The sequence below is a fragment of the Methylobacterium sp. AC315 genome, assembly GCF_979253755.1.
In genome coordinates, this window is record NZ_CEEDEA010000001.1 from 448797 (window position 1) to 562003 (window position 113207).

The 113207-nt window shown below is 70.5% G+C and carries 101 protein-coding genes and 1 pseudogene (1 of these 102 only partly in view); 58 read left to right on the plus strand and 44 right to left on the minus strand.

All coding sequences use genetic code 11. The annotated features are described in order from the left end of the window. Positions 1 to 106: 106 nt before the first annotated feature. Positions 107 to 478, minus strand: coding sequence for a helix-turn-helix domain-containing protein (locus AC0IY0_RS02120; protein ID WP_471762936.1), 372 nt, complete (start codon positions 476 to 478; stop codon positions 107 to 109). 112 nt (positions 479 to 590) lie between these two features. On the opposite strand from AC0IY0_RS02120, the gene msrA reads away from it, so the two are divergent. The 3 genes from msrA (at position 591) to AC0IY0_RS02135 (ending at position 3259) form a co-directional block, all read left to right on the plus strand. Continuing rightward, on the plus strand, positions 591 to 1307 hold the full coding sequence (gene msrA, locus AC0IY0_RS02125; RefSeq protein WP_419830155.1) for a peptide-methionine (S)-S-oxide reductase MsrA: 717 nt from the start codon (positions 591 to 593) through the stop codon (positions 1305 to 1307). A gap of 261 nt (positions 1308 to 1568) precedes the next feature. After that, complete coding sequence (locus AC0IY0_RS02130) at positions 1569 to 2531, plus strand: acetyl-CoA carboxylase carboxyltransferase subunit alpha (RefSeq protein ID WP_419830154.1); 963 nt, start codon at positions 1569 to 1571, stop codon at positions 2529 to 2531. Then, positions 2528 to 3259, plus strand: coding sequence for a DUF1796 family putative cysteine peptidase (locus AC0IY0_RS02135; protein ID WP_471762937.1), 732 nt, complete (start codon positions 2528 to 2530; stop codon positions 3257 to 3259). Before AC0IY0_RS02130 ends, AC0IY0_RS02135 begins: the two co-directional genes overlap by 4 nt. 161 nt (positions 3260 to 3420) lie before the next feature. On the opposite strand, the gene AC0IY0_RS02140 is transcribed toward AC0IY0_RS02135, so the two are convergent. Then, positions 3421 to 4305, minus strand: a complete 885-nt coding sequence (locus tag AC0IY0_RS02140; protein ID WP_471762938.1) for a LysR family transcriptional regulator — start codon at positions 4303 to 4305, stop codon at positions 3421 to 3423. Positions 4306 to 4448: 143 nt separating this feature from the next. Between AC0IY0_RS02140 and AC0IY0_RS02145 the strand changes: the two genes are divergently transcribed. Together AC0IY0_RS02145 and AC0IY0_RS02150 are read left to right on the plus strand one after the other, a co-directional pair. Continuing rightward, entirely contained in the window at positions 4449 to 5972 is a 1524-nt protein-coding gene (locus AC0IY0_RS02145) for an MFS transporter (RefSeq protein ID WP_471762939.1), read from the plus strand. A 415-nt stretch (positions 5973 to 6387) separates the two neighbouring features. Continuing rightward, entirely contained in the window at positions 6388 to 7890 is a 1503-nt protein-coding gene (locus AC0IY0_RS02150; protein WP_471762940.1) for a L,D-transpeptidase family protein, read from the plus strand. Between the two features lie 3 nt (positions 7891 to 7893). On the opposite strand, the gene AC0IY0_RS02155 is transcribed toward AC0IY0_RS02150, so the two are convergent. After that, a complete protein-coding gene (locus AC0IY0_RS02155) occupies positions 7894 to 8067 on the minus strand; it encodes a YqaE/Pmp3 family membrane protein (RefSeq protein WP_147909127.1) in 174 nt (57 codons plus the stop codon). Between the two features lie 198 nt (positions 8068 to 8265). Between AC0IY0_RS02155 and AC0IY0_RS02160 the strand changes: the two are divergent. Continuing rightward, positions 8266 to 8553, plus strand: a pseudogene (locus AC0IY0_RS02160) (type II toxin-antitoxin system RelE/ParE family toxin). 4 nt (positions 8554 to 8557) lie between these two features. After that, a complete protein-coding gene (locus AC0IY0_RS02165) occupies positions 8558 to 8842 on the plus strand; it encodes a HigA family addiction module antitoxin (RefSeq protein ID WP_471762941.1) in 285 nt (94 codons plus the stop codon). A gap of 380 nt (positions 8843 to 9222) precedes the next feature. On the opposite strand, the gene AC0IY0_RS02170 is transcribed toward AC0IY0_RS02165, so the two are convergent. The 9 genes from AC0IY0_RS02170 to AC0IY0_RS02210 all read right to left on the minus strand — a co-directional run bounded on the left by AC0IY0_RS02170 (position 9223) and on the right by AC0IY0_RS02210 (position 20803). Then, positions 9223 to 10809, minus strand: a complete 1587-nt coding sequence (locus AC0IY0_RS02170) for a cytochrome c (protein WP_471762942.1) — start codon at positions 10807 to 10809, stop codon at positions 9223 to 9225. 22 nt (positions 10810 to 10831) lie between these two features. Continuing rightward, on the minus strand, positions 10832 to 11179 hold the full coding sequence (locus AC0IY0_RS02175) for a hypothetical protein (RefSeq protein ID WP_471762943.1): 348 nt from the start codon (positions 11177 to 11179) through the stop codon (positions 10832 to 10834). After that, complete coding sequence (locus tag AC0IY0_RS02180; RefSeq protein ID WP_187278356.1) at positions 11179 to 11682, minus strand: TspO/MBR family protein; 504 nt, start codon at positions 11680 to 11682, stop codon at positions 11179 to 11181. Before AC0IY0_RS02180 ends, AC0IY0_RS02175 begins: the two co-directional genes overlap by 1 nt. Beyond that, positions 11679 to 12893, minus strand: coding sequence for a geranylgeranyl diphosphate reductase (locus tag AC0IY0_RS02185; protein ID WP_471762944.1), 1215 nt, complete (start codon positions 12891 to 12893; stop codon positions 11679 to 11681). The genes AC0IY0_RS02180 and AC0IY0_RS02185 overlap by 4 nt, the downstream gene beginning before the upstream one ends. A gap of 4 nt (positions 12894 to 12897) precedes the next feature. Next, positions 12898 to 14238 carry a BCD family MFS transporter gene (locus tag AC0IY0_RS02190; RefSeq protein WP_419830148.1) on the minus strand — a complete coding sequence of 447 codons (1341 nt, stop codon included), beginning with the start codon at positions 14236 to 14238 and terminating at the stop codon, positions 12898 to 12900. Continuing rightward, the gene (chlG, locus tag AC0IY0_RS02195) at positions 14238 to 15122 is read right to left on the minus strand and encodes a chlorophyll synthase ChlG (RefSeq protein ID WP_147909134.1); all 885 of its coding nucleotides are present in this window, start codon (positions 15120 to 15122) and stop codon (positions 14238 to 14240) included. The genes AC0IY0_RS02190 and chlG overlap by 1 nt, the downstream gene beginning before the upstream one ends. Before the next feature lie 1196 nt (positions 15123 to 16318). After that, positions 16319 to 17740, minus strand: a complete 1422-nt coding sequence (locus tag AC0IY0_RS02200) for a DUF2254 family protein (RefSeq protein ID WP_471762945.1) — start codon at positions 17738 to 17740, stop codon at positions 16319 to 16321. A 674-nt stretch (positions 17741 to 18414) separates the two neighbouring features. Beyond that, positions 18415 to 19863: a transcriptional regulator PpsR gene (gene ppsR, locus AC0IY0_RS02205; protein WP_147909136.1), complete on the minus strand. Its 1449-nt coding sequence runs from the start codon at positions 19861 to 19863 to the stop codon at positions 18415 to 18417. 28 nt (positions 19864 to 19891) lie between these two features. Next, positions 19892 to 20803, minus strand: coding sequence for a cobalamin B12-binding domain-containing protein (locus AC0IY0_RS02210; protein ID WP_471762947.1), 912 nt, complete (start codon positions 20801 to 20803; stop codon positions 19892 to 19894). Between the two features lie 326 nt (positions 20804 to 21129). Between AC0IY0_RS02210 and bchF the strand changes: the two genes are divergently transcribed. The 16 genes from bchF to AC0IY0_RS02290 all read left to right on the plus strand — a co-directional run bounded on the left by bchF (position 21130) and on the right by AC0IY0_RS02290 (position 39862). Beyond that, on the plus strand, positions 21130 to 21636 hold the full coding sequence (bchF, locus tag AC0IY0_RS02215) for a 2-vinyl bacteriochlorophyllide hydratase (RefSeq protein ID WP_471762948.1): 507 nt from the start codon (positions 21130 to 21132) through the stop codon (positions 21634 to 21636). Continuing rightward, a complete protein-coding gene (locus tag AC0IY0_RS02220) occupies positions 21633 to 22922 on the plus strand; it encodes a ferredoxin:protochlorophyllide reductase (ATP-dependent) subunit N (protein ID WP_471762949.1) in 1290 nt (429 codons plus the stop codon). The genes bchF and AC0IY0_RS02220 overlap by 4 nt, the downstream gene beginning before the upstream one ends. 4 nt (positions 22923 to 22926) lie before the next feature. Further along, on the plus strand, positions 22927 to 24516 hold the full coding sequence (gene bchB / locus AC0IY0_RS02225) for a ferredoxin:protochlorophyllide reductase (ATP-dependent) subunit B (protein WP_471762951.1): 1590 nt from the start codon (positions 22927 to 22929) through the stop codon (positions 24514 to 24516). Beyond that, entirely contained in the window at positions 24506 to 28252 is a 3747-nt protein-coding gene (locus AC0IY0_RS02230; RefSeq protein ID WP_471762952.1) for a magnesium chelatase subunit H, read from the plus strand. Before bchB ends, AC0IY0_RS02230 begins: the two co-directional genes overlap by 11 nt. After that, on the plus strand, positions 28249 to 29142 hold the full coding sequence (gene bchL / locus AC0IY0_RS02235; protein WP_147909140.1) for a ferredoxin:protochlorophyllide reductase (ATP-dependent) iron-sulfur ATP-binding protein: 894 nt from the start codon (positions 28249 to 28251) through the stop codon (positions 29140 to 29142). The genes AC0IY0_RS02230 and bchL overlap by 4 nt, the downstream gene beginning before the upstream one ends. Positions 29143 to 29158: 16 nt before the next feature. Continuing rightward, positions 29159 to 29914 (plus strand): magnesium protoporphyrin IX methyltransferase, encoded by a 756-nt coding sequence (gene bchM / locus AC0IY0_RS02240; protein WP_471762953.1) that lies wholly within the window; start codon positions 29159 to 29161, stop codon positions 29912 to 29914. Continuing rightward, complete coding sequence (locus AC0IY0_RS02245) at positions 29911 to 31341, plus strand: BCD family MFS transporter (protein WP_471762954.1); 1431 nt, start codon at positions 29911 to 29913, stop codon at positions 31339 to 31341. Before bchM ends, AC0IY0_RS02245 begins: the two co-directional genes overlap by 4 nt. A gap of 18 nt (positions 31342 to 31359) precedes the next feature. After that, entirely contained in the window at positions 31360 to 32139 is a 780-nt protein-coding gene (puhA, locus tag AC0IY0_RS02250; protein WP_471762955.1) for a photosynthetic reaction center subunit H, read from the plus strand. Further along, complete coding sequence (gene puhB, locus AC0IY0_RS02255; RefSeq protein WP_147938463.1) at positions 32136 to 32792, plus strand: photosynthetic complex putative assembly protein PuhB; 657 nt, start codon at positions 32136 to 32138, stop codon at positions 32790 to 32792. Before puhA ends, puhB begins: the two co-directional genes overlap by 4 nt. An 11-nt stretch (positions 32793 to 32803) precedes the next feature. Further along, the gene (gene puhC / locus AC0IY0_RS02260; RefSeq protein WP_419830143.1) at positions 32804 to 33292 is read left to right on the plus strand and encodes a photosynthetic complex assembly protein PuhC; all 489 of its coding nucleotides are present in this window, start codon (positions 32804 to 32806) and stop codon (positions 33290 to 33292) included. Next, a complete protein-coding gene (locus AC0IY0_RS02265; RefSeq protein WP_147854059.1) occupies positions 33292 to 33588 on the plus strand; it encodes a hypothetical protein in 297 nt (98 codons plus the stop codon). The genes puhC and AC0IY0_RS02265 overlap by 1 nt, the downstream gene beginning before the upstream one ends. Further along, positions 33585 to 34673, plus strand: coding sequence for a magnesium-protoporphyrin IX monomethyl ester (oxidative) cyclase (gene acsF / locus AC0IY0_RS02270; protein ID WP_147938460.1), 1089 nt, complete (start codon positions 33585 to 33587; stop codon positions 34671 to 34673). The genes AC0IY0_RS02265 and acsF overlap by 4 nt, the downstream gene beginning before the upstream one ends. A gap of 1 nt (position 34674) precedes the next feature. Beyond that, complete coding sequence (gene puhE, locus AC0IY0_RS02275) at positions 34675 to 35469, plus strand: putative photosynthetic complex assembly protein PuhE (RefSeq protein WP_471762956.1); 795 nt, start codon at positions 34675 to 34677, stop codon at positions 35467 to 35469. A 110-nt stretch (positions 35470 to 35579) separates the two neighbouring features. Next, positions 35580 to 36797, plus strand: coding sequence for a 5-aminolevulinate synthase (gene hemA, locus AC0IY0_RS02280; RefSeq protein WP_461231685.1), 1218 nt, complete (start codon positions 35580 to 35582; stop codon positions 36795 to 36797). Between the two features lie 174 nt (positions 36798 to 36971). Continuing rightward, positions 36972 to 37985 carry a magnesium chelatase ATPase subunit I gene (bchI, locus tag AC0IY0_RS02285; RefSeq protein ID WP_147909149.1) on the plus strand — a complete coding sequence of 338 codons (1014 nt, stop codon included), beginning with the start codon at positions 36972 to 36974 and terminating at the stop codon, positions 37983 to 37985. 158 nt (positions 37986 to 38143) lie between these two features. Next, entirely contained in the window at positions 38144 to 39862 is a 1719-nt protein-coding gene (locus AC0IY0_RS02290) for a magnesium chelatase subunit D (RefSeq protein WP_471763023.1), read from the plus strand. A 36-nt stretch (positions 39863 to 39898) separates the two neighbouring features. Here AC0IY0_RS02290 and AC0IY0_RS02295 read toward each other — a convergent pair whose 3' ends face one another. Beyond that, the gene (locus tag AC0IY0_RS02295; protein ID WP_187193642.1) at positions 39899 to 40045 is read right to left on the minus strand and encodes a hypothetical protein; all 147 of its coding nucleotides are present in this window, start codon (positions 40043 to 40045) and stop codon (positions 39899 to 39901) included. A 207-nt stretch (positions 40046 to 40252) separates the two neighbouring features. Between AC0IY0_RS02295 and bchO the strand changes: the two genes are divergently transcribed. From bchO to AC0IY0_RS02310, 3 genes are all read left to right on the plus strand, one after another. Next, a complete protein-coding gene (bchO, locus tag AC0IY0_RS02300; RefSeq protein WP_471762957.1) occupies positions 40253 to 41158 on the plus strand; it encodes an alpha/beta fold hydrolase BchO in 906 nt (301 codons plus the stop codon). 90 nt (positions 41159 to 41248) lie between these two features. After that, a complete protein-coding gene (locus tag AC0IY0_RS02305; RefSeq protein WP_147938456.1) occupies positions 41249 to 42019 on the plus strand; it encodes a gamma-glutamyl-gamma-aminobutyrate hydrolase family protein in 771 nt (256 codons plus the stop codon). Positions 42020 to 42266: 247 nt separating this feature from the next. Next, complete coding sequence (locus AC0IY0_RS02310) at positions 42267 to 42602, plus strand: outer membrane protein (protein ID WP_471762958.1); 336 nt, start codon at positions 42267 to 42269, stop codon at positions 42600 to 42602. A gap of 230 nt (positions 42603 to 42832) precedes the next feature. Here AC0IY0_RS02310 and AC0IY0_RS02315 read toward each other — a convergent pair whose 3' ends face one another. Together AC0IY0_RS02315 and AC0IY0_RS02320 are read right to left on the minus strand one after the other, a co-directional pair. Beyond that, positions 42833 to 43045 carry a hypothetical protein gene (locus AC0IY0_RS02315; protein WP_471762959.1) on the minus strand — a complete coding sequence of 71 codons (213 nt, stop codon included), beginning with the start codon at positions 43043 to 43045 and terminating at the stop codon, positions 42833 to 42835. A 40-nt stretch (positions 43046 to 43085) separates the two neighbouring features. Further along, the gene (locus AC0IY0_RS02320) at positions 43086 to 43301 is read right to left on the minus strand and encodes a hypothetical protein (protein WP_471762960.1); all 216 of its coding nucleotides are present in this window, start codon (positions 43299 to 43301) and stop codon (positions 43086 to 43088) included. Between the two features lie 300 nt (positions 43302 to 43601). Between AC0IY0_RS02320 and AC0IY0_RS02325 the strand changes: the two genes are divergently transcribed. After that, entirely contained in the window at positions 43602 to 44477 is an 876-nt protein-coding gene (locus AC0IY0_RS02325) for an SDR family oxidoreductase (protein WP_471762961.1), read from the plus strand. 196 nt (positions 44478 to 44673) lie between these two features. Continuing rightward, positions 44674 to 45690 (plus strand): tRNA dihydrouridine(20/20a) synthase DusA, encoded by a 1017-nt coding sequence (dusA, locus tag AC0IY0_RS02330; protein ID WP_471762962.1) that lies wholly within the window; start codon positions 44674 to 44676, stop codon positions 45688 to 45690. Between the two features lie 106 nt (positions 45691 to 45796). On the opposite strand, the gene AC0IY0_RS02335 is transcribed toward dusA, so the two are convergent. Genes AC0IY0_RS02335 through cobS form a run of 3 tightly spaced genes read right to left on the minus strand, consistent with a single transcriptional unit; the run spans position 45797 to position 47575 of the window. Further along, positions 45797 to 46489 carry a retropepsin-like aspartic protease family protein gene (locus AC0IY0_RS02335; RefSeq protein WP_471762963.1) on the minus strand — a complete coding sequence of 231 codons (693 nt, stop codon included), beginning with the start codon at positions 46487 to 46489 and terminating at the stop codon, positions 45797 to 45799. Then, the gene (locus AC0IY0_RS02340) at positions 46486 to 46698 is read right to left on the minus strand and encodes a DUF1289 domain-containing protein (protein ID WP_419830138.1); all 213 of its coding nucleotides are present in this window, start codon (positions 46696 to 46698) and stop codon (positions 46486 to 46488) included. The genes AC0IY0_RS02335 and AC0IY0_RS02340 overlap by 4 nt, the downstream gene beginning before the upstream one ends. A 52-nt stretch (positions 46699 to 46750) precedes the next feature. After that, positions 46751 to 47575 (minus strand): adenosylcobinamide-GDP ribazoletransferase, encoded by an 825-nt coding sequence (gene cobS, locus AC0IY0_RS02345; protein ID WP_471762964.1) that lies wholly within the window; start codon positions 47573 to 47575, stop codon positions 46751 to 46753. Positions 47576 to 47707: 132 nt separating this feature from the next. Between cobS and cobT the strand changes: the two genes are divergently transcribed. Beyond that, positions 47708 to 48745, plus strand: coding sequence for a nicotinate-nucleotide--dimethylbenzimidazole phosphoribosyltransferase (gene cobT, locus AC0IY0_RS02350; RefSeq protein ID WP_419830137.1), 1038 nt, complete (start codon positions 47708 to 47710; stop codon positions 48743 to 48745). Positions 48746 to 48790: 45 nt separating this feature from the next. On the opposite strand, the gene AC0IY0_RS02355 is transcribed toward cobT, so the two are convergent. Further along, positions 48791 to 49831: a methyl-accepting chemotaxis protein gene (locus tag AC0IY0_RS02355; RefSeq protein WP_461231676.1), complete on the minus strand. Its 1041-nt coding sequence runs from the start codon at positions 49829 to 49831 to the stop codon at positions 48791 to 48793. A 450-nt stretch (positions 49832 to 50281) separates the two neighbouring features. Between AC0IY0_RS02355 and queD the strand changes: the two genes are divergently transcribed. Then, positions 50282 to 50638: a 6-carboxytetrahydropterin synthase QueD gene (gene queD / locus AC0IY0_RS02360; RefSeq protein ID WP_147909053.1), complete on the plus strand. Its 357-nt coding sequence runs from the start codon at positions 50282 to 50284 to the stop codon at positions 50636 to 50638. Beyond that, positions 50628 to 51347, plus strand: a complete 720-nt coding sequence (gene queC / locus AC0IY0_RS02365; RefSeq protein WP_471762966.1) for a 7-cyano-7-deazaguanine synthase QueC — start codon at positions 50628 to 50630, stop codon at positions 51345 to 51347. Before queD ends, queC begins: the two co-directional genes overlap by 11 nt. Here the strand turns inward: queC and AC0IY0_RS02370 are convergent. Next, entirely contained in the window at positions 51334 to 51900 is a 567-nt protein-coding gene (locus tag AC0IY0_RS02370; RefSeq protein ID WP_461231674.1) for a TetR/AcrR family transcriptional regulator, read from the minus strand. The two genes, queC and AC0IY0_RS02370, sit on opposite strands and share 14 nt — an antisense overlap. Positions 51901 to 52028: 128 nt before the next feature. Here AC0IY0_RS02370 and AC0IY0_RS02375 point away from each other — a divergent pair, with 128 nt between their 5' ends. The 4 genes from AC0IY0_RS02375 (at position 52029) to panB (ending at position 55583) form a co-directional block, all read left to right on the plus strand. Continuing rightward, on the plus strand, positions 52029 to 53000 hold the full coding sequence (locus tag AC0IY0_RS02375) for a quinoprotein relay system zinc metallohydrolase 2 (RefSeq protein ID WP_461231673.1): 972 nt from the start codon (positions 52029 to 52031) through the stop codon (positions 52998 to 53000). A gap of 41 nt (positions 53001 to 53041) precedes the next feature. Continuing rightward, on the plus strand, positions 53042 to 53860 hold the full coding sequence (locus AC0IY0_RS02380; protein WP_147909049.1) for a quinoprotein dehydrogenase-associated SoxYZ-like carrier: 819 nt from the start codon (positions 53042 to 53044) through the stop codon (positions 53858 to 53860). A 2-nt stretch (positions 53861 to 53862) separates the two neighbouring features. Continuing rightward, entirely contained in the window at positions 53863 to 54459 is a 597-nt protein-coding gene (locus AC0IY0_RS02385; RefSeq protein ID WP_471762967.1) for a rhodanese-like domain-containing protein, read from the plus strand. A 305-nt stretch (positions 54460 to 54764) separates the two neighbouring features. Continuing rightward, positions 54765 to 55583: a 3-methyl-2-oxobutanoate hydroxymethyltransferase gene (panB, locus tag AC0IY0_RS02390; protein ID WP_147909047.1), complete on the plus strand. Its 819-nt coding sequence runs from the start codon at positions 54765 to 54767 to the stop codon at positions 55581 to 55583. 15 nt (positions 55584 to 55598) lie between these two features. On the opposite strand, the gene AC0IY0_RS02395 is transcribed toward panB, so the two are convergent. Further along, positions 55599 to 56468, minus strand: coding sequence for a LysR family transcriptional regulator (locus AC0IY0_RS02395; protein ID WP_187278353.1), 870 nt, complete (start codon positions 56466 to 56468; stop codon positions 55599 to 55601). Between the two features lie 77 nt (positions 56469 to 56545). Here AC0IY0_RS02395 and AC0IY0_RS02400 point away from each other — a divergent pair, with 77 nt between their 5' ends. Both AC0IY0_RS02400 and AC0IY0_RS02405 read left to right on the plus strand, forming a co-directional pair. Further along, complete coding sequence (locus AC0IY0_RS02400; protein WP_471762968.1) at positions 56546 to 57745, plus strand: YbfB/YjiJ family MFS transporter; 1200 nt, start codon at positions 56546 to 56548, stop codon at positions 57743 to 57745. A 282-nt stretch (positions 57746 to 58027) separates the two neighbouring features. Then, positions 58028 to 59848 (plus strand): ATP-dependent nuclease, encoded by a 1821-nt coding sequence (locus AC0IY0_RS02405; protein WP_471762969.1) that lies wholly within the window; start codon positions 58028 to 58030, stop codon positions 59846 to 59848. A gap of 216 nt (positions 59849 to 60064) precedes the next feature. Here AC0IY0_RS02405 and AC0IY0_RS02410 read toward each other — a convergent pair whose 3' ends face one another. Continuing rightward, positions 60065 to 61060, minus strand: coding sequence for an NUDIX hydrolase (locus AC0IY0_RS02410; RefSeq protein ID WP_147909044.1), 996 nt, complete (start codon positions 61058 to 61060; stop codon positions 60065 to 60067). 202 nt (positions 61061 to 61262) lie between these two features. Between AC0IY0_RS02410 and thiE the strand changes: the two genes are divergently transcribed. From thiE to AC0IY0_RS02425, 3 genes are all read left to right on the plus strand, one after another. Continuing rightward, entirely contained in the window at positions 61263 to 61973 is a 711-nt protein-coding gene (gene thiE / locus AC0IY0_RS02415) for a thiamine phosphate synthase (protein ID WP_471762971.1), read from the plus strand. Further along, positions 61970 to 62785: a bifunctional hydroxymethylpyrimidine kinase/phosphomethylpyrimidine kinase gene (gene thiD, locus AC0IY0_RS02420; RefSeq protein ID WP_419830134.1), complete on the plus strand. Its 816-nt coding sequence runs from the start codon at positions 61970 to 61972 to the stop codon at positions 62783 to 62785. The genes thiE and thiD overlap by 4 nt, the downstream gene beginning before the upstream one ends. Positions 62786 to 62881: 96 nt before the next feature. Next, complete coding sequence (locus tag AC0IY0_RS02425) at positions 62882 to 63508, plus strand: helix-turn-helix domain-containing protein (RefSeq protein ID WP_147938440.1); 627 nt, start codon at positions 62882 to 62884, stop codon at positions 63506 to 63508. A 21-nt stretch (positions 63509 to 63529) separates the two neighbouring features. Here the strand turns inward: AC0IY0_RS02425 and AC0IY0_RS02430 are convergent, their stop codons facing one another. From AC0IY0_RS02430 to AC0IY0_RS02450, 5 genes are all read right to left on the minus strand, one after another. Then, positions 63530 to 64111, minus strand: a complete 582-nt coding sequence (locus AC0IY0_RS02430; protein WP_147909040.1) for an ABC-type transport auxiliary lipoprotein family protein — start codon at positions 64109 to 64111, stop codon at positions 63530 to 63532. Positions 64112 to 64232: 121 nt separating this feature from the next. After that, positions 64233 to 65315 carry an MlaD family protein gene (locus tag AC0IY0_RS02435; RefSeq protein ID WP_147909039.1) on the minus strand — a complete coding sequence of 361 codons (1083 nt, stop codon included), beginning with the start codon at positions 65313 to 65315 and terminating at the stop codon, positions 64233 to 64235. 98 nt (positions 65316 to 65413) lie between these two features. Continuing rightward, positions 65414 to 66223: an ABC transporter ATP-binding protein gene (locus tag AC0IY0_RS02440; RefSeq protein WP_471762972.1), complete on the minus strand. Its 810-nt coding sequence runs from the start codon at positions 66221 to 66223 to the stop codon at positions 65414 to 65416. Between the two features lie 10 nt (positions 66224 to 66233). Continuing rightward, complete coding sequence (locus tag AC0IY0_RS02445; RefSeq protein ID WP_471763024.1) at positions 66234 to 67358, minus strand: ABC transporter permease; 1125 nt, start codon at positions 67356 to 67358, stop codon at positions 66234 to 66236. 66 nt (positions 67359 to 67424) lie between these two features. Further along, positions 67425 to 68591, minus strand: coding sequence for an MFS transporter (locus tag AC0IY0_RS02450; protein WP_147938438.1), 1167 nt, complete (start codon positions 68589 to 68591; stop codon positions 67425 to 67427). 163 nt (positions 68592 to 68754) lie between these two features. Here AC0IY0_RS02450 and AC0IY0_RS02455 point away from each other — a divergent pair, with 163 nt between their 5' ends. Together AC0IY0_RS02455 and AC0IY0_RS02460 are read left to right on the plus strand one after the other, a co-directional pair. Further along, complete coding sequence (locus tag AC0IY0_RS02455; RefSeq protein WP_471762973.1) at positions 68755 to 69726, plus strand: hypothetical protein; 972 nt, start codon at positions 68755 to 68757, stop codon at positions 69724 to 69726. A 72-nt stretch (positions 69727 to 69798) separates the two neighbouring features. Then, a complete protein-coding gene (locus AC0IY0_RS02460; RefSeq protein ID WP_471762974.1) occupies positions 69799 to 70239 on the plus strand; it encodes a DUF1489 family protein in 441 nt (146 codons plus the stop codon). Positions 70240 to 70290: 51 nt separating this feature from the next. Here the strand turns inward: AC0IY0_RS02460 and AC0IY0_RS02465 are convergent, their stop codons facing one another. After that, positions 70291 to 77811: an apolipoprotein A-IV repeat region-like domain-containing protein gene (locus AC0IY0_RS02465; RefSeq protein WP_471762975.1), complete on the minus strand. Its 7521-nt coding sequence runs from the start codon at positions 77809 to 77811 to the stop codon at positions 70291 to 70293. Between the two features lie 290 nt (positions 77812 to 78101). Between AC0IY0_RS02465 and AC0IY0_RS02470 the strand changes: the two genes are divergently transcribed. Together AC0IY0_RS02470 and AC0IY0_RS02475 are read left to right on the plus strand one after the other, a co-directional pair. Beyond that, positions 78102 to 78425 (plus strand): Hpt domain-containing protein, encoded by a 324-nt coding sequence (locus AC0IY0_RS02470; protein WP_471762976.1) that lies wholly within the window; start codon positions 78102 to 78104, stop codon positions 78423 to 78425. A gap of 146 nt (positions 78426 to 78571) precedes the next feature. Then, the gene (locus tag AC0IY0_RS02475) at positions 78572 to 78892 is read left to right on the plus strand and encodes a 2Fe-2S iron-sulfur cluster-binding protein (protein WP_147908602.1); all 321 of its coding nucleotides are present in this window, start codon (positions 78572 to 78574) and stop codon (positions 78890 to 78892) included. A gap of 6 nt (positions 78893 to 78898) precedes the next feature. Here AC0IY0_RS02475 and AC0IY0_RS02480 read toward each other — a convergent pair whose 3' ends face one another. Continuing rightward, complete coding sequence (locus tag AC0IY0_RS02480; RefSeq protein WP_419831059.1) at positions 78899 to 80074, minus strand: vWA domain-containing protein; 1176 nt, start codon at positions 80072 to 80074, stop codon at positions 78899 to 78901. Positions 80075 to 80411: 337 nt separating this feature from the next. On the opposite strand from AC0IY0_RS02480, the gene AC0IY0_RS02485 reads away from it, so the two are divergent. Then, complete coding sequence (locus tag AC0IY0_RS02485; protein ID WP_419830130.1) at positions 80412 to 80819, plus strand: hypothetical protein; 408 nt, start codon at positions 80412 to 80414, stop codon at positions 80817 to 80819. Positions 80820 to 80853: 34 nt separating this feature from the next. Here AC0IY0_RS02485 and AC0IY0_RS02490 read toward each other — a convergent pair whose 3' ends face one another. Next, the gene (locus tag AC0IY0_RS02490; protein ID WP_471762978.1) at positions 80854 to 82701 is read right to left on the minus strand and encodes a cation:proton antiporter domain-containing protein; all 1848 of its coding nucleotides are present in this window, start codon (positions 82699 to 82701) and stop codon (positions 80854 to 80856) included. Between the two features lie 319 nt (positions 82702 to 83020). Between AC0IY0_RS02490 and AC0IY0_RS02495 the strand changes: the two genes are divergently transcribed. The 3 genes from AC0IY0_RS02495 to AC0IY0_RS02505 all read left to right on the plus strand — a co-directional run bounded on the left by AC0IY0_RS02495 (position 83021) and on the right by AC0IY0_RS02505 (position 85863). Then, a complete protein-coding gene (locus tag AC0IY0_RS02495) occupies positions 83021 to 84295 on the plus strand; it encodes an ATPase (RefSeq protein ID WP_147908605.1) in 1275 nt (424 codons plus the stop codon). Further along, positions 84292 to 84939, plus strand: a complete 648-nt coding sequence (locus AC0IY0_RS02500; protein ID WP_471762979.1) for a hypothetical protein — start codon at positions 84292 to 84294, stop codon at positions 84937 to 84939. The genes AC0IY0_RS02495 and AC0IY0_RS02500 overlap by 4 nt, the downstream gene beginning before the upstream one ends. Positions 84940 to 85011: 72 nt before the next feature. Then, the gene (locus tag AC0IY0_RS02505) at positions 85012 to 85863 is read left to right on the plus strand and encodes an AAA family ATPase (protein ID WP_147938431.1); all 852 of its coding nucleotides are present in this window, start codon (positions 85012 to 85014) and stop codon (positions 85861 to 85863) included. Between the two features lie 3 nt (positions 85864 to 85866). Here AC0IY0_RS02505 and AC0IY0_RS02510 read toward each other — a convergent pair whose 3' ends face one another. Next, entirely contained in the window at positions 85867 to 86796 is a 930-nt protein-coding gene (locus tag AC0IY0_RS02510) for a class I fructose-bisphosphate aldolase (RefSeq protein WP_471762981.1), read from the minus strand. Between the two features lie 173 nt (positions 86797 to 86969). On the opposite strand from AC0IY0_RS02510, the gene AC0IY0_RS02515 reads away from it, so the two are divergent. Next, positions 86970 to 87494, plus strand: coding sequence for a SixA phosphatase family protein (locus tag AC0IY0_RS02515; protein WP_471762982.1), 525 nt, complete (start codon positions 86970 to 86972; stop codon positions 87492 to 87494). Between the two features lie 4 nt (positions 87495 to 87498). Here the strand turns inward: AC0IY0_RS02515 and AC0IY0_RS02520 are convergent, their stop codons facing one another. Next, a complete protein-coding gene (locus AC0IY0_RS02520) occupies positions 87499 to 88530 on the minus strand; it encodes an alpha/beta fold hydrolase (RefSeq protein ID WP_471762983.1) in 1032 nt (343 codons plus the stop codon). A 206-nt stretch (positions 88531 to 88736) separates the two neighbouring features. On the opposite strand from AC0IY0_RS02520, the gene AC0IY0_RS02525 reads away from it, so the two are divergent. Together AC0IY0_RS02525 and olsB are read left to right on the plus strand one after the other, a co-directional pair. After that, complete coding sequence (locus tag AC0IY0_RS02525) at positions 88737 to 89219, plus strand: Hsp20 family protein (RefSeq protein ID WP_471762985.1); 483 nt, start codon at positions 88737 to 88739, stop codon at positions 89217 to 89219. A 151-nt stretch (positions 89220 to 89370) separates the two neighbouring features. Further along, positions 89371 to 90363 (plus strand): l-ornithine N(alpha)-acyltransferase, encoded by a 993-nt coding sequence (olsB, locus tag AC0IY0_RS02530; protein ID WP_147908612.1) that lies wholly within the window; start codon positions 89371 to 89373, stop codon positions 90361 to 90363. Positions 90364 to 90514: 151 nt separating this feature from the next. Here olsB and AC0IY0_RS02535 read toward each other — a convergent pair whose 3' ends face one another. After that, a complete protein-coding gene (locus AC0IY0_RS02535; RefSeq protein WP_147908613.1) occupies positions 90515 to 90967 on the minus strand; it encodes an RNA polymerase subunit sigma-70 in 453 nt (150 codons plus the stop codon). Positions 90968 to 91188: 221 nt separating this feature from the next. On the opposite strand from AC0IY0_RS02535, the gene AC0IY0_RS02540 reads away from it, so the two are divergent. The 4 genes from AC0IY0_RS02540 (at position 91189) to AC0IY0_RS02555 (ending at position 99679) form a co-directional block, all read left to right on the plus strand. Further along, entirely contained in the window at positions 91189 to 92049 is an 861-nt protein-coding gene (locus tag AC0IY0_RS02540; protein WP_471762986.1) for a Kdo hydroxylase family protein, read from the plus strand. Positions 92050 to 92067: 18 nt separating this feature from the next. Next, positions 92068 to 92367 (plus strand): antibiotic biosynthesis monooxygenase family protein, encoded by a 300-nt coding sequence (locus AC0IY0_RS02545; RefSeq protein ID WP_007568328.1) that lies wholly within the window; start codon positions 92068 to 92070, stop codon positions 92365 to 92367. A gap of 696 nt (positions 92368 to 93063) precedes the next feature. After that, positions 93064 to 98349 (plus strand): alpha-2-macroglobulin family protein, encoded by a 5286-nt coding sequence (locus AC0IY0_RS02550; protein WP_471762987.1) that lies wholly within the window; start codon positions 93064 to 93066, stop codon positions 98347 to 98349. A 205-nt stretch (positions 98350 to 98554) separates the two neighbouring features. Then, complete coding sequence (locus AC0IY0_RS02555; RefSeq protein WP_471762988.1) at positions 98555 to 99679, plus strand: mechanosensitive ion channel family protein; 1125 nt, start codon at positions 98555 to 98557, stop codon at positions 99677 to 99679. Between the two features lie 134 nt (positions 99680 to 99813). Here AC0IY0_RS02555 and rlmN read toward each other — a convergent pair whose 3' ends face one another. After that, entirely contained in the window at positions 99814 to 101088 is a 1275-nt protein-coding gene (rlmN, locus tag AC0IY0_RS02560; protein WP_419830125.1) for a dual-specificity RNA methyltransferase RlmN, read from the minus strand. 99 nt (positions 101089 to 101187) lie between these two features. Here rlmN and AC0IY0_RS02565 point away from each other — a divergent pair, with 99 nt between their 5' ends. Then, the gene (locus AC0IY0_RS02565) at positions 101188 to 101844 is read left to right on the plus strand and encodes a class I SAM-dependent methyltransferase (protein ID WP_147908619.1); all 657 of its coding nucleotides are present in this window, start codon (positions 101188 to 101190) and stop codon (positions 101842 to 101844) included. 156 nt (positions 101845 to 102000) lie between these two features. On the opposite strand, the gene grxD is transcribed toward AC0IY0_RS02565, so the two are convergent. From grxD to recQ, 6 genes are all read right to left on the minus strand, one after another. Continuing rightward, the gene (grxD, locus tag AC0IY0_RS02570; RefSeq protein WP_147855269.1) at positions 102001 to 102339 is read right to left on the minus strand and encodes a Grx4 family monothiol glutaredoxin; all 339 of its coding nucleotides are present in this window, start codon (positions 102337 to 102339) and stop codon (positions 102001 to 102003) included. Between the two features lie 28 nt (positions 102340 to 102367). Next, on the minus strand, positions 102368 to 102877 hold the full coding sequence (locus AC0IY0_RS02575) for a DUF29 domain-containing protein (RefSeq protein ID WP_471762989.1): 510 nt from the start codon (positions 102875 to 102877) through the stop codon (positions 102368 to 102370). 23 nt (positions 102878 to 102900) lie between these two features. Then, positions 102901 to 103137: a BolA family protein gene (locus AC0IY0_RS02580; protein WP_007568343.1), complete on the minus strand. Its 237-nt coding sequence runs from the start codon at positions 103135 to 103137 to the stop codon at positions 102901 to 102903. Between the two features lie 26 nt (positions 103138 to 103163). After that, complete coding sequence (purL, locus tag AC0IY0_RS02585) at positions 103164 to 105389, minus strand: phosphoribosylformylglycinamidine synthase subunit PurL (RefSeq protein ID WP_471762990.1); 2226 nt, start codon at positions 105387 to 105389, stop codon at positions 103164 to 103166. Between the two features lie 138 nt (positions 105390 to 105527). Then, positions 105528 to 106682 carry a hydrolase gene (locus tag AC0IY0_RS02590; protein WP_471763025.1) on the minus strand — a complete coding sequence of 385 codons (1155 nt, stop codon included), beginning with the start codon at positions 106680 to 106682 and terminating at the stop codon, positions 105528 to 105530. A 211-nt stretch (positions 106683 to 106893) separates the two neighbouring features. Next, positions 106894 to 108735 carry a DNA helicase RecQ gene (recQ, locus tag AC0IY0_RS02595; RefSeq protein WP_471762991.1) on the minus strand — a complete coding sequence of 614 codons (1842 nt, stop codon included), beginning with the start codon at positions 108733 to 108735 and terminating at the stop codon, positions 106894 to 106896. Positions 108736 to 108821: 86 nt separating this feature from the next. Here recQ and AC0IY0_RS02600 point away from each other — a divergent pair, with 86 nt between their 5' ends. Next, complete coding sequence (locus AC0IY0_RS02600) at positions 108822 to 109058, plus strand: type II toxin-antitoxin system VapB family antitoxin (RefSeq protein WP_471762992.1); 237 nt, start codon at positions 108822 to 108824, stop codon at positions 109056 to 109058. Next, complete coding sequence (locus AC0IY0_RS02605) at positions 109058 to 109462, plus strand: type II toxin-antitoxin system VapC family toxin (RefSeq protein ID WP_471762993.1); 405 nt, start codon at positions 109058 to 109060, stop codon at positions 109460 to 109462. Before AC0IY0_RS02600 ends, AC0IY0_RS02605 begins: the two co-directional genes overlap by 1 nt. A gap of 4 nt (positions 109463 to 109466) precedes the next feature. Here AC0IY0_RS02605 and denD read toward each other — a convergent pair whose 3' ends face one another. The 4 genes from denD to ltnD all read right to left on the minus strand — a co-directional run. Further along, positions 109467 to 110444, minus strand: coding sequence for a D-erythronate dehydrogenase (denD, locus tag AC0IY0_RS02610; protein WP_147908624.1), 978 nt, complete (start codon positions 110442 to 110444; stop codon positions 109467 to 109469). 108 nt (positions 110445 to 110552) lie between these two features. After that, positions 110553 to 111839: a 3-oxo-tetronate kinase gene (otnK, locus tag AC0IY0_RS02615; RefSeq protein ID WP_147908625.1), complete on the minus strand. Its 1287-nt coding sequence runs from the start codon at positions 111837 to 111839 to the stop codon at positions 110553 to 110555. Beyond that, on the minus strand, positions 111836 to 112618 hold the full coding sequence (otnI, locus tag AC0IY0_RS02620) for a 2-oxo-tetronate isomerase (RefSeq protein ID WP_147908626.1): 783 nt from the start codon (positions 112616 to 112618) through the stop codon (positions 111836 to 111838). The genes otnK and otnI overlap by 4 nt, the downstream gene beginning before the upstream one ends. A 29-nt stretch (positions 112619 to 112647) precedes the next feature. After that, positions 112648 to 113207: the 3' portion of an L-threonate dehydrogenase gene (ltnD, locus tag AC0IY0_RS02625; protein WP_147908627.1), read on the minus strand. It continues 355 nt past the right edge of the window; the window shows 560 of its 915 coding nt (coding positions 356-915); its start codon lies off the right edge, out of view; the stop codon is at positions 112648 to 112650.

Below are 113207 nucleotides of genomic sequence, written 5' to 3' on the forward strand. Positions count from 1 at the left end.
GTCCTTCGACGGGGCGGTTCTTCCGGACGCGGAGAGCGATCTGTTGCCGGGTGCCTAGACCCATGCGGGCGCCGCCGCAATGCGGCCTGCCGCCCACACGCCCGCCTCACAGGATGGCGTCGATGCCCTTCCGCTCGGCGAGGGCGAGCAGCTTCAGCGACGGCCCGCCGGGCTTCTTCTCGCCCCGCTCCCATTTGCTCACCAGGGCAGTGGTCACGTTGAGCGCCCTGGCGAAGATCGCCTGGCTCATCTGCGCGGTCTCGCGGATGGCCCGGATCGCCTCCGGCGCGAGGTCCTCGACCGGCGTCAGGCACGACACGTCGAACCGGCGCATCGTGGCCTTGTCGATGGCCCCGGCGGCATGGAGGTCCCGGGCCACCAGGTGCGCCGACCGGAGCGCGTCACTGCCGTAGGTCGTCTTCGGCTCGGTCGTCTTCGGTTCGGTCGTCTTCGGTTCGGTCGTCTTCGGTTCGGTCATCGTCGATTCGTCTCCAGCCGTGCGCGGCGGCGGATCGCGGTCAGCGTAACCCGTTCGATCCGGGCAGCGAAAGGTCTGGCACAGCAAGCCGCGCATCTTGCCGGAGGACAGCATGGCTCTTCGCATCACGCTTCGCCCGCTCCTCGGGGCGGCCCTCGGGCTCGGCCTGGCCGGGGCGCTGCTCCTGCCCCGGCTTCCGGCCTTCGCCGAGGAGGCGCCGCGCCGCCTGCCGGAGGCCGCGACCGCTGCGCACGAGCCGCCCGGCGCGCAGGTGGCGGTGTTCGCGGGCGGCTGCTTCTGGGGCGTGCAGGGCGTGTTCCAGCACGTGCGCGGGGTGCGGGGGGCGGTCTCGGGCTATGCCGGCGGCGCGTCCGCCGACGCCGACTACAAGTCCGTCAGCCGCGGCGGCACCGACCACGCCGAGGCGGTGGCGGTGACCTACGACCCGGCCGTGATCCGCTACGACGAGCTCCTGCGGATCTTCTTCTCGGTGGCGCTCGACCCGACGCAGGTTGACCGGCAGGGGCCCGATGCCGGACGGCAGTACCGCTCGGCGCTGTTCCCGCAGGATGCCGAGCAGGCGCGGGTGGCGCGGGCCTACATCGCCCAGCTCGGCGCGGCGCACGCCTACGCGAAGCCCGTCGCCACCCGGATCGAGCCCGGCGCGGCCTTCTACCCGGCGGAAGCCTACCACCAGGACTTCATGGCCCTGCACCCCGGCCACCCCTACATCGCCGCCAACGACGCGCCGAAGCTCGACGCGCTGAAGCAGCTGTTCCCGGAGCGGACGGCGGCGCAGCCGGCGCTGGTGAACCGGCCGCCGGCTTGAGGGCGGCATCCGTGCGGGCGCCGTGACCGCAGGCCCGCATCCGCGGCCATCCTCCGCAGTGGTCGGCGCCGAGCGCGAAACCGCTTCTACCCGAGGCACCAGTCCAACCCCGCCACCGCAACCGCCCAACCTTAAAAAACGCCCGCGCGGCGCTCGCGCAAAGCTGCTCGAACCCGGGGCCGGTTGACACCACCCCCGCCATCGCCAACACCTCGCGCCCGCCGCTTCCGGAGCGGCGAACCCGGGAAGACCTGTGACACGATGGCGGTGACGCGCACCTACCTCGACTTCGAGAAGCCGGTTGCCGAGCTGGAGGCCAAGCTCGAGGAATTGCGCGCGGTCGGCGAGCGCGACGGCGCGGTCTCGATCTCCGAAGAGGTCGGCCGGCTGGAGGCCAAGGCCGGCCAGGCCCTGGCCGAGATCTACGCGAGCCTCACGCCCTGGCAGAAGACCCAGGTCGCCCGCCATCCGCAGCGCCCGCATTTCGTGGATTACTGCGCCGGGCTGATCAGCGAGTTCACGCCGCTCGCCGGCGACCGCACCTTCGGCGAGGACGAGGCAATCCTGGGCGGCTTCGGCCGGTTCCGCGGGCGCCCGGTCTTGGTGCTCGGCCAGGAGAAGGGCGCCACCACGGAGGCGCGGCTGCGCCACAATTTCGGGATGGCCCGGCCCGAGGGCTACCGCAAGGCGGTGCGCCTGATGGAGACCGCCGACCGGTTCGGCCTGCCGGTAATCGCCTTCGTCGACACCGCCGGCGCCTATCCGGGGATCGAGGCGGAGGAGCGCGGCCAGGCCGAGGCGATCGCCCGCTCCACCGAGGCGTGCCTGGCGCTCGGCGTGCCGAACGTCGCCGTGGTGATCGGGGAGGGCGGCTCGGGCGGCGCCATCGCGCTCGCCACCGCCAACCGGGTGCTGATGCTGGAGCACGCGATCTACGGCGTGATCTCCCCCGAGGGCGCCGCCTCGATCCTGTGGCGCGACCAGGGCCGCGCCCACGAGGCCGCCACCGCCATGAAGATCACCGCGCAGGACCTGCTGCGGCTCGGCGTCATCGACGGCATCATCCCGGAGGCGACCGGCGGCGCCCACCGCGACCGCGAGGCGGCGATCCGCGGCGCGGGCGACGCCGTCTCGGACGCGCTCGCCCAGTTCGACGGCCTGACCCCGGTGGAGATCCGCGACCGCCGGGCGGAGAAATTCCTCGCTATCGGCCGGACCCTGTGAGTCCAACCGGCGCGACGGGCGGCCTTCTGGGCGCCCTCGGGCGGCTCCTGGGGCGGCGCGACGCGCGCGAGCCGGGCGGGCACAACCACGTCTCGCTCGGCTGCAATTGCCAGATGGCGCACGTGCTTAAGACCCTGGACCTGCGCCACTGGTCGGGCCCGCTGGACTGGATCTTCTCCATGCCCGGCATGGTCCGGGATTGCCTGGACGACGATTTCACCGCGCTCACCGACCGGGCCCAGCTCGAGAGCATCCCGGAGGCGCAGCGGCGCGGGCCCGACATCTGGCGCGGCCGGCACCGGCTGTACCGGGAGCGGCACGGGCTCGAATGCGTGTTCAACCACCACGACCCGGCATCGAACGGGGCGGATTACGCCTTCCTGACCGAGGGCGTGCGCCGCCTGCGCCAAGCCCTCGACACGCCCGGCACCCAGAACCGGCTGTGGATGATGACCCACCTCCACACGCCCCGGGAGACGGTCGAGGCGATCGACGACCTGCTGGGCGCGCGCGCCAGCCGCAACCACCTGACCTTCCTGCAGCTCCAGCCGGACCATCCGGGCGTCGCGGTCGTCGAGGCCACCGACCTCCGGCCGACCTTGCGCTGGCTGACGGTCCAGACCCGCTCGACCCCGGTCGGCCTGCGGCTGGCCGACCCGGCCGAGGACGCGCAGCTCGTGGAGATCATCCGCACCGAGGCGGCCCGGCCGCCGGGGGTGTTCGGCTGAGGGGGCGCCGCGCAACGGAGCCCTCGAAGGAGCCCTCCTGCCGGCCCCGCGTTCCCTGGTGCCCTCGATCAAGGCCCGCTGGCGCGGGCACCCCAGGATGAGGTGGGGGATGGGATTCCGCTTGCCACGCAGGCCTTTCCCCGGCCTGCAGGCCCACCGCCTCACCCGTCCTGAAACAACCGCGCGCCGACGAAATCCACGAAGGCGCGCAGCCGCGCCGACATGTGCCGGCCGGACGGCCACAGGATCGAGAACTGGCCGGGATCGGTGAGGTAGGGGTCGAGGATCCGGGTCAGGGCCCCCTCGCGCAGGGCCGAATCCGCCAGGAAATCCGGCATGCAGCCGATGCCCAGGCCGCCGATTGCGGCGGCGCGCAGGGCCTCCATGTTGTTGCAGGTGAGGGCGGTGCGCAGGCCCGCGGGCGGCGGCTCGGCGAGGGTCCAGTCCTGCAGCTTGCCGGAGGTGGGGAAGCGGAAGCGCAGGGCCGCCTGCCCCGTGAGGTCGGCCGGGCGCAGGGGCGTGCCGGCCCGATCGAGATAGGCCGGCGCGGCGCAGAGAACGAACCGGAACAGGCCGAGGCGCCAGGCCATCAGGCTCGAATCGATCAGGGTGCCGCTGCGGATCGCGGCATCCATGCCGGCTTCCACCAGGTCCACCTGGCGGTCGTTGAAATCGAGGTCCAGCTCGATCTCGGGGTAGAGTGCCTGGAACTCGGGCAGCACCGGCAGGAGGAAGCGGTAGCCGACGATCGGCAGGCTGATCCGCAGGATGCCGCGGGGCGCCCGCCGGCTCTGGGTGACCAGCGCCTCGGCCTCGCGCAGGTCGTCGAGGATCGCCCGGCACCGCGCCTGGAGCAGGACGCCCTCCTCGGTGAGCGACACCCGCCGGGTCGTGCGGTGGAACAGGCGCACGCCGAGCCCGGCTTCGAGCCGCGCCACGGCCTTGCCCACCGCCGAGGCCGACAGGCGCAGGTCGCGCCCCGCCGCGACGAAGCTCAGCCGCTCCGCGCTCCGCACGAAGGCCGCGATGTCGCCGAGGTTGTCCATGCCGGCGGATTAGAGCGCGCCCGTCCGGAATAAAAGGACCGGAGACCGGATTAACGGCGCGCAGGCTCTACGCGACGGTGCGGTGCCCTCCCGGCGGCGACCGGCCGGGGGACGCGCGAACGGCCAGCCGAGGAAGCCGAGCCATGACCGAAACCCCGAACCCCGCCCCGACCGGCGATCCGCTGGTGCTCGGTTCGGTCTGCCTGGCCGCCCTGATCCTGCCGCTCAGCTTCTCGGCGGGCGCGGTGGCGACGCCCGCCATCGGGCGCGCGCTCGGCGGCAGCCCCGAGGCGCTGACCTGGATCACCAACGGCTTCATGCTGACCTTCGGCAGCCTGCTGATGGCGGCCGGGACCCTGGCCGACCGCTACGGCCGCCGGCTGGTCTTCACCCTCGGCGTCGCGATCGTCACCGGCTTCTCGCTGGCGCTGGGCCTGGCGTCCTCGGTCTGGCTGATCGACCTGCTCCGGGCCGGGCAGGGCGTCGGCGCCGCGGCGGCGCTGGCGGGCGGCACCGCGGCGCTCGCCCAGGACTTCGAGGGCCACGCCCGCACCCGGGCCTTCAGCCTGCTCGGGACCACGTTCGGCGTCGGGCTGGCCTTCGGGCCGGTCGTCACCGGATTCCTGATCGCCGGCGCCAGCTGGCGCTGGATCTTCCTGGTCGGCGCACTGGTCGGCGCGGCCGCGCTCGTGCTCGGGCCGCCGCGGATGCGCGCGACCCGCGACCCCGCGGCCCGGAGCCTCGACTGGCCCGGGACCGTGAGCTTCACCGCGATGCTGACCGCCCTCACGATGGCGGTGATCGAGGCGCCGGGCCTCGGCTGGGGCAGCCCGGCGCCGTGCTTGCTGCTCGCCGCCGCCACGCTCCTCCTGATGGCCTTCGTGGCGATCGAATCCCGGGCCGCCCGGCCGATGCTCGATCTCGGCCTGTTCCGCTACCGGCGCTTCGTCGGCGTGCAGATGCTGCCGGTGGCGACCTGCGCGTGCTTCGTGGTGCTACTGGTGATCCTGCCCCTGCGCTTCATCGGCCTCGAGGGCCGGAGCGAGCGGGAGGCCGGGCTCCTGATGCTGGCCCTGTCGGCGCCGATGCTGGTCGTCCCGATGGCCGCCGCCGCGCTGGCCCGGCGGGTCCCGCCCGGCCTGCTCTCGGGCCTCGGGCTGCTGGCGGCCGCGTCCGGACTCGTGTGGCTGGGCTTCACCGAGATCGGCAACCGCGCGGTGCTGGCGCCGATGCTGCTCATCGGCCTCGGCAGCGGACTGCCCTGGGGGCTGATGGACGGTCTGTCGGTGGCCGTCGTGCCCCGGGCGCGGGCCGGAATGGCGGCGGGCATTTTCGGCACGGTCCGGGTCGCCGGCGAGGGCGTGGCGCTCGCGCTGGTCAGCGCCACGCTGGCCGGCCTGGCCGCTGTCGCGCTCCGCCGGGCCCCGGGGCAGCCCGACGGCGCCCTGCTGGCCCAGGCCGGCCAGCGCCTGGCCGTGGGGGACCCGGACGCCGCCCGGGCGCTGCTGCCGGGGCTCGACGGCGCCGCCCTGATCCAAGCCTACCAGGTGGCCTTCGCCACCCTGTCCTGGACGCTGGCCGCCGTCACGGTGGTCTGCGCCGTCGCGGTGTTCCGGTTACTGGCGGAGCGGACGGACAACGTGGCCGATGCCGGCGTCGGTCTCTGACGGCGCCCACTACCCCCCCGCGCATCCGCGCGGCCACAAGGCCCCGCCCCTCGCCGGCGCCGCCATGGCGGCACTGGGCCTCGCCTGCCTGCCGTGGCTGCGCCGGGACGGGCGGGTGCGTACGACCGCGGCGGCGAGCCGCGGTTCAGTTTTCAGAACAATGGTTTAGCGCCAACCGTGAAGGTCCCGGATTCAAAAGCCCCGGGACCGTTTGCGGGTGCAGGACGCAGCCCTGCCGCCGGGCCGGAGACGGGCCCGCGTTCCCTCATCCACCGGAGAGTCCGGTGCAGTGTTGCGCCCCGGTCCTTGCGGTAACGAAGGCGCAAGCTTAACGAGCCTATTGGGTTGGGGAGTGGCGCCCGATGTCGGCTCGCAAAAGGCCGCCGGGCGCAGACTGAAGACGACGAGGTTCCCCATGACGGCGCGTCTCGCGACTGCGCGACTGCTGGCGGCGGCGTCCCTGCTGGCCCTCGCGCTGGCCGGCTGCCAGGACGGCTCCGGGATCAACGGCCCGAGCGCGCGCAGCATCGCGCCGATCGCCCCCCAGACGGTCGCCCTGATGCAGACCAAGGGCATGCAGCAGACCGACCCGATCCTGATCCGCGCCTACAAGAAGGAAGCGGAGATGGAGGTGTGGAAGCGCGGCGGCGACGGTCGCTACGCGCTCCTGAAGACCTACCCGATCTGCCGCTGGTCCGGCCAGCTCGGGCCGAAGGTCCGCGAGGGCGACCGGCAGGCCCCAGAGGGGTTCTACACGATCACCCCGGGCCTCATGAACCCGAACTCGTCGTACTACCTCTCGTTCGACACCGGCTTCCCCAACGCGGTCGACCGGGCCAACGGGCGCACCGGCAAGTACCTGATGGTCCACGGCACCTGCTCGTCGGCGGGCTGCTTCGCCATGACGGACGCGACCATCGCGGAGATCTACGCGGTGGCCCGGGAGGCGTTCATCGGCGGCCAGCGCAGCTTCCAGTTCCAGTCCTACCCGTTCCGGATGACGGCCCAGAACATGGCCAAGTTCCGCAACGACCCGAACATGCCGTTCTGGCAGAACCTCAAGGAGGGCTCGGATTACTTCGAGGCCCTGCGCGAGGAGCCGAAGGTCGGCCAGTGCGGGACCAAATACGTGTTCGGCGGCTCGGACGCGGCGGCCGGCGCGTGCAAGCCGCGACTCGACCCGGTGGTGGCCGAGAAGCGCGAGCACGACGAGCGAGAGGTGGCCGAGCTGGTCGCCAAGGGCACGCCGGCCGTGCGCGTGGTCTACCAGGACGGCGGCCAGAACCCGGTGTTCCGGCCGCAGAACAACAGCAGCGCCTTCGCGAGCCTCGGCGGCACCGAGACGGTGCTGCCCTACGACGCCAAGGAGTTCGGCCGGCACAATCTCGGCGACGTCAGCCGCCCCGAGACCCTGGCGGCCGGGCCGCAGGAGATCGAGATCGGCCCGAAGGTGCAGCCGACGATGATGGCCGGGGCCGAGCCGGCGAAGGGCGCCACCAAGGCCGCGACGAAGGCCGGCCGGGGGCAGAATCCCGTCGCCACGACGCTGATGGCCAACCGCACCGATCCGGACCTGCGGGTCGAGACCACCGCGTCGGTCGGCGAGAAGCCCGCCCGGATCACCGTGGCCGACGCGGACGGCGATCCGAGCAGCTACCAGAAGCTGATGGGCTCGCTGTTCAGCAAGGAGAAGCCGGCCGCCCCCGCAACCCCGGCGGTGGATGCGGCGGTGGTGCCGGAGCCGGTCAAGCTGGCCCATGACGCGGACAAGCTGGCCCCGAAGGCGACGGCCAAGCCGCATGCGGTGAAGACCGCGAAGGTCGAGGGCAAGGTCGAGGGCAAGGTTGACGCCAAGGCCGCGGCCTCCCCGAAGCTCGTCCTGCGCAAGGGCGAGCCGGACGTGAAGGCCAAGCCGTAGCGGTCAGATCAGCGGCCGGTCGCGGTTCATCAGCCACAGGGCGTGGACCGTGCCGGGCAGCCAGAAGATCAGCCACAGCAGGATGTTCAGCAGGAATTGCAGGCCGAAGCCCGTGGTGACGAGCACCGCCACCGGCGGGATGAAGATCGCGAGCAGGATTCGGACGAGGCTGGACACGGGAACTCCGAGTTGAAAGGTCCCGGCTCAAACGAAGCGCGACCGTGTCCGTTCCCGGAGGGAAGGACGTCACATCCGAGTTCCCATCGGGCGCTTCCGCCATCCGCCCCTTCGTGCAGGGGCTGACGCGTCCCCTCCGGAACCCTTTTCCCGCTCCTGATATTTTGATACGTGTTACGTACAACGTAGCATGCGGCGATGATCCGGAGTTTCGCGGACAAGGAGACGGAGGCGCTCCACCTCCGCGATGTCTGTCACCGGCAGTGGCGTGCCTTCAAAGCCGTCGCCGTCCGCAAGCTCGACATGATCGACACCGCGGCCGCGTTGGGCGACCTGCGTTCCCCGCCCGGCAACCAGCTCGAGAAGCTGAGCGGCAACCGCAACGGATAGTGGAGCATCCGCATCAACGACCCGTGGCGCATCCGCTTCACGTGGGGCGACGCCGGACCCGAGTCCGTCGAGATCGTGGATTACCATCGAGGATAGACCCATGCCCCGCCTGCGCACGCATCCCGGTGAGGTTCTCCGCGAGGAGTTCATGGCGCCGCTCGGACTGAGCGCCAACCGCTTGGCCGCCGAGATCGATGTCCCGCCCAACAGGCTCAGCGAGATCCTCCGCGAACGCCGCGGCGTGACCGCCGATACAGCGCTTCGCTTGAGCATCCGGTTCGGGACGACCCCCCAGTTCTGGCTCAACCTTCAGACCGCGCACGACCTCTCGCACGCGGAGGCCGAAAGCGACCTTTCGAAGGTACGGCGCTACGAACCGGACTGAACGCCTCTATCACGCCGGGCGCGATGGCACGTCAGGGAGGCGCCGGCTGGAGGTGGCCGAGGCGGCGGCGTTCGACCTCCGACACGTCGGGGACGTGATCCACGACGAGCTTCCGCCACCCGCCCTGCCATTCCGGAGCCGCAAAACGGGGCCCGGAAACCAGAACCGCCGTGGTTGCCGACTGTGAGCCGCAGCGTTCCGCGCTCTCCGTGCGCGTCGGCGGATCTGGGTTCCGGGCTCGCCTGCGGCGCCCCGGGATCCATAGTCGCGACTGTCGCGGACTTGAGCAGTCGCGTTCCAACCCGTCCGTAAAACGCGGTGGTTATGGATTCCGGGCTCCGCTACGCGGCCCCGGAATGACGGTGTTAAACCCAAAAACCTCAGTTCTTCGCCGGCGGCGTGGTCGCGCCGGGCACGGCCGCCGCCTGCTTCTCCGGGTTCTTCACCTGGCTGTAGGCGACGTTGGCAAAGGTGCCGATCACCGCGGGCCAGCTCGGGTTGGCGTATTGCGGATCGTCGCGGCCGACCTTGCAGAAGGCCGTGGTGAGGGCGTTGACGACGTCCTCATCCGTGGCTCCCGCGTCGGCCGCCTTGATCTGCGGCACCACCCGGACCAGCGTCGGCACGAAGTCCTGCTGCTTGAGGCCGGTGAGCGTCGCCGCCACCCCGACCTTGTCGAAGGCGGCCTTGAGCGTGTCCTGCTCGATCTCGGCGCACGGGGCGGTGCCGGCCAGCATGGTCTTGGTGGCGGCCCGGGCCTCGGAGGCCTTGTCGCCGGTCACCGGCGGCGCCTTGTTGCCCCAGGAATTGCGGATGTAGTCGGTGACGTTCCGGACCTCGACATCGGTCATCTGCTGGCCGATCGCCACCATCGGGGCGTAGCCGCTCTGGGCGGCGAGCCCGCCGTAGATCACCCGCAGCACCGTCTCGGGGCCATCCGACATCACCGAGGTGTTGCCGGCGAGCGCCGGCACCGCGCCCTCGATGCCCTTGCCGTTGGGCTGGTGGCAGGAGGAGCAGTAGGTCAGGTAGGTGGACGCGCCCGGCGCGTCGGCGGTGTCGAAGGCGGTGAGGTCCTTCGGCTTGTAGGTCTGCTTGGCCGGGACCGTGCGGAGGTAGGCGACCATCGCCTTCAGGTCCTCCTCCTTCACCTTGGAGAGGGATTCCATGATGGTCTGGCGCATCGGGCCGGCGGCGACGCCGGGGCGGTCCCCCGGGGCGGTGCCGGTCTTGAGGTAGGTCACCACCTGCTCGTCGGTCCAGGCGCCGATGCCCTGGTGGCCGTCCGGGGTGATGTTGGGGGCGTACCAGCCGTCGATGACGCCGCCGCCGAAGCGGCCGGCGAAGCTCGAATTGCCCACGAGCTTGTTCTCGTTGTGGCACATCGCGCAGTGGCCCAGCCCCTCGACCAGGTAGGCGCCGCGGTTCACCTCGGCGCTGGCGCTCGGGTCGGGCTTGAAGCGCTCCTCCGTGAAGAACGCGGTCCGCCATGTCACCAGCGCGGTGCGGACGCTGAACGGGAACGGGATCTGGTTGTCCTTGCGCTTCTCGTTCACCGGCGGCAGCGATTGCAGGTAGGCCCAGATCGCCTTGGTGTCCTCGTCGGTGACCTTGGTGTACCAACCGAACGGGAAGGCCGGGTACAGGTAGCCGACATGCTTGCTGTAGCCCTGCCGGAACGACTTCTCGAAGTCGGCGTAAGCGTAGTCGCCGAGCCCGGTCTCCTTGTCGGGGGTCAGGTTGGGGGTCATGATCACCCCGAACGGCATGTTGAGCGCGTAGTTGCCGGCCAGGAACTTGCCGCCCGGGGCGGTGTGGCAGGCGGCGCAATCGCCCATGGTGACGAGGTACTTGCCGCGCTCGACCGGATCGGACGCGTCCTGCGCCAGGGCCGGCGCGGCGAGCAGCAGGCCCGCCAGGAGGGGGGCCGCGCCACGGGCCGACGAGAGGGCGTTCCTGCGCTGCATGGCGACCTCTCCCGAGCCGTCTTTATAGGTTTTCTAGGGTGCTGCGCGTGAACGCAGCGCTTTGTGGCGTTGTTCCTGGCTGCGGCCGGGTGCGGCGATGCGCCGTGGCGCCCTGACGGAACCGAAAACCAAGATCGGCGAGGTGGGCCAGGAGGCCCGCCAGCATCCAGCTGGCGACCACCGGCCAGCCGGATCCGGTGAGGGCGGCCCGGAGCGCCAGCATCAGCGCCGCACCGGAGCCCAGGTTGGCGAGCAGCGCCGCCGGGGCCATCCCGCGGCGCCGCGCGAACCAGGCGAGCAGCAGAGCCTCGGCGGCGACCAGCGCCAGGATCGCGTCGACGATCCGGCCCGAGGCGAACAGCGCCTCCATCAGGCGAGCCCCCGGAACGGCGCGTTGAGGCGCACGATCCGCAGGTTCAGGCAGGCGGCGACGCTGACCCAGGCGAGATACGGCAGGTTCATCAGCCCGGCCATCGCCGAGACCCGGCCGGTGACCAGCACCAGCACGGCGATCGACAGCCACAGGGCCGCAACCTCGGCGAGCGCCCAGTCGGGCCGGCGGAACCGGAAGAACAGCACGCTCCAGGCGATGTTGAGCACGCCGTTGACCGCGTAGGCGGCGACCAGCAGCACCCGGGCGGTGGGATCGGGATCGCCGTTCCAGGCCGTCACCGCCGCGATGGTGGTGAGCAGGAAGATCACGGTCCAGACCGGCCCGAAGGCCCAGTCCGGCGGCTTCCAGGCGGGGAACCGGAGATGCCGGTACCAGCCATCCGTCTTGGTCGCGACCCCGCCGGCGACCGCGACCAGGATCGCCAGCACGGCCGCCACCGCGGGCGGGCCCCAGCTCGGATCGAGCCCCAGAAAAGTCACGGGGAGACCCAGCGGAACAGGTGGGCGAGGTCCTTGAAGAAGATCCGGGCGTGGGCGGCGGGCTTGGCCCGGACCAGCTCCTTGTTCATGTAGCTGTCCCAGGTGAGCTGCTGGACGTCCTTGTCCCGGCAGATCGAGACGAACCGCTCGCGCAGGCCGTCGCTGCGGTACCAGACCCACTGCATCATCCCGAGGATCCAGAACACGCGGCCGTGCAGCTTCATGAACCGCTTCCGTGCACTCGCGAGCGCCCGGACGTCGCCGGTGGCCAGGAAGGCCTTGGCCGCCTCGGCCGAGAGCTGGCCACCCAGCATCGCGTAGTAGATGCCCTCGCCGGAGGCCGGGGCGACGACGCCCGCGGCATCGCCCGCCAGCAGCACGTCGCGGCCGTTGTCCCAGCGCTTGAGCGGCTTCAGCGGCAGGGGCGCGCCCTCCCGGCGGATCGTCTCGGCGCCGTCGAGGCCGGTGGCGACGCGCAGGGCCCGGATCGAGGAGCGCAGGGAGAAGCCTTTCTTCGCGCTGCCGGTGCCGATGCTGGCGGTCTCGCCGTGCGGAAAGATCCAGCTGTAGAAGTCCGGCGAGTGCCGGCCCTGGTAATAGACGTCGCAGCGGGCGGCATCGACGGCGCCGCCCCCCGGCGCGTCGGGGGCCGGCACCCGGACGATCTCGTGATAGGCGAAGACCTGCTTCATCCTGTCGTGGCCCGGCACCTCGGCCCGGCCGACCGGCGAACAGGCCCCGTCGGCGCCGATGACCAGCCGCGCCCGGACCGCGTAACGGGCCTGGGCCTCGCCCTTGCCGGTGGTAAAATGCACCAGCGGCGGCCCGTCATCCGGCCGGCTCATCGTCTCGTAGGCCGCCTCGCGCAGGTCGGCGCCGGCCTCCTCGGCGCGGGCCCGCAGCCACGGGTCGAAATGCTGGCGGTCGACCATGCCGACGAAGCCCTCGCCCACCGGCATGTCCACGGCCTTGCCGCTCGGCGCCACCATCCGGGCGGAGCGGATCTTGGCCACCAACAGCGCGTCGGGGATCGCGAAGTCGCGGATCAGCCGGGGCGGGATCGCGCCGCCGCAGGGCTTGATCCGCCCGGGCTTGTCCAGCAGCAGCACCGCGTGCCCGGCCCGGGCCAGCTCGGTGGCCGCCGTCGCCCCCGCGGGGCCCCCGCCGACCACGACGACGTCGTAGGGGGCGTCATCATTCAACCGAGCCATCGCGTCACCTCGCGCCGAGGATGGGATTGAGCGGGATCGCGCCCCGGCCCGGGGCCCGGACGGGCTCGAGCCGCAGGGCCAGCACCACCGCGACGAGGAACAGCACCCCCTCGGCGGCGAAGACGGCGGCGTAGGCCTGGACCGGCTCGGCCGTGAAGAGCCGCACCAGATCCACCGCGGCCGCGCCCAGGAATCCGCCGGCCCCGAACGCGATGCCCTGGGCCGCGCCCCAGACCCCCATGCGGGTGCCGCGCTCCCGTGCGTCGCCGCGGCCGGCGAGCGCCATCATCGACCCGATGGCGGCGACCGCGTAGGCGCCGTTGGCGACCCCCAGCGCGAACACCACCGGGCGCAGGGGCAGGACGTCGCCGCCGGCGGCGAGCGCGAACAGGGCGGCGGCCGAGCCGGCGCAGCCGAGCGCGATCCAGAGCCGCAGGGAGGCCAGCGCGGTGCCGCGCGCCGCCAGCGTGACGCCGGCCACCAGCAGCATCCCGGCGAGCACGCCGCCGTGCTGGAGCCCGGCGAGCTTGGTGGTGGCCCCCGGGCTCATGGCGAAGACCAGCCCGGCATAGGGCTCCAGGATCAGCTCCTGGGCGCTGTAGGCCAGCATCGAGACGAACACGAAGATCGTGAAGGTCCGCGCCACCGGATCGGCAAGCACCTGGACCAGCACCGTGAAGAACGGTTTTTTGGCCGCCGCGGGCTCGGGCGCCCGCGCGGGCAGGCGTCGCTCGACCCCGATCAGCGCCAGCACCGCGACGCAGAACGCGATCGCCGAGACCGTGCCCGACACGGCGACCAGCCGCAGGCCGGAGAACGGATCCAAAAAGTGCCCGGCGAGCGGCGCCGTCAAGGCGAAGCCCAGGATCATCATCACCCACACGATGGTGGCCGCCGCTCCGCGCCGGGCCGGCGCGACGCCCCCCGAGAGCAGGACGAGCAAGGAGGTCCCGGCGGCCCCGGCCCCGATCCCGACGCACAGGAACGACAGGGCGGCCAGCGCGAGGCCGAGCACGAGGTCGGTGGCGGCGAGCGCCGTGCCGCAGGCCGCCCCGAACCCGCCAAGGCAGAGCGCGGCCATGCCGCCGACGATCCAGGGGGTCCGGGTCCCGCTCCGGTCGGAGCCGTAGCCCCAGCGCGGGCGCAGAACCTGCGCGGCGTAGTGCAGGGCGACCAGAAAGCCCGGCACCAGGGCGGGGAGCGCCAGCTCCACCACCATCACCCGGTTCAGCGTCGCGGTCATCAGCACGACGACGCTGCCCAGGGCGGTCTGGACCAAGCCGAGGCGGACGATCTGGGGCCAGCCCAGGGTCGTCTCACCCGCGCTCGAACCGGATTCCCGCATCACGCCCCTCCCACCAGAGGCCGCAGCGCGAAGGCGGCGACCAGCATGCCGAGGACGTAGAGGGTCGTGCCGGTGCCGTTGTACCAGGCCGCCCGCTCGCGCGGGCTCTTCAGGAACCGGACCATCAGGGCGAGCTGCCCGGCGAGCAACGCCGCCACCAGGGCGGCGTGGGCCTCGCGCTCCCAGGCGACCAGCAGCCCGATCACCACCACCTGCGGCACCGCCATGACCAGGCAGGCGAAGCGGGCGGCCCGGTCCGAGCCCATCTGCACCGGCAGGGACCTCAGCCCCATGCGCCGGTCGCCCTCCACGGACTTGAAGTCGTTGAGCGTCATGATCCCGTGGGCGCCGATGGAATACAGCAGGGCGACCAGCAGCACCCGCCGGTCGGGCAGGGCGGCGGCCATCACGGCGGCCCCGGTGAACCAGGGCAGGCCCTCGTAGCAGAGCCCCACCGCGGCATTCCCCCACCACCCGTTTTTTTTGAGACGCAGGGGCGGCGCGGAATAAATCCAGGCCAGGACCAGGCCGAACAGGGCGGCCCCGAGGATCCAGGGCCCCAAAGCCGCCGCGACCAGCAGCGACAGCAGGGTCCAGCCCAATGCCAGGTAGAGGCCCCAGCGGCCCGGGATGCGCCCGGACGGGATCGGCCGGTTCGGCTCGTTGATCGCATCGACGTGCCGGTCGAACCAGTCGTTCGTCGCCTGGCTCGTCGCGCAGACCAGCGGCCCGGCGAGCACGATTCCCGCGGCGATCACCGGCCACTGCCCGTGGGCCGGCTGCCCGGACGAGATCACCCCGCAGGCGAACGCCCACATCGGCGCGAACCAGGTGAGGGGCTTGAGTAGCTCGACGACTGCGCTCGGTGCGGGCGTGGCGGCCATGGACGCAGGCTACCGGGGCCGCCGAGCGTGTCAAGCTGGATTTACACTTGGCGAAAACGTGTCGCGCCGGCTTGGCGAACGAGGTCCGCCGAAGTTTACGAATACAAAATCCATTATCAGTCTATCCCGAACACGAAGGCGCGATCAGCGACCGCTCGACTGTGCGCGGGAACGGGTCGATCCGGGCCGATGCGGGCCAGCCTTCGTGAACTCCGCGAAGTCTGACGGTGCCAATTCTTCGTGAATCCCGCACGCTCACGAGGCGCCAGACGCGGCAGCGCGCAGTCTGGCGGCCCGTGAACCGGCCGGGGCCCCGCATCCGGCGTCGTCAGCAGCGGATGGACCGACCGCGCCCTGAACGAAAAACAGCCCCGGGCTTGCGCCACGAGGCTGGAAGGTTGCCCCTCACTTTATTGCAGCGTGGCTGAAGCACAGGGCGCCACCTGAAGACACCCGCGCCGACGGATCGAGGGGAATGGACGTCGGCGCGGGCGGTGCCGGCTCGTCGCCGACAACTCGATTTTGCACAATCGATCCCGGAATGCACGGCGGAAAACCACGCAGACACAGAGATAATTCTCAGTCGTCGATCAAATTTTCGTCAGGCTTCGCCCTGCAATACTGCAACGAATTGAATACAAGATCACATATTCCGGCATGGCCTCGGAAGAGCGCTGCGAATGCTACCTGTGATCTGCAGCAATCCCACGATTCTCGCCCCATGATTCATACGAGCCCGCCATGTCCTTGCCGGCCCGGGATGCCGGAGCCGATCATCGAACCTGGCGCGCTTCCCCGGGGACTCCAAAAGACGTGTCGTGCAAAGGACTTGCATCGATGCGCGGGGGCATCCGTGCGGGCTAACGCGTCCCCACATCGCCTTCGAGCGAGGCTCGTCCGGCTCTCCTCCCCCCTGGCAACCGACGGACTATGCCCTCCGGACGATTCATCCCCTGAGGATCGATACCTCAGGCCTCAAGACCCGCGCCGTCATTCCGGGGCGCCGGAGGCGAGCCCGGAACCCAGAACCGCCGTCGGTGCAAGAGCTTGCCACGTCGGCGTCCCTGGATCCCGGGCTCCGCTGCGCGGCCCCGGGATGACGGGCCGCGGCTGCATCGGCCCAGCCGCCGCTCGAAGATGAAATCCGGTACGCCGCGCAGGAAGCGCAGGCGTAACAGCCCGGATCGCAGGCGCCGCTACGAGACCGTGCCGGGCACGCGGGTCGACCGGGAGTTGAGCCGGCCCAGGCTTTCCGCCAGCCCGGACGCGGCGTCGGACACGGCGCCCGCCACGGCGGCGAAGCCGCGTGCCCGCAGCGCCTCCGTGAGGTCGGCCAGGGCGGCTTGGAGCTGGCGGGTCAGGACATGCTCGCCCAGGCTCGACAGCGCCCGGCTGGCGACGTCGGCGAGCCGGGCCGCGGTGGCCGGATCGACATGGCGCAGCAGGATCGCCACGCTGGTGAGGGCTTCGGCAAGCGTCTGGGACTGCATCGATTCCGAGGCCACCAGGATCACGGCCTCCAGGGCGTCGGTGGCCGCGATCGGGGCGGCATCGCCATACACGATGCCGGATCGCGCATCCTCGCCCGTTGCGGTCGCGCCGTCGCCCCAGTGCGCGATGATGTCCCGCAGGGCCTGGATGACCGAGAGCCCCGGGCTGGGATTCGACTTCGACGTGGACACCGAGGTCCACGCAATGGTGGCGAGCTGGTGCAGACCGTAGGTGGCATCGTTCCGGAGGTCGCGCCCGTCATCGTAGGACAGCGCCTTCAGCGCCTCCCCGACGACGGCCTCGCGCGCCGCCGCTTCGAGCGGCGCGCCGGGCCGGCCGCGCAGCCGGAACAGCGGATCGTGCAGGGCCCGATAGGTCCCGACCGCGATCTCGAACTCGATCTCCACGGCCCCGCCTGCATGCCGGTCCAGGGCCGCCTGGATCCGTTCGAGGTCGAGGTCGACGATGTAGCCGCACTCGCGGGAGCGGATCACGGCGACGACCGGCCAATCGCCCCGGGCGGTCCTGCGCGTCGCGGCGAGCCGGCGCAGATCGGTCGCCCTGGCCTCCAGCACGCGGCCGTGGATGAACTGGATGATCTGGGCGGGCCGCATCTGGTCGATCGTGTTGTAGATCATCACGATGATCAGGCAGAGCGCCGAAGTGGTCAGCACCAGGGCCAGGGATGTACCGAACACCGGCCGGTGAAAGCCTGTATTGGTCACGAGGGTCATCAGGACGAAGACCGACAGGCCGACGAAATACCCGAAGTAGAACTGGTTGGTGCGCCGGGCCATGAACTGGTCGGTCACCTGGGCGGTGAGCGCGGCCGCGCCCTGCTGCACGGCGATGAGCAGAAGGGAGAAGGTGATCGACGTCACCGTGATGATGCTCGACGCCACGGTGGTCAGCAGGCTGCCCAGGGCGGCACTGTCGCCCAGCAGGTCGCCGAGCCACCGGAACCCCGCCGGCGCCTGCCCGGCGGACCACGACCGGTCGGCGAGATAGATCAGGGCGTTCAATCCCACGAAGCCGAGCACGGTGGCGAGCGGCAGGGCGAGGAATTGCCGGAACGACCGCTTCACGGCGTTGAGGAACCGGTTCGGCAGCGACGTGATGGTGGCCATGCTCGACGTTCGCTGTCGCGCGGCGTGCGCTCGGGATGCGTATGGCACGGATGCGGGGGACCGTCCGCCCTCGGGGTGATGCGGATCGGACGGCTCGCGGCCGTTCACGCACCGGCTGTCGGAGAAGGCGACAACGCCTATCCCGTGCCGGGTTGCAGATTTACGGAACGTGGTCCGGATCGTTCATGGCGGCCGGAGACGGCGCATCGCAACCGACAGGCGCTCTCCCTCCCCCAATGCGGCCTCCGGGTTGGAGAGCTTGGAATTCCGATCTCTGCTCGGGGCGGAAGGCCCGGTCTTCATCGGATGTCGGCTTGACCGGTACAGCCACGCACCGTCATCCCGGGGCCGCGCAGCGGAGCCCGGGATCCAGAGTCGCAGACGTACCAACCTCTTGCATCGACAGCGTTTCTGGGCTTCGGGCTCGCCTGCGGCGCCCCGGACTGACGGCGCGGGCTATCACAGATGGGAGATCAAACCCTGGGAGATGGATCTTCCGACCTGTCTAACCCACGGCGCAGAGGGGGAGGGAGACGCGCCCGGGTCCGGTCATCGCCCTTATCCCGTGTGAAGCGCCACCCCTATCCGACGGAGTAAACCGTTGTCTTGTCTGTGCTTTCAGCCAAGCCCGCTGGACGCAGCCGTCAGCCGCGCCTTCCCCACGTCAAAAAGAATCACGCGTCCTCGGCCGGCGAGTCGAGGTCGCCGACGCCGTAGCGACGCATCTTGGCGTAGAGGCCCTGGCGGCTGAGGCCGAGCATCTCGGCCGCGGAGGCGCGGTTGTCCCGGGTGATCCGCAGGGCCGCCTCGATGCACAGCTTCTCGATCAGGTCGGTGGTCTCGCGGACCAGGGTCTTCATCGAGACCCGGCCGACCAGCTCGGCCATCTGCTCCACCGAGCGCGGCACGTCGCGGCTGCCGGCGAGCCGCCCCTCCGGGATCCGACGCGGGGCGGAGCGGATCGCGAAGCCGAGGCACGGGCGGGACCCGGGCACCGAGACGGCGGCGACCTCGACATCCTCGACGCCGCCATAGGTGCCACGGATCACGGTGGCGAAGCGGCGCACGGAGCCGTGGTCCACCAAGCTGGCGAACAGGGCCTGCGCCTCGGTATCCTCGCGGCCGAGCCACTGGTCGAGGGTGCGGCCCCGGGCCTGGCTCTCGGTGGCAAGCTGCGCCAGCTCCAGGAAGGCGGCGTTGGCCATCAGGACCCGGCGGGCCGAATCGGTGACCACGAAGCCCTCGGGCATCGCCTCGATCACCGCGCGGGTCGGCGCCTCTTGGTCGGAGCCGACCTCGGCGGCGGCCGAATCGGCCACGATCCGCATCAGCGCGCTCGGGCCCCCCTCGCCGCGGAACAGCGACACCGAGACCGTGACCTCGCCGCGCCCGTGCGGCAGCGCGGCGCGCAACTCGCCGGCCTGCCCGGTCGCCCGCAGGGCGGCGAACTGCGCCTCCAGGGAGCGGGCGCTGCCCGCCTCGAACAGGTCGACCGCGTCCTGGCCGGCCAGCCGCTTGGCCGGGCGGCCGAGCAGGCGCGCGGCGGCGGGGTTCGCCTCGATCACCCGGCGGGTGCCGGCATCGAGCACCAGCACCGGCTCGCCGGAGATCTGGAACAGCAGCCGGTACCGGGTCTCGGCGGCGCGCAGGCGGTCGTAGTCGCGCTCCAGGGCCTGCTGGGCGTCGGTCAGCCGGCGCTGGAGCGCGGCCACCGCCCGCATGTCCCGGCCGAGGATCAGGATCGGGCCGCCCTCCACCGAACGCAGGGAGGCGTAGCGGATCGGCAGGTCGACGCCGCTGGGGGAGGGATGGTTGATCTGCCGCCAGCGGGTGATGCCGCCGGTCTGGGCGTCGCGCAGCAGCGCGTCGACCTTCGGCCGGCTCTCGATCGTCACGGTGTCGATCCAGCGCCGCCCGAGCCAGCCGGGGATGTTCTCGGCGTCGAGGTCGGCCGCCGCCGTGGCATCCCGAATCACCCCGTCGGCATCCACCACCAGGGACAGGTCGGCCGATGCCGCGACGAGACGTCCGACCGCCTCTCCGTCGAGGTGGCCGGCCACCTGGAGCAGCGCCTGGGGCGGCGGCTGCGGGGTGGGGTGAGGCTGGGGCGTCACGATCACCATTACGTGAGAGTTGAAAATTTTGCCCCTTTCAGCAGGCCATGGCCCGTCTGTCCAGCAAGGCTTCTGCGGTTGCCGGCGCCAAGCAGCCGTCCGGAGCGCACGCATCCGCCCCGACGATGCCCGCCTCGCCGCCGTAGCGCGCGAAATACGGGCCGCCGACGATGACCCGGACATCCGGATTGCAGGAGGCCTTCCGGACATCCGTCACGGTGCCGGACAGCGCCGGCAGGAACACGTCGCAGGACAGGGACAGGCCGACCACGTCGAACCACTCCGCGCGCAGCAGGGTCAGGGGATCGACCCCGGGGCCGGGGACCGCCGTGGTCACGTCCCAGCCGGCCTCGCGGAAGAAGCTCGCGACGATCGACAGGCCGAAATGGTGGGTCTCGCCCGGGCAGGGCAGCAGCAGCACGCTGCGGCCGTTGGCCGGCACGGTCTCGTCCTCGAGCTGGGCGCAGAGGCGCCGGCTCACCGCCTGCAGCCGGCCGAGCCCCTCGGTCACGGCCAGGAAATCGCAGGCGTCCTCCTCCCAGAGTTCCCCGAGATGGCGCGCCGCCGGGGCGAGCAGGTCGAGCAGCAGGCGCGGCAGCGGCAGCCCGCCCTCGCGCAGAGACGCGACCTGGCCGTCCAGGTCGATCGGCCCGGGGGCCAGCAGCAGGGCGCTGAAGGCCGCGATCTCCTGCGGGCTGGGCGCCCGGTCGCTCTGGGCCCGGCGCCCGACCGGCCGGTGGGCCATCATCAGGCGGGGCAGGATCTCCGCCTCGACCAGGCGGGCCAGCGCGTCCGGCACCGCCTTGTCGTCGGAGGAGGGGCGCGGGATGGCTTGGTGGCGCACCCGCGGCCCGTCGCCGTAGGCCGACAGGCCATCGCCGATCGCGCCGCAACCGCCAGCGATCGGACCCGGATCCAGACGCTCGCCGAAATGCCTCCAGTCTCCCATAGGCATCCCTCCCAGAAGCGGCCCCGGCCCAGGTGGGCCGGCGGTTCCGCAAGCGCGTCGAGTGCGGCGTTGCCCGCCGATCTTCTCAAGTCTTCGTCGTCGCAGATCCTCGAATCGAACCAGCCAAGCCACGGAAGGCATCGACCAGCGTTCGGAACGATACCTGAGCCGTCGATCTTGGCAATGACTTGGAACAAAGAAAATATATCAAACTCGATGTCACCCGAGCGAAGCGTCAAGCGCACTTGACACTTTTGGTGCCTGGGCCCTAGCCTCTGCCAACGACGACACCCGACGGGCGTCGCCGAGCACAGGGGAGCGGATGCATGGGTCCCGGGGACCGGCCATCACGACCGCTCTACACGTCCGCCCAGCGGCAGAGGCGCGACGCCTCGCCCTGGACGCTGGTGCAAGGACTGCTCGCCCCGCTACAATTCCTGATTTTCCTGATGAGTCTGGCCCTGGTGCTGCGGGCGCTCGCCACTGGGCAAGGCCTGCTCGCCGCTCAGATCTCGGTCGTGGCCAAGACTGTGGCGCTCTACGCAATCATGGTGACGGGCTCGATCTGGGAAAAGGTCGTGTTCGACCGCTGGTTGTTCGCGCCGGCCTTCTTCTGGGAGGATGTGGTCAGCATGCTGGTGCTGGCGCTCCACACTGCCTACCTCGCCGCGTTGGTCACTGGCGCGCTGGCTGAGCGGGCCCTGCTGATCCTCGCTCTGGCGGCCTACGCCACCTACGTGATCAACGCCGGTCAGTTTCTGCTCAAGCTCCGGGCCGCCCGCCTGGAGGGCAGCGGCGCCGGCGGGCCGCATCTGGCGGAGGCGCTGTCGTGAACGCGCCCGTCCAGCCCCCCGTCACTGCAACGTCGGCCGCCTGCGGCAGCATCGACCTCCATCAGGAGCACGGCCAGCGCGCGGTGTTCTGCGGGCTCACCGGCATCGTCTGGCTGCACCGGAAGATCCAGGATGCGTTCTTTCTGGTCGTCGGCTCGCGCACCTGTGCCCACCTGATCCAGTCGGCCGCCGGGGTGATGATCTTCGCAGAGCCGCGCTTTGCTACCGCGATCATCGACGAGCGCGACCTCGCCGGCATCGCCGACGCCAACGAAGAGCTCGACCGGGTCGTCACCCGGCTGATCGAGCGCCGTCCGGACATCAAGCTGCTGTTCCTGGTGGGCTCCTGCCCGTCCGAGGTGATCAAGCTCGACCTGTCCCGGGCGGCCCAGCGCCTGTCGGGACGCCTCGCACCGGTGCGGGTGCTGAACTATTCCGGCTCCGGCATCGAAACGACCTTCACGCAGGGAGAGGATGCCTGCCTGGCCGCCCTCGTGCCGGAGCTGCCCCGGTCATCCTCCGAAGCGGAGCCCTCGCTCCTGATCGTTGGCGCGCTGGCCGACGTGGTCGAGGACCAGTTCGTCCGGATGTTCTCTGCGATGGGGATCACGGACGTCCGGTTCCTCCCGGCCCGCCGCGCCGGGGCCATGCCGGCGGTCGGGCGGAACACCCGCTACCTGCTGGCCCAGCCGTTCCTGGCCGACACCGCCCGGGCCCTCGACGAGCGCGGCGCGCACCGCCTCGCCGCTCCGTTCCCGCTCGGCGCCGAGGGCACCACCGGCTGGCTGCAAGCGGCCGCCGAGGCGTTCGGCGTCACCGACGAATCCTTCGCGGCTGCGACCGCGGCCGGTCGCGCCAGGGCTCAGACCGCGCTTGCCGCCCACCGTGTGAGCCTCACCGGCAAGCGGGTGTTCTTCTTTCCCGATTCCCAGCTTGAAGTGCCGCTCGCGCGCTTCCTCGCCCGCGAACTCGGTGCGGAACTCGTCGAGGTCGGGACCCCATACCTGCACCGGGCGCATCTGGCGGCCGAGATCGAGATGCTGCCGGCGGGAACCCGCGTGACCGAGGGCCAGAGCCTCGACGACCAGATGGACCGCTGCCGGGCGACGCGTCCGGACCTCACGGTCTGCGGCCTTGGTCTCGCCAACCCGCTGGAGGCTGAGGGGCTGTCGACCAAGTGGTCGATCGAGCTGTTGTTCACGCCCGTGCAGGGCTACGAGCAGGCCGGCGACCTCGCCGAATTGTTCGCGCGTCCGCTCCGGCGTCGCGCGCTGCTGGAGGTGTAGGGCGATGCAGCTCACCCTCTGGACCTACGAAGGCCCCCCGCATATCGGCGCGATGCGCATCGCCACCGCGATGACCGGACTTCACTACGTGTTGCACGCGCCGCAGGGGGACACCTACGCAGACTTGCTGTTCACGATGATCGAGCGGCGCGATGCCCGTCCGCCCGTCACCTACACGACCTTCCGGGCTCAGGATCTCGGCCGCGACACCGCCGAGCTGTTCAAGACCTCGGTCGCCGCCGCCTACGCGCGCTTCCAGCCGCAGGCGATGATCGTCGGCGCCTCCTGCACCGCCGAGCTGATCCAGGACGATCCGGGCGGTCTGGCCAAGGCCCTCAACCTGCCGATCCCGGTGATCCCGCTGGAGCTGCCGGCCTATCAGAAAAAAGAAAACTGGGGGGCGTCCGAGACCTTCTATCGGTTGGTCCGGGCGCTCGCCGGAGCGCCCGGACCGCGTCCCGCGCGGGAGCCGGGCCGGCGTCCGCTTTGCAACATCCTCGGCCCGACGGCGCTCGGCTTTCGCCACCGCGACGACCTGATCGAGATCCGCAGGCTGCTTGATACGCTCGGGGTCGACGTCAACGTGGTGGCGCCGCTGGGTGCCAGCCCGGCCGACCTCGGTCGCTTCAAGGATGCCGACTTCAACGTCGTGCTCTACCCGGAGACCGCCCGCAGCGCGGCCGAGTATCTCAAGAAGAGCTTCGGGCAGCCGTTCACCCGTGAGGTGCCGCTCGGCGTCGGCGCCACGCGCCGCTTCGTCGCCGAGATCGCGGGCCTCGCCGGCCTCGATCCGGCACCGCTCCTCGAGGGCCCTGGCTCGCGGCTCCCGTGGTACTCGCGCTCTGTCGATTCGACCTACCTGACCGGCAAGCGCGTCTTCGTATTCGGCGACGCCACGCACGCGATCGGCATCGCCAGGATGGCGGCCCGGGAGCTGGGCTTCACCGTCGTCGGCCTCGGGACCTACAGCCGCGAATTCGCCCGCGAAGTTCGGGCCGAGGCCGCCGAGCACGGCATCGAGGCGCTGATCACCGACGATTATCTCGACGTCGAGGCTGCGATCCGCGCCGCCGCCCCAGAGTTGGTCCTTGGAACCCAGATGGAGCGCCACGTCGCCAAGCGGCTCGGCATCCCCTGTGCGGTGATCTCCGCCCCGATCCACGTCCAAGATTTCCCGGCACGCTACGCTCCGCAGATGGGTTTCGAGGGCTCCAACGTCCTGTTCGACACCCTGGTCCATCCGTTGATGATGGGCCTGGAGGAGCACCTGCTCGGTATGTTCCGGGAGGATCCCGAATTCCACGACGGCGTCGGGCCCTCGCATCTCGGCGGCAACGCCCTCGCGGTCTCCGCGCCGCAGGAATCCGAAGCGGCCGATCCGGCACCGGCAGCGACTGCCGCGATCCTCTTGGACGAAGACGTCGTGATCACGGCCGCGCCCTGGGCGCCCGAGGCCGAGAAAGAGCTGAAGAAAATCCCGTTCTTCGTGCGCGGTAAGGCGCGCAGCAACACGGAAAAATTCGCCCGTGAGCGGCGGCTGCCGCTCATCACCCTCGAAACCCTCTACGACGCCAAGGCGCATTATGGCCGCTAGAGCGCTCACCGCCGGCCTGGCGGCCGGCTCGGCCAAGGCGGACGCATCCAAGCGCCGGCCGCCGATTCGGGTCGTCATCGTCACACTCGACAACCACCTCGCGAGCGCGGTGGAGCGGGCGCGTCTGCGCCTGCGGTCCGAGATGCCGGGTCTGGTGCTCGACTTCCACGCGGCGGCCGAGTGGGACAACGATCCTGCCTCGCTCGACGCCTGCCGCAGCGACATCGCGCAGGCCGACATCGTGCTCTCCGCGATGCTGTTCATGGACGAGCATGTCCGGGCGATCCTGCCGGCGCTCGCGGCGCGGCGTGACGCTTGCGACGCGATGGTCGGGTGCCTGTCCGCCGGCGAGGTGGTGAAGACGACCAAGCTCGGCCGCTTCGACATGAGCGGCAACAAGCGCAGCGCCCTCGACTTTCTGAAGAAGCTGCGCGGCAAGCCGGGCCAGCAGGGCAATGCCGGCCGGCAGATGGCGCTTGTGCGCAAGCTGCCGAAGATCCTGCGCTTCATCCCGGGCTCGGCGCAGGACGTGCGCGCCTATTTTCTCACCCTGCAATACTGGCTCGCCGGCTCGGATGAGAACGTCGCGGCGCTGGTCCGCTTCCTGGTACACCGCTACGCCGCCGGTGCCCGCGCGGCGTGGCGCGACGGACCGGCCGCGCCGGCCCCACTCGACTATCCGGAAACCGGCCTCTACCACCCCCGCTTGGTCGGCCGGATCGGCCAGGACCCATCCCGGCTGCCCCGCGGCGCCGACGCGAAAGGCCGCGTCGGGCTGCTGCTGATGCGCAGCTACGTGCTGGCTGGCAACACCGCCCATTACGATGGTGTGATCGCCGCCCTCGAAGCCCGGGGCCTCGACGTGGTTCCCGCCTTCGCCAGCGGCCTCGACAACCGTCCGGCCGTGGACGCCTTCTTCATGCAGGACGGCCGCGCCCGCATCGACGCGCTGGTGTCGCTCACCGGGTTCTCGCTAGTCGGCGGCCCGGCCTACAACGACGCCGCCGCCGCCGAGGCGATGCTGGCCCGGCTCGACGTACCCTACATCGCCGCGCAGGCTTTGGAGTTCCAGACGATCGAGCAATGGGAGGCGGGCGAGCGTGGCCTGTCGCCCGTGGAGGCGACCATGATGGTCGCGATCCCCGAACTCGACGGCGCCACCGCCCCGATGGTGTTCGGCGGCCGCTCGTCGGCCTCCGGCAGCGACAACGCCCGGGACATGCGCGCCCATCCGGAGCGGGTCGCCCGCCTCGCCGAGCGTGTCCGGAGCCTCGTTTCTCTGCGCCGCACTCCGAAGGCCGAGCGCAAGCTCGCCGTGGTGCTGTTCAACTTCCCGCCGAATGCCGGCGCCACCGGCACGGCGGCGTTCCTGTCGGTCTACGCTTCGCTGCTCAACACCCTGAAGGGCTTGGCGGCGGAGGGCTACACCGTGGATGTCCCGGAGACCGTCGATGCCCTGCGCGACGGGATCCTCGAGGGTAACGCCAAGCGCTATGGGACCCAGGCCAACGTCCACGCCCGCATCCCGGCCGAGAACCACCTGCGCCGGGAGACATATCTGGCCGAGATCGAGGCCCAGTGGGGCCCGGCACCCGGCCGCCACCAGACCAACGGCGCCGACCTGTTCGTGCTGGGCGCCCGGTTCGGAAACGTCTTCGTCGGCGTACAGCCGGCCTTCGGCTACGAGGGCGACCCGATGCGGCTGCTGTTCGAGCGCGGCTTCGCGCCGACCCACGCGTTCTCGGCCTTCTACCGCTACCTGCGCGAGGATTTCGCCGCCGACGCCGTGCTGCATTTCGGCACCCACGGGGCGCTCGAGTTCATGCCCGGCAAGCAGACCGGACTGTCCGAGGCCTGCTGGCCGGAGCGGATGATCGGGGCAATGCCAAACATCTACCTCTATGCCGCCAACAACCCTTCTGAAGGGACCCTGGCCAAGCGCCGCTCGGCCGCGACATTGGTGAGCTACCTGACCCCGAGCCTGGCCACCGCCGGGTTGTACCGCGGGCTGCTCGACTTGAAGAGCTCGATGGAGCGCTGGCGCGGGCTCGATCTCGAAGCGACGGCCGAGCGTGAGACCCTCGCCCGGATGATCCAGGACCAGGGCGCGGCCCTCGACCTCGTCGCCGCCGAGCCGGCCTGGACCGGCGATCTCGGCGTCCGGGTCGGCAACCTCTGGTCCGCCGTGCAGGAGTTGGAGCAGACCCTGATCCCGCACGGGCTGCATGTGGTCGGCCAAGGCGTCCCGGAGGAGGAGCGGGTCGATCTGCTGCTCGCCCTGGCGGAAGCCTCGCACGGGCTGAAGCCGGACCGTGCCGGCATCGCCGCCCTGGTGGCCGGCGGCGCCATCGAGGATGCCTTCGCGGCCTCCGGGCTGCCCGAGCATCCCGAGACCCGCACCGCGTTCTCTGACCTCGCCAGGACCGAGACTCTGCTGGCGAGGGACCACGAGGTCCCGGCCCTGCTGCGGGCGCTCGATGGCCGCTTCATCCCGCCGGTGGCCGGAGGCGACCTTCTGCGCAACCCCGCGATCCTGCCGACCGGGCGCAACATCCACGGCTTCGACCCGTACCGCTTGCCGTCGACCTTCGCGGTCGCCGACGGCGCCCGGCAGGTCGAGCGCATCCTCGAGCGCTTCGCTGCGGACGGCAAACCCTATCCCGAGAGCGTGGCCTTGGTCCTGTGGGGGACTGATAACCTCAAGAGCGAGGGCGGCCCGATCGCGCAGGCGCTGGCCCTGATCGGCGCGGCCCCGCGCTTCGACGGTTACGGCCGTCTCAGCGGCGCCGCGCTGATCCCGTTAGAGACCCTCGGCCGCCCGCGGATCGACGCGGTCGTCACCCTCTCGGGCATTTTTCGCGACCTTCTGCCCTTGCAGACCAAGCTCCTCGCCGAAGCCTCCTATCTCGCCGCCACCGCCGACGAGCCATTGGAAAAGAATTTCGTCCGGAAGCACGCGCTGGCGATCCAGGCGGAGCAGGGCTGCGACCTGGAAACCGCTGCGCTACGGGTCTTCTCGAACGCCGAGGGCGCCTACGGGGCCAACGTCAACCACTTGGTCGATTCGGGGGCCTGGGACGACGATGCCGAGCTGTGCGAGACGTTCTCGCGCCGCAAGAGCTTCGCGTATGGCCGCACGGGCAAGCCGACGCCGCAGCGGGACCTGATGAAGACGGTGCTGGCCTCCGTCGACATGGCCTACCAGAATCTCGACTCGGTCGAGGTCGGCGTCACCTCGGTGGACCACTACTTCGACGGCCTGGGCGGCATGGGCCGGGCGGTGGCCCGCGCCCGCGGCGAAGCGGTGCCGATCTACATCAGCGACCAGACCCGCGGGGAGGGGCGCGTGCGCTCCCTGGAGGAGCAGGTGGCGCTTGAGACGCGCACCCGCATGCTCAACCCGAAATGGTACGAGGGCCTGCTCGGACACGGCTATGAGGGCGTGCGCCAGATTGAATCCCACCTGACCAACACGGTCGGCTGGTCGGCCACCGCCAACGCGGTCCAGCCCTGGATCTACGAGCGGATCACCGAGACCTACGTGCTCGACCCGGCCATGCGCGAGCGCATGGCTTCCCTCAACCCCACCGCCTCCGCCAAGGTCGCCCAACGGCTGATCGAGGCACACCGGCGCGGCTTCTGGACTCCGAACGCAGAGATGCGGGACGCCCTCGACCGGGCCGAGGAGGAACTGGAAGATCGTCTCGAGGGCGTCACCACAGGAGTCGCCGCATGAACATCGCCATCCGTAATCCGGTCGTTGCCCGGAAGGAAGAAGGCAGCCTCCAGGTCGCCCTCGATCCGGACCTGAAGATCGAGACCGCGAAGGTGTTCGCGGTCTACGGCAAGGGCGGCATCGGCAAGTCCACCACCTCGTCGAACCTGTCGGTGGCGTTCTCGAAGCTCGGCAAGCGGGTGCTGCAGATCGGCTGCGACCCTAAGCACGACTCGACCTTCACGCTGACCAAGCGCCTCGCCCCAACGGTCATCGACGCCCTGGAAGCGGTGAACTTCCACTCGGAGGAGCTGCGCGTCGAGGACTTCGTGGTCGAAGGCTACAACGGCGTGATGTGCGTCGAGGCCGGCGGCCCGCCCGCGGGTACGGGCTGCGGCGGCTACGTGGTCGGCCAGACCGTGAAGCTCCTCAAGGAGCATCACCTGCTCGAGGACACCGACGTCGTCGTGTTCGACGTGCTGGGCGATGTGGTCTGCGGCGGCTTCGCCTCGCCGCTCCAGCATGCCGACCGTGCGCTGATCGTCACCGCCAACGACTTCGACTCGATTTTCGCGATGAACCGGATCGTGGCGGCGATCCACGCCAAGTCCAAGAACTACCCGGTGCGGCTCGGCGGCGTCATCGCCAACCGCTCGGCCAAGACCGACGAGATCGACCGGTTCAACGACGCGGTCGGCCTGAAGCGGCTGGCGCACTTCCCCGATCTCGACGTGGTCCGCCGCTCGCGGCTCAAGAAGTCGACCCTGTTCGAGATGGACTCCTCCCCCGAGCTCGACGCGGTCACGGCCGAGTACATGCGCCTCGCCGAGACGCTCTGGGCCGGCGGGGAGCCCTGCGAAGCCCTGCCGATGAAGGACCGCGACCTGTTCGAATTCCTAGGGTTCGATTGAGATTGGGGTTCGACTGATGGCGGGCGCGAGCTACGACACGAGACGGGGCGAACTGACCACCTATTTCGACCGCACCGCGGTCGAGGCCTGGTCGCGCCTGACCTCCGATGCGCCGGTGAGCCGGATCCGCGCCACCGTGCGGGCCGGCCGGGACGCGATGCGCGGAACGCTGCTCTCTTGGCTGCCCGCCGACATGACCGGCCTGCGCCTGCTCGATGCCGGCTGCGGCACCGGGGCGCTCAGCGTCGAGGCTGCACGGCGCGGCGCCGAAGTGGTCGCCATCGACGTCTCGCCTACCCTCGTCGAGCTCGCACGGGAGCGCCTGCCGGCGATCCCCGGCGCCGGCCGGATCGATTTCCGCGTCGGCGACATGCTCGACCCGGACCTCGGCCGCTTCGACCACGTGGTGGCGATGGATTCGCTGATCCATTACCGCGCCGCCGACATCGTTCGGGCGCTCGCTCTCCTAGGCGCCCGCACCGACGGCTCGGTGCTGTTCACGGTGGCGCCCCGCACGGCGCTGCTGACCCTGATGCACGCGGCCGGGCAGTTCTTTCCCCGCGGCGACCGCTCGCCGGCGATCGTTCCGGTGACGGAGGGCGGGCTCCGGCGGCGCATCTCTTCGGAGCCGGCGCTCGACGGGTTCGCCTGGTCGCGAAGTCACAGGGTCAACAGCGGGTTCTACCTGTCGAACGCGGTGGCGCTGACGCGGACGCGCCCGTCCACGCCTTCCGAACGCGGGGACGCGGCCCGGCCCGGGGCGTCGTCATGAGGACCGGCTCCCGGAAACTCACCCACGCCCTGATGCGCCTCGGCCCGGCGATCCTGCCCTTCGCGGATGCCGCCACTGTCGAACTGCCGATGGGGCGTCTGCTGCGGCTCGCGCTGTTCCAGGTCACGGTCGGCATGGCGGCGGTGCTGCTGATCGGCACGCTCAACCGGGTGATGATCGTCGAGCTCGGCGTTCCGGCCTGGATCGTCGCCGTGATGCTGGCCCTGCCGCTGATCTTCGCGCCGTTGCGGGCCCTGGTCGGGTTCCGCTCGGACACGCACCGCTCGGTTCTGGGCTGGCGGCGGGTGCCGTATATCTGGTTCGGCACCCTGCTCCAGTTCGGCGGCCTGGCGATCATGCCGTTCGCGCTGCTGATCCTGTCCGGCGACACCACCGGCCCGCTCTGGGTCGGGGACGTGGCGGCGGCCTTCGCGTTCCTGCTGGTCGGGGCCGGTCTGCACACCACCCAGACCGTTGGTCTCGCCCTCGCCACCGACCTCGCCCCCGCGCATGCCCGGCCCAAGGTGGTGGCCCTGCTCTGCGTCGCCCTGCTGTTCGGCATGATGGCGAGTGCCCTGCTGTTCGGGCTGTTCCTGGCCCACTTCTCCCCCGTGCGGCTGATCCAGGTGATCCAGGGCGCGGCCCTGGTCACCATCGTGCTGAACGGGATTGCCCTGTGGAAGCAGGAGCCGCGCGACCCGAACCGGAGCCGGACCGCTCCCACACGGGACTTCCGCTCCTCCTGGCGCGACTATGCCGGGCAAGGTGCCGCGCGGCGGCGCCTCGTGGCGATCGGGCTCGGCACCGCCGGGTTCTCGATGCAGGACATCCTGCTGGAGCCCTATGGCGGCCAGATCCTGCACCTTTCGGTCGGGGCGACCACGGCGTTGACCGCGCTGCTCGCCGCCGGCGGCGGGCTTGGCCTGCTGATCGCCGCCCGCTGGCTCGGGCGCGGCGGCGACCCGTTCCGGGTTTCGGCGGTGGGCGTCGGCATCGGCATCCTGGCGTTCTCGGCGGTGGTCTTTGCGGCGCCGCTGGCTTCGGCCGACCTGTTCGCGGCCGGTGTGAGCCTGATCGGCCTGGGCGGCGGCCTGTTCGCCCACGGCACGCTCACCGCCTCGATGAACCGGGCCGGGCCCGAGGATACCGGGCTGGCGCTCGGCGCCTGGGGCGCCGTGCAGGCGACCGCAGCCGGCCTCTCGATCGCTGCCAGCGGCGTGGTGCGCGACGTCGGCGGCGCCATCGCCCAGTCGGGGGTGCTCGGCGAGGGCATGAACGAGCCCGCGATCGGCTACCTCATCGTCTACCACATAGAGATCGCCCTCCTGTTCGCGGCCCTGATCGCCCTGGGTCCGCTCGTGCGGGAGGACGCGCGTGCAACGGTTCGAGATCGCCTCGGCGGCACCCTTGCCGAACGGACGGCCTGAGACTCGGGGAGGACAACCATGCCAACCGGCGCCATTACGGGTTACGTCGACGTCGCCCAGGTCGTGCTCTACGCCTTCTTCATCTTCTTCGCCGGCTTGGTGTTCTGGCTGCGCCGGGAGGATCGCCGGGAGGGCTACCCGTTGGAGAACGAGATCGTCGGCCGTCGCAAGGCGCCGGACCCGGTCCTGATCCCGCGCTCCAAGGCGTTCCACCTGCCGGGCGGCGAGACCACCTACGCGCCGCAGGCGATGCAGGGCCGCGACGACATCGAGACCGGGATCCCGGCCCGCAAGGTCGAGCCCTGGCCCGGCGCGCCCTACGAGCGGACCGACCGCTCGCTCCAGGCGGGCGTCGGCCCCGGTTCCTGGGTCGTCCGCCACGACGTGCACGACAGGACCTGGGACGACGAGAAGCGGATCGTGCCCCTGCGGGTCGCCACCGCCTTCGTCGTCCACGAGGACGGCCCGAACCCGATCGGCATGACTGTGTTCGGCACCGATAACGGGGTGGCGGGCGTCGTCAGCGACGTCTGGATCGACCGCGGCGAATCGCTGATCCGCTACTACGAGGTCGAATTGCCCACGGGCGGACGCAGGCTGATGCCGTCCGCGTTCTGCCGGGCCGGCGGCTTCACCAAGACGGTGAAGTCCGAAGCCCTGCTCGCCGACCAGTTCGCCGACATCCCGGCGACGCGGGATCCCGACAGCATCACCTTCCTGGAGGAGGAGCGGATCATGGCCTATTTCGGTGCCGGCACGCTCTACGCCACCCCGGCCCGGGCGGAGCCCCTGCTATGAGCGGCGATTTCCTGCCCGAGGGCACCCCGCGCGGGTTGCCGGGCCCGCTTCCGGCGGGCGAGCGCATCCTGTGGCAGGGCGCGCCGACCACCGCGGGGGCACTGGTCCGGATCTATCACGCCCGCCTGGTCGCCGCCTGGTTCGCCGCCTGCGCCCTGGCCTTCGGGCTCAGCGCCGGCTCGCCCGCGGCGGCGCTCTCCACCGTGGGGCCGACGCTGGTGGTCGGCGCGGTCGGATTGGCCCTTCTGCGTCTGTTCGCCTGGCTGACCCACCGCACCACGGTCTACACGATCACCAACCGCCGGGTGGTGCTGCAGGCCGGGATCGCCCTGCCGGTGACCCACAACGTGCCCTTCGCCCAGATCGAGGGTGCGGCGTTGCGTGCCTTCACGGACGGGAGCGGAGACTTGCCGCTCCAGTTGCGGCCGGGCCTCCGCATCGCCTACCTTCAGCTGTGGCCGCATGCCCGGCCCTGGCGTCTCGGCCGGACTCAGCCCATGCTGCGATCCGTGCCTGATGCGGATGCGGTTGCGATGGTCCTGGCGCGGGCGATCGAGGCCCATGCCGAGGCGTCTCAGACGGTACGGCCCATGATCGTCCCGCGTCCGCGGGCGGTCCAAGACAATCCCGGCCGCCTCGTCGCGGCCGAGTAGGGAGAGGCGCGATGGGCGAGCGGGCGGAGAGCGTCGGCCGGGCCAAAAGCTCGGCAGCCGGACCGGCACCGGCTCTGCTGATGATCGGCGCCGGCGCGCTGATGGGCTTCTCCATGCTGGCCGTCCTGATCGGGCGCAGCGAAGGCATCGGCATGATCGCCCTGCCGCCGGCCAAGCCCGTCGAGCGGCTCGAATTCCGCGCCGAGGACCAAGTCGACGGATCGATCGCCCTGCGTAACGCCGCCGACCGGCACATCGTCGCCTGGATCCGCCCCGGCGAGGACGGCTTTCTGCGCGGGACGCTGCGGGGCTTGGCCCAGGCCCGCCAGCGCGATGGCCTCGGCCAGGAACAGCCGTTCAGCCTGACCCGCTACGACGACGGCCGTCTCTCGCTCGCGGACGACGCCACCGGCCGCCGGGTGCCGCTCGAGGCGTTCGGCCCGACCAATGCCGGCGCCTTCGCCCGGCTGCTCGCCGCCGCCACGACGGAGACCCGCTGATGGGCCTGTTTGGGAGCCGCACCGTCACCGTGCCCTGCACGGTCGAGATCGAGCAGACGCCCGAGAGCCTGCACGCGCACGTGACCCTGGATTCCGGCTTCGAGATCGAGCCCGGCGACGAGGTCCAGGTCCACGACGCGCCGACCTCCGTGCCCTATGGCGAGCGGCTCACCGTCCGCCGCACCGCCACCGTCACCCGGGCCGGCCCGCTCGAGCGGGCCTGGACCAAGCTCGTCGCCCATCTCGAACTGACCGAACTCTACGAGGTCAGTTTTTCCGAGAGGAGGAAGCTGTGAACGCTCCTGTCCCGCCGCTCTCCGGCCAGCCGGTCCCGAAAACACCGGTCAACGAATCGACCAAGGCCGCGCAGGAGACGACCTTCCTGAGCCCGCGCTTCTACACCACCGATTTCGTCGAACTCGACCGCACCGATGTCGAGCCCGTGCGCCGGGACTGGGACCTGCTCATCGCCGAGTTGCGCGACGACCCCAACAAGCGCCACTTCACCCGCAACGCCGACTTCGACTGCGACCTGTCGCAGATGGAGCCCGAGCTGCGGAAGGAGTTTCTGGACTTTCTGGTGTCGTCGATCACCGCCGAGTTCTCCGGCTGCGTGCTCTACGCCGAGATGCGCAAGCGCGCGAAGAACAAGGACATCAAGGAGCTGTTCGGCTTCATGAGCCGCGACGAGGCCCGCCACGCCGGCTTCATCAACGACACGCTCAAGGATTTCGGGATCGGCGTAGACCTGGGCTTCCTCACCAAGTCGAAAAAATACACGTTCTTCCGGCCGAAGTTCATCTTCTACGCGACGTACCTGTCCGAGAAGATCGGATACGCCCGCTACATCACGATCTTCCGGGAGCTGGAGAAGCACCCGGAGCGGCGCATCCATCCGATCTTCAAGTGGTTCGAGTTGTGGTGCAACGACGAGTTCCGCCACGGTGAGGCATTCGCGCTGTTGATGCGCGCCAACCCCAAGCTGACCAGCGGCATCAACCGCTACTGGATCCGGTTCTTCCTGCTGGCGGTCTTCGCCACGATGTACGTACGTGACCATCACCGCCCGGCCTTCCACGCCGCGCTGGGGGTCGATCCGACCGACTACGATTACAGGGTCTTCCGCATCACCTCCGAGATCTCGCGTCAGACCTTCCCGCTGGAGCTCGATCTCGACAACCCGAAGTTCCACGCCGGGCTGGAGACGCTGCTGGCCTGCTCGCGGGCGATCGCGGAAGCCCGGGCTCAGGGCGGCGTCCTGGGCAAGCTGAAGCACGGGGTCCAGGTGCTGCGCGCGGCCGCCACCTTCGTCCGGCTCTATCTCCTGCCGGTGAAGGCGAACGCATTGCCGGCCGACATCCGCCTCCAGCCGGTCTGGTAGAATGGCGACCTACGCCGCGCCGGTGGTCTACGCGCTTCTGCTCTGGTGGTTCTCCACCGGGCTGATCCTGCTGCTCGACCACGCGCCGCGGCGCACGCATCCGTGGAGCATGGCCGGCGCGACCCTGCTGCTTGCCGGCGCCCTGGTGGCGATCCGTACCAGCGCCCAGGATACCAGCGCCGCAGGGGCCTACACGGCCTTCACGGCCGCCCTGGTGGTGTGGGGTTGGCAGGAGATGAGCTACTACATGGGCTTCCTGTCGGGCCCGAAGCCGTTCGCCTGCGCGCCGGGCTTGCGCGGTTTCGACCGGTTTCTGGCTGCGCTCGCCACCAGCCTGTGGCACGAATTCGCCATCGTGATCGGCGGCCTGGCGATCCTGGCGCTGGTCTGGGGCGGGGCCAACACCATCGCGTTATGGACCTACGGCGCGCTGGTGGTGATGAACCTGTCGGCGCGGTTGAACCTGTTCCTCGGGGTGCGCAACCTGCACGCCGAGTTTCTGCCTGATCACCTCGGCTACCTGGCCTGCTACCTGTCGCGCAAGCCGATGAACCTCCTGTTCCCGGTCTCGGTGAGCCTCGGGACCATCGCGGCGGGGCTGCTCGGGCGGGCGGCGCTCGGTCCGGACCTGTTGGCGCACGAACTGATCGGTTTCACCGTGCTGGCGACCCTGATGGCGCTGGCGACGCTCGAACACTGGTTCCTGATGCTGCCGCTGCCCTCGGCCGAATTGTGGCGGTGGAGTTTGCCGGCCCGCAGGCCGGACGGCGCGGCACGGCCGCGGGACAACGGGTAGACCCGGGCATCACAACGGGAGTTCGCGCGCGCACCAGTTTGGAACTGGTCTCGTGCGAAATCCAACCTCACAGGCGGGGGCAACCCGCGAACCAATCGGGGAGAGGCGACATGGACTACGAGACCTTCTTCGGAGCCGAGATCGCCGGTCTCCACCGCGAAGGGCGCTACCGGGTCTTCACCGATCTCGAGCGCCACGCCGGTAACTTCCCGCACGCCACGCACCACCACCCGGCCGGCACGCGCCCGGTCACGGTCTGGTGCTCGAACGACTATCTCGGCATGGGCCAGCACCCCACGGTCACCGGGGCGATGCACGAGGCGATCGACCGCTGCGGCGCCGGCGCCGGCGGCACCCGCAACATCTCCGGCACCAACCACTATCACGTGCTGCTGGAGCAGGAGCTCGCCGACCTCCACCGCAAGGAGGCGGCCCTGCTGTTCACCTCCGGCTACGTCTCGAACTGGGCGGCGCTCGGGACCCTGGCGTCGCGCCTGCCGAACTGCGCGGTCTTCTCCGATTCCGAGAACCACGCGTCGATGATCGAGGGCATCCGGTTCTCCCGGGCCGAACGCCACATTTTTCGTCACAACGATCCGGAGGATCTGAACCGGAAGCTCGCCTTGGTCGATCCGGCCCGGCCGAAGCTCATCGCGTTCGAATCCGTGTACTCGATGGACGGCGACATCGCCCCCATCGAAGAAATCTGCGACGTGGCCGAGGCCCATGGGGCGCTCACCTATCTCGACGAGGTCCACGCGGTCGGCCTCTACGGCGCCCGTGGCGGCGGAATCTCGGAGCGCGACGGCGTCGCCCACCGCCTCGACGTGATCGAGGGGACGCTGGGTAAGGCGTTCGGCGTGCACGGTGGCTACATCACCGCCTCGGAGAAGCTGTGCGACTTCGTGCGCAGCTTCGCCTCCGGCTTCATCTTCACCACCTCGCTGCCCCCCGCGGTTGCGGCCGGCGCAGCGGCCTCGATCCGCCATCTCAAGGCCAGCGGCACCGAGCGGGCGCGCCATCAGGAGCGCTGCGCCAAGGTCCGGACCGCCCTGGAGGCCGCCGACATCCCGGTCCTGCCCAACGACAGCCACATCGTGCCGGTGATGGTCTGCGATCCCGTGCTGTGCAAGGCGATCTCCGACACCCTGCTCGACGAGTTCGGCATCTACGTGCAGCCGATCAACTACCCGACGGTGGCCCGCGGCACCGAGCGCCTCCGGATCACCCCGTCGCCGCTGCACACGGACGCGGATATCGCCAATCTGGTCGGGGCGCTCTCCACGATCTGGGCGCGGATCGGGCTCCGGCAGAAGGCGGCGGAGTAGCGGTTCCCTTCTCCCACCCGCTCCCGCATCCTGAGAGCCCGCGCGAGCGGGCGTCGACGGAGCCTTCAAGCCGGCGACCCGATCCCCGAAGGTCTCGTTCGAGGCATTCGCTGCGCTTCGGCACCTCAGGATGAGGGGGGTGGATCGGATTCCCCAGCAGCATCGAGTCACCGCGTGCCAACCTTCCCCTTCTCGGCCATCGTCGCGCAGGACGAGATGCGCCAGGCGCTGCTGATCGCCGCCGTGGATCCCTCCATCGGCGGCGTGCTGGTGTTCGGCGACCGCGGCACGGGGAAATCCACGGCGATCCGGGCGCTGGCCGCCCTGCTGCCGCCGATGCGGGCGGTGGTCGGCTGCCCGTACCGGTGCGACCCCGACAGCCCGGCCGAAGCCTGCCCGCACTGCGCGGCCACGCCGGGCCCGCGCAAGAGTCACAAGACGGCGGTGCCGGTGGTGGACCTTCCGCTCGGCGCCACCGAGGACCGGGTGGTCGGCACCCTCGATCTGGAGCGGGCGCTCGGCGCCGGCGTGAAGGCGTTCGAGCCGGGGCTGCTGGCCCGGGCCAATCGCGGTTTTTTGTATATTGACGAAGTGAACCTCCTCGAGGACCACCTGGTGGATCTCCTCCTCGACGTGGCGGCCTCCGGGATCAACACCGTGGAGCGGGAGGGCCTCAGCTTGCGCCACCCCGCCAAGTTCGTCCTGGTCGGCTCCGGCAACCCGGAAGAGGGGGAGCTGCGCCCGCAGCTGCTCGACCGGTTCGGGCTGGCCTGCGAGGTCGTGACCCCGCGGGACATCGCCACCCGGATCGCGGTGGTGCGCGCCCGCGACGCCTACGAGCGCGACCCCGAGGGGTTCTGTGCCGCCCGCGCCCGGGACGAGGCCGCCATCCGGAAGAAGATCCTGTTGGCCCGGGAACGCCTGCCGGGCCTGACGGTGCCGGATTCGGCGTTGGAGCGCGCCGCTCAGCTCTGCCTGGCGCTCGGCACCGATGGCTTGCGCGGCGAGCTGACCCTGATGCGCACGGCCCGGGCCTTGGCGGCCCTCGACGGCGCCGGTTCGGTCACGGACGACCACATCCGCCGGGTCGCCCCGGCCGCCCTGCGCCATCGCCTGCGACGCAATCCGCTGGATGAATCCGGCTCGACCGCCCGGGTCGAGCGGGCGCTGGCGGAGGTGTTCTCGTGACGGAGCCGCCGTCTCTCCCTCCCCGCGCTACGGGGGAGGGTACCCTGCGCAGCATAGGGGGCCGGGACGAAGTCCCGCGAGATGGGCAGCGCGTCGGCTCAGAATGCGAGACCCGTCGCGGTTCCTCCGGCAGCGGCGCTCCCCTCTCCCGACCCTCGCTGACGCGAGGGCCATCCTCCCCCGCAGAGGGGGGAGGGAAGGCGGAAGCACCAAAAAAAACCTGGCTCGAAGCCTGCATCGCCGCACGCCTCCTGGCCGCCGACCCGAGCGGATGCGGCGGCGCGGTGGTGCGGGCGGGGCCCGGGCCTGTACGCGACCGCTGGCTCGATGACGTGCGGGCGTTGCTCCCCACAGGCACGCCCTGGCGGAGGCTGCCGCCGGGCATCGGCGACGACGGCCTGCTCGGCGGCCTCGACCTCGCCGCGACGCTCGCGGCCGGCCGGCCGATGGCGCGGACCGGCCTGCTCGCCGAGGCCGATGGTGGGCTGATCGTCGTGCCCATGGCCGAGCGGCTGCCCCCCGGCGTCGCGGCCCGCCTGGCCGCCGCCCTCGACACGGGTACCGCGTCGGAGCGGCCGGCGCGCTTCGGCCTCGTGCTGCTCGACGAGGGCGAGGGCGACGAGACCGTGGCGGAGTCCCTCGCCGACCGCCTGGCCTTCCGGATCGACCTGAGCGGCGTCGGGCTCGCGGATTGCGATGCCGCTCAAGTCGATCCGGAGTCCGATCCCGGCGCCCCGGAAGCCGACCCGCTCGGCGTACTGTGCCGATTGTCGGAGGCGTTCGGCGTCGCCTCCCTGCGCGGGCCAATCCTGGCCGCCCGGGTGGCCAGGTCCCTGGCAGCCGGGAACCCGGTCGGCGCGGCCGAGCTCACCATGGCGGCTCGCCTGGTCCTGGCGCCGCGGGCCACGCGGCTGCCCATGCCGGAGGACGCGCCACCCGAGGAGGCCGAGGCACCACCTCCGCCCCCGCCCGCGGAAGACCAGGCTGCCGCGGAAGACGCGTCGGATCCCGCCCCCGCCGAGGCGGCCGACGACCGCGTGCTCGATGCGGTGCGCACGGCGATCCCGGCAAACCTCCTGGATCAGTTGCTGGCGGGGGGCGTACGGCTCTCGGCCGCGAAGGCCGGGCGGGTCGGCCAGCCGGCGGCGTCCCGCACCGGGCGGCCGATCGGCAGCCGGCGGGGCGATCCGCGGCGCGGGCGCCTCGACCTGCTGGCGACCCTGCGGGCGGCGGCCCCGTGGCAGACGCTGCGGCGGGCGGAGGGGGAAACCCGCCCGATCGTGGTCCGGCGGGACGACCTGCGGATCCGGATCCTGCGGCAGCGGACCGAGACCACGACGGTGTTCTGCGTCGACGCCTCGGGCTCGGCCGCCCTGGAGCGGCTGGCCGAGGCGAAGGGCGCGGTCGAGCTGCTGCTGGCCGAGGCGTATGTCCGGCGCGACCGGGTCGCCCTGGTGGCGTTCCGCGGCAGCGGTGCGGAACTGGTGCTGCCGCCGACCCGCTCGCTCACCCGGGCGAAGCGCGGCCTCTCGGGCCTGCCGGGCGGGGGTGGGACGCCGCTGGCCGCCGGGATCGATGCGGCACTCAACGTGGCGCTCGGCGTGCGTCGGAGCGGAAGCCGACCGGTCATCGTGCTGCTGACTGACGGACGCGCCAACGTGGCACGCTCGGGGGAGGGCGGCCGGGCCCGGGCCGGGGCCGAAGCCCTGCAGGCGGGCCGGGCGCTCCGGGCGGCCGGGTTGCCGGCCCTGGTGATCGATACCGGGGCCCGGGGCGAAGGCGCCCGGGCGGTCGCCGAGGCGATGGCGGCCCGCTATCTCGTGCTGCCGCGGGCCGATGCCGGCCTGCTCAGCGCCGCGGTACGGGCCGCGCTCTGAGCAGAGAGGTTGGGCGGGGCCGAAACCGGTCGAGGATCAGAGGTGGTAGCCGGCCCCGAGATCGGCGACGCGCTGGTTGTGGGACATCCAGGCGTTCAGCATCTCGCGGAACAGGCCTCGGAAGCTCCAGCGGCCGTTGGTCGAGCCGGCAAAGTGATGGGTCGAGGAGGTGAAGACGATCATGGCCGGTTCCTACGATGAGAGATGCGCGGTGCCTGCGTTCGCCCCTTTGATGCTCTCGATGCTGCGTCGCAGCAATCCAGGCTGTGGCAGCGGTGGCATGCGATTTCCGCATGCGTTCTCAGTGCCTTACGAAATATTTCCAACCCAGAACGATAGCGCAGCCATGATCCATGTAGCTACCTTTGGTGCGTCGCGGGACGATGGCCGGTGCTGAGGCCCCGCGACGCCGACCGGCCCGATTGGGCAGTCGAGGGCCGGGATTGGCCGCATCGGGACGCGAGCCGCTTCGTTGAGGCGGCGGGCCTGCGCTGGCATGTCCAGGAGTTCGGGCGGCCCGAGGCGCCGGTGCTGCTGCTCCTGCACGGGACCGGGGCGGCCACCCATTCCTGGCGCGGGCTCGCACCGCTCCTGGCCCAGGATTTCTTCGTCATCGCCCCGGACCTTCCGGGCCACGGCTTCACCGATCCCCTGCCGGACGCCGACCTGTCGCTGCCCGGCATGGCCAGGGCCGTGGCGGGGCTCGTGGGCGTGCTCGGACGCCCGCCCATCGTGGCGGCCGGTCACTCGGCTGGGGCGGCCGTGCTGGCGCGGATGTGCCTGGACGGGTCGATCGCGCCGCGCCTGCTCGCGGCATTCAACGGTGCTCTGGCACCGTTGCCCGGGGCGGCGAGCCTGCTGTTCCCCGGCATGGCGAGGCTGCTGTTCCTCAACCCGTTCACGCCGAGGATCTTCGCCTGGACGGCGGACCGGTCGGCGGCCAAAAAGCTGATCGAGGGGACGGGCTCGCGGCTCGATCCGCAGGGCGTCGATCTCTACAGGCGCCTGTTCGCCCGGGCCGGGCACGTCCGCGGGGCGCTGGGCATGATGGCGAACTGGGATCTCGCCGGCCTGCACCGGGCGCTGCCGGACCTCACGACCCGGACCCTGCTGATCGTCGGCGGCGACGATAGAGCGATCCTGCCCGACACCGCCTTCTCGGTCCGCGACCGCTTGCCCGACGCCCGCGTCGCGCTGATCCGGGGGCTCGGCCATCTCGCGCACGAGGAGGCTCCCGAGCGGGTCGCCGAGGTGCTGCACGAGGAGGCCCGGGCCGCGGGCATTCTCGGCGTCTGACGGGACTGGCGCCGGGTTTGCGTGGGTCGTAGAGCCAACCGCAAGGTGCAGGGCCTGCGGCGAGGCCAAGATGAAGGAGTGGCCGGGACGATGGCGAGACCCGTGATCGGCGTCATCGGAAACGCGCGCCTGCTCGACAACCGGTTCACGGCACAGATCGTCGGCCAGAACAACCTCCGGGCGGTGGCCGAAGTGGCCGGGGCCCTGCCGCTGATGTTCGCCGGCTGCCCCGGGATCACCGATCTCGGCGACCTCCTCGACACGGTCGACGGCATCCTGCTCACCGGCGGCCGCGCCAACGTCCATCCAACCCGGTTCAGCACCGCGGCGGACCCCGCCCACGAGCCCTACGACGAGGCCCGCGACGCGACGGCGCTTCCGCTGATCGAGGCCTGCGTGGCGCGGGGCGTACCACTGTTCGGCATCTGCCGCGGGTTTCAGGAGATGAACGTCGCCTTCGGTGGCAGCCTGCACCCGGAGATCCGCAACCTGCCCGGGCGCCTCAACCACCGGATGCCACGGCTCGAGAACGGCGAGATTCACCCGGACCTCGAAGTGGTGTTCGCCGACCGCCACGCGGTCCGCCTCACCCCGGGCGGCGCCTTCGCGCGGCTGCTCGGGCGCGAGACGATCCGGGTGAACTCCTTGCACGGCCAGGGCATCTTGAAGCCGGGCGCCCGTATCGTGATCGAAGGCATCGCCGAGGACGACACCATCGAGGCGATCCGCATCCACGACGCGCCGGGCTTCGCCCTGGGCGTGCAATGGCACCCGGAGCACGACGCCGCGACCAACCCGATCAACCGGGCGTTGTTTGCGGCGTTCGGGGCTGCGACGGCGCGGAGGCGGGCCTCACGATGAGAGGCGTGGAATAGACCCTGCGACGGCCCACTACCGGCACCGCCGATCAGGCCGGCACCCTTCGATATCGCGCTGCTGCGAACGCATTTACTGCAGAAAGCAAATTGACCACACCGCGAAACGCGTTTGTTTTGATCCAGTAACAGCAGCACCGGGCGTCTGGGCGGGATCAGCACGGTCCGGCAGATGGGCAACGCGCTCGGGGACCCTGCGCGGGCGCGTCGGCTACGCCTTCGACCGCACCCTCGTGTACGGCACCGGCGGCTTCGCCTACGCAGGCGAGACCTACCGCGGCGTCTTCCAGACGGCGGCCGGCCGGCCGAGCTTCTACGGCGGCAGCTCGCGCGTCGAGACCGGCTATGCCGTCGGCGGCGGCATCGAGTTCGCCCTGCCCACCGATTCGGCGTTCAATATCTTCCACACCAACGCCGTGACCCTCAGAGGCGAGGCGCTGTACTACGATTTCGGACGCCGCACCGTCCCGGTCGTGGCGGTCGGACCGGGCGTCGGCGCCTACGTGGCGCGCTTCCGGAACGAGGGCGTGCTCGGCCGCTTCGGCTTGAACTACAAGTTCGGCAGCTAAAGCATCGCTCCGGAAGGCGGCCGCCGGCTCGTCGATGGCTTCGCGGTCCGCTCAGGACTGCAAGCGCTCGCCGCCGACAGGGATCCCGGCTCGGTCGAGCGAGGGCCTCGCATCAAGGATCTGGCGCATTCGGCAAAAGGCCGAGTAAGTATGGCCTTCTGTTTCCGTCGGTCGGCCTTTCGTCCTCCGCATCGGCCCTGACGAGCCCGAGCGGCGTTCGCATCCGCGCCTCACGGCCGCTTCGGCACCGGCCGCCGGCAATAGGCGCGCGCCTCCGCGTCCGAGAGGCCGTCCTGGGCCGTCACACATTGATCGAGGGTCAGGCCGATGCTGACCGCGTAGGTCTGGTTCGGCGACAGGGCCTCGCGGGCGAGACCCGCCAGGTAGACCAGGAACGCGGCCACCGCGACCAGGGTCACGGCCACGATGGCGCGGTTCAGCATCGGTCCCGCTCCCGTCCACGCCGGAGGACCCAGCGGCCCATCACGGGAACCCGACCAACAGTTGCGCCAGCGCGAGCAGCACAAGGCCCGCGCAGATCAGCACGACGGCGGTGCGATCGAGATCAGGCCGGCCCATCGCGGGCCGGCCTAACCCATCGTGCCGGGTACTGGAACCGGTACGATACGCTGGCTTTCTGATGCGCATCGGCTTTTTGCCGAACACCGGTGGCCGGCTTTCAGGATGATGCTCCCGCATCCGCCGTGGAGCGGGCGGCGCCCGGCGCGGAGCTCACTGGAGCACGCCTCCACAGGCCCGCGGCCGGGCCGAAGGTGAGCGACAGCATCGCGGCGCCGAGCAGGGCGCGATCGATCCTGCGTGCGACGCGAGCCTTAGACTGCAACACGATCATGGCGCGCCCTCCCTCGGGCCGGAGAATGGGGAGCGCCTGTTGCTGCTCGATGTCCCCGCGTCTCCATCCCCATCGGCGCGTCGGCGCGGCACAGGAACACCCCGGTCGAGCCATCGTTGGACCCATAACCCAACGCGAGACCCCGCATGACCACAGATCCGCTGCACAAGTATCCCCGTCCGCCGTTCGAGGCGCAGCCGCAGAGCTTTCCGGGCAAGACCGGCCGCATGGCGCCCGAGCCCGATCACGGCGAGGACAGCTACAAGGGCGCGGGCAAGCTCACCGGCAAGGTCGCGCTGATCACCGGTGGCGACAGCGGCATCGGCCGCGCGGTGGCGATCGCCTACGCCCGCGAGGGGGCCGACGTCGCCATCTCCTACCTGCCCGAGGAGCAGGCGGATGCCGAGGCGGTGAGCGGCTGGATCGAGAAGGCGGGTCGGCGCGCGCTGCTGCTGCCGGGCGACCTCAAGGATCCCGCCTACGGCCGCTCGATCGTGGCCCGCACCGCAGAGACCTTTGGACGCCTCGACGTGCTTGTGAACAACGGCGCGTTCCAGCAGCCGAACCAGGGCCTGGACGCCATCGAGGACGCCATCTTCGAGGACCATTTCCGCACGAACGTGTTCGGCCCGTTCTACGTGACCAAGGCGGCGCTCGCCCACCTGAAGCCCGGCGCGTCGGTGATCTTCACCTCCTCGGTGAATTCCAAGCATCCGATGCCGTCCCTCATGGCCTATAGTGCGACCAAGGGCGCACTGAGCAACATGGTGCTGAGCCTGTCCCAACTCCTGGCCGAGAAGGGCATCCGGGTGAACGGCGTGCTGCCGGGCCCGATCTGGACGCCGTTCATCCCGTCCGGAATGAGCCAGGATTCGGTGAAATCCTTCGGTAGCCAAGTGCCGTTCGGCCGCCCGGGCCAGCCGGCCGAGCTCGCCTCCGCGTACGTGATGCTGGCCTCCGAGGAGAGCAGCTACACGTCGGGGGCGCTCGTCACCGTGGCCGGCGCGATGCCGGTGTTCTGAGCCGGACCGTTCCCGCTTTCTGCATCCGGGAACACCGCCGGGCTTGCCACCGGGCGGTGTCCCACACCCGCGCGCTTTTCGAGGCTCGCCCGCCCGTGGTATCGACAGGCCTCCTCCTCGATCCACCGGAAGACACCGACCGCGCCCCGAGGCGCGGGGCGCCGGCAGGACACGGGTCAACACGGATCTTGCACACGTGACGGCGGCTGAGACTTGCGGCGCACTTCCGGGATGGCGGCTTTCCGTCGCCCCGATGATGGACTGGACCGATCGCCATTGCCGGGCCTTCCACCGCACCCTCTCGGCGCGGGCGCGGCTCTATACCGAGATGGTGACCACGGGCGCGGTGCTGCATGGCCCGCGCGAACGGCTGCTTGGGTTCTCCGAGCAGGAGCATCCGGTCGCGGTCCAGCTCGGCGGGTCGGATCCGGCCGAGCTGGCGCAGGCGGCGCGGATCGCGGCGGAGTTCGGCTACGCCGAGATCAACCTCAATGTCGGCTGCCCGTCCGATCGGGTGCAGGACGGCCGCTTCGGCGCCTGCCTGATGCGCGAGCCGGCCCTGGTCGGCGACTGCGTGGCAGCCTTGAAGGCAGCCGTGTCGGTTCCCGTGACGGTCAAGTGCCGGATCGGCGTCGACGACCAGGATCCCGAGGCGGCCCTGGATGCGCTCGCCGACGCGGTCGTGGCCGCGGGGGTGGACGGGCTGATCGTCCACGCCCGCAAGGCCTGGCTCCAGGGGCTGTCGCCCAAGGAGAACCGCGACGTGCCGCCCCTCGATTACGGCCGCGCCGCACGGCTGAAGCGGCGGCTCGGCGCCCTGCCGGTGGCGGTCAACGGCGGGCTGCGCGACCTGGATACGGTGCGCGCGCGCCTCGCCGAGGTGGACGGCGCGATGGTCGGGCGCGCCGCCTATACCGAGCCGGCGCTGCTGCTCGGCGTCGATCCGGAGCTGTTCGGCGTGGCCGCGCCCGTCCCCGACGCCTTCGCGGCCATGGCGGCGTTCGAGCCCTACCTGGCTGAGGTCCTGGCCCGGGGCGAGCGTCTGCATGCCGTGACTCGCCACATGCTCGGTCTGTTCAACGGGAGGCCCGGCGCCCGGGCCTTCCGGCGCCACCTCTCGACCCACGGAATGCGGCCCGATGCCGGACTCCAGACCCTGCGGGATGCGGTCGCCCTGGTCTCGCGCGAAGTGCCGGAGGCGCGGGCGGCGTGAGCGGCGCCCCGTCTCAGCGTATCGTGCCGGGCATCTGTACGATGCGCTAGATCACTGATCCGCATTGTCTTTTCCGAAGGCGGCAGCCGGCTCTCGGAACGATGCTTCAGGGCGGGCTCAGGATCAGCCGGTCGCCTCGGACCTCGTAGGCCGACAGGCGCGTCAGGAAGGTCTGGCCCAGCAGGTTGACGGCCAGCGAGCCCGGCCGCGCCACCATGGCGTTCACCCGGCGCTCGGTGATGGTGCCGATGCGCAGAGAATCCAGCTGGATCGGCGCCGCATACGCGATGCCGTTGGCCGTGGACACCCGGACGGTGAAGTCGGCCGCCGCCGGGGTGAGACCCAGGGCGGCGGCATTCTCGGCGGTCAGCACCACGCTGCTCGCGCCGGTGTCGAACAGGAACGGCTGCACGCGGCCGTTGACCTCGGCCTCGACCCGGAAGTCGCCGTCCGACCGCCGGGTGATCGTGACGCCGCCGCCGGGCCCGGAGACGGCCGAGCCCGGCCGGAGTTCGCCGAGCATCCGGGCCCCAACGCCCTGGATCTGGTCGCGGTAGCTGTAACCGATGACCAGGGCGAGCCCGATCAGCGCCCAGGCCAGGAGCGCCCGCAGGCTCGGGCCGAGCGAGGTCGTGATCTGCCGCCAGTAGCCGGCGACCACCAGGATCAGGATGCCCCCCGTCGAGGCGAGCCCGGCGAGGTGGTCGGGCTCGATTACGCCGCCGATGGTGTCGCTGCCGTCGCTGAGGACCAGCACGGCCATGACCAGCGCGATGGCGGCGAGCCCGAGATAGATCATGACGGCAGCGGCTCCTCGAGAGGAATGAAACCCGCCGCGCGCAGCCGCGCGCCGAGACCGGCCATGATGGTGCGCCGCCGCGCCTCCGGCATCCCGCCCCAGGTGGCGATCTCGTCGCGGGTCCGACCGCAGCCGCGGCACAACCCGCTGCCGGCGTCGAGCACGCAGACCTTGGTGCAGGGGGACGAGGGTTTGGGCGCGGGCTGCATCGCGGATCCTTGGCCGACGGATCGTGGCCCGATCAAGGCCCTGAATGCCGCATCAATCCGCCAACGCCGCCACCAGGGCCAGCAGCGCGGCGATCTCGGCGAGCTGCTGGCAGGCGCCGATCACGTCGCCGGTCTGGCCGCCGATCTTGCTTCGGGCGAGCCGGGTGAGGGCGAGCGCCGCGAAGCCGGCGCACGGGATCATCAGCGCGACGCCGGCCACCGGCAGGCCGAGGAGAACGCTTCCCAGCGCGACGGCGAGGCCGCTGCCGAGGGCGATCCGAAGGCTCCCCCGGTCCGGGCGGCCGACCGCGGCGGAGAGCCCCCCGGGGCGGGCCGGCGGCAGCAGCACCATCGGGGCGAGCGCCGCGAGCCGCGACAGGGCGGCGACCAGGACGAGCGCGGTCGCGGCGGCGTAGCCGGCGCGGTCCAGGAGCGTCGCCAGCGCGCCGATGCGCAGGGCGAGCGCTAGGACCAGGGCCGCCCCGCCATAGGCGCCGATCCGGCTGTCACGCATGATCTCCAGGCGCCGTTCTAGCGTGGCGCCGCCCCCGAAGCCGTCGGCGACGTCGGCCAGGCCATCCTCGTGGAGCGCCCCGGTGGCCAGGACCATGACGGCCACCGCGAGGGTCGCGGCCAGGAACGGCCCGAGCCCGATCCACCAGCCGGCCGCCAGCGTCAGGGCGGCGGGCAGGGCCAGGATCACGCCGGCCAGCGGCAGCATCCGGGGCAGGGCGGTGAAATCGGGGACCCGGTGCGGATCGGGCTCGCCGGGCAGTTGCGGCACGGGCAGGCGGGAGTAGAACCGCAGGCACCCGGCGAGGTCGTAGAGGGCGCCGCGCCCGGGCCAGTCGGCCTCCCCGCCGGTCTGCCTGTCCATCGCGGTCACTCCCCCACCGCCCCCGGCGGGGCGAGCCGATCGCGAACGGTCGGGCGGCGCAGGACCACTATAGTCGCCCCGCCACGTCGCCGTCTCCCCGTTCGCGGGCGCCCACAGGAAATCATCGCCGCCATGACCGACGCCGCCAAGACTGATCCGGGTCCGTTCGACGACATCCGCAACCTGCTCAAGGCGATGCCGGGCCCGGACCGGGACGCGCAGGAGGCGGTGGCCGCCCGGGACGCGAGCCTGACCAAGCCGGCGGGCTCGCTCGGACGGATGGAGAGCCTCGTCTCCTGGCTGGCGGCCTGGCAGGGCAAGGCGCCCCCGAGCCTCGACAGGCCGCTGGTCTGCGTCTTCGCCGGCAGTCACGGGGTGACGCGCAAGGGCGTCTCGGCCTTCCCGGACGCGGTCAACCGCCAGATGCTCGACAACTTCGCGGCCGGCGGGGCGGCGATCAACCAGATCTGCGCGGCCTACGGGCTCGGCTTCAAGGTGTTCGACTTGGCCCTCGACATGCCGACCGGCGACATCACCGAAGGCCCGGCGCTCGATGAGCGCGCCACCGTGGCGACCATGGCGTTCGGCATGGAGGCGGTGGCCGCCGGCACCGATTGCCTCGGCATCGGCGAGATGGGCATCGGCAACACCACGGTGGCTGCCGCCCTCTACGCCGCCCTGTTCGGCGGCGAGCCCGCCCACTGGGTCGGACGCGGCACCGGCGTCGACCGGGATGGGCTCGCCCGGAAGGTGGCAGCCGTCGAGGCCGCGCTGGCTTACCATGCCGGCCATCTCGACGACCCGCTCCAGGTGCTCGCCCGGCTCGGCGGCCGCGAGATCGCCGCCATGGCGGGCGCGATCCTGGCGGCCCGGCTGCAGCGCATCCCGGTGGTGATCGACGGCTACGTCGCCACCGCGGCGGCGGCACTGCTGCACGCCGTGGACCCGACCGCGCTCGACCATTGCCTGGCCGGCCACGTCTCGGCGGAGGGCGTCCACGCGGAGGTGCTGGAGCGGCTCGGCCTGGTGCCGCTCCTGGCCCTGGGGATGCGGCTCGGCGAGGGCTCGGGGAGCGCCATGGCGATCGGCCTGCTCAAGGGCGCGCTCGCCTGCCACACCGGCATGGCGACCTTCGCGCAGGCGGGCGTTTCAGGGAAGAGCGGCGGGTAGGCGTAGGACCGGACCTCGACGCGCTCGCCTCATTGAGGTCCGGTCTCAGGCGATGGATTTCTGCTCGATCACGCCACGCCACCCCATGCCCCGATAGGTCTCGTAACCGGGCGTCTCGTGGAACGCGACCAGGGCGCCGCGCTCGTTCAGATAATAGCCCTGCGCTTGATCCTCGGTGCGAAGTGGGTAGGTCTCGCTCAGCATGCCCTGCCCCCACGAGCAGGCGATCACCCGGTGGCGCGCGTCCAGAAGCATCACGCGGGTCCGCTCCTTCTCGCCGGCCCCTAGCCGGACGCCGTCGACGATGGCCTTGGCTTGCGGCTGCCAGTCGAAATGGATCGCCAGAACGCCAAGTGGCGCGCCGTCGCTTCGACCGTCGGCGCGAATGCTCGCGCAGTAGGTGGCGACTTGCGCGCCCCGGAGCCGAGTCTCGGTCCGCACGTCGGCCACAGCGAAGGCGTCGCCGCTCCGCAGTGTCACGGCATCCCTGAACCAAGATTCTCGCCCGACCTCCGAGCCGACGACGTCCGGGTATGTGTCGGGGCGGCCGTTCGCGAGGACGCGGCCGTCCAAATCGCACAGCCACAGGTCCAGGTAGACTGTGTACGCAGAGAGGATGACGCCCAGACGTTGTGTAGCGTAGGCGGCCGCCTCCGCGCTCGGGTCGGAGCCGCATGCGACGACCGCCGCGTCCGTTGCCCACCAGCGCACGTCGCAGGTCCGCTCGTAGAGATTACGGTCTATCAACTCGACGGCGTTCAGGGCCAGGTCCACGCTGCGGACGGCGGAAGCCTCGTCGGTCAGGCGGCTCACTGCCTGGGTCAGATCGTCGACGCCGGTACTCAGGTCCAGACGCAGGATCGAGGTCAGTCGATCGACCTGCGTCGACACGGCGCGGACTTCCTGGGCGACGACCGAGAAGCCCAGCCCCTTCTCGCCGGCATGCGCCGCCTCGATCAGCGCGTTCAGAGCCAGCAGCTTCATGCGGCTGGCAATGGTTTGAATGGATGTCAGATGCGAGGTCGCTTGGCTCTTCAATGTCTGGGCCGATATGTTCACAAGATCCGCAACAGCAAAATTGCTCATATCCGCCTCATGCGTTTGACATAACGGGAATATTATCGAGTAAATCTGGCGTGAATAAATAAGCATGATTTATGCCAGACGATATGATGTCATGCGGTCTCGTCAAAAATTTGATTTTGATAATATATCTATACTACAAATTATCAACTTGCTGTCACACGTTAGGTAGAAATTCTAAAATTCAGCACAATATTATTATCGTAGCAAGTCAATTTCGAAAAATCTACGACTTTGCATAGATATAGGAAAACAGACGCAGAGAGGAAACGCCCATCGGCACGTCACGCTCATTCACGCCCTGGAGAGGCTGGGGCATCACAGCGGACGCTGGCGATCCGAGGGGAAATGGAGACGCGTCAGCCGGTTGCCTCCGTCGAACCATGTTTTGCATGGAGGCTATCGTCGGCGCTATTCCGGCGCTCCGACCGCCCGGCCTTGCGACCGCGACCCATGAACATCACCCAAGCCTTCACCTTCGAGGCGGCCCACCGGCTGCCGAACGTGCCCGCGACGCATCGCTGCCATCGGATGCACGGGCATTCCTACCGCGTCGAGCTGACCGTCTCCGGGCCCGTGGATCCCCATACCGGCTGGGTGATCGACTTCTACGAGATCGAGAGCATCTTCGGGCCGCTGCTGGCGCGGCTCGACCACCATTGCCTCAACGAAATCGAGGGGCTGGAAAACCCGACCGCCGAGAATATCGCGGCCTGGATCTGGCAACGGCTGCGGCCGGATCTGCCGGGGCTCGCCCGGGTGCGGGTCGCGGAGACGCCGATGTCCTGGGCGGAGTACGATGGCGACTGACGACACGATCATCGGCGACCGCTCGGCGCTGGTCCTGTTCTCCGGCGGCCAGGATTCGGCCACGTGCCTCGCCTGGGCGCTCGACCGGTACGACCATGTCGAGACGTTGGGGTTCGATTATGGCCAGCGTCACCGGGTCGAGCTGGATCGTCGGGCCGTGCTGCGGGCCGGCATGGGCCGCATCGACCCCACCTGGGCGGGACGCCTCGGTGACGACCACACGGTCGCGCTCGAAGCGCTGGGAAAAATCTCCGAGACGGCGCTGACCCGGGACGCCGAGATCGGGTTCGAGGCGTCGGGCCTGCCCAACACCTTCGTGCCCGGTCGCAACCTCGTGTTCCTGACCTTCGCGGCGGCGCTCGCCTACCGGCGCGGCATCCGGCACGTGGTCGGCGGCATGTGCGAGACCGACTATTCCGGCTATCCCGATTGCCGGGACGACACGATCAAGGCGCTGCAGGTCGCGCTGAACCTCGGCATGGAGCGCCGTTTCGTGCTGCACACGCCGCTGATGTGGCTCGACAAGGCGCAGACCTGGGGCCTCGCCGAGGCTCTGGGCGAGCGGGCGCTCGTCGACCTGATCGTGGAGGACAGCCACACCTGTTATCTCGGCGAGCGCGGGGCACGGCATGCCTGGGGCTACGGTTGCGGCACCTGCCCGGCCTGCCGGCTGCGGGCGGACGGCTTCACAAGGTTCACCGCGGCCTGAGACCGTCCACCAGCACCGCCAGCGTCCCCGAAAACGCCGCCGGGCTCGCGAACAGCCGCTCCATCAGCAGCGCCCCCTCCAGCGTAGCGATGACGTAGCGGGCGAGCGCGGCCGGTTCCTGGCCACGCTGGACGCTGCCGTCAGCCTGGCCCGCGCGCAGGATCGTCTCCAGCCAGGCGAGATGCGTCTCGAAGAACGCCGCGATGTCGGCGCGCAGGCGCTCGGGCAGGGCCTCGCCCTCGATGGCCAAAGCCGCGCACAGGCACCCGAGCCCCTGCTCGACGCCGCCGAGATAGAGCCGGCCATAGGCCGCGATCCGGCCGGGACCGTCCGGCACCGCGGTGCCGATCCCCGTGAGGGCGTCGTCGTAGCGCGCCGCGTAAGCTGCCACCAGGGCGGCGCCGAGATCGACCTTGGTGGGAAAATGATGGTGGATGCTCGCCTTGCGGATCCCCACCGCTCCGGCGAGGTCGGCGTAGCTGAAACCGGCATAGCCGCGCCCCCGGACCAGAATCTCGGCTTGGCTCAGCAGCTCGGCCCGTGTGTCGCGCATCGCTCAGACATCGTTTCTGGGGCTCGCGCGAACGTGTGACGGTCCGGGGCCCGACCTCCAACATGCCACTTGACCACCGAAAGATCTACCTACTTAATGGTAGGCAAGAAGAATAGGGAGGTTCCGGCATGACGGCGTCCGCCGTCCATCAAGGCGAATCCGTCGCCGTAGGCCGCCCCCTGTCGCGGCGTGACGCCCTGTTCGCCGGCCTCTGCCTGTGCTGCCTGCCGGGTCTCGGGCGCGCCGCCGAGGGCTTCGCGATGGAGGAGGTCGGACCCGGCATCTTCATGCGCCAGGGCCTGACCGCGGACGCTTCGACCGACAACGCCGACGCCATCGCCAATATCGGTTTCCTCATCGGCCGGGACGGCGTGCTCGTGACCGAGACCGGCGGCAGCTTGGTGGACGGCCAGTGGCTGCGGGCCGAGATCGCCAAGCGAACCCCGAAGCCGATCACCCACGTGGTGCTGACCCATGTCCATCCGGACCACGTGTTCGGGGCAGGGGCCTTCGTGCAGGACAAGCCGGTCTTCATCGGCCACGCCAAGCTCGCCGAGGCCCTGCGTGCGCGGGGCGAATTCTACCGTCAGCGCCTGATCGAGATGCTCGGCGCCGATCGCACCGGGCCGGTGGTCTACCCGACGCTGAGCGTGGCCGACACGGCCGAGATCGACCTCGGCGACCGGCGCCTGACCTTCACGGCGCACGGGCCGGCCCATACCAGCTGCGACCTGTCGATGCGCGATTCCGCCAGCGGCCTTCTGTTCCCCGCCGACCTGCTGTTCGTGAACCGGATCCCGTCCCTCGACGGCAGCCTGCGGGGCTGGCTCAAGGAGATCGAGCGGCTGAAGGCCATGGGGGCGACCCGGGCGGTGCCGGGCCATGGGCCGGTCTCTGTCGATCTCGCCCCGGCACTGGACGACCTGAGCGGCTACCTGACCGCCCTGCGCGACGGCACCCGGGCGGCGATCGCCAAGGATGTCTCGATCGAGAAGGCGGTGGCCAGCGTCGCCCGGGACCAGCGGGACAAGTGGGCCCTGTTCGACACCTATAACGGCCGCAACGTCACCGTGGCCTATCAGGAACTCGAGTGGGAATAGTCGCTCGAACCTCCATATTGAGACCAACCGGGAGAAACGCCATGACGCTCAAGACCGCCCACGCGGCAGCGCTCGCCCTGATCCTCGCAACCACCGCCCTGTCGGGACCCGTCCGGGCCGCCGGCGCCTCCGACACCGAGCAGGAGCGGACCGCGCGCTGGCAGGAGATCGCCAAGTCGATCTTCGGCGACCGCGCCATCGAGACCACCGACAACCTGGTGAAGATCGACGCGCCGGCGCGCGCGCTCGACGCCGCCCTGGTCCCCATCACCCTGACCATGCCGCAGGACGGGCAGATCAAGGCCGTGTCGCTGATCATCGACGACAACCCGGCGCCCTACGCGGCCCGGTTCGAGTTCGGGCCGGCCGCCGACCCGACGGAGCTAAAACTCCGGGTGCGGGTCAACAACTACACCGACATGCATGCCGTGGTGGAGACCCAGGACGGCAAGCTCTACGAGGCCAAGCAGTTCGTGAAGGCGTCCGGCGGCTGCTCGGCCCCGATGGGCATGAGCGACGAGGAGGCCATGAAGGGCATGGGCGACATGCGGATGAAGTTCGCCGAGACGAAGGTCGGCAAGCCCGTGGAGGCGACGCTGATGATCCGCCACCCGAACTTCTCCGGCATGCAGATGAACCAGGTCACCCGCGACTACACGCCGGCCCGCTACATCGACAAGCTCACCGTCTCGGCCGGCGACCGCAAGGTCTTCACCATGACGGGCGACATCTCGATCGCCTCGAACCCGGTGATCAACTTCGCGTTCAAGCCGGACGGCAAGCCGCTCCAGGTCGCGGCGAGCGACAATGCCGGCGGTAGCTGGCAGCACAGCTTCACCCCGCCGAGCCCGACGAACTGACCATGCGGCGCGCATCCCTGATCGGTCGGCTGGCGGCGGCGTTGGCCGCATTCGGCTGCCTCGCTGCCGCACCGGCCGATTCCCCCGTCAACGTGCCCGAGCCGGAGGGGCTCTACGCCGGTCCGCCCAAGGGCTACACCCCGCAAACCCTGCAGGGCGCCACGGTGGTCGATGCCGACGCGCTCGCCGCCCTGATGGCGGGGCCGGACAAACCGGTGCTGATCGACGTCGCCGCCCCCGACCGCAAGCCGTCGAACTTCCCCGAAGGCCGCCTCTGGCTGCCGGTGCATCCCTCGATCCCCGGCTCGATCTGGCTGCCGCTGGCCGGGGCCGAGCCGATCGCCCCGGAGCGGGAGGCCCTGTTCTACGCCCGGGTCGCGGAGCTGACCGGCGGCGAAACGGGAAAACCTGTCGTGGTGTTCTGCCATGTCGAGTGCTGGGGTAGCTGGAACGCGGCCAAGCGTCTGGTCCGCAAGGGCTATACCGGCGTGCGCTGGTTCCCCGAGGGCGTCGAGGGCTGGCAGGAGAGGCACGAGACCATGACCCTGCGGGAGGATCCGGCCTGGAAGGCTGCCGCCGAGCCCCAGGCGGGACGCTGACCCGCGGGGCGGTGCGGTGTATGAAGGGTGCCAGAAGCGCTGGGACGGGCCCGTCCTGTACGGGCTCGTTCAGCACGTGGGTCTCCTTCCCCCTCTGCGGGGGAGGGTGGCTCGCGAAGCGGGTCGGGAGAGGGGAGCGCCGTTTCCGAAGGGGTCGCGGCGGAGCTGAGATCCTGCTTCGTCGTGCTGCGCATCTCCCGACCTCTGCTGACGCAGGGGCCATCCTCCCCAACGAACGGGGAGGAAAAACCGTGGTGTTTCGGGCGCCCTCCGCCGACCCCGATGAGCCGAAAGAGGTCTGAACCATGTCGCAGGTCGTGCAGTCGCGCCGGCTCCGAGCCATCGACATCGGAAAGCGCAAAGCCGAGGGGCGCAAGATCATCGCGCTCACCGCCTACCATGCCCACACCGCCGGCATCGTCGATCCCTATTGCGACTTCATCCTAGTGGGCGATTCGCTCGGCATGGTGATGCACGGGATGGAATCGACCATTCCGGTGACCCTGGAGATGATGATCCTGCAGGCGCAGGCGGTGATCCGCGGCACCGCCAAGGCGTTGGTGGTGGTCGACATGCCGTTCGGCTCCTACGAGGCGAGCCGGGAGCAGGCCTTCCTCAACGCCGCCCGGGTGCTCAAGGAGAGCGGGGCGGGGGCGATCAAGATGGAGGGCGGGGCGCATTTCGCCGAGACGGTGGCGTTCCTGGTCCAGCGCGGCGTGCCGGTGATGGGCCATATTGGCCTGACCCCGCAGGCGGTGAACACGATGGGCGGGTTCAAGGTCCAGGGCCGGGCGCCGGACGACGAGCGCCGCCTGCTGGAGGATGCCCGCGCGATCTCAGAGGCCGGGGCCTTCGCGATCGTGCTGGAGGGCATCGTCGAGCCGGTGGCGCGCGCCATCGCGACGTCCCCGCAGGTCACCGCCGCCACCATCGGCATCGGCGCCTCGGCGGTCTGCGACGGGCAGATCCTGGTGCTGGAGGATATGCTGGGCCTGTCCGAGCGCACTCCCAAGTTCGTCCGCCAGTTCGGGTCGCTGCGAGCCCATATCGAGGACGCCGTCAAAGCCTACGCCGACGCGGTGCAGGCCGGGCGGTTCCCGGCGGACGACCACACCTACGGGTAGGGGCGACCACGCGCCCTACGCCGGCGCGCTGGTCCCGGCCGCATCGGGCAGCAGCATCGTGAGCGCGCGCAGGGCCGCGCTGGCCTCCCCCTTCCAGACCAGGCGGGTCCGGTTGACGCGCAGGTGCGGCGGCAGCGGATGGCGCTCGACCGCCGTGCTCATCACCGCATTGTCGAGCACCGCCGCCGGCACGATGGCGATACCGGTGCCGGCGGCCACGCAGGCCACGATGGCGTGGTATGAGCTCATCTCCAGAACCCGGTCGTAGGACGCCCCATCCTCCGCCAGCCACGCGATCAGGCGCTGGCGATAGGAGCAGCCGTGCGGGAACGCCACCAGGGTCCGCCGGCCGGAGCCGTTGCCGATCTCGGACGCGTTCCGGCCGGTGATCAGCACCAGTTCCTCGTCGAAGGCCGGCACCGACGACAGACTCACGTGATCGAACGGTTCGGAGACGAAGGCCGCCTCGATCTCGAAGCGCTCGAGGTGCCGGAGCATGGCGCGGCTCGTCCCGGTCTGCAGCTCGATCGTGACGTCGGGGAACTGTGCGTGGAAGGCCGACAGGATCGGCGGCAGCCGCGCGCCCGCCGCGCTCTCCAGCGAACCCAGCCGCAGGACGCCGCGGACCACACCGCTGCGCAGCTCCTGCTCGGCCAGATCGGCCATCCGCAGCAGCGTCTCGGCATGGCCCAGGAGAATGCGTCCCGCCTCGGTGAGGTTCAGGTTGCGGCCCTCGCGGCGGAACAGGGCCACGCCCAGCCGCGCCTCGAACTGCTTGATCCGGGTCGTCACGTTGGACGGGACCCGGTGCAGCCGCGTCGCCGCCCGCGTCACCCCGCCCTCCCGGACCACGCAGCGGAAAATATCGAGATCGTCCAGATCCATCGTTCTCATCAAGAGAACCGTACGTCACAAAAATTAATTTTCCAAGAACGTCTGATCGGTATTCAAGAGGTGCCGCCATGAGCACGCACCCGCACGCCCCGACCGATCCGAAGCACCCAGCCTGGCCAATCGTCGCCAGCGGCCTCGTCGCCCTCGCGGTCGCGATGGGGATCGGCCGGTTCGCCTTCACGCCCCTGATGCCGCTGATGATGCGCGACGGCACCCTCACCGCCGCCGCGGGCGCCGAATGGGCGGCGGCGAACTATGTCGGGTACCTGGTCGGTGCGCTGACGGCCCCCTGGTTCGCCCGCGCTCCGCTCCGGGGCCTCCTCCTCAGCCTCGTCGGCGTAGCGCTGACGACGGTGGCGATGGCGGCGGCCGATCACGCCGCACCCCCCGGCCTCGGGGCAGGATTGCGGGCCCTGGCCGGCGTGTTCAGCGCGTGGGCGCTGATCTGCGCGAGCGGCTGGTGCCTGGCCGAGCTTGCCCGGTGCCACGTCGCGCGGCTCGGCGCGTGGATCTACACCGGCGTCGGCCTCGGCATCGCGCTGGCCGGCGCGCTGGCCTGGCTGGGCGGAACCCAACCGGCGACGCGGCTGTGGCTCGAACTGGGCCTCGTCGCAGGGCTGGGTGCGCTGCTCGTCGGGTTCCTGTCCCGGGGACAGGGCATGGCCCCGGCCCGGATCGAGGAGCGCGCGGGCGCGTCCTTCGCACGTCCTTCCCGGAGCGGGCAGGCGGCCCTGGTCCTGTGCTACGGCATCTTCGGGTTCGGCTACATCGTGCCGGCCACGTTCCTGCCGGCGATGGCCCGCGAGCTGGCCTCGGACCCCCGGGTGTTCGGCCTGACCTGGCCGCTGTTCGGCCTCGCCTCGGCCCTGTCGGTGGCGGCGGCGGCCCGGTGGCTGGCGAGCGTGCCGCGGCGGCTTCTCTGGGCGTCGGCCCAGGGCCTCATGGCGCTGGGCACCGGACTGCCCCTGGTCGCCCACACCCTGTGGGCGGTCGCAGCCTCTGCGGTGCTGGTGGGCGGCACCTTCATGGTTGCCACCATGGCGGGCCTGCAACTGGCCCGCGAGGCGCGGCCCGACAACCCGACGCCGCTCCTCGCCCGCATGACCGCCGCCTTCGCGGCCGGGCAGATCCTCGGGCCGGTGCTGGTGCGCCTGCTGGGTCCCGGCCGCCGCGCCGGCTGGGACGCCCTGGACTGCACCGGTGCCATCGCGACCGTGCTGCTGGTGCTGACCGCCCTGTGGCTGTGGCGCGCCGCGCGCGCCGGCTGAGGGCCTCGTGCTCGCGTCAACTCGGTCCACTACGCTCCTATTCCTTTGACCATGAAGCCCCTCATGAAGGAACGGGGGCTCCAATGATTCCTGGTGAAGGACCATACGTATGGATAAGGCCGTTGAGTGACTTGGGGGCGGATAAGATCCCGCTCCTGGCTCGTTATGGCACTCGCACGGCGGCGGCGCTTCGGCGCGACGGGAAATGAGTGAGTCGCATGCAACTTTAGCGAAATTTCAAGGAGAACCCGATAGGTGGGTATTTACCTAGGGAGTGATACCTTGATCGATCACCTTTCCATTCGAAATTTTCGCTCGATCGTTGCTGCCGATTTTCCAGCAAGGTCAATCACCACATTGGTTGGCGCGAATGACGCAGGGAAGTCAAATGTGCTTCGCGCTCTGAATCTCTTTTTTAACGGAGAAACCAACGCCGGAGAATCATTCGAATTCTTGAAGGATTTCAACCAGTTCGCCACAACCCCCCAACGCAAAGCAGCTCAGATTGAAATTAAAATTACTTTAGAATTACCACAAAGTTATCAGAGAGAAGATCTTCCGACAAAAGTCGAATGGTGCAAATTTTGGCGACGTGAGGGTGAAGTAACACGGATGGAGACCCGAAAGTTCGTTGATGGCACGGACTTTCCTCAGAGGAGCAAGATTCCATCACTTCTGGACCGCATACGATTTACTTATGTACCCGCGATCAAAGACAAGGCTTTCTTCGCTGATTTGCAGGGCCGGCTCTATGATGTTTTATCATCTGTTGCCGAGGGCCCACTTAAAGATTCGGCTGGAGCGTTTCAGGCTCAACTCGGCGCTCAGCTACATGAACTGCTGAACACTTTGCACGTTGCATTCGGCGCAGAAGCAACCATGCGACTGCCTGAAAATCTACGCCAAATATTTGAGAATCTAGAGATAAATTCTGGAGAAATACCGCTTTCCCGAAGAGGAGATGGTATAAAAATTCGCCATATCCCTATGATACTCAATTTTATCTCCGTGAAACGTGACGAATTGTTAACACGCGGAGGGGTCCGCTACACGCATATTTGGGGCTTCGAGGAGCCCGAAAACAATGTCGAAATGTCCTCCGCCTTTCAAATGGCGGGTGAATTTGTCGATTTAATTACTGATACCAAGCACTTTCAACTATTCCTGACAACGCATTCCCCAATTTTTTATCGCCTCGATCACCATCGTCCGGAAGCCGCAGAATGGCTAGTCTCTCATTTTGTTTCCAAAAATGGACGGGATACTTGTGTCGAAACGCGCTCACCTGACGAAGTTGATGAGAGCATGGGCCTAATGCCTATCGTCGCCCCATACATTACACAAGCGAAGGCGCGCTTTGACGAGCTAAATAGCCAGCTCATTAACGTACGTGCAATTGCGGCCCAACAACGTCCGACCATCTTCGTAGAAGGCGAGAACGATATATTAGTTCTAACTCGATCTTGGGAGGTTTTTGCAAATAATGCGATCGGAACCATAAACTTAAGCTCCGGCGAAGACGCATATGGCGGTGCTAACGCATTACAGAGCCGAGCTTTGGCTTGGCTCCTAACCTTACGTCATCGTCCAGTTGCCGAGAGGGTAAAGTGCGCCGCCGTGTTTGATGCGGATCCAAGTGGCAGCGCTGCAAAAACGAATTTAACCAATGAAATGGATCGTCTAAATCTGACAAACTTAGGATTGAAAGTTGTCAGCCTCCGCACTCCACCATGTCTAGTGCCTTTGGCGCGATCTGGATTCAGAATACCAGTCGACCTAGAGTCATATTACTCTAACGAGATGTGGCAGCGAGCAAAATCGAGTGGGTGGCTAGAACCCGTAACTGAACTCAACACTTTGCTGTCGCCTAATATGGTACAGAGTATGGTTGACGGAGGAGCAAATCCATTCCAGTCGCTAGACGCTAACGATGCATTGAGACTTAAATTCAGATTCAGCGACAACGGGAAACGCAACGCTGCACGCAGGATCACAAGAATGTCAGTTACGGAAGCCGAACAGGAACTCGCGAATTATAAACCACTCGTCTTGGAATTGCTGCGTCATTTTGGCTTCCCTCAACCTGATCAGCAAGCAGCATAAAATCTTATGACCATTATGAAAAAACAATTTCATCACGTCTAAATTTTACCGATTTTTTATCTCGACGCGTTATTGAATATGCATCTCCAAATTGTCGTCACGAACCCGGATCTCGTGACGACACATTATTATTTATTACATCGACCATTTACGAACAGAATAGTTGCCTTTCGTTACAATACCTCAGTCCAAGCTGACGATTTATAATTCTGCATTTTACCCCACCCGCCGCGAGGGCAGCCGCAACCCCGGCGCCGGCCGTTCCAAGAGCACCTCCCGGCGGAAGCGCACCAGGCGTGCCGGCCGTCCGGCGGTGCCGCTGGTGAGGGCCTCGGTCTCCTCCACCAGACCCTGCTGGGCGACGAGCCGTCGAAAGTTCTGCTTGTGCAGCTGCGTGCCCGACAGGGCCTCGACGGTGCGCTGGAGCTGGAGCAGCGTGAAGGCCGGCTGCATCAGCTCGAACACCACCGGGCGATACTTGATCTTGCCGCGGAGCCGGCCGATCGCGGTGGCGAGCACCCGGCGGTGGTCGAAGGCCATCGGCACGCCGGTCGGGTCGTTCGGCACCGCCGGGCCGGCATTGCCCTTCGCTTCCGGGATCAGGCCGGCCTCGAACAGCAACTCGTAGCGCTCCAGCACGCGCTCCTCGTTCCAGGTGCCGCCGTTCATCCCGAAGGTGAGGCCGAGCCGGTCGAGGCGGCGGGTGCGGATCGCGCAATCCGCGGGCTCGGCGGCCCAGGCGGCGAGCCGCGTCTCGATCGCGTCGAGCTGGGGCGGCCGGCCTTTGCGGAAATCCTCGTACGGGAGGTAGCGGTACCAGTTCTGCCACGCCGCCTCGGCCAGGCCGGCCGGGCGCTCCTCCCGGACCAGGGCGAGGTAGGCCACCGAGAGCGAATGCGCGTCCGGCATGTCGGCGGTGCCGGAGCGGTCGCGGTCGCCGAAGGTGTAGAGCTGCTCGACATAGCCGAGGCGCTGGTGCGTCTGCCGCTCGACCCAGGCGCGCAGGCCCCGCTCCAGGGTGGCGTGCTCGGGCACGAGCGGCCCGGCCGGGAGGCCGTCGCCGCGGCCCGGGGCCTGATCCGGAACCCGAATGGTCAGGGCGCGCGGCTCCCCCTTGGTCGCCGCGACGATCACCGCGACGAGGCCCACGGAGGAGCGCTCCGGCAGGGCCTGTGCCCCGCGCGCACCCGTCTGCGCCTCGCCGACCGCCATCGTCCCTCTATAAAACCTCTCCCGCCGGGTGCGGGATCTCAGATCGATACGTCTCTATAGGGGCACAGGATCGCCGCGCGTCAACGCGGCCGTGTGACCGGACGTCTTGCAAAGCCGGCGGCCGCTGCCCAAACAGGGCCGCCCGAGATGCGCCGGCGCGGGGCCGGCGCGGGGCCAGTTCCGGCGGGGGCCGGCGACCAGAATGGCAGCGCGCGCGAACTCCGCGACAGCCGGAAGCCGGCCCGTCGACCTGCGGCTCTACGGCGTCCTCGATGTCGGCGTCTGCGGCGCCGACGGCGATCACTTGGCGCGGCTCGCCGCCGACGCGGCGACGGGGGGCGCGACCCTGCTCCAATACCGCGAGAAGGACATACCGGACACCCGCGCCGCGCTGGCGCGGATCCGGGCGATCCAGGCTGCCGTGGGCGGGCGGGTGCCTGTGCTGGTCAACGACCGGGTCGATCTGGCCCTGGCGGCTGGGGCGGACGGCGTCCATCTCGGACAGAGCGACCTGCACCCGGCCGAGGCGCGCCGTCTCCTCGGGGAGGGGGCGATCATCGGGCTGACCGTGAAGACCGCCGCCCAAGCCGACGAGCTGTACCGGCTCCCGGTCGACTACGCCTGCATCGGCGGCGTGTTCGCCACCACCAGCAAGGACAATCCGGACCCGCCGGTCGGCCTCGACGGGTTTTCGCGCATCGCCTTCCGGGCCCGGCTTGCCCGGGGCTCCGGCTTGCCGCTCGGCGCCATCGCGGGCATCGGCCTGCACAACGCCGCCCCGGTGATCGCCGCCGGTGCGGACGGCGTCGCGGTGATCACCGCCCTGTTCGGGACCGAGCCGGTGCGCCAGCGCGCCCGGGAGCTGCGCGCGGCCATCGACGCCGCCCTGGCGGCGCGGGGAGACGCGAAGTGAGCGGCGCCAGCCCGATCGCGGTCACCATCGCGGGCTCGGATTCCGGCGGCGGCGCCGGCATCCAGGCAGACCTCAAGACCTTCTCGGCCTTGGGCGTCTACGGCGCCAGCGTGATCACGGCGCTCACCGCCCAGAACACCCGAGGCGTCCAGGGCATCCACGACGTGCCGGCCGATTTCGTGGCCCGGCAGATCGACAGCGTCTTCTCCGATCTGGCGGTCGATGCCGTGAAGATCGGCATGCTGTCGCAGATTGCGGTGATCGAGGCGGTCGCCGACGGGCTGTCACGGTGGGCCGGGACCGCCCCGGTCGTCCTCGACCCCGTGATGGTCGCCACCAGCGGCGACCGGCTGATCTCGGAGGACGCCGTGGCGGCGCTTCGCGAGCGGCTGATGGGCCGGGCCGACCTGATCACCCCCAACCTGCCGGAGGCGGCGGTGCTGCTCGGCGAGCCGGTCGCCGGGGACGAGGCGACAATCGTGGCCCAGGCCCGCCGCCTGGTCGGGCTGGGCGCCCGCGCCGTGCTGATCAAGGGCGGGCACGGGACGGGGGCGATGAGCATCGACCACCTCGTGATGCGGGAGGGTCACGCACAGACCTTCGCGGCCCAGCGAATCGCCACGCGCAACACCCACGGCACCGGCTGCACGCTCTCCTCCGCAATCGCGGCTGGGCTCGCCCGGGGCCTGACGCTGCCTGAGGCCGTGACGGCCGCCAAGGATTACCTCACGGCCGCGCTCACCGCGGCGGACCGGCTCGCGATCGGCGCCGGCCATGGGCCGGTCCACCACTTCCACGCAATCTGGCGCTAGCTCCCGATCGCCCCTGCCTTGCGTCGGGGCAGCGATTGCGTTTGAAGAAGCGCACGATCGTTCGGATAATGGAACGGCCAGGGTGGACCGGTGACGATGCAGGACCAGGCGGAACGGCCCGACCGGACGCGCGGACGCGACCTGTTGACCGGGGCACAGGTGCTCTCCGGCCAGCTCGGCAAGACGATCCAGCGCCTGCGCAAGGCCTACAACCTCTCACTGTCGGAACTCGCCGAGCAATCGGGCGTGGCAAAGTCGATCATCAGCCAGATCGAGCGCAACGAGACGAACCCGACGCTGGCGACGATCTGGCGGCTGTCCCAGGCGCTCGACGTGTCGATCGACCGGGTCCTGGCGTCGAGCGACGAGGAGCCGTTCATCGAGAAGACCTCCCGGGCGGACACCCCGATCCTGGTCTCGGAGGACGGCAAGGTCCGGCTGGCGATCATCGGCTGGATCAAGACGATCGAGTGGCTGCAATGGTACGAGGTCACGGCCGACCTCGGCGGCGTCCTCGATTCGGACCCGCACCAGCGCGGCTCGGTGGAATCGCTCTCGGTCGCCGAGGGCGCGTTCGAGGTCGAGATCGGCGGGATCGTGCAGCGCGCCCGGACCGGCGAGACCCTGCGCTACCGCTGCGACCGGCCCCACCTCGTGCGCTGCACCGAGGGCCCGGCCCGGGCCACCATGGTGGTGATCATGAAGGCCGCGGTGATGGAGTAAGGCGACCGCGGCCTCGGCCCGTCACCGCCCGGTATTCACCCAGCGCACCACGTCGGCCAGCACGGTGGTCAGAGCCTGATCGAGGGCGCGGGCGCCGTTGCCGGCATCGATCTTGGACACCGGCACGCGGGCGGTGAAGATCCGGGCGGCAGTGACCTTGCCGGTACCGTCGGCCACGAGCTTCAGGGACAGGTCGACCACCGCCTCGCCGGTCGTCGCCTGGATGTCGAAGGCGCGGATCTCGCTGATCAGCTGGTAATCCGCCACGACCTTGTCGCCGGGCCGGCTGACCGAACGGAGCCGGCCGGAATTTTCCAGGCTCTGCAGGAGGCGGGTCTGGATCAGCCGCGGCAGCCGGTCGGCCCATTGGCCGCCGCCCAGGAAGGCGAGGGCGCCACCGGATTCACGCACGATGATCCGGTCGGCCTCGAACGGCTGGATCCCCACCGGCTCCGACACCGCGATCGAGCGGCCGGCCGCAACCGGGCGCCCGGCCGGAGGGAGTGCCGCGAGATCGAAGGTCAGGGGCGTCGCACCGCCGCAGCCACCCAGCAGGGCGGCGAGCAGGGTAGCGGCGATGAGGTGGGACGAGCAGCGGGCCATACGCACAACCTGAGGAACCCCGCCGGCGAACGGCAGAGCTGTATAAGCTATGCCGCAGAAACTATCCCTCTCTCGTATAAGTGCCGTGCGCCGGGACACATCGGCCCGGCGCACGATGATTTCACCGGCCGCCGTTGTATTCGGGCAACGACGGCTTGCCGCCGAAGATCACCTGGCTCGGGTCGCGCTCCAGGCTGCGCACGGTGCGGTTCAGGGTGTTGAGGGTGCGCTGTCCGTCTCCCGACAGGGCCTCCACCTCCCGGCGGCCGGTCCCGCTCAGGCGGCCGAAATTCGTCGAGATGCTGGCGGTGCGCTTGTCGAGGTTCTCCGACATGACGCGGAAGGCCTTGCCGGCGTCGCGCACCGAGACCGCGGCCGCGCGGATCTCGGTGAACGTGCTGGAGCCCTCCTGGCCAGCGGCGGAGCCGAGGAAGCTCTGGGCGCCGTTGAGCACCGCGTCGATCTTGTCGGCCGAGGCGTTGAGCTTGGCCGCCAGCGAGCGGGCGTCGTGCACGGCGCCCTCGATATCGGGGCTGGACTTGGACAGGGCCGCCGAGAACCGGTCGGCGTTGTCGATGACGTGGCCGAGCTTCGCCCCATCCACCGCCTTGACCAGGGTCGCGATGTTCGGGCCCGCATCGGCGAGCGTCTTCGAGAATGCCTCGACATTGGTGAGCGCGCGATTGATCGCGCCCTCGTTGCCGGCCACGATCCGGTCCAGCCGGGCGAGCATGTCGTCGGCCCGCTGGGCGACCTGGCGGGCCAGCGCCATCATGTCCTGCATATCGGAGGAATCGGCGAAGATCGTCGGCGGCTCCCCGTTGGCCATCGGGGCGAGCACGGGCGCGTCGGCGTTGCCGCCCGACAGGGAGATCACCGAGACGCCGGTCAGCATCGCCGAATCGAGCCGAGCCCGGGTGTCCGCCCGGAGCGGCGTCGAGGGGTCGACCTTGATCTGGGCGAGCACCCGGCGTGGGTCCTGCGGGGCGAGGCGGATATCGGTGACCTCGCCGACCTTGATGCCGTTGAAGTTCACGCTCGACCCGCGGGAGAGCCCGCCGACCGAGCCGGAGAACACGATGCGGACGACTTGGCTCACCTGCCGCGAGGAGCCGCCGGAGAGCCACAGCACGGTGCCGAAGCCCGCCAGGATGACGGCGAGGGTGAAGGCCCCGATGAGGGCGTAGTTCGCGCGGGTTTCCATGCGATCAGCCTGCGGTTCCGCTCGGCGAACACGGTCCGGCCGAGCTGCGTATCCACGATCCCGGATGGGACCGGGACGGGATCAGGGGGAAGAAGCGGTCAGGCATGCGCCGGCACCCCGGGGGTGATGGCGCGAGCCCGCTTGCCGTGGAAGTATGAGCGCAACCAAGGGTGGTCGCTCGCCAGCATCTCCTTGATCGTGCCGGCGGCGATGATCTGCCCGTCGCCCAGCGCCGCGATGCGGTCGCAGGCGGTGTAGAGGCTGTCGAGGTCGTGGGTGACCATGAACACGGTCAGGCCCAGCGTCTCCTTCAGGGTCGAGACGAGGTCGTCGAACTCGCCCGCGCCGATCGGGTCGAGGCCCGAGGTCGGCTCGTCGAGGAACAGGATCTCGGGATCGAGCGCCAGGGAGCGGGCGAGCGCCGCGCGCTTGATCATGCCGCCGGACAGCTCGGACGGCAGCTTGTCGGCCGCATCCGGTTGCAAGCCGACCATCTCGATCTTGAGACGGGCGAACTCGTCGAGCAGGCGTTCAGACAGGTCGAGATGCTCGCGCATCGGCACCTGGATGTTCTGCTTGACGGTCAGCGCCGAGAACAGGGCGCCCTGCTGGAACAGCACGCCCCAGCGCTGCTCCATGCGGCGCCGCTCGGCATAGGTCATGCCGTCGACGTCGCGGCCGAACACCTCGATCGTGCCCGCCCGCTTCGGCGTCAGGCCCAGGATCGTCCGGGTCAGCACCGACTTGCCCTGGCCCGACGGCCCGACGAAGCCCATGATCTCGCCCGCGCGGATGTCGAGGTTCAGCCCCTTGAGGATGGTGCGGTCCCGGAAGCCGACCACGAGGTCGCGCACCCGGATGATGGGCGCGGGGCCGGCGGCGGTCTCGGGCATGACGGGGGCGATCATCACAGCGGGCTCAGAAATCGATCGCGGCGAAGAACACCGCGAACAATCCATCGAGGACGATGACCATGAAGATGGACTTCACGACTGAGGCCGTGACGTGGCGGCCCAGCGATTCGGCCGAGCCCTCCACGGCGAAGCCCTCGATCGTGGCGAGGATCCCGATGATCAGCGCCATGTACGGCGCCTTGATCAGGCCGACCATGACGTGGTGCACGCCCACCGCCGCCTGGAGCCGGACCAGGAACTGATCCAGCGTCAGCCCGCCGTACAGCATGGCGGTGAGGCCGCCGCCGGTGAGCGCGGCGATGTCGCCGATCAGCGTCAGCATCGGCAGGCCGACCATCAAGGCCAGCACCCGCGGCACGATCAGGATCTCGACGGGATCGAGGCCCATGACCCGGAGGGCATCGACCTCCTCGCGCATGCGCATCGAGCCGATCTCGGCGGTGATCGCCGAGCCCGAGCGGCCCGCCACCATGATCGAGGTGAGCAGGACGCCCATCTCGCGCAGGATCAGGAGGCCGATCAGGTTCACCACGAAGGTCTGGGCGCCGAAGCGCTGGAGTTGGAAGATGCCCTGCTGGGCGACGATGCCACCGACCAGGAACGAGATCAGCACGATGATCGGGGCGCCGTTGAAGGCCACCTGCTGGATCTGGTTGACCAGGGCGGTGCCCCGGAACGTGCCCGGCCGCAGGGCCACGCGCCCGCAGGCGGCGATCACCTCACCCAGGAAGGCGAGGGCGGTGACGAACTCGCGACCCCCGCGCACGGTCTCGCGGCCGACGGTGTCGAGGAACCCGACGATGCGGCCGTGCCGCAGCGGGTCCGCCGACTCGACCTCGCGCAGGCGGACCTCGCCCAGCAGGGTCCGGTGCTCGGACCGCACGCCGACATAGGTCAGCGTGCCTCCCGCCTGCTCGATCTCGGCGCGGGTCCGCTCGAGCACCCAGGCGCCCAGCGTGTCGAGCCGCTCGATCCCGGACAGGTCGACCGTCATGGAACTGGCCCGGCCGGCCGCCAGGATGCGCGCCGCATTCGCCTCGACGGTCGGCGCCTGATCGGCGGTCCAGCGCCCGTCGAGCGCCAACCGGCCATCCGCCGGCCGGTCCCGCAGCGATGCGCCGGGAACCATGCCCTCGCTCAGCAAGCCCTAACTCCTCGATTGGAGGCACCACCCTGCCGTGTGGTTATGTCGACATTACGGTTGACGATCCGTATCCGACGTCACGCGGTCGGAGGCGAGCGCCAGACCCAGGCCACAGGCGGCGAGCGGCGCCATCAGCAGGAAGGCGAGGGGGCCGCCGGTCCGGTAGGCGAGCCCGCTCGCCAGGGTGGCGACCACGGAGATTCCGGCGTTGACCGCGCTGAGCGTGCCCTGCGCGCGGCCCCGCGCGCCCTCGGGGGCGAAGGCCGATACCGCCGCCATCGCGCCGAGCTGCGTCGCCCCGAAGGTCAGGCCGTGCAGGCATTGGAGCGGTACCAGGGCGGCCAGGTGGTCGCCGAGAAGATACATGCCGACCGCGCGCAGGATCGCCGCCGCCGCGCCCAAAGCCAGGAGCCGCACCGGGCTGCGCCAGGCGGCGGGGAGGGCGGTGATGCCGGCAAACAGCGCGATCTCGGCCAGCACGCCGGTCGCCCAGAGCGAGCCGACCCAGGCCGGTGCGATCCCCTGGCTGGTCCAGTAGATGCTGCCGAACCCGTAGATCGCCCCGTGGCTCGCCTGGATCGCCGCCGCGGCGCCGATGCAGAGCCACAGCCTGAGCGGCAGGCGCGGCCGCATGGTCCCGGACGGGACCTGCGGCAGCGCCACCACCGAGCGGCTGCGCCAGGCCACGAACCCCGCCGCCAGGGCGAGGCCGGTGAGCAGCAGCGGCACCGCGAGCTGGCCGCCGAGCGCCGAGAGCATCAGGCCGCCCACGAGGTTGGCCAGCAGGAACGCGATGGAGCCCGCCATCCGGATCCGGGCGTAGACCAAGCGGGCGTCGCGGCGCACGGCCGCCAGCGTCAGGTAGTCGATGCACGGCACCAGCGGCGCGCCGGCCACGGCGTTGAGGATGATGAGCGACGCGAGCGCGGGCCAGCCGATCCCGGCGGCGCCGGGCATCAGCGCGTAGGTCAGGCTGAGGGCGAGGCTGCCGAGCATGATCAGCCGCCGCGGACCCAGCCCGCGGTCGAGCAGGCTCATCAGCGGCGCCGTCGCGACGATCCGCGTGGCGATCGGCAGGGCGAGCAGCACGCCGATCACCCCGGCATCGAGGCCGAGCCCGTCGAGCCAGAGCGGCATGAACGGCATCGCGATGCCGATCTCGGTGAAGACGACGGCGTAGAGCAGCGACAGGCGCGCCGGGCCGGACGGACGATGCAAGGATGGAAGGTCCCGGAGGAAGGGAGGCGGGTTCGGGGCGTCCCGGGTCCCGGGTACGAACGCCGTAAGCGCCCGTTAAACCCTCCCTGTCAATTTACCGTCTCCCGGTTCGCACCGCGCGCCGGCCTTCGCCGTGCCGTCCTTTCGGGTTCGGAGGGATTCCATGTCCGGTTCAGCCCCCGCAGGCGCCCTCGCCGAGTACGAGGCGATCGAGGCGACGATCTGCCTCAGCGAGCGCGGGCGCTGGTTCCTGGCCGAGTATGCCCGGCGCAACCGGGCCGCCGAGACCGAGATGCTGCTCGGCGCCATGAGCCGGCTCGAGCACGTGGTGACGGCCGAGCGGGACAACCAAGCCTTCGGTCAACTGCACGGCAACCTCGTCGAGATGGCCGCGGCGATCAGCCAGACCAAGGCCGAGATCGCCGCGATCAGTGCGCGCGACAACGAGCAGACCCGCCTGACGCAGGCCTCCCTGGCGCTGGACGCCATCGTACGCGAGACCGAGCAGGCGACCTCCGACATCCTCGGCTCGGCCGAAGCGATGCAGGAGGCGGCCTGGACCCTGCGCGAGCGGGGCGCCGACGCCCCGACCTGCGACGCGCTGGATCGGCACGCGACCGCGATCTACACGGCCTGCTCGTTCCAGGATCTCACCGCCCAGCGCACCGCCCGGATCGTCTACACATTGCGTTACCTCGAGGACCGGCTCGCGTCGATGATCGCGATCTGGGGCAGCGAGGCCGAGCGGATCCCGCCGATGCCGGTCAACCCGGCGGCCGGGGCCCTGCCAAACGCGCCGCCACTCGACCTCTGCCAGAGCGACATCGACCGCTACATCGCCATGGAGGTCCCCGCCGTGACGGCGGCGGCGCTCGTCGCCCGCCCGGGAAGCCCACCGCTGCACGAGGACATCGTGTTCTTGCCGGTCTCGGAGGCGGCGGAGAGCGCGACGGTCGAGGACCTCGCGGCGGCCGACGCGTTCGCAGGCCTGGATGCCGTACACGCCGAGCCCAGCCCCGACGCGGATCGGGCCGAGTTCGCGGCCGCACCCGCCTTGGAACCGGACTTGCCGGCCTTGAGCTTCGCGGCGATCGACGCGCTGCCGCCGGAGCAGCGGCTCGCCCTGTTCGCCTGACGGCGCGGACGCGCCCGGAGCCTGCTATCAGGGGGGCCCGCCCGCCGAGGGCCGTCAGCCGAAAACGCTTCCGTGGCCCTGAACCTGATCAAGCTCTGCGTCGGACCCGCCTCGATCGCGGACCTCGAAGCCCGTCAGGACCGGTTCCGGACCGAGGCGCTGCGCGAGGGACGTCCGGCCGACCCGTTCCACGTCACCCGCACCCTGCCCAAGCGCCATCGCGAGATCGCCGGCAAGGGCTCGATCTATTGGGTGATCCGCGGGACCCTGTCCTGCCGGCAGGCGATCACCGCGGTCGAGAAGCTGACCGGAGAGGACGGCATCCCGCGCTGCCGGCTCGTCTTCGATCCGCGCCTCGTTCCGGTGTCGCCCCGCCCCTGCCGCCCATTCCAGGGCTGGCGCTACCTCACGGCCCGGGACGCGCCGGCCGACCTGGGCGCCGGGCAATCGGGTGATCTCGCCGAGATGCCCGAGGCCCTGCGCCGCGAGCTTGTCGGGCTGGGCCTTCTCTGAGGCCGCGTACCGCCGGCGCGGGTACGTGATGCACCCGCGCCGGCCGTCGTCCTACGCCCCGTCGAAGCGCCCGCTGGCATGGGCCAGCATCGTGTAGACCTTGCCGGTCTCCGAGGTGAGATAGGCGTCGGTCCGCTTGGCGTCGCTGTCGTTCTTGACCACGTCCCCCAGCAGCCGCTCGAACTCACCCACGTACCGGTCGACGCTGCGGCGGAACTCCGCATCGGCGCGGTAGCGGCGCTGGATCTCCGCGAAGGTGGTCCGGCCCTGTGGCGTGTAGATGCGCGGGTCGAACAGGTTCGGCTCGCCCCGGCGATAGCGCTCCCACAGGTCGACCACGGTCCGGTGCTCGATCATCCGGGCGATGTCGGTGGAGATCGTGTCGAGGGCGATCCGACCGGTCTCGGCGGGGGCCTGAGACTGCGCCGGGGTCTGGCGGCCCGTCGGGGCCGGGGACGCGGCGCTGGTGGCCGCCGGCTCGGCATCGTCGTCCTCGTCCAGCGAGGCGCGGGTCAGCAGGTCCGACAGCCAGCCGCGCTTGGCGCCGCCCGCCGTCATGGCGGCGGGGCGGGCGGTCGCGGAGGGCCGCGGCGCCTCGATCCGGGCCGGACCGATGGCGGACCGCGCCGGAGCCTGGGGCGCCGGCAGAGCCGGGGCCGCCACGGCCTGGACGGACGCGGCGGACGAGACCGCGACGCTGCCGGCCTGCGGCGCCGAGACGGCGCGGGAGCCGCCCTCGGCCACCCGGCGCTGGGCCTGCGGCTGGGCCACGTCCACCGAGCGGGTGGTGCGGGACACCAGGGCCGACAGCTCGTTCAGAGCCTTGATCTGGTCGGCCACCACCCGGCGCATCTCGCCGGTGGCATCCTGCGTCTCGCGCGGAAGGTCGAGGACGCCCCGGGCGAGTTCGGCGCGGGTCGCGTCGAGTTCGCCGCGGATCGAGCCCGCCATCTCCCGCAGGGACGAGACGGAGGCACCGAACTTGGTCTGCGCCTCGTCGAGGCCGCTGCGCATCTCCCGAGCGGCCTCCTCGATGGCCTGCCGCACGCCCTGGGCTGCCTTCTCGCTCTCCGCCCCTGCGCTGTCCTTGAGGCCCTCGAAGGCGCTGGTGACCGAAGCCCCCGCGCCCTCCGCCGAGCGGGTCAGCGCCTCGCCGACGGCGCGGGCGCGCTCTTCGGCAGTCCGCAGCGTGCGCTCGATCGTCTCGGCCAGGGCACCGCCCTGCTGCTCCAGGGTGCTGGCACGCGCCTCGAAGCCGGCCAGCGCCTCCGCGAGCGCGGCCTCGCGGCCCGCCAGTGTCGCCCCAAGGCGCTCCTCGATCGCGGCGAGCGACGAGGCCGCCCGGTCGAGCGCCGAGACGTGCACCGAGGTCTGCTCGCCGAGCGCACGGCCGCGGCCGTCGAGGGACTCGGCGAGGCCGGTCGCCTCGCGGAGCGCCGTGTTGGCGACCTCGCGCAGGGCCTCGACCTGGGACGCAACGCCCGCGGTGGCGCGGCCGGTCTCCGAGGCGATGCGCTGCAACGCCGACTGGACCTGCTCGACCCGGCCCGCCAGACCCTGCTCGATCGCGCCGAGATTGGTTCCGGCACCGGACACCAGTTCTCCCAGGGCGGCGTTGGCGCCCTCGATCCGCTGGAGGACGGCACCCAGCTCGCGGCCCAGCCGGTCGTTGGTCTCGAACAGCTCGGTGAGGGCACGGCCCGCGCCATCGTCGATGGCGGCGCGGAGCAGCTCGGCCGAGGCCCGCGACTGCGCGGCCAGTTCCTCGGTCTGTAGCCGCAGAGTCTCGGCCAGCGGCACGCCGGTCTCGATCAGAACGCGCTCGATCGCGTCGGCACGGTCGGCCAGGACCCGCGACAGGTCGAGCATCGGCCCGTCGATTGCGGCGCGCAGGCGATCGACATGCCCCTCCAGGCTGTCGCCCACCGCACGGCCGCTGCCGTCGACGCTGGCGATGAGCGCCCCGCCCTTCTCCTCGATGGCGCGGACCAGCACCTCGGCGCTCTCCGCAAGGCGACGGGACAGGGCTTCCCCGCGGGCATCGACCAAGGCGCCGAGCGCGGTGGCGCGGCGCTCGAAGCCGGCCCCCAGCGCCTCGGTGCGGGCGTCGATCAGGCCCGCCAGCGCGGCCTCGCGGCGGCTGAGCGTGTCGGCCAGGGCGGCGTTGTGCGCGTCGACCTGCTCGGCATGTGCCCGCGCCCGCTCGTCGAGCGCCGCCACGAGGCTGGCGGTGCGCTCGTCCATGAGGCCCGCGAAGGCGTCGTGGCGGTCGTCGAAGGCGGTGGCCAGCGTCTCGGCGCGCTGGGCGACCAGCGTCGCGAACAGCCGCATGCGGCTGTCGATGCGCTGGGTGAAGGCGTCGGCACGGGCATCGACCCCGCGGGCCAGCGCCTCGCTCTGCGCCTCGACCGTGTGGACCAGGGCCGCGGTACGCCCCTCGACGACGCCGTCGAGGTCGCGGATCCGTGCGTCGAACGCCTCGACCAGCGAACCGGTGCGCCCCTGAGCGGCGTCGAGCAGCGACTGGCTGCGCTCGCTGAGCAGCGTCTCGATCGCTGAACGCGCCTCGTCGAAGGTCGTGCGCAGGGTCTCGATCCGGGTGTCCAGGAGGGCGGCCACGCCCGTGGGCGCCGCGTCGAGGAGCGTGCGCAGGTCCTGCGTGCGCGCTTGGACCGCCATGGCGATCTCCCGCCCGCGGCTCTCCACAGAAAGCTCGAGGCTGGATTGCGCTCGCTCGAACAGGGTCCGGAGCTGACTGCTGCGGGCCTCGAAGGTCTCGGCGAACTGGGTCTCGCGGGCCTCGAGCAAGCCGGCGATGGCCGGGTTCGCCTGCTCGATCACGGTCTGCAGCGCCTGGGTGCGATGCTCGATCGTCCCCGCGATCTCGCGGCCGCGGCCATCGACCAGGCGGTCGATCTCCGACTGGGCCTGCGCGAACAGGGCCTGCAGGTCGCCGTTCCGGGCCTCGAAGGCCTGGGCCAGCTGGGTCTCACCCGCCTGCAGCAGGCCGGCGATGGCCGGGCTCGCCTGCTCGATCACGGATTGCAGAGCCTGGGTGCGGTGCTCGATCGCCCCGGCGATCTCGCGGCCGCGGCCGTCGACCAGGCGGTCGATCTCCGACTGGGCCTGCGCGAACAGGGCCTGCAGGTCGCCGTTTTGAGCCTCGAAGGCCTGGGCCAGCTGGGTCTCACCCGCCTGCAGCAGGCCGGCGATGGCCGGGCTCGCCTGTTCGATCACGGATTGCAGGGCCTGGGTGCGGTGCTCGATGGTCCCGGCGATCTCGCGGCTGCGGCCATCGACCAGGCGGTCGATCTCCGACTGAGCGCGCTCGAACAAGCCGCGCAGGTCGGCAAAGCGCGCGTCCAGCAGGTCCGCCATGTCGGTGGGAGCCGCGTCGAGGGTCTGGCGCAGGCCCTCGGTCCGGGTGGTGATCGTGTCGGCGAGTTCCTGGCCGCGCACCTCCACGAGATCGCGCAGGCCTGCCTGAGCCTCCTCGAACAGGGTTTGGAGGCGCTGCGTGCGGCTGTCGAGCGTCGCGGCAAGCTGGCGCTCCCGGGTCTCGACCAGCGCGGTGACGGCGGCGGGCGCCGCCTCCAGCATCGTCCGCAGCGCCTGGATCTTGGTGTCGACCGAGGCGGCGAAGCGGCCGCCCCCGCCTTCCACCACCGCGTCGAGGGCGGTGTGGGCTTCCTCGAACAGGGTCCGCAGGCCCTGGGCGCGGGCGTCCAGGGTCTCGGCGAGGCGGTTGCCGCGGCCCTCGACCAGGTTCTCCAAGTGCCCGAGGCGTTCGTCGAACAGGCCACCGAGCGCCTGGGTCCGGGAATCCAAGGCTCCGGCGGCGCTGCCGAAGGCGTCCTCGACGGCGGCGATCAGCGCGCGGCCGCGGGTGTCCAGCGCCTCGTTGAGCGGGCCCATGCGGCCGTCGAGGGTGCTGGCCAGGGTTCCAGCATGGCCATCCAGCATCACGCGGATCTGGTTGGTGCGGTCGTCGAGCAGGCCGTGGACCGAGCGCACGCCCTCATCGAGCAGGCCGCTGATGTCGGCGGTGCGGCTCGACAGGGTGTGGCCGAGGCGGCCTTCGCCGGCCTCCAGCATCCGCTCGGCATCCGCGATGGTCTGCTGCAGCTTGGACAGGACGCTGTCGCCGCGCTGGTCGATCAGCTCGGCCAGCGAGGTGCCGCCGCGATCGAACAGGCGCGCCAGCTCGGTGATGCGGCCGCCGATCGCCCCGAACACGTTGCGGCCCTTCTCGTCGAGCTCGCTCGACATGACGGTGATGCGCTCGTCGATCAGCTTCGCGAGCAGCTCCGAGCGCTCGGCGAAGGCCGCGCGCACGGCCTCTGTCCGAGCAGAGAGGGCCGCGTCAGCGCTCTGGGCCCGCTCGTCCACCAGCTGGACGATCTCCTGCACCCGGCCCGACAGCGAGGCCTCGAGAACCCGGGTGGATTCCACGACGGCCCCCGTGAGGCTCCCGATGCTCTCGGCCATCGCCTTGTCGATCCCACCGGTCCGGTCGGTGATCGTCGCGACCAGGTCGCGGGTGCGGCCGGCCAGTTCCTCGTCGACCGCGCGGGTCCGCGCCTCGATCAGGCGGATCGCCTCGAAGGCCTGCACGCCGAAGCTCTCATCCACGAGGCGGGCGCGCTCATCGAGGGCGTTGGCGATTTCCTGCAGACGGCTGATCACGCCGGCGTCGAAATGCTCGGCGCTGCCCGCGATGCGGCGGGCCATCTCGGCGGTGCGCCGATCGATGTCCTGCCCGAGCCCCTCGGCCCGTCCGTCGAGCACCGCGACCAGGTTGCGGCTGCCCTCTTCCATGATCCGGGCCATCTCCCCGGTCCGGGCGGCCAGCGCCTCGTTCAGGGCCTTGCCGCGGGCGTCGATCCGGCCGTCGACGTGATCGACCAGGTTCGCCACGACGTCGCCGATCTCGGCGGCGCGCTTGGCGGAACGCGCTTCCAGGTCGCCGAGATGGGTCTCGACCAAGCTGCCGGCCTCGCGGGCGCGGGTCGCGATGGTCTCGGCCACCGCTTGGCCCTTGACGGTGATGAGCCGGTCCATCTCCTCCAGCCGGGCCCCGACGGTCTCGCCCATCGTCGCGGTGTCGCGGCCGATGCGGTCGGCCAGGATGTCGCCGCGGGCGATGGTCTCCTGCAGGGCGGCGAGGCGGCTGCCCAGCGTCTCGTCGATGGCGCGAACGCGGCCGTCGGCGGTCTCGGCGAAGCTCGCGCCGGTCTGGCTGAGCGTGTCGGCGATCCGCGCACCCTGGCTCGCCACCGCGAGCACGATGTCGCGGCCGGTGCCGCTGATCCGGGTCTGGGTCTCCTCGGCATGGCTGGCCAGGAGTTCGGCCACGCCCTTGCCGTGCTCGCCGAAGGCGGACTCCATCTCGCCGATGCGGGCGGCGAGGTCGTCCGAGATGGCGCGGGCGGCCTGCGCCAGGCTGCCGGTGGCATCGTCGGTGCGGGCGGACAGCTCGCGGTTGAGGTCGTCGAGGGCGCCGCGCAGGGCGGTCACCGCGGCGGAGCCGCGCTCGCCGAGTTCGATGCCGGCCCGGTCGGCGGCATCGCGGAAATGGGTCAGCAGGTTCGCGGTCTCGGCCTCGACCGCGCTGGTCACCTCGGCCGAGCCGTGGCGCAGGGCCTGCAGGGTGTCGGCCAGGCGGGCGGAGGCCGCGCGGGTGTGGGCCTCGAGTTCGCCGGTGACGGTGCTCGCGGAGCCGCGAAGGGACTGGACGGCGGCGGCGGCGCCAGCCTCGAAGCCGTGGCCCAGCGCCGAGAAGGCGGATTCCAGACTCTGAGTGGCCGCCTGTGTCCGGTCGGTGATGTGGCCGCCGGCCCGCTCGGCCGCCGCCTGGACGCGGCCCTCGAGGTCCGAAGCCTGCACGGTCACGGTGTCGTGCAGGCGCGCCGCGATGCCGTCCATGCGCCCAGCCAGGGCGTTGCCGTGCTCGGAAATCGTCTCGGCGATCCGCTCGGCGGTGCCGATCAGGTCGTCGCGCACGGTGCCGGCCTGGCTGGTCAGCGTCTCGCCGACGCCGCCCATGGCCAGCGCCAGGGCGGCCTGGGCATCGCGTCCGCGGCTCTCGATCGCTTCGGCGACGGAGAGTCCGGCATTCTCGATCTCGGCACGCAGCGCCAGGCCACGGCCGGCGATGTCCTGGGTAAGGGCCGCGCCGGTCTCGGCGAAGCGCGCAGTGATCTGGGTCCCCATCGCGCCGAACCGGTCCGTCAGCTCGGAACTCCGCGACAGGAAGGCGTTCTCCAGGCCGATCACCGAGCGCTCGAAGCTCTCGCGCACGACGCCGCCCTGGCGCTCCAGGGACTCGCTGACGCGCAGGCCGGTCTCGGCGAGGCTCTGGGCGACGGAGGCGGTGCTCTCGGCGATCCGCCCGGTGAGGGCGTCCCCGGTCGACTGGAACGCGCCGGTCACGTCTTGGGCGCGGGTCTCGAAGGCGCGCGTCAGGCTCTCGCCGACGTCCAGCAGGCTGCCGCGCACGCCCTCGCTCGTGGCCGCGAGGTTCTCGATCAGCTCGTCGCCGCGGCCGGTCATGAGGCTGACGACCCGGTCGCCAGCCTCGCCCAGGGATGCGGTGATGGCCGCGCCGCGGGCGTCGAGCGCCCCGGTCACGCGCTCGCCCGCGCCGTTGAGGGCCAGGACGATCCGCTCGGACGCGCCCTCCAGTTCCTGGCTCAGGCTCTGGTGGGAGCCGGTGATCGCGCCGCGCACCCGCTCGGCGTTGGTGACGATGGATTCCCGCTGCGCCACCAGCTCCTCGACGAGGGAGCGGATGCGGATCTCGTTGTCGGAATAGGCCCGCTCCAAGGTGGCGATCTCGCCGCGCACCAGGGTCTCGAGCTCGCCGGCCCGGGCGAGCGCACGCTCGACGCCGTCGCCGACCGCGGCGACTTCCCGGCGCACCGTCTGCGACATGGTCAGGACCGCGTCCGTGGAGAAGCTCTCGGGCTCGGCCAGGCGCACCGCGACTTCGCCGACTGCGCGGGCGACGAGGCGCATCTCTTGCGCCCGTGCGGCCAGCATGGCGGCGATCACGAACAGGACGACCGGTCCGAGCAGGGCCGCGGCGCCCACCGTCGCCTGGAGCGGCGTGAGGCCCGAGACGACGCCGCGCAGGTCGCCGCCGGATTGCAGCCAGGAGACCAGCACCAAGCCGGCGATCCAGGCGAGGCCGGCCAGCAACGCGTACAGGTAAGGTTTGGGCGAGGACCGCACCCGCAGGGTCTGCTGCAGGATCCCGATGTTGCGCCGGTCGTCGTTCGCCACCAGCGAGCGGTCGGGCGGCAGCAGGCCGCCCTCGCGGCGCGGGCGCTCCCGGCCGGGCGGGGGCAGGTCGGAGGCGAGGGGCGGGTCGAGGTCGAGGCGCGGCGGCGTCTGGCGGCCGGCCGGATCGAGGGCACCGTCGAGCAGGGGATCGGCATCCCCGACATCGGGCAGGCGCGGCTCGGCGCGGCTCTCGGTGCCGGTCGGCGTCAGGGCGTCGAGGTTCAGCGCCTGCTCGATCGCAGAGAGCGCGGCCTCGGCCGGATCCTTCAGCTTCTTCTCGGTCGCCATTCAACGCCTCGTCACACGGGTTTCACCGGCACCTGGGGAGGCTGATGCCAGAGACGCAACGTCCCGTTTACCATTACAGGATTAGACGCGGACACCGATTGCCGATACCCGAGCCGCCGTCCGACCCCAGAAACCGTTACGAGAATGGTTACCGGGTCCGCCGCCTTCCGGCTCCACCATCTTGGCGCAGATGAGGGTCCCTGCGCGATCCCCGTCCGGCGAATCGGGGGGTGAATCATGGGGAGAGGTTCGGCAACCCCCAGAAGATTGCGGATTCCGGGAGTTCGAGCATGCTGGCCATCGATCGTGCGGAGCTCGATGCGCAGACCTTCGGCGACGCCGAGCTGGCCGACGAGGTGCTGGCGCTGTTTGCCGGGCAATGCCGGTCGATCCTGCCTCGTCTGACCGATCCGTCCCTGCCGGCGGCCCAGCGCGCCGACCTCGCCCACACCCTGAAGGGCTCGGCCTCCGGAGTCGGCGCCACCCGGGTCCGCGCCTGCGCGGACGCCGCCGAGGCACGATTGCGGGCCGGCGCCGAGGCGGTCGCCCTCGACGACCTCGTTCAGGCCGTTGCGGCGGCACTGGCCGAGATCGCGCTGGACGCCGAGTCTTAAGAGCGGCCGTTCGCTGAACATGCGCCGATGCGGCGATCGATCCGGAACGGACCGCCGCCACCGCGCTTGCATTCCATGGCCTCAGCCGCCAAGCAGTCACCCCGCCCGTCGAAGCGAGGCCGCTCGACGCGAGCCCGGAGCCGAGCATGCCCAAGATCACATACGTCGACCACGCCGGGACGGAGAGGACCGTCGAAGGCAGCGTCGGCGCGACCGTGATGGAGACGGCGCTGCGCAACAACGTCCCGGGCATCGATGCGGAGTGCGGCGGCGCCTGCGCCTGCGCCACCTGCCACGTCTACGTCGCCGACGCGTGGATCGACGTCGTGGGCAAGGCCCAGGACATGGAGCAGGACATGCTCGATTTCGCCTCCGACGTGCGCGAGAATTCCCGTCTGTCCTGCCAGATCAAGATCGCCCCGAACCTGGACGGGCTCGTGGTCTCGACCCCGTCCCAGCAGGGGTAGCGGCTCTCACCGCACCAGCGCCCGGGCCGCCGCGTCGAGACCATCGAGGGTGAGGGGGAACATGCGGCCGCCGACGAGCCGCTGCACCATCCCGATCGACTGGGTGTAGCCCCAGTGGGTCTCCGGCACCGGGTTCAGCCACGCCGCCTTCGGGAAATGGGCGAGGAGCCGCTGCAGCCACACGGCGCCCGGCTCCGCGTTCCAGTGCTCCACCGACCCGCCCGGCGTGGCGATCTCGTAGGGGCTCATCGAGGCGTCGCCGACGAACACCACCCGATAGTCGCTGCCGTAAGTGCGGATCACCTCCGGCAGCGGGGTCCTGGCGTCGTGGCGGCGTCGGTTCTCGGTCCAGACCGCCTCGTAGGGGCAGTTGTGGAAGTAGTAATGCGCGAGGTGCTTGAACTCCGAGCGCGCCGCCGAGAACAGCGCCTCCGCCTGCTCGATGTGCCAGTCCATCGAGCCGCCGACGTCTAGGAACAGCAGCACCTTCACGGCATTGCGCCGCTCAGGCCGCAGCCGCACATCGATGTAGCCCTGGCGGGCGCTCTCGCGGATCGTGCCGTCGAGGTCCAGTTCCTCGGCCGCTCCCGTCCGGGCGAAGCGGCGCAGCCGCCGCAGAGCGAGGCGCATGGTGCGCGCGCCGATCTCGCGGTCGTCGTCGAGATCCTTGAACTCGCGCTTGTCCCAGACCTTCACCGCGCGGAAGTTGCGGTTGCCGTCCTGGCCGATGCGGATGCCCTCGGGATTGTAGCCGTAGGCGCCGAACGGCGAGGTCCCGCCGGTACCGATCCATTTCGAGCCGCCTTGGTGACGCTCCTTCTGCTCGGCCAACCGCTGCCTCAGGGTCTCGAACAGCTTGTCCCAGCCGAGCGCCTGCAGCTCGGCCTTCTCGGCATCGGTCAGATACGTCTCTGCGAGCTTGCGCAGCCATTCCTCGGGGATGGCTGCAGGCTCCACCGCCTCCCCGAGCGTCTCCAGCCCCTTGAAGACGGTGCCGAACACCCGGTCGAACCGGTCGAGATGCGCCTCGTCCTTCACCAGGGCCGTGCGCGCCAGGAAGTAGAACGCCTCGACGTCCCGCTCGGCCAAGCCCCGGTCGAGGGCGCCGAGCAGGGTCAGGTACTCCTTGAGGGAGACGGGAACCTTGGCATCTCGGAGGGCCGTGAAGAAGTGCAGCAGCATCCCCGAAGAACGCGCCAGCAAAGCGCGCGGGTCAAGCCCGGGCGAATCAGCCAAGTTCTGGATCCGGCAGCCGGCACGTCCGGCGCTGATCTCAGAGTCTTTTCAGATGGTCGACAAGATTCATCGGCAGGCGAAGCGCTAAACCGGAGTCTCCCGGAGAGTCTCCAGAAGCCTCGGAGAGTCATAAGCTGGGCATAACTCACCGAATCTGTTGATATGTGCGGGTCCCAGCCTCGCGCAGACACTGAAACGGTCACGGGAATCGCTCAACTCGGCATCTCAGGTGTGTTCAGCCGCGAGGACGCGTGCCGCACCAACCGAAGCGAGGAGACCAGCAATGGCGGTCATCCTGCGGAATCTGACGGATTTCAAACGGTTTCTCGGGAAGCCGGGTGCGACGATTCAACTGGTGCGCAACACCTTCATGGATCGCCAGCCCGAGACGACGCGGGAGGCCTATCACGCCAAGGGCATGTACGCGCCGCGCGCCGTACAAGCCCTGTCGCGCAAGGCCGCGGTGTTCACCCTGCGGGGGTTCCCCGGGACCGTGTGGCTGTACTGGGACAAGGGCGCGCGCGGCTGGCGCTTCTCGGGGGACACCGTGACGGTCCCGCTGGTCACCGGCCTCGGGCCGGCGGACGAGATCGTGTACCGGTGCAGCTTCGCCGACGGGTTCGAGCCGGCGCCGCGCAACCGCGTCGCGCGTCAGCCCAAGCACGCCGAGGCGCATCTCGCCCCGGCGTGAGCCGGCACCCGGCTCACGCTGGCTGCAGGCCGGCTCAGGCCTCCTGGCGCCCGGCCTCCTGACGCGGCGGCGCCTCCTTCTTGGCCGGCGGCTTGCCGAGAGCCTTGCCGACGGTGCGCCGGGCGCGGAAGATCGGCTTGGCCTCGTTCTCGCGCTTCTTGAGCAGCGCGCGGTACTCGTCCCGCCGCTCGTGGATCGACGCGATGACGAGCCCCATCGGCACGCCGACATCGACCAGCACGGCCTCCGACAATTGCAGGGACGCCTCGATCGTCTCCGGCACGGCGTCGTCGACGCCCAGTTCGTAGAGCGCCGAGGCATGCCGGGCGTCGCGGGCACGGGCGACGATCGTCAGGTCCGGCCGCTCAGCCCGAGCCGCCGCCACCGCCTGCTCGACCGCCCGCGGGTTGTCGAGGGTGACCACCAGGGCGCGCGCCGTGGCGATGTCGCAGCGGCGCAAGATCTCGGTGTTGCCCGAATCCCCAAAGTAGACGGGCGCGCCGGCCCGGCGCTGCTCGGCGACCCGGGCCGCGTCGGAATCGAGGGCGAGGTAGGGAATCCCGTGCCGGTCCAGCATCTCGGCGACCTGGCGGCCGACGCGGCCAAAGCCCGCGATCACCACCCGGTTCTCCACCCGCTCCGGCAGCGGCTCCGCCTTCATGGCGGCCTGGGCGGCGCTGGCCGCGCCACGGCTCAGCCTGCGGCCCAGGGCCGCCAGGGCCGGGATCATGATCATGGTGACCGTGGTCACGATGAGCGCGGCGGCGCCGACATCCTCCGGCACCAGCCCGGTGGCGACTGCGCCCCCGATCAGCACGAAGGCGAACTCGCCGCCCGGCCCGAGCAGCAACGCCGCCTCCAGGGCCACCGGGCGCGAGATCTTGAGGGCGGGCGCGGCCATCATCACCACGGCGGCCTTGATCAGCACCAGCGCCAGCGACAGGCCTAGGATCGCCCCGGGCGCCGCCATGAGCTGGGCGGGGTCCAGGTTCATGCCGACAGAGACAAAGAACACGCCGAGCAGCAGGCCCTTGAACGGGTCGATGGTCGCCTCGATCGCCCGGCGGTACTCGGTCTCGGCCAGCAGCAGCCCGGCCACGAAGGCACCCAGCGTCATCGACAGGCCGCTCGCTGCCGCCGTCAGCGCGGTGCCGACGATGACCAGGAGGCAGGCCGCCATGAACAGCTCGGTCGAGCGCGTCCGCGCCACCAGCTGGAACAGCGGGCGCAGGGCGAGGCGGCCGGCCACGACGATCAGCACCAGCGCGATCGCGGCCTGACCCAGCGCCATGGCCAGCGCCCAGCCCTTGTCGCCCTCGTCGCCGCGGCCGAGGACCGCGATAGCGAACAGCACCGGGGCGACCGCGAGGTCCTGGAACAGCAGGACCGCGAAGCTGGCGCGGCCGGAGGGCGCGTTGAGCCGCTTCTGCTCGGCCAGGACCGGCAGCACCACCGCGGTGGACGACAGCGCCAGTCCGATGCCGACGATCACGGCGCCCGCGAGCGGGACCTGCAGCCCGTACAGGATCGCCCCGAGGATCAGCGTCGAGCAGCCGACCTGCAGCGAGCCGAGGCCGAACACGAGCCGCCGCAGGGTCCGCAGCCGCTCCCACGACAGCTCGACCCCGATCATGAACATCAGGAAGATCACCCCGAACTCGGCCAGGTGCGAGATCTCGGTGCGGTTGCCGATGGTGAAGAGGTGGACGTAGGGATGGGTGTCGGCGAGCCGACCGAGGCCGAACGGTCCGAGCAGGGCGCCAGCGCCGATGAAACCGAGCACCGGGGAGATCCGCAGGCGGTGGAACAACGGCACCACAATCCCCGCGGTGACGAGGAACAGGATCGCTTCCTTGTAGGAGCCGGCGTGGACTTCTGGCATCGGCGGCGGATCGAACCTCCTGTTTCCGACCGGCGCGGAGACCAATCACGGATGCGCGATCATGGGTCGGCCCCGCGCAGCGGGCAACCGCTTTCGGCCAAGGCAAGGCCGGCGAGGTGCGCTCGGACACAAGCCGGATACACGGCTCGGGTGAGACATTTGAGCCACCCGGATGCGGCTTGCCGGCGATCCACCGGCGAATTGCGTGCAGGGCGGCCCAAAATCGGCACAATGCCCGCATACACGCGGCGGTTAACTGGGCGTTAAGTTCGGCCAGGACCGCGCCCGTGCTGTAACACGGCGCCTGCGACTGGACCCGATGGATGTGACGAGGCCGATGATCTCCATCAAGTCGATATTCTCCGGTCCGACGGCCCCCCCGAGTCGCGATCTGCAGCGCGAGCGCCGCGAATGGCGGCTCGAGTCGGACCGGTGGGTGCACCAGCGCCACGTCGACCGCGGCTACCGCATCAAGTGGGGCTACGTGGCGATCGCGTATCTCGTCGAGTTCATGGTGATCGGCGCCTCGCTCTGGGGCGCATGGCTGTTCGCGGGCGTCTACAGCGACGGCGACTGGCACGCCTTCTACTTCATGTTGCTGGCGCCCCTGGTCTACGCCGCCGTGGAGCTGTGCCGGGTGCCGCTCGGCATCCTGGCCCGCACCCAGCGCTCGCATTTCGTGCGCGGGCTCGCGGTGCTCGGCATCATCTTCGCGGCCGGCGTCACCACCAAGTCGGTGTCGCAGCTCGGCGAGATGATGTTCCATCCCCGCCTGATGGAAGCCGCCCGGACCAAGACCGCCCTGAAGGACGCCCAGGCCGACCGCGCCACGATCGGCGACCGCATCAAGGCGGCGGACGAGCGCGTGGCGCAGTACACGACCGAGCTCGACCAGATCGAGAAGCGGTCCTCCGACAACGCCCAGCAGCTTGCCGGCCTGCCGGCCCAGCGCTGCGAGCGGGTGTTCGGCACCAACAGCAAGGGCCGCAAGTACCAGAACCTGAAATGCGTGGCCGACCCGCGCGTGGCCGCCCTGTCGGCGGGCGTGACCAAGGCGTCGGCCGACCGCGCCGTGCTGATCAAGGAGCTGGAGGAGGCCCGCAAGGCGCGCGCGACCCTCGACCCCGGCGCCGCCGACCGGCGCGTGGCCGATGCCGAGCAGGGCTACCGCAATGCGGTCAACCGCTCGCAGCTGCACTCCTTCACCGCGATGGTCTACGGCGTCGATCCGATCGACGTGACCGAGCAACAGGTCCACGCCTTCCTGCGGATCTTCGTGTTCCTGCCCGCCGTCTGCGCCGCCTTCGCGTCGACCATCCTGGCGCTCTGCGCGGTCTCGACCCGCCGGACCTTCATGGATGAGGACGACCTGGGGGCCGCCGTGAACCCGGAGGCCGCGCCCTACATGCTGGACGCGATCGCCGACGCGCTGCGCTCGAACCCCGAGCCGATCCTGCCCCGCGCGGCCAACGCCACGGGTGCGGTGATCCCGATGAACCGCCCCGCCCAGACCCAGCAGAGCCTGCCCGGCCAGAGCCATCCGGGTCAGGCCCTTCCGGGTCAGACCCTCCCTGCCGCGGGAGCCGGCGCATGAACTACGTCGCCGGCGGCACCCCTGAGAACGTCGCCCTCGCCCAGCAGGTGAACTCCCGCCTGCGGGCGGATTCGAGCTACGTGGCGGCGCGGGCCTTCCTGTTCCGCGCGCTGGGCTTCGGCGCCTTCGCGTGCCTGGCCGGCATCGGGATCGGGGCGGCGGCCTATGGCTGGGCCACCCTCAACCAGTTCGACACGGCCGCCGAGAAGATCGCCGCCGCGATGCAGGCCGCGCTTTCGGACGTGACCCTGAAGACCAAGGGCGAGGTCACGCTGACCGACAACACGCTCAAGCTCGAAGGTCTTCCCAAGATGGGTGGCGGCGGCACGCCGACGCCCACGAAGGCGCAGCTCGGCAGCGACGCCGCCCCGGCCTCGAAGGCGGCGGTGAACACCACCTTCACGGTGTTCAAGCAGGTCCCCTATCTCGACGGCCAGATCGTCACCGGCTGGAACTTCAAGGACAACGCCGACCAGCCCTATCAGCAGTACTGCTACTTCTCCCGCCGCTCCAACGAGTCGAAGGGCCAGGTCGAGATCAAGATCGACCTCGCGATGGACACCAAGACCCTGCCGCAGCCGCAGAAATCCGACGTGAACCTGGAGATCCTGGCCCGGAACTGCGTCTGGCACGAGAAGGGGTAGACCCGTCTCGCTTGCGGGGCGGCATCGCCACGCGCTACCGGTTGCCTCCAGGCCAGTTTCTCCGAGAGCGCGATGCGATTTTCCGGAACCGAGTCCTACGTCGCGACCCCCGACCTGACCGCTGCGGTCAATGCCGCCGTGGTCTTGGAGCGCCCGCTCCTGGTCAAGGGCGAGCCCGGCACCGGCAAGACCGTGCTGGCCGAGGAGATCGCCCGGGGCCTGGGCGCGCCGCTCATCGTCTGGAACATCAAGTCGACCACCAAGGCCCAGCAGGGCCTCTACGAGTACGACGCCGTCTCGCGCCTGCGCGACTCGCAGCTCGGCGACCCGCGGGTCTCGGACATCGGCAACTACATCCGCCGGGGCAAGCTCTGGGAAGCGTTCACCGCGCCCGAGCGGCCGGTGCTTCTGATCGACGAGATCGACAAGGCCGACATCGAGTTTCCCAACGACCTCCTGACCGAACTCGACCGGATGGAGTTCCATGTCTACGAGACCGGCGAGACCGTGAAGGCCGTACGTCGGCCGATCATGATCATCACGTCGAACAACGAGAAGGAACTGCCGGACGCGTTCCTGCGCCGCTGCTTCTTCCACTACATCAAGTTCCCGGACGCCGAGACGCTGATGCGCATCGTCGACGTCCACTATCCGGGCATCAAGCACCGCTTGGTCGAGGAGGCCCTGCGGGTCTTTCTCGAGACCCGCGAGGTCCCGGGCCTCAAGAAGAAGCCCTCGACCTCCGAACTGCTGGACTGGCTCAAGCTCCTCGTCTCCGAGGATATTTCGCCCGAGACCCTGCGCGAGCGTGACGGCCGCAAGCTGATCCCGCCGCTGCACGGCGCGCTGCTCAAGAACGAGCAGGATGTCAGCCTGTTCGAGAAGCTGGCCTTCATGATGCGCCGGGAGCAGCGCGGCGGCTGAGCGTCAAACTGCCTTGCCGGCATAGATATCGGTGATCCGCCCCAGCAGCGTCAGGGCATCCGCCTTCGCGCGCTGGAAAGCGTTGCGGCCGACGATGGAGCCGAAGCCGCCGCCCGCCTGGATGGCCCGGATCTCGTCGAGGAACGTGTCGTCCTCGGCCTGGGCACCGCCCGAAAAGATCACGATCCGCCGCCCGTTGAAGGCGCATTGCACCACGTGGCGGACGCGCTCCGCCGCGGTGCCGATCGGGATGCCGGTGGATTCGTAGACCCTCTTGGCCGCCGGCTGCTCGATATGGGCGGTGGGCAGCTTGACCTTGATGATGTGGGCTCCGAGCTGCGCGGCGACCTGAGCCGCGTAGCCGATCACGTCGATGGCGGTCTCGCCGTCCTTCGACAGCGCCGAGCCCCTCGCATAGGACCAGATCACCACGGCGAGCCCGGATCTCTTGGCCTCCTCGGCGATCGCCCGGATCTGGCCATACATGGCGTTGCGGTGCGCGGAGCCCGGATAGATCGTGAAGCCGATGGCGCAGGCGCCGAGCCGCAGCGCGTCCGCCACCGAGCCGGTGATCGCCTGCTCGGGATCCTCCTCGTCGACCAGGAGGTCGTGGTCGTTGAGCTTGAGGATCAGCGGGATCCGCCCGGCATAGTCCCGGGCGCCTGCCTCGAGGAAGCCGAGCGGCGCCGCGTAGGCGTTGCAGCCCGCCGCCAGGGCCAATTCGAAATGGTAATGCGGATCGTAGGCCGGCGGGTTCGGGCCGAAGCTGCGGGCCGGGCCATGCTCGAAGCCCTGATCCACCGGCAGGATCAGCATCTTGCCGGTGCCGCCGAGCCGGCCGTACTCCAGCATCCGGGCGAGGTTGGTCAGCGTGCCGGGGCTGTCGGCCCCGTACCAGGACAGGATCTCCGAAACGCGGGGCGAGCGATCCATGGCGCGACCTCCTCCGACAGAGACCGCCACCCTATGCGCGTCCCGCATCGGCGGCCCAGCTTTTCGAACCGGGCAGGATCGCCGAGGTTCCCGGGCGCCGCGCTTTGCGCTAACCGGGCCCCCGCGCCTGTTCGGCGCGCGTCGGTCACCCCATCCCGAGAAGGGCCCGCTTCATGCGCAGGCTGATCCTGTTGCGGCACGCCAAGTCGGATCGTCCGGCCGGCGTCGCCGACCACGAACGGCCGCTCAACGACCGCGGCCGCCGGGCCGCGCCCGCTGTCGGCAGCCACATCGGCCAAGAGGGTCCCCGACCAGACTTGGCCCTGGTCTCCACCGCCACCCGCACCCGCGAGACCTGGGATGCGGTCTCGGCCGCCCTCGGCGCACCCGAGGCGCGGTATCACCACGACATCTACGAGGCGCCGGCCGAGCGGATCCTCGGGCTGATCCGGGGGGCGCCGGACAGCGCGGAAACCGTGATCGTCGTCGGCCACAATCCCGGCCTGGGCGACCTCGCCGCGACCCTGGCCGGGGAGGGGCCGCGCAAGGAACGCACGCGCCTCGCCACGGAATTCCCCACCGCCGCCTACGCGGTGATCGCGTTCGACGCCGCGGCCTGGTCGGCGATCGCCCCGGGGCAGGGGCGGCTGGAGCGGTTCGTGCGGCCGCGGGACATCGACCCGGATCTGGGGGGCTGACGGCTCAGGCCACCGGCACCGGCTGATGTGCCTCAACCTCCGTGTGGGAGGGCAGGGGCGAGCCCGGCACGAAGGCGACGAAGGCCGCCCAGAAATCCTGCCGGATGGCGTCGCGTTCGCTCAGGATCTCATGCCGGGAATCCGGCAGGACCAGGATGTGGCCGGCCTTCAGCCGGGCCGCGAACCGCTCGGTGTCCAGGGTCCCGCAGACCGGGTCCGCGCCGGCCGCGACGATCAGGGTGGGCAGCGTGATGCGCGGGGCGGCGCGCGGGTCGCGCAGGCGCGCCATCGCACGGAACGCCTCCGCGAGCCACGCGATCGTCGGGTCGCCGACCGCGCCGGCGCCGACCTGCCGGGCCGCCGCCGCGTTGCGGGCGTAGCGCGCGGGATCCCGCGACAGCCGGTTGCCGGCATAGGGCTTGGTGGCGATCGAGACTGGCTTGCCCAGCGGGATGTAGCGGTCGCCCAGCCCGATCCGGTGCAGGAACCGCGACAGGAACGCCGCCCCGGCGGGCCAGCGCACCATCCGGATCGACAGCATCGGCGCCACCGTCACCAGGCGCCGGAACGGCAGCCAGCCGTCGAGCGCCCCGATCAGCGCGACGCAGCCCCCCATCGAATGCGCCAGGCCGACATGCGGCTCAGGCATCAGCGGCACCAGCACCGTCTCGGCCACCGCCCGCAGGTCGAGGCGGTAATCGTCGAACCGGCCGACATGGCCCTTGTGCGGGTCGTCGACCCGCCGGTCCGACTCGCCCTGGCCGCGCCAGTCGAACGCCACCACGGCGAAGCCCCGCGCACGCAGGTCGTGGATGGTCTCGTAGTACTTCTCGATGAATTCGGCCCGTCCCTGGAGCAGGCAGACCGTGCCCCGGCAGGTCCGCGTCGTGGCCTGCCAGTAGGCGGCCCGCAGCGTGCAGTCGTCGCGGGTGCCGACCGCGATCAGGGTGCCGCCCGGCGGCACCGGATTGTCCGGCGTGCCGCGTAGGGTCAGGAGCGGCGGCTCCCGTCCGATATCGCCGTCCAACCGTCTCACGGGCCAACCTCAGTCCGTCCGCATGCCGGGTCCGCATGCAAGCGTCACCGTAGCGGAAAAATCTCGCACCCGGGTCCTTCCGGAGGTCTTGAACCCGGTTTTTTGCCCCCCGATATCCCGTCTGTGCCGGCCGTCAGGCGGCACGAACGACGGGTCCGGCCCATCGGGCGGACCGCTTCTGCATGTTGCTCATACGAGGATATGTCATGCGTCAGTTCGATCTCGCTCCCCTGTATCGTTCCACCGTCGGCTTCGACCGACTGTTCTCCGCCCTCGACCAGTTCGCCACCACCGAGGCGGCGCCGACCTACCCGCCCTACAACATCGAGCGGACCGGCGAGAACGCCTACCGCATCACCGTCGCGGTCGCCGGCTTCACCGAGTCCGACCTGTCGATCGAAGTGCGGGAGAATGCGCTGACCCTGAAGGGCGAGCGCAAGGCCGAGCCCAAGGCGGAGTTCCTGCACCAGGGCATCGCGGCCCGTGCCTTCGAGCGCCGCTTCCAGCTCGCCGACCACGTCCAGGTGACCGGCGCGGCCCTGGAGAACGGCCTCCTCCACATCGACCTCGTCCGCGAGGTCCCGGAGGCGAAGAAGCCGCGCCGCATCCAGATCGCCACGGCCGGGACCCCGTCCGCCCCGGTGATCGAGGGTGACGTGCGCAAGGACCCGGTCCCGCAGGCGGCCTGATCCGGTCGCGGCTCGGAACCCGCTACGCTGTTGGAGCGCCCCGGCCCTGGCCGGGGCGCTTTCGTGTCGGGGCTGTCATAATGGCGTGTGCGGTTCGTGCTCTCTGTCCTTCCCGACGGTGCACGATCGTGCGCCCGGAGTGAACCCGTCCATGGTCGCCAATCTCGCCCGCGGAGCCTACAGCGCGCTCGGAGCCGGCTGGCACAAGGGCGTTCAATGGGGGGTCGGCGCGCCGATCGCGAAACTGCGGCGGCGCCACGCGCTCGTCCAGGCGGAACCGGCGGCCATCGCCGACATCCTGTCGGGCGAGCGGGCGATTCGTCTGCCGGAGCCGTTCGAGGGGCGCAGCCTGGGCCGGATCGGCAACCTCGAGGTCCGGTTAGCTTCGAAGAAATCCGAAATCCGGCGCGCGCAGCGCCTTCGGTTCAAGGTGTTCTACGAAGAAATGGCGGCGATCCCGACGGGTCTTGCGGCTTTGTCACGACGCGACGCCGACGCCTACGACGCGCTCTGCGACCATCTCCTCGTCCTCGACCATGACGCGCCCCGGCGGAAGAAGCCGTTCGTCGAGCATCGGCCCAAGGTGGTCGGCACCTACAGGTTGCTGCGCGGCGAGGTCGCCGAGCGCCATGCCGGCTTCTACTCCGAGGGCGAATACGATCTGGAGCCGATCCTGGCGGCGCAGGGGCACCGGCGCCTGCTGGAACTCGGCCGCTCCTGCGTGCTCAAGCCCTACCGCAGCAAGCGCACCGTCGAGCTGCTCTGGCAGGGGATCTACGCCTACGTGCTGCATCACCGGATCGATGCGCTGATCGGCTGCGCCAGCCTGGAGGGCACCGATCCGGACCGGCTGGCCCTGCCGCTGTCGTTCCTGCACCACCATGCCCGCGCACCCGAGGCGTGGCGGGCCCGAGCCCTGCCGGAGCGTGCGGTGTCCATGGATCGGATGCCCCGCGAGGCGGTCGATCCCAAGGCGGCTCTGCAGGCGCTGCCGCCCCTGATCAAGGGCTATCTGCGGCTCGGCGCGACCTTCGGGGAAGGCGCGGTGATCGACCGCCAGTTCGGCACCACCGATGTGTTCGTGGCGCTTCCGGTCGAGGCGATCGGCGCGCGCTACCGCGGGCATTTCGCGCCAGCGAACTGAGCCCCGGTCGCCGACCCATAAAATCCCGGTTTCAAAAGGTCCGTGACCTCTTGCGGGTCCAGGTCAGAGCCCCGGGATAGGGATCTCGAGGCTGCGCGCCCCGAACTCCGCCGAAGGGCTGCAAGCCCTTCGGGATCCCCTCCTGTCGCTCCTACAGATCGCCCAAAGCCAGTTGGCCCTGGTTGCGTGCCTTGGCGGGCACCTTCGTGGCGGCCGCCTTGCGCTCCTTCGGCCGGGCGGTAGCCAGCGGCGGCTTCTTCGGCTTGGGGTCGCCGCGCATGCGGGCCAACGCCTTGTCGCGGGCCACCGCCTCGGGGGCCTGGGGGTCGTCCGACAGCCACTTGCCGCGCTTGATCACCTCGTTGACCCGGCCCTGGTTGACCCCGACCTTGAACGCGATCTCCTGCTGGGTCATGCCCGTGGAGGCGTGCAGGTCGAGAATCGCCCGGGCGAGTTCGGGCGTCATCTTCTGGCCCGTGAGACGGCGGGCCGGCTTGACCGTGCGGGTGGCGCGGTCGCGCTCGCGCAGGCGCTCCAGCAACGCCAGCGCCATGTTCATGCCATGCTCGCGCAGGGCTTCCTCGAATTCCTTCAGGGTCGCCATCGGCGCCATCCTCCGCCGGGCTCGTGGGCCGGTATGCGGAGGGGAACGTGCCGGGAACGCGGCGGTTGCGCAAGCACCCGGGGCGGCGCCCCCGGCCGGTGCCAGTGGACGAGCGATGTCATCCACCGGAAATGCGGGCCCTGGCCTCCCGCGGGCGGCTCGGCTACAGGATTGCGCCCCGTCTAGCCCCTCTTCGGCCCGGCAGATCCAGCCCGAACACGATGATCAGCCCGATCCGCACAGTCGTCCCCGGTGAGAATGCCGGCTCCCTGGCCCGGGAGCTGGAAGCCGGGGCGGTGCTGCTGTTCCCGGACCTGCCGTTCCCATTCAGCGCGTACGAGCACCGGTTTACCGAGCGCCCCTTCGCGGACGGAAAGGCCAAGAACGTCAACATCCGGGGCGAGGCCGCGGAGCTGCGCGGCGCCGCCGGCACCCCGGAGGAACAGGAGGCCCTGCGCCAGCTCCTGATCCGCTACCGCGCCTTCGCCCGGGACCTGATCGGCACCTACCTGCCGGATTACGCCGACCGGGTGGCGCTCGCCGGCACCTCCTACCGCCCGTTCGACGTGGACCGGCGCAAGCTCAGCTGGCGGCGCGACGACACCCGGCTGCATGTCGACGCCTTCCCGTCGAACCCGATCGGCGAGAAGCGGATCCTGCGGGTGTTCCGCAACATCAACCCGTCCGGCGAGCCCCGCCGCTGGCGGGTCGGCGAGGATTTCGGGTCGATGGCGGAGACGTTCCTGCCACGGCTGCCGCGCTACGCGCCACTCACGGCGCGGCTGCTCGCGGCCCTGCGGATCACCAAGGCCCGGCGCTCCGAATACGACCACCTGATGCTGCACCTGCACGACGCCCTGAAGCAGGACGAGACCTACCAGGCCAGCGCCCCCCAGGCCGACGTCGCGTTCCGGCCCGGCGAGACCTGGGTGACCTTCTCCGACCTCGTGATGCACGGGGCGATGGGCGGCCGCTACATGTTGGAGCAGACCGCCTACCTGCCGGTCGCCGCCCAAGCCGATCCCGGCTTGAGCCCGCAGCGTATCCTGGCGGCCAAGCTCGGCCGCCCCCTCCACGCGTAAGGAAAAGGATTCGACGCCATGATCCTCGAAATTGCACAGATCGAGATCAAGCCCGGCATGGAGGCGGCGTTCGAGGCCGGCATCACCGAGGCCTCGGCGATCTTCAAGGCCGCCAAGGGCTGCCGCGCCTTCGAGGTCCGCCGCTCGATCGAGCATCCGCAGCGCTACCGGCTGATGATCCACTGGGACACGCTGGAGGCCCACACCAAGGACTTCACCGGCTCGCAGCCCTGGCAGGATTACCGCGCCCTGGTCTCGCACTGCTTCGCCGGCCCGGTCTCCGTCGAGCACACCGAGCAGGTGCTCAAGGCGTTCTGAATTTTTGGGATCGCGCGCCGCGCTCGCGGTAGGGGCGGGACGATCGACCACCGGTGACCCGGGACACGCGCGGGTTGCCTGTCCCGTGCAGGCTCGGTCGTTCGCACATCGCAGCTGGAATGTTCATCGTTTCAGCGCGCGGAAAGCTCCGTCTCGTTCTTCAAGCGGTGGCTGGATCGATGCCGCCACGGGCGGTCGTCCCGGGACCGCGCAGCGGAGCCCGGGATCCAGAACCATCGCTGCGTCGAGCTCCTGCACGGACAGCGTTTCTGGGTTGCCGCCCCCGCGGCCCCTTCGGGTCCGGGCTCGCCTGCGGCGCCCCGGAATGACGGCGCGGGTCAACAGGTATGGGGCATTGATCCTCAGGAGTTGAATTGTCCAACCTGTGCAACCCGTAGCCCGCTAAGGGGGGCGGAAGAGTGCGGGCCTGCCTCGCGCAGACCTCTCTTGCGGCCGAGGACCGTCCGGAGGGCACTCTGTGCATCCGCCCGCCCATACGGGCGCGGGGGTGCGTTGCAGCCTGCAAAAGCCCATCGCGCCTCGATCCTGTCGCGGCCATAGCTCCTCGGAAAGGGGCCACGGAGCGGCTCTCAACACGCATCCGAAGCGTTGCGGCGGGATCGATCGGTGCTAGGTTCCCGGCCGGCCGATCCCGGGACGAATCGTCCTGGATCCGGAGCCGACGAGGGCAGGCGTATGGCGTGGCGGATCCGGCTGGCGGGTGCTCTGGCGCTTCTGGCAGGTCTCGCCTGCGGGCCGGCCCTCGCCCAGACGGCGCCGGCCTCGCGCACCGCGCCCCGTCAGGCTGCAGCCTTCGAAAGGACCTTCGTCCGGACCGATCTCGCCAGCGCCGCCGTGCGGCTCGAGGCGGCGCTGAAGGCCGAGGCCGGCGGACCGCTCAGGCCGGCCGGCCAGTCCCGGGCCGCGGGACAGGCGCTGCTCGCCGCCGGCAAGCCGGACGAGGCACTTGTCACGCTCACCGCCGCGGTCGCGGCCGACCCGGCCGACATCCGGAGCTGGCAGGCGTTCTCCCGCGCCGCCGCGGCAGCGGCCGATGCCCTGGAGGAGAACGATTACCAAGGCCGGGCCCGCCTGCGGGACCGGGCCGCCGCAGCGGCCTACCGGGCCTACGAGCGCGCCGGCTCGCCCGCCGACGCGGCGGCCTCCCTGGCGCAGCTCGGCGCCCTGGAGGCCGGGCAATCCAACTGGCGGCCGGCCCTGAACGCCTACGCGGCCAGCCTAGCCCTCGACGACCTGCCCGCGACGCACCGGACCTACGAGGCCCTGCGGGCCGAGCACGGCTTCCGCATCCTCGACTACAAGGTCGATTCGGATGCGGCCGCGCCGCGCCTGTGCTTCACCCTCTCGGAGCCGGTGGTCCCCAAGACCGACTACGCCCCCTACGTGGCGGTCTCGGGCAGCAGCAGCGCCGCCGTGACCGCCGAGAACGCGCAGGTCTGCGTCGACGGGCTGAAGCACGGCGGCCGCTACGCAGTGGTCCTGCGCCAGGGGCTGCCGTCCGCGGTGGGCGAGAGCCTGCTCAAGTCCGCCGATTACGAGATCTACGTCCGCGACCGCGCCTCGCAGGTCCGGTTCACCGGGCGCAACTACGTCCTGCCCCGCACCGGGCAGGCGGGCGTGCCCCTGGTCTCGGTGAATGCCGCCAAGCTCGACGTCGAGGTCCTGCGCATCGGCGACCGCGGCCTGCTGCCAGCCCTGCGCTCCGAGGATTTCCTGGGCCAGCTCAGCGGCACGAATGCCGCGACGCTGGCGGCCGAGAAGGGCCAGCGCGTCTGGAAGGGCACGCTCGACACCGCCAAGGCCGAGCTGAACCAGGAGGCGGTGACCGCCTTCCCGGTCCTGCAGGCCGTGGGCAAGCTGGAACCCGGGATCTACGTGATGGTGGCCCGGCCCTCCGGCACGGTCGCCGGGGACGAGGACGGATACGAGACGCAGGCGACCCAGTGGTTCGTGGTCTCGGATCTCGGCCTCACCGCCACCAAGGGGCGGGACGGGGTTAACGTGGTCCTGCGCTCGCTCGCCTCCGCGCAGGTCCTGCCGGGGGCCGAGATCCGGCTGGTCGCCCGCAACAACGAGGTGCTAGGCACCGCCAGGACCGACGCCCAGGGCCGGGCCGTGTTCGGTCCGGGCCTCGCCCGCGGGGAGGGTGGCACCGCGCCGAGCCTCGTGGTCGCCCAGGCCGGGGACGATTACGGCTTCCTCGACCTCAACCTCGGCGCCTTCGACCTGACCGACCGGGGCGTGAAGGGCCGGCCCGAGAGCGGCGGCCTCGACGCCTACCTGTTCACCGAGCGGGGGGTCTACCGCTCGGGCGAGACCGTGCAGATCACCGCCCTGCTGCGCGACCCACGGGGCGCGGCGGTGCCGAACCTGCCGCTGACCGTGGTGGTGAAGCGCCCGGACGGGGTCGAGTATCGCCGGGTTTCGGTGCCGGACCAGGGGCTCGGCGGCCGGGCGCTGCCGCTGCCGCTGCTGTCGGGCGCCATGCGGGGCACCTGGCGGATCGCCGCCTACAGCGACCCGAAGGCGCCGGCCCTGGGCGAGACCAGCTTCCTCCTGGAGGATTACGTCCCCGAGCGTTTGGAGGTGACCCTCAAGCCGGCGCAGGCCGGCCTGCGCCGGGGCGAGGCCGCGCAGGTCGCCGTCGCGGCACGCTACCTCTACGGCGCCCCGGGCGCCGGGCTCGACGTCTCGGGCAGCGTCGTCGTGCAGCAGGCCGCCTCCGGCTCCGGCATCAAGGGCCTGGAGGGCTACGCCGTGGGCCTCGACGACGAGGCGGTGGAGCCGGTCACCCAGGAGATCTCCGGCGGGGCGACCACGGACGCGCGGGGCCTGGCCACGATCCCGGTGCCGATCCCGGACCTCGCGGCGCCGCGGCCCCTGGAGGCGAAGATCACCCTCGCGGTCGGCGAGCCCGGCGGGCGGGCGCTGTCGCGCAGCCTCACCCTGCCGATCCTTCCGGCCGCCCCGGTGCTGGCGATCCGGAAGGGATTCTCGGACCTGAAGGACGGCGGACGCGCGACCTTCGCGGTGGTGTTCGCCGCCCCGGACGGCACGCTGCTGGCCCGGCCGGGCGTGACCTGGACGCTCTCGCAGATCGACCAGAGCTACCAATGGTACCGCGCCGGCGGCCGCTGGTCGTTCGAGCCGGTCAAGACCAGCCGCCGCGTCGCCGAAGGCGGCCTCGACCTCGCGGCCGGCGGGTCGGGCCGGATCGAGGCGCCGGTCGGCCTCGGGCGCTACCGGCTGGAGGTCTCGGCCCCGGGTGCCCCGGACGCCACCGCGAGCCTCGGCTTCACCGTCGGCTGGGGCGGCTCGGAGACCGCGGAGGCGCCGGACCTGCTCGACCTCACCCTCGACAAGGCCGCCTATGCGGCGGGCGACACGCTGCGGGCCAAGATCAGCCCGACGTTCAAGGGGCAGGCCAGCCTCATGGTGGTGGGCGACCGGGTGCACGAGACCGTCGAGGTCAGCGTCCCGGCGGGCGGCACCACCGTCAGCCTTCCGGTCAAGGCCGAGTGGGGCGCGGGCGCCTACCTGGTCGCCACCGCCTACCGGCCCCTCGACCAGGCGGCCAAGCGGCTGCCGGGGCGGGCGCTCGGGCTCGCCTGGTTGTCGGTGGACCGCGAGCGGCGCAGCCTCGGCGTCGCCGTGAAGGCCCCGGAGCGCACCCGTCCGCGCCGGGACCTGACGATCCCGGTGCAGCTCACCGGGCTGAAGTCCGGCGAGCCGGCACGGATCACCGTGGCTCTGGTCGATGTCGGCATCCTCAACCTGACCCGCTACGAGGCGCCGAACCCGACCCAGTACTTCCTCGGCCAGAAGGCCCTCGGTCCGGAGTTCCGCGACCTCTACGGCTACCTGATCGACGGCATGCAGGGCTCGGCCGGGGCGATCCGATCCGGGGGCGACGCGGGGGGCGGCGAGCTCGCCGACGCGCCGCCGACCCAGGCGCCGCTCGCCCTGTTCTCGGGCGTCGTGACCGTGGGGCCGGACGGGGCGGCCAGCGTCACCTTTCCGCTGCCGGCCTTCAACGGCACCGGCCGCGTGATGGTCACCGCCTGGAGCGGCGACCGGGTCGGACAGGCGCAGGCGGACGTGATCATCCGCGACCCCGTGGTGCTCGCCGCCACGCTGCCGCGCTTCCTCGACACCGGCGACCGCTCGCGCCTGTTCATGGCGCTCGACAACGTCGAAGGCGCGGCGGGCGACTACACGGTCGACATCGCCCCGTCCGGCCCGATCCTGATCGGCGCGGGCGCCCTGCGCCAGACGATCCGGCTGGAGGCCGGGGGCAGGGGCCAGGTCGCGGTCCCGATCACCGCCGCGGGGCCGGGCACGGCACGGCTCGACCTCGCCCTGTCGGGGCCCGGCCTCGACGGCCCTCTCGGCCAGAGCTTCGCGCTCGGCGTGCTGCCGGGGACCGGGGCGCTGCTGCGCCGGTCGGTGCGCAACCTGGCGCCCGGGGCCGGCCTGACGGTGAGCGCCGACCTGCTGGCCGATTTGCTGCCCGGAACCGGCAGCGTCTCGCTCTCGGCCTCGGCGCTGCCGGGCCTCGACGTTCCGGCGCTGCTCCAGGCCCTCGACCGCTATCCTTACGGCTGTTCCGAGCAGATCGTCAGCCGGGCGATGCCGCTGCTCTACGTCAACCGGCTGGCTGGGCTCGACAAGCTGGCCCTCGACGTGAACGTCGACGACCGCGTACGCGAATCGATCGAGCGGCTGCTCGCCCGCCAGGATGCGAGCGGGGATTTCGGCCTGTGGTCGGCGCAAGGGTCGGGCGACGTCTGGCTCGACGCCTACGTCACCGACTTCCTCACCCGCGCCCGGGAGCGCGGCTTCGCGGTACCGCAGCCGGCCTTCACCCAGGCGCTGGACCGCCTGCGCAACACCGTCGCCAACGCCACGGAGGTGCGCGACGGGGGCGCCGACCTCGCCTACGCCGCCTACGTGCTGGCCCGCAACGGCCGGCCGGTGATGGGCGACCTGCGCTACCTCGTCGACACCAAGCTCGACGCCTTCGCGACCGGGCTCGGCCGGGCGCAGCTCGCCGCCTCCCTGGCGCTCCTGGGCGACCGGGGTCGCGCCGCCAAGGCGATGGACGCGGCGCTGGCCACGCTGCGATCCCAGCGGGATACGGGCGTGTACCGGGCCGATTACGGCTCCCGCCTGCGCGATGGAGCCGGTCTGATCGCGCTGGCGGCCGAGAGTGGGCTGACCCAGGTCGCGCTGGCCCCGGTGGCCGCGGTGATCGGCGAGGAATCGCAGGACACGCGGACCACCAGCACACAGGAGAATGCTTGGCTGGTGCTCGCGGCCGAGGGCCTGTCCAAGGAGGCCGACGCCCTGTCGTTCAGCCTCGACGGCGCGGTGCAGGCCGGGCCGCTCGCCCGGATCTACCGGGGGCCTTCCCTGGATGGGCGCAGCGTCGCGCTGGTCAACACCGGCCGGGCGCCGGTGCAGGTGGTGCTGGGCGTGAACGGCAGTCCGCTGGTGCCCGAGCCCGCCGCCGCCCAGGGCTACAGGATCGAGCGCAGCATCCACCGGCTCGACGGCAGCGTGGTCGATCCGGCCCACGGCCTGCGCCAGAACGACCGGCTCGTGGTGGTGCTCAAGGTGACCGAGGACAAGGCTCAGGCCGGGCGGATCCTGCTGGTCGATCCGCTGCCGGCGGGGCTGGAGATAGACAACCCGAAGCTGCTCGACGCCGACGCCCTCCAGGGCCTCGCCTTCGCCAAATCGGAGGTGCAGCCGGTCCACACCGAGTTCCGCGACGACCGCTTCGTGGCCGCCTACGACCGCGACCCGAGCCAGTCGGCGTTCTTCACCGTGGCCTACATGGTCCGGGCAGTCTCGCCCGGGACCTACGTGCACCCGGGCGCTTCGGTGGAGGACATGTACCGGCCGGCGCGGTTCGGCCGGACGGCCACCGGCAGCGTGGAGATCGGCGTGGCGCGCTAGCTAGGGCGGTCCGGGATCGGTCCGCCGATCGGGGCGAGTCGCCGACAAGCGCGCGCGGCTGCCCGGCCGGGCGCCGAAATGCAACCGCCCCGCCGCGTCCTGGCCATGCCGCTGCGTTGCAGCGCCGGCATGGTGCATTGCGGAACCCCGACGGGTGCCGCCCATTCCTCCAGGTCCCGTTCGGAACCCGTGGAGGTCATGCCCGATGCCGGACCTTGATGCCCTGACCGGCCGCGCCGCCTCCGTGCTGGCCTATCTGCCGTGGTGGGCCGAGAGCCTGATCCTGATCGTCACCTGCTGTGCCGTGGTGATGCCGCTGCACGGGGTCGCGTACCGGGCGATGAAGCGGGCGGTGGCGAGCAAGAGCCTGTTCTGGCGCTCCCTGGTCTCACGCACCCGCGGACCGAGCCGCCTGGGCCTGATCGTCGTGGCGATCAGCCTCGCCTCGACCACGGTGCGCCTGTCCTGGGAGGTGCGGATCGCCCTCAACCAGCTCCTGCTCGTCGCCTTCGTGACGCTCACCGGCTGGTGCTGCGCCACCGCGCTCCACATCGCCACGGTGATCTACCTGCGCCGCTTCAAGCTCGACGCCGAGGACAACCTGCTGGCGCGCAAGCACTTCACCCAGATGCGCATCCTGGAGCGCGCCGCCGTCACCCTGGTCGGCCTGATCACCGTCTCGGTGGCACTCATGACCTTCGAGCCGGTGCGCCAGTACGGGGTAAGCCTGCTGGCCTCGGCGGGAGCCGCCGGCCTGATCCTGGGGCTGGCCATGCAGCCGGTCCTGTCGAACCTCGTCGCCGGCATCCAGATCGCCATTACCCAGCCGATCCGGATCGAGGACGCGATCATCGTCGAGAACGAGTGGGGCTGGGTCGAGGAGATCACCGCGACCTACGTGGTGGTGCGCCTGTGGGACTGGCGGCGCCTGGTGCTGCCGCTGACCTACTTCATCCAGAAGCCGTTCCAGAACTGGACCCGGGACGGCGCCTCGCTGATCGGCAGCGTGTTCCTGTATGTCGACCATCGCGCCCCGGTGGCCCGGATGCGCGAGAAGCTGTCGGAGATCGCCGCCGCCACACCCCTGTGGGACGGCAAGGTGGTCAACCTCCAGGTCTCGGACGCCCGGGAAACCTCGATCGAGATCCGGATGCTGGTGAGCGCCCGCAATGCGCCCCAGGCCTGGGACCTGCGGTGCGTGATCCGGGAGGCGATGATCACCTGGCTCCAGGCGGAGCACCCCGAGGCCCTGCCGCGGCACCGCACCGAATGGGTCGGCGCCGAGGAGCCCACCTTGCGCCGGGCCGATGGGCACCGGATCGCGGCGTGATCGCCAGGATCGCAAAAGGCCATGCCCTTTGGCGGAACGTCACGGGGAAGCCCGACAGCGGGCGAAGCCCGGCAGTAGCGAGGCTTCGCCCTGCACCCACGAAAGGTCTCGGACCTTTCGAAACCCTGACCGGGTCAGTCGTCGGCGCCGGCGTAAAAACTCTCCACGCCGATGCCCTCTTCCTGCATCAGCCGGGCCCGGGCCCGCAGCTTCTCGGTCTCGCTCTTGAGCTGGCCGCAGGCGGCCAGGATGTCCCGGCCCCGGGGGGTGCGCACCGGCGAGGCGTAGCCGGCGTTGAACACGATCTCGGAGAAGCGCTCGATCCGGTCCCAGTCCGAGCACTCGTAGCGGCTGCCGGGCCAGGGATTGAACGGGATCAGGTTGATCTTGGCCGGGATGCCCTTGAGCAGGCGGACCAGCTCGCGCGCATCCGCGTCCGAATCGTTCACGCCCTTCAGCATCACGTACTCGAAGGTGATACGGCGCGCGTTGCTCACGCCCGGATAGGTCCGGCAGGCTTCGAGCAGCTGGGCGATCGGGTATTTGCGGTTGAGCGGCACCAGCTCGTTGCGGAGATCGTCGCGCACCGCGTGGAGCGAGATCGCCAGCATGGAATTGGCCGCCTCGCCCAGCCGGGGGATCTGCGGCACGACCCCGGAGGTGGAGACTGTGATGCGCCGCCGCGACAGGGCGAGCCCCTCCTGGTCGGACATCACCCCCACGGCGTCGATCACCGCATCGAGGTTGTACAGGGGCTCGCCCATGCCCATGAACACGATGTTGGTCACCAGGCGTCCCGCGTCGCCCCCCCCGGAGGCGTCGCGGCTCGGCATCTGGCCGGGCCAGTCGCCGAGCTCGTCCCGGGCGGTCACCAGCTGCTGCACGATCTCGGCGGCCGAGAGGTTGCGCACGAGGCGCTGCGTGCCGGTGTGGCAGAACGAGCAGGTGAGGGTGCAGCCGACCTGCGAGGAGACGCAGAGCGTGCCCCGGTCCGGACCCGGAATGTAGACGCACTCGATCTCGGCGCCGCGGTTGTGCTCCTGCGGGTTGGTCGGAGCCATGCGCAGCAGCCACTTGCGGGTGCCGTCGCGGGAGACCTGGCGGCTGGCGACCTCGGGACGCTCCAGGGTGAAATGCTGCGCCAGCTCGGCCTTCAGGGCCTTGCCGACATTGGTCATCTCGGCAAAGTCGTGGGCGCCCCGGAAGTTGACCCAGTGCCAGAGCTGGCCGGCCCGCATCCGGCTCTCGCGCTCGGGCACGCCCATCGCCACGAGCTGCGCCTTGAGCGCGTCGCGGGTCAGCCCGACCAGAGAGGGGCGCCGGCCGGGGAGCGGCATGGGCTGGAAATCGGGCGCCTTCTCGATCGCGGCATCGGCCGCGCGGGCGCTGTCGAGCGACGGCGTCGCCATAGCGTTCAAACGATCCATTCGATTGGAAAGGGTCTGATATAGGCGATTGCGCCGGCGAATGCGAATGCGCGCCGCCCACAGGGGGCCTGACGGAGAGCCATGGCGAGCGATACCCGAGCCGGGCAGGCGATCTACAACAACCGGACGTTACGGCTGTACGACCTCGTCGTGCTGCGCCTGTCGAACCCGCTGGTCTGGCGCTGCCCGACCGCGCGGATCCTCGCCCTCTACCACCGGCACGTGGGCACCGCCCATCTCGATGTCGGCGTCGGGACCGGCTGGTACCTCGACCGTTGCCGTTTCCCGTCTCCGACGCCTCGGGTCGGGTTGATGGATCTCAACGCCGACAGCCTCGCCTTCGCGGCCCACCGGATCGCGCGTTATCGGCCCGAGACCTATCGCGTCGACGTGCTCGGCGCTCCGGCCGGCGGCCTCGCGCCGTTCGACTCGATCGGCCTGACCTACCTGCTGCATTGCCTGCCGGGGGACATCGCCGAGAAAGCGAAAGCCTTCGACACGGTGCGCCCGTGCCTGCGCGACGACGGTGTGGTGTTCGGCGCCACGATCCTCTCTGGCGGCGTCCCGGTCACGGCTGCGGCGCGGACCCTCATGCGGATCTACAACCGCAAGGGTGTGTTCTCGAACGTCGACGACACCCTGCCAGCCCTGCGCGCAGCCCTCGATCAGCGCTTCCGGTTCGTGGAGATCACGGTCGTCGGCTGCGTTGCCCTGTTCGTCGCGCGGGGGCCGCGCTGATCCGGCCACGGTCTTTGCGGGCGCAGCGAAGCAATCCCGCGGCGCCACGTCCACCGACCTCGCGCCGTCCCGGGTTGCTTCGCCGGACTCGCAATGACGGGCCTGAAAAAGGGCGCCCGCAGGCGCCCTCATCCAGTGTGCAAAGTCCCGACAGAATCAGGCGGCGGCGGACTTCACCGGGATGCCCTTCTCGGCCAGGAAGGTCTGCAGCTCGCCCGACTGGAACATCTCGCGGGTGATGTCGCAACCGCCGACGAACTCGCCCTTCACGTAGATCTGCGGGATGGTCGGCCAGTTCGAGAAGGCCTTGATGCCCTCGCGGATGCCCTGGTCGGCCAGCACGTTCACGCCCTTGAACGGCACTTCGAGGTAATTGAGGATCTGCACCACCTGGCCCGAGAAGCCGCATTGCGGCATCTGCGGGGTGCCCTTCATGAACACCACCACGTCCTGGGAGGCGATCTCGTTCTGGATGGTTGCGTTGGCGTCGGTCATTAGGTCAGTCCTCGTGCGATAGCGTGATTTAGGTGTGACCAGGGTCGGAATTCAACACCGTGGCGAGACGCTCCAGCGCTTCGTCCATGTCGAAGCCGGGCGCCGTTATCGCTTCGGGCGTGAACGGCATGTGGTCCGGCAACCCGCCGAGCAGTGCGTCGCCGAACATCCCGAGCGAGGAATCAGCAATCTTTCTGGCTGACGACCAAAGCGCGTCCCAGTCGATGCGCTGCCGCATCGACCGCCGATAATTCCGACGCGCGGATGCCTGAAAAACAAGGACCTCCTTGCGCCAGGATTTCGTAGATTGGGCACCAGGCGCCGACGCATATTTGAGGACGTGGATCAACAGCTGGAGGATAGCACTCTCGACCCGCTCAAGATCGGCCCGTCCCACGCTCTCGATCTCATCGATCACGTTCGCCCAATCGACGACATTCGACAGGTCGCCGCGCATGGCGAGGGCGCGCAAGGCCGTGACCTGCTCCTCAGCCCAGGTCACGATGTCGTCGTCGTAGAGGCTCGGTCCGTTGTCCATGGCCGCGAATCCCGCGTGAGGCGTCAATCCTGCGGGACGCCCGTGGTCAGCGCAAGGGCGTGCAGCACGCCGCCCATCCGGCCCTGGAGGGCGCCGTAGACCATCTGGTGCTGGGCCACCCGGGTCTTGCCCTTGAAGGCCGCGGACAGGACGGTGGCCGCGTAATGGTCGCCATCGCCCGCGAGGTCGCGGATCTCGACCTGCGCGTCGGGCAGGGCCTCGCGGATCATGCGCTCGATCTCGCCCGCATCCATCGGCATCGAAAAACTCCCAGGGCGTTGAGGGGTCAGGCGGCAGGCGCGGCCGGCTGGCTCGCCATGTAGGTGGGCAGCCAGCCTTCATGGGCCGCGATCAGCTCGGACAGCGATATGGTCTCGCCACCCGGCAGGGTCAAACGGTCGGAGCCGGTCACCCCGACGACGGCCGCGTCGATGCCCTGGGCCGAGGCGCTGTAGAGGAGGTCGGTGGCCACCTCCGGATCGACCGCCAGCAGGTAGCGGGCCTGGTCCTCGCCGAACAGGTAGGCGTGGGGGGCCAGGTCCACCGGCACCTCCGGCAGCGCCGCGCCGATGCCGCCGGCCATCGCCATCTCGGCGAGCGCCACCGCGAGTCCGCCGTCGGACAGGTCGTGGACGGTGTCGACCGTGCCGGACACGATCAGCCCGCGCACGAAGTCGCCGTTGCGGCGCTCGAGCGAGAGGTCGACCGGGGGCGGCGCGCCTTCTTCCCGGCCCTCGATCACCGCGAGGTAGGACGACTGGCCGAGCCAGCCCTCGCCGGCGCCGACCAGGACCAGCACGTCGCCCTCGCGCTTGAGCGCGATGGTGGCGTGCCGCTCCACGTCGTCGAGCACGCCGACGCCGCCGATGGTCGGGGTCGGCAGGATGCCGACACCGTTGGTCTCGTTGTAGAGGGAGACGTTGCCGGACACGACCGGGAAGTCGAGGGCCCGGCAGGCCTCGCCGATGCCCTGGAGGCAGCCGACCAGCTGGCCCATCACCTCGGGCTTCTCGGGATTGCCGAAGTTCAGGTTGTCGGTGATGGCGAGCGGCTTGGCCCCCACCGCGGTGATGTTGCGCCACGCCTCGGCCACGGCCTGCCGGCCGCCCTCGACCGGGTCGGCCTCGCAGTAGCGCGGGGTGACGTCGCAGGTCAGCGCGAGGCCCTTCGGGCCGTCCTCGACCCGCACGATCGCGGCGTCGCCGCCGGGCTTCTGCACGGTGTTGCCGAGGATGAAGTGGTCGTATTGCTCGTAGACCCAGCGCTTCGAGGCGAGGTCGGGCGAGCCGACCAGGCGCTTGAGCGCCTCGGTGAGCGAGGCCGGCGCCGGCACCGTGGATGCGGCGATCACCGGCTGATGGGTGTTGGCCAGGTGCGGCCGGTCGTAGAGCGGCGCCTCGTCGCCCAGCTCCTTGATCGGCAGGTCGGCGACGGTCTCGCCGTGCCACTTGACCACGAAGCGCAGCGTGTCGGTGGTCCGGCCGATCACCGCGAAGTCGAGGCCCCACTTCACGAAGATGCCTTCCGCCTCGGCCTCCATGCCGGGCTTGAGCACCATGAGCATGCGCTCCTGGCTCTCGGACAGCATCATCTCGTAGGGGGTCATGCCGGCCTCGCGGGCCGGCACCTTCTCGATGTCGAGCTCGACGCCGAGGTCGCCCTTGGCGCCCATCTCGACCGCCGAGCAGGTCAGCCCCGCCGCGCCCATGTCCTGGATGGCGATGACCGCGCCCGAGGCCATCAGCTCGAGGCAGGCCTCGAGCAGCAGCTTCTCGGCGAAGGGGTCGCCGACCTGCACGGTCGGACGCTTCGATTCCGTGGCCTCGTCGAACTCCGCGGACGCCATGGTGGCGCCGTGGATGCCGTCGCGGCCGGTCTTGGAGCCGAGATAGACGATCGGGTTCCCGACCCCGGTAGCGGCGGCGTAGAAGATCGCGTCGGTGCGGGCGAGCCCCACCGCCATGGCGTTGACCAGGATGTTGCCGTCGTAGCGCCGATGGAAGCCGGTGAGCCCGCCCACCGTCGGCACTCCGAAGGAATTGCCGTACCCGCCCACGCCCGCCACCACGCCGGAGACGAGGGCGCGGGTGCGCGGATGGTCGGGGGAGCCGAACCGCAGGGCGTTGAGCGCCGCGATCGGCCGCGCGCCCATGGTGAACACGTCCCGCAGGATGCCGCCGACGCCGGTCGCCGCGCCCTGGTAGGGCTCGATGTAGCTCGGGTGGTTGTGGCTCTCCATCTTGAAGACGCAGGCGAGCCCGTCGCCGATGTCGATCACGCCGGCATTCTCGCCCGGACCCTGGATCACGTGCGGACCCGAGGTCGGCAGGCCCCGCAGGTGCTTGCGCGAGGATTTGTACGAGCAGTGCTCGTTCCACATCGCCGAGACGATGCCGAGTTCGGTCAGCGTCGGGTCGCGCCCGATCAGGCCGCGGAAGCGCTCGTACTCCTCCGGCGTGAGGCCGTGCTGGGCCACGAGCTCGGGGGTGATCGGAACGTCGTTGCGGAACATGCGAAGGTCTCGGCAGAGAGCGGCCCGTCCCGGAGGACGCGTACCGCGGCGAACCCGAACCGGGCTGAGATCTCAAGCTGACCCGGCTCTAAAGCGGAAGCGCCCGCGCTGGCAACATCCGTGGGCGCGGGGCGGGGGTCAGATCCCGGCTTCGCCGACGCGCTCCGGGGGCGGCCCATCCTCCTGGCAGCGGGACACGAGCGCGTGCACCGGCTCCGGCCCGGTGACCACGTCGAGATAGTCGAAGCCGCTGTCGCGCTGGCTCGCCATGAGCAGCTGGAAGTGCATCTGGAACAGGTTCCACTGCCGCCGGCCGACATCGGCGCTGGTGATCAGCTCGTGGATCGCCACCCAGAGGACGGCGGGCCGGCCGGGATCGGGCGGGGTCAGGCCGCAGGCGGCGATCGGGTTGTTCTTGTGGATCGACAGCCAGTCCCAGGTGGCGCGCACGTCGAGCCAGCGGATCTGCGCGGCCCGCCCGAACCGCAGGAGGCTGTCGCGGAAGCCCTGGGCGGCCGGATCGAGGCCGAGCCAGGGGATGACGCTGCCGATGCTCACGAACGAGACCGGCGTGCCGCGCACGCCGAATCCGGGATCGCGGGCGAGCACCCGGTCCAGTGCCTCGATGCCGAGGAAGCTCGACGAGGAATGGCCGACCACCACCACCTCGTCGGCCTCGCCCTCGGCGGCGTGGATGCGGGCCGCGAAGGCGTCGAGCCGAGGCCCCATCTCTGGCGCCTCGCCCGCCGCGTAGGCATGCGTGAAGGCCGTGTCGTCGACGAGGTGGGGCACGTAGAGCGGCTTGCTGCGGGTCGCCCGGATCAGCCCGGCCAGGATCGCGTAGGCGAGCGGCGGCACTGCCAGCAGGCTCCAGGGCTGGACCGCCTCCGGGGCCAGGCCGGCGAGCCCGGCGGCCGCGGCGAGGCTGAGGAGCGCCAGCGCGATGTAGATGTAGTGGACGCAGAAGATCACCGTCGAGAAGCGCCAGCCCTCCCGGCGCAGGTTCGCCATGTAGCCCGACCGCCACAGGCGCCAGAGCAGCGCCGGCACGCCCCGGAGCCGCGTCCAGTCGGATTGCGGGAACCGGGCGCGGACGATGTCCTCCCAGCGCAGCAGGACGTAGCGGGTGGAAACGCCGCGCGATTCCGCCGTCCAGGCAAGTTCGAGCCCGTCCGCCGAGCGGACCGGATCGCCGACCGTGATCGCGGCCCCCCGGCGCGCGGCGGTGAACCGCGCCTCGCGACGGAACAGGCCCCAATAGGTCTCCGGATCGCGCGGGTCGAAGCCCGGCATGTAGAACACGATGCGGGAGGTCAGCGTCCGCGATGCGGCGCCGTCCGGCTTCCCGGAGGGGTGCTGGGCCGGTGCGTCGGCGGCGGGCGTAAGCGTCGAAATGATGGGTCCGATCGATTCGAGTTGGCGGCTTGCCTACATGAAGCGGCCGGGCGCGCCGAGAGTGAAACTGCGTCGGGCCCGCGCCGGACCGGTCGCCGAGGCGGCAGGCTCACGCCGCCGGCGGCTGGGCCAGGAACTCGCCGATCGCCGCCACGAACCGCTCGCCGTAGGCCTCGCGCTTGCGCTCGCCGACGCCGTGGACCGCCCGCAGCGCCCACAGGTCGACGGGCTTCTGCCGGGCCATCTCGATCAGGGTCCGATCCGGGAACACCATGAAGGCGGCGATGCCCTCGGCCCGCGCCAGGGTGGCGCGCAGGCCGCGCAGGTGCTGGAACAGCGCCTCGTCGGCCTCGGAGAGCGCGATCTCGCCCTCCTCGCGCGGCGCGGCGCGGCGGCGGTCGCGGGATTCGGATTTCGGCTCCGGATCGGGGCGCAGCTTGACCGGCTCCCGGCCGAACAGGATCGCCTCGCCCTTCTCGGTCATGGACAGGCCGCCGTAGCCATCGGCATTCTCGGCGATCGCCCCGGCCGCGAAGAGCTGGCGCAGGATCGCCCGCCAGGCGGCCACCGGCTTGTCCGACCCGACTCCGAAGGTCTTGAGGCCGGTATGGCCGTTGCGGCGGACCTGCTCGCTCTCCTTGCCGTGGACCACGTCGCAGATATAGGCCGCGCCGAAGCGCTGGCCGGTGCGCACGATCGCCGACAGGATCTTCTGCGCCGCCACGGTCCCGTCCACCAGGGTGACGCCACCGCGGCAGAGGTCGCAGCGACCGCAGGGCTCGCTGGCCTCGCCGAAATAGCCGAGCAGCGACTGGCGCCGGCAGGAGGCGCCCTCGCACAGCCCGATCATCGCCTCGAGCTTGCGCCGCTCGACCCGGCGGCGCTCGTCGGAGATCTCCTTCTCGTCGATCTGGCGGCGGCGCAACGCCATGTCGTCGAGGCCGTAGAGGGTCAGCGTGTCGGCCGGCAGCCCGTCGCGGCCGGCGCGGCCGATCTCCTGGTAGTAGCCCTCGACGTTGTTGGGCATGTCGGCGTGGCAGACGAAGCGCACGTCGGGCTTGTTGATGCCCATGCCGAAGGCGATCGTGGCGGTCATCACCACCCCGTCCTCCTGGAGGAACCGGTCCTGGTTGCGCATCCGCGTGCCCTGGTCGAGCCCGGCATGGTAGGGCAGGGCGTCGAACCCGTCCTTCTTGAGGGTCTCGGCGAGCTGCTCGACGCGCTTGCGCGAGGAGCAGTAGATGATCCCGCTCTCCGCCCTGCGGTGCTTGAGGAAGCGCTCGATCTGGCGGGCCGGGTTGTCCTTGGGCTGGAACGTCAGCCGGATGTTCGGCCGGTCGAAGGAGTGGACGAAGATTTTCGGGCCGCGCCCCTGCGGGAACAGCCGCTCGGCGATCTCGGCCCGGGTGGCGGCATCGGCGGTGGCGGTCAGCGCCAGGGTCTGGATGTTGCCCAGCGCCTGCCGGGCCCGGGCGATCTCCCGATATTCCGGGCGGAAATCGTGCCCCCATTGCGAGACGCAATGGGCCTCGTCCACCGCGAGCCGCCGGACCCCGACCCCGCGCAGGGCCTCGATGCAGCCCTCCATCAGCAGCCGCTCGGGGGAGACGAACAACAGGCGCAGCTCCCCGGAGCGGAGGCTGCGCCAGGTCTCGCGCGACTCGACCTCCGACACGGACGAATTGAGGGTGGCGGCCTCGACGCCGACGCTGCGCATCTGCTGCACCTGGTCGTGCATCAGGGCGATCAGGGGCGAGACGACGACGGTCAACCCGGCATCGATCAGCGCCGGAAGCTGGTAGGTCATCGACTTGCCCGAGCCCGTGGGCATCACGGCGAACACGTCGTCGCCGTCCAGCACCGCGCCGATCACCTCGTCCTGCCCGGGCCGGAAATCCTCGTACCCGAAGGTCTTCTTCAGCGCGGCGCGGGCCTCGTCGAGGCGGGTCATCGGGATCCTTGGTTTCGGGACTTGTGCGCGGCTTGCGGCACCCGTGGCGACACACCAGCCTTTCGGATCTCTACACGGGGACGGTCATGCCGCTCAACATCCGCAGCGAAGCGGTGAACCGGCTCGCCGAGACACTGGCCTCGCGCGCCGGCGCGAGCAAGACCGAAGCGGTGCGGATCGCGCGGACGAACGAGTTGGCGCGCCAGGAGCCGCGGGTGCCGCTCGCCGAGCGGCTGAAGCCGTTGCTCGACGAGCTTGCAGCGATCCCGCGCACGGGCCTGGACGCCGACAAAGCGTTCTACGACAGCCTGAACGACGAGTGATGTTCGTCGATGCGTCCAGGATGGTCGCGATCCTGTCGGCCGAGCCGGGGGCCGGCGACCTGATTCGCTGCCTCGACGGGTCCGAGATGCCGATCACATCAGCTTTGGGGGTGTTCGAGACGGCCACAGCCCTCACGCGGAAGCTCGCCCAGGATCTGGCAGCCTCAATATCGCAGATCCTGCGCTTTCTTATTGCGAGCGGTATCCAAATCGTCCCGATCGACGCGCCAGAAAGCCGCGAGGCCCTGACCGCCCATGCCCGCTTCGGCAAGGGCCGCCACCCCGCCCGGCCGAACCTCGGCGACGGCTTCGCCGATGCCTGCGCGCAGGTCCACGGCGTGCCGCCGCTGTTCGTCGGCGACGACTTTCGGCAGCAGGATATCCGCTCCGCCCTGGCCCGATGAGGCCTCAGCCGGCGTGGAACTCCGCCACGTGCTGCGCCACGATCGCGTCGAAGGAGGCGTCCGCCCGGAAGCCGAGCGCCAGGGCCGCCTCCGGCTCGAACGCCTCAGGCCAGGAGGAGACGATCCGGGCGATGGTCGCGTCCGGCTCGCGCCGGATCAGCGCCACGGCCTTGTCGCCGGCCACCCGCCGCAGGGCCTCGATCTCCTCGGCCACGGTCGCGGAGACGCCCGGCATGGTCAGGCTGATCCGCGAGCCGATCGCCGCGCGGTCGAGCCCCGCCGCATGGACCAGGAAGCCGACCGCGGCGGCGGGGCTGGCGAACCAGTGCCGCACCGTCTCGGGGACCGGCAGCACCGCCTCCTGGCCGGCCAGCGGCTCGCGGATGATCCCGGAGAAGAAGCCCGAGGCCGCCTTGTTGGGCTTGCCCGGGCGCACGCAGATGGTCGGCAGCCGCAACCCGATCCCGTCCAGGAAGCCGCGCCGGGCGTAGTCGGCGAGCATCAGCTCGCCCATGGCCTTCTGGACCCCGTACGAGGAGGCCGGACGCAGGATGTAATCGTCCGGGATCACCTTCGGGAAGGGCGGCCCGAACACCGCGAGCGACGAGGTGAAGACCAGCTTCGGCCGGTAGCCGTCGGCGGCGTTGGCCCGGCGGATCGCGTCGAGCAGCAGCCGCGTCCCGTCCAGGTTGACCCGGTAGCCGAGCTCCAGGTTCGCCTCGGCCTCGCCCGAGACCACCGCGGCGAGGTGGAAGATCACCTCCGGACGCTCGGCGAGGGCGGATTCGGCGGCGCCCGGGGCGGTGAGGTCCGCGGCCTCGGCCTTTACCGGCCCGGAGAAGCCCGCGGGCGCCGTGGGCGGCACCACGTCGAGCAGGGTAAGGGCGGTGAGCGGCGCGCCGCCTACCGTGCCGTCCGCGACCAAGGCATCGACAAGGCGGCGGCCGATCATGCCGGCGGCACCGAGAATCAGGGCGTGCATGGGTAACCTCCTGCGCCAGGGCAAAGCCCTAGATTTCTTAGTGACGCATCATCGTTGTTCGAAAGCCGGCGCCACCGCTCTCGGGATGATGCTTGGTGGTTTGCCGCGTCAGGCCATCATGTCCAGGGCGCGCCCGAAGAAGTCGGGCCCGCCGAAATTGCCGGATTTCAGGGCGAGCAGCATCGGCTCCGGCCGGCCGGCGGTACGCAGGATCGGCACGCCCGCGGCGATCTCGGGGCCGACCAGGAACGCCCGGAGACCGAGCCGGTCGACCACGGCGCCCGAAGTCTCGCCCCCCGCCACCACGAGCCGGCGCACGCCGCGGGCGACCAGCCCCTCGGCGATGGCGGCCAGCGCCGCCTCGATGGCGTGGCCGGTCGCGTCGATCCCGTGCTCGGCCTGGAGGGCACGCACCGCCTCGGGGGTCGCCGAGGAGGCGATCAGCACCGGGCCGGCGGCCAGGCGTTCTTCAGCGAAGGCCAGGGCCTCGCCGACCACGCGCGCCACCGCATCGGCTCCGCCGAGCAGGGCCGCCGTGTCGAGGCGCAGCACCGGCATCAGCGCCTCCGCGGCAGCGATCTGCTGGAGGGTCGCCTGGGAGCAGCTGCCGGCGAGGCACGCCGCGGCCCCGCCCACCGGTTCGCCGAGGGCGCCGCCGGCCGCGTCCGGGGTGCCGCGCCTGTCGGCCACGAGGGCGCGGGCGAGCCCCAACCCGAGCCCCGAGGCGCCCACCGAGAACCGTTTCGCGAGGATCGCCCGGCCGAGCGTTTCGAGGTCGTTGTCGAAGATCGCGTCCGCGATGGCCGCCTGCTTGCCCTCCGCCGCCAGGGCGTCGAGCCGGGCCGCCACGGCCTCGGCGCCGCGGGCCACCGTGGCGGTATCCACGAGGCCGACCGGGCCGGCGCTCTGGCGCGCCAGGACGCGCACCAGGTTGGCATCGCGCATGGGGTTGAGCGGATGATCCTTCAGCGGGCTCTCGTTCAGGGGCACGGAGCCGACGAACAGGTTGCCCTGGTAGACGCTCCGCCCCGTCTCCGGGAAAGCCGGGGTGACCAGGGCGATCGGCTCCCCGGCATCCGTCCGCAGGGCATCCATGACCGGACCGATGTTGCCGGCCTCCGTCGAATCGAAGGTCGAGCAGACCTTGAACATGACGTGGGCGGCGCCCCGGGCGCGCAGCCAGCCGTCCGCTTCGCGGGAGCGCGCCACGGCCTCGCCGGCCGGGATCGAGCGGCTCTTGAGCGCCACCACCACCGCGTCGGCCTCCGGCAGGGCACGGTCATCCGTCGGCACGCCGATGGTCTGGATCGTGCGCAGGCCCGCCTTGGTGAGGGTGTTGGCGAGGTCCGAGGCGCCCGTGTAGTCGTCGGCGACGCATCCCAGTGCAAGGCTCATCGGGCACTCCCTTTGTAGGCGGCGAGCCAGCCGAGGCCGGCCACGGTGTCGGCGGCCGGGATGTACTCGCAGCCGACGAAGCCGGCGTAGCCGAGCCGGTCCAGCTCGTCGAACAGGAACGCGTCGTTCATCTCGCCGGTGCCGGGTTCGTGACGCTCGGGCACGCTCGCGGTCTGGACATGGCCGACGATCGGCATCAGCGCGCGCAGCCGCATGGTCACGTCCCCGTGCAGGATCTGGCAATGGTAGAGGTCGAACTGCAGCTTGAGGTTCGGCAGAGCCAGCGCGCGGATCAGGTCCGCGGCCCGGCCGAAATCGTTCAGGAAGTAGCCCGGCATGTTGCGGCCGTTGATCGGCTCGAGCACGAGGTCGAGGCCGGCAGCGCCCAGGCGCTCCGCCGTCCAGGCCACCGCCCGGCGATAGGCCTCCGCGGCGCGCGGATCGTTCGGGTCGGCCAAGCCCGCCATCAGGTGCAGCCGGGCGACGCCGGTCGCCTCGGCGTAGCGGAGCGCCGTGTCGACGCCGGCCCTCAGTTCATCGAAGCGCTCGGGAAACGCCGCCACGCCGCGCTCGCCCTTGGCGAAATCGCCCGGCGGCAGGTTGAACAGCGCCTGGGTCAGGCCGTTCGCCCGAAGCCGCTCGGCGATGGCCGCGGGCGGGTGTTCGTAGGGAAACAGGAACTCGACGGCGTCGAACCCGGCACGGGCCGCCGCCTCGAAGCGGTCGAGGAACGGCACCTCGTTGAACATCAGGCTGAGATTGGCGGCAAAGCGCGGCATTTTTTTCGGACTCCCTGCGCTCGATCCGGTTACTTCTGCCCCGGCAACTTGGCGCCCGAGACCTGCGCGTAGAGCCGCGCCACGGACGCGTCGTCGTCCCGGCCCATGCCGGCGCCGGATGCCATCAGGAACATCTGGAGCGCCGCCGCGGCCACCGGGACCGGGTATTTCTCGGCCCGGGCCATGTCCTGCACGATGCCGAGGTCCTTGACGAAGATGTCGACCGCGCTCTTCGGCGCGTAGTCGGCATCGAGGATGTGGGGCACCCGGTTCTCGAACATCCAGGAATTGCCGGCCGACTTGGTGATCACCTCGTAGACGCGGGCCAGGTCGAGGCCCTGCTTGGCGGCAAAGCTCATCGCTTCGCAGGCGGCCGCGATGTGGACCCCGGCCAGCAGCTGGTTGATCATCTTGAAGGCCGCACCCTGGCCGGCCGCGTCGCCGAGTTCGTAGAGCGTGCCCGCCATGGCATTGAGGGCGGGGCGGGCCTTGGCGAAGGCCGCCGCCGAGCCCGAGGCCAGGAAGGTCAGGCCGCCATCCGCCGCGCGGGCGGCGCCGCCGCTCATCGGGGCGTCGAGATAATGGCGGC

Coding starts and splice junctions, on each gene's coding strand:
- AC0IY0_RS02120 (WP_471762936.1), bottom strand. CDS start 478: ATGACCGAACCGAAGACGACCGAACCGAAGACGACCGAACCGAAGACG.
- msrA (WP_419830155.1), top strand. CDS start 591: ATGGCTCTTCGCATCACGCTTCGCCCGCTCCTCGGGGCGGCCCTCGGG.
- AC0IY0_RS02130 (WP_419830154.1), top strand. CDS start 1,569: ATGGCGGTGACGCGCACCTACCTCGACTTCGAGAAGCCGGTTGCCGAG.
- AC0IY0_RS02140 (WP_471762938.1), bottom strand. CDS start 4,305: ATGGACAACCTCGGCGACATCGCGGCCTTCGTGCGGAGCGCGGAGCGG.
- AC0IY0_RS02145 (WP_471762939.1), top strand. CDS start 4,449: ATGACCGAAACCCCGAACCCCGCCCCGACCGGCGATCCGCTGGTGCTC.
- AC0IY0_RS02150 (WP_471762940.1), top strand. CDS start 6,388: ATGACGGCGCGTCTCGCGACTGCGCGACTGCTGGCGGCGGCGTCCCTG.
- AC0IY0_RS02165 (WP_471762941.1), top strand. CDS start 8,558: ATGCCCCGCCTGCGCACGCATCCCGGTGAGGTTCTCCGCGAGGAGTTC.
- AC0IY0_RS02170 (WP_471762942.1), bottom strand. CDS start 10,809: ATGCAGCGCAGGAACGCCCTCTCGTCGGCCCGTGGCGCGGCCCCCCTC.
- AC0IY0_RS02175 (WP_471762943.1), bottom strand. CDS start 11,179: ATGGAGGCGCTGTTCGCCTCGGGCCGGATCGTCGACGCGATCCTGGCG.
- AC0IY0_RS02185 (WP_471762944.1), bottom strand. CDS start 12,893: ATGGCTCGGTTGAATGATGACGCCCCCTACGACGTCGTCGTGGTCGGC.
- AC0IY0_RS02190 (WP_419830148.1), bottom strand. CDS start 14,238: ATGCGGGAATCCGGTTCGAGCGCGGGTGAGACGACCCTGGGCTGGCCC.
- chlG (WP_147909134.1), bottom strand. CDS start 15,122: ATGGCCGCCACGCCCGCACCGAGCGCAGTCGTCGAGCTACTCAAGCCC.
- AC0IY0_RS02200 (WP_471762945.1), bottom strand. CDS start 17,740: ATGGCCACCATCACGTCGCTGCCGAACCGGTTCCTCAACGCCGTGAAG.
- ppsR (WP_147909136.1), bottom strand. CDS start 19,863: ATGGTGATCGTGACGCCCCAGCCTCACCCCACCCCGCAGCCGCCGCCC.
- AC0IY0_RS02210 (WP_471762947.1), bottom strand. CDS start 20,803: ATGGGAGACTGGAGGCATTTCGGCGAGCGTCTGGATCCGGGTCCGATC.
- bchF (WP_471762948.1), top strand. CDS start 21,130: ATGGGTCCCGGGGACCGGCCATCACGACCGCTCTACACGTCCGCCCAG.
- bchB (WP_471762951.1), top strand. CDS start 22,927: ATGCAGCTCACCCTCTGGACCTACGAAGGCCCCCCGCATATCGGCGCG.
- AC0IY0_RS02230 (WP_471762952.1), top strand. CDS start 24,506: ATGGCCGCTAGAGCGCTCACCGCCGGCCTGGCGGCCGGCTCGGCCAAG.
- bchL (WP_147909140.1), top strand. CDS start 28,249: ATGAACATCGCCATCCGTAATCCGGTCGTTGCCCGGAAGGAAGAAGGC.
- bchM (WP_471762953.1), top strand. CDS start 29,159: ATGGCGGGCGCGAGCTACGACACGAGACGGGGCGAACTGACCACCTAT.
- AC0IY0_RS02245 (WP_471762954.1), top strand. CDS start 29,911: ATGAGGACCGGCTCCCGGAAACTCACCCACGCCCTGATGCGCCTCGGC.
- puhA (WP_471762955.1), top strand. CDS start 31,360: ATGCCAACCGGCGCCATTACGGGTTACGTCGACGTCGCCCAGGTCGTG.
- puhB (WP_147938463.1), top strand. CDS start 32,136: ATGAGCGGCGATTTCCTGCCCGAGGGCACCCCGCGCGGGTTGCCGGGC.
- puhC (WP_419830143.1), top strand. CDS start 32,804: ATGGGCGAGCGGGCGGAGAGCGTCGGCCGGGCCAAAAGCTCGGCAGCC.
- AC0IY0_RS02265 (WP_147854059.1), top strand. CDS start 33,292: ATGGGCCTGTTTGGGAGCCGCACCGTCACCGTGCCCTGCACGGTCGAG.
- puhE (WP_471762956.1), top strand. CDS start 34,675: ATGGCGACCTACGCCGCGCCGGTGGTCTACGCGCTTCTGCTCTGGTGG.
- hemA (WP_461231685.1), top strand. CDS start 35,580: ATGGACTACGAGACCTTCTTCGGAGCCGAGATCGCCGGTCTCCACCGC.
- AC0IY0_RS02295 (WP_187193642.1), bottom strand. CDS start 40,045: ATGATCGTCTTCACCTCCTCGACCCATCACTTTGCCGGCTCGACCAAC.
- AC0IY0_RS02305 (WP_147938456.1), top strand. CDS start 41,249: ATGGCGAGACCCGTGATCGGCGTCATCGGAAACGCGCGCCTGCTCGAC.
- AC0IY0_RS02315 (WP_471762959.1), bottom strand. CDS start 43,045: ATGCTGAACCGCGCCATCGTGGCCGTGACCCTGGTCGCGGTGGCCGCG.
- AC0IY0_RS02320 (WP_471762960.1), bottom strand. CDS start 43,301: ATGCGGGAGCATCATCCTGAAAGCCGGCCACCGGTGTTCGGCAAAAAG.
- AC0IY0_RS02325 (WP_471762961.1), top strand. CDS start 43,602: ATGACCACAGATCCGCTGCACAAGTATCCCCGTCCGCCGTTCGAGGCG.
- AC0IY0_RS02335 (WP_471762963.1), bottom strand. CDS start 46,489: ATGATCTATCTCGGGCTCGCCGCCATCGCGCTGGTCATGGCCGTGCTG.
- AC0IY0_RS02340 (WP_419830138.1), bottom strand. CDS start 46,698: ATGCAGCCCGCGCCCAAACCCTCGTCCCCCTGCACCAAGGTCTGCGTG.
- cobS (WP_471762964.1), bottom strand. CDS start 47,575: ATGGACAGGCAGACCGGCGGGGAGGCCGACTGGCCCGGGCGCGGCGCC.
- cobT (WP_419830137.1), top strand. CDS start 47,708: ATGACCGACGCCGCCAAGACTGATCCGGGTCCGTTCGACGACATCCGC.
- AC0IY0_RS02355 (WP_461231676.1), bottom strand. CDS start 49,831: ATGAGCAATTTTGCTGTTGCGGATCTTGTGAACATATCGGCCCAGACA.
- queD (WP_147909053.1), top strand. CDS start 50,282: ATGAACATCACCCAAGCCTTCACCTTCGAGGCGGCCCACCGGCTGCCG.
- queC (WP_471762966.1), top strand. CDS start 50,628: ATGGCGACTGACGACACGATCATCGGCGACCGCTCGGCGCTGGTCCTG.
- AC0IY0_RS02370 (WP_461231674.1), bottom strand. CDS start 51,900: ATGCGCGACACACGGGCCGAGCTGCTGAGCCAAGCCGAGATTCTGGTC.
- AC0IY0_RS02375 (WP_461231673.1), top strand. CDS start 52,029: ATGACGGCGTCCGCCGTCCATCAAGGCGAATCCGTCGCCGTAGGCCGC.
- AC0IY0_RS02380 (WP_147909049.1), top strand. CDS start 53,042: ATGACGCTCAAGACCGCCCACGCGGCAGCGCTCGCCCTGATCCTCGCA.
- AC0IY0_RS02385 (WP_471762967.1), top strand. CDS start 53,863: ATGCGGCGCGCATCCCTGATCGGTCGGCTGGCGGCGGCGTTGGCCGCA.
- panB (WP_147909047.1), top strand. CDS start 54,765: ATGTCGCAGGTCGTGCAGTCGCGCCGGCTCCGAGCCATCGACATCGGA.
- AC0IY0_RS02395 (WP_187278353.1), bottom strand. CDS start 56,468: ATGGATCTGGACGATCTCGATATTTTCCGCTGCGTGGTCCGGGAGGGC.
- AC0IY0_RS02400 (WP_471762968.1), top strand. CDS start 56,546: ATGAGCACGCACCCGCACGCCCCGACCGATCCGAAGCACCCAGCCTGG.
- AC0IY0_RS02410 (WP_147909044.1), bottom strand. CDS start 61,060: ATGGCGGTCGGCGAGGCGCAGACGGGTGCGCGCGGGGCACAGGCCCTG.
- thiE (WP_471762971.1), top strand. CDS start 61,263: ATGGCAGCGCGCGCGAACTCCGCGACAGCCGGAAGCCGGCCCGTCGAC.
- AC0IY0_RS02425 (WP_147938440.1), top strand. CDS start 62,882: ATGCAGGACCAGGCGGAACGGCCCGACCGGACGCGCGGACGCGACCTG.
- AC0IY0_RS02430 (WP_147909040.1), bottom strand. CDS start 64,111: ATGGCCCGCTGCTCGTCCCACCTCATCGCCGCTACCCTGCTCGCCGCC.
- AC0IY0_RS02435 (WP_147909039.1), bottom strand. CDS start 65,315: ATGGAAACCCGCGCGAACTACGCCCTCATCGGGGCCTTCACCCTCGCC.
- AC0IY0_RS02440 (WP_471762972.1), bottom strand. CDS start 66,223: ATGATCGCCCCCGTCATGCCCGAGACCGCCGCCGGCCCCGCGCCCATC.
- AC0IY0_RS02445 (WP_471763024.1), bottom strand. CDS start 67,358: ATGGTTCCCGGCGCATCGCTGCGGGACCGGCCGGCGGATGGCCGGTTG.
- AC0IY0_RS02455 (WP_471762973.1), top strand. CDS start 68,755: ATGTCCGGTTCAGCCCCCGCAGGCGCCCTCGCCGAGTACGAGGCGATC.
- AC0IY0_RS02465 (WP_471762975.1), bottom strand. CDS start 77,811: ATGGCGACCGAGAAGAAGCTGAAGGATCCGGCCGAGGCCGCGCTCTCT.
- AC0IY0_RS02470 (WP_471762976.1), top strand. CDS start 78,102: ATGCTGGCCATCGATCGTGCGGAGCTCGATGCGCAGACCTTCGGCGAC.
- AC0IY0_RS02475 (WP_147908602.1), top strand. CDS start 78,572: ATGCCCAAGATCACATACGTCGACCACGCCGGGACGGAGAGGACCGTC.
- AC0IY0_RS02480 (WP_419831059.1), bottom strand. CDS start 80,074: ATGCTGCTGCACTTCTTCACGGCCCTCCGAGATGCCAAGGTTCCCGTC.
- AC0IY0_RS02485 (WP_419830130.1), top strand. CDS start 80,412: ATGGCGGTCATCCTGCGGAATCTGACGGATTTCAAACGGTTTCTCGGG.
- AC0IY0_RS02490 (WP_471762978.1), bottom strand. CDS start 82,701: ATGCCAGAAGTCCACGCCGGCTCCTACAAGGAAGCGATCCTGTTCCTC.
- AC0IY0_RS02495 (WP_147908605.1), top strand. CDS start 83,021: ATGGATGTGACGAGGCCGATGATCTCCATCAAGTCGATATTCTCCGGT.
- AC0IY0_RS02500 (WP_471762979.1), top strand. CDS start 84,292: ATGAACTACGTCGCCGGCGGCACCCCTGAGAACGTCGCCCTCGCCCAG.
- AC0IY0_RS02505 (WP_147938431.1), top strand. CDS start 85,012: ATGCGATTTTCCGGAACCGAGTCCTACGTCGCGACCCCCGACCTGACC.
- AC0IY0_RS02510 (WP_471762981.1), bottom strand. CDS start 86,796: ATGGATCGCTCGCCCCGCGTTTCGGAGATCCTGTCCTGGTACGGGGCC.
- AC0IY0_RS02515 (WP_471762982.1), top strand. CDS start 86,970: ATGCGCAGGCTGATCCTGTTGCGGCACGCCAAGTCGGATCGTCCGGCC.
- AC0IY0_RS02525 (WP_471762985.1), top strand. CDS start 88,737: ATGCGTCAGTTCGATCTCGCTCCCCTGTATCGTTCCACCGTCGGCTTC.
- olsB (WP_147908612.1), top strand. CDS start 89,371: ATGGTCGCCAATCTCGCCCGCGGAGCCTACAGCGCGCTCGGAGCCGGC.
- AC0IY0_RS02535 (WP_147908613.1), bottom strand. CDS start 90,967: ATGGCGACCCTGAAGGAATTCGAGGAAGCCCTGCGCGAGCATGGCATG.
- AC0IY0_RS02540 (WP_471762986.1), top strand. CDS start 91,189: ATGATCAGCCCGATCCGCACAGTCGTCCCCGGTGAGAATGCCGGCTCC.
- AC0IY0_RS02545 (WP_007568328.1), top strand. CDS start 92,068: ATGATCCTCGAAATTGCACAGATCGAGATCAAGCCCGGCATGGAGGCG.
- AC0IY0_RS02550 (WP_471762987.1), top strand. CDS start 93,064: ATGGCGTGGCGGATCCGGCTGGCGGGTGCTCTGGCGCTTCTGGCAGGT.
- AC0IY0_RS02555 (WP_471762988.1), top strand. CDS start 98,555: ATGCCGGACCTTGATGCCCTGACCGGCCGCGCCGCCTCCGTGCTGGCC.
- rlmN (WP_419830125.1), bottom strand. CDS start 101,088: ATGGCGACGCCGTCGCTCGACAGCGCCCGCGCGGCCGATGCCGCGATC.
- AC0IY0_RS02565 (WP_147908619.1), top strand. CDS start 101,188: ATGGCGAGCGATACCCGAGCCGGGCAGGCGATCTACAACAACCGGACG.
- grxD (WP_147855269.1), bottom strand. CDS start 102,339: ATGACCGACGCCAACGCAACCATCCAGAACGAGATCGCCTCCCAGGAC.
- AC0IY0_RS02575 (WP_471762989.1), bottom strand. CDS start 102,877: ATGGACAACGGACCGAGCCTCTACGACGACGACATCGTGACCTGGGCT.
- AC0IY0_RS02580 (WP_007568343.1), bottom strand. CDS start 103,137: ATGCCGATGGATGCGGGCGAGATCGAGCGCATGATCCGCGAGGCCCTG.
- purL (WP_471762990.1), bottom strand. CDS start 105,389: ATGTTCCGCAACGACGTTCCGATCACCCCCGAGCTCGTGGCCCAGCAC.
- AC0IY0_RS02590 (WP_471763025.1), bottom strand. CDS start 106,682: ATGCCGGGCTTCGACCCGCGCGATCCGGAGACCTATTGGGGCCTGTTC.
- recQ (WP_471762991.1), bottom strand. CDS start 108,735: ATGACCCGCCTCGACGAGGCCCGCGCCGCGCTGAAGAAGACCTTCGGG.
- AC0IY0_RS02600 (WP_471762992.1), top strand. CDS start 108,822: ATGCCGCTCAACATCCGCAGCGAAGCGGTGAACCGGCTCGCCGAGACA.
- AC0IY0_RS02605 (WP_471762993.1), top strand. CDS start 109,058: ATGTTCGTCGATGCGTCCAGGATGGTCGCGATCCTGTCGGCCGAGCCG.
- denD (WP_147908624.1), bottom strand. CDS start 110,444: ATGCACGCCCTGATTCTCGGTGCCGCCGGCATGATCGGCCGCCGCCTT.
- otnK (WP_147908625.1), bottom strand. CDS start 111,839: ATGAGCCTTGCACTGGGATGCGTCGCCGACGACTACACGGGCGCCTCG.
- otnI (WP_147908626.1), bottom strand. CDS start 112,618: ATGCCGCGCTTTGCCGCCAATCTCAGCCTGATGTTCAACGAGGTGCCG.